Here is a 115343-nt window from a genome sequence, read left to right on the forward strand (position 1 = left end):
GTTGCGTTTCGGCGGGTGTGCGCCTTCGGCTGCAGCGTGGTGGTGTCGGCCGCGGGATGCGGGTTCCAGGGCGTGAATTCGTTGCCGTTGCCCGGTGCGGTCGGACGGGGGCCCGGCGCCAACATCTTTCACGTCGAGTTGCCGAATGTCGGGACGATGGAATCGAATTCGCCGGTGATGATCGACGACGTCGTCGTCGGCAGTGTCGGTGAGATGCGGGTGCAGGGCTGGCATGCCGACGTCGAGATCTCGGTCAAGCCCGATGTCGTGGTTCCGGCCAACGTGCTGACCACCGTCGGTCAGACCAGCCTGCTGGGCTCGATGCATGTGGAGCTCAATACCCCGCTGGGCCAGCAGGGCAGCGGTCACCTTCAGCCCGGCGCCACCATCCCGCTGAGCCGCACGACGGCCTACCCCTCGACCGAGCAGACGCTGTCGTCGCTGGGCGCGGTCGTAAACGGCGGTGGGCTGGGGCAGATCGGGGAGGTCATTCACAACTTCTCGACCGCGCTGTCGGGGCACGCGGGTGCCGCGCGTGATCTGCTCAACCGCCTGGACACGTTCGTGCGGACGCTAAATGACCAGCGGGACAACATCGTTGAGTCCATTCAGGCGCTCAACCGGCTTGTCGGCACGTTCGCGGTCCAGCGTGACGTGTTGACCGAGGCTTTACGCAAGATTCCGCCTGCGCTCGATGTGTTGATCAAGGAACGCCTGCGATTGACCGAGGCCCTGGATCACCTGCGGACGTTCAGCGATGCCGCCAATCGGTTGGTCAACGACGCGCAGGACGACCTGGTCAAGAACCTCAGGAACTTGGAGCCGACCCTCAAAGCGCTCGCTGATGTCGGACCCGAGCTCGGGATGGCGGTGGCGGCGCTGTTTTTGTTCCCCTTCAACCAGAACTTCGTCGACCGCGCCGTGCGTGGCGACTACTTCAACATCACCGCCGATCTGGACCTGACGATTCCACGGCTCAAACGCGGACTGATGTTGGCTCAAACGCGGACTGATGTTGGGGACCCATTGGGGACAGCCGGACATGCCCGTACCGCCGGCGCCCGGGACCCCGTTCCGCATGAACTACACCCTCGATCCGCTGCATGACCCCGTGCGGCCACCGTGGGTGGATCCCAATACGCCGCCGCTGCCCGCACCGCCGCCGGGATTCGGCCCGCTGCCCGGACCGCCGCCGGTCACGGCGCCGGATGCGGGTCTTGGTGAAGCGCCGGCGACGGCACCGACGGGAGGTGGCGGATAGATGCGACGCGTTTTGTTCGGCTCCAGTTGTGGATCTTCACGATCGTCGGAACCCTCGGCGTGATCGCGATGGTCCTCTTCTACATCCAGGCGCCGACCCTGCTGGGCATCGGCCGGATGACGGTGACGCTGGAGCTGCCGGCTACCGGTGGCCTGTATCAGTTTTCGAACGTGACCTATCGGGGAGTTCAGCTCGGCAAGGTCACCTCGGTGGGATTGACCCCAACAGGTGCGAAAGCCATCTTGTCCCTTAACACTTCGCCGAAAGTCCCTGCTGACCTGACCGCGGCGGTGCTCGGTGTCTCCGCGGTCGGTGAACAGTATGTGGACTTACGGCCCAAGACCGACTCGCCGCCGTACCTGCACGACGGCTCGGTCATCTCCGCGCGCGACACGACGATTCCGCAGGCTGTCGGGCCGACGCTGGAGCAGCTCAACGCCTTGGTCGGCAGCATCCCAAAGACCAAACTCGGCCAATTGCTGGACGAGACCTTCCAGGGCTTCAACGGCTCCGGTTACGACCTGGGCTCATTGATCGATTCCTCGGAGACCCTGTCCCGCGACGCCAGCGGCGTTGTCGATCGCACCAAGGCTCTCACCGAAGACACTGGGCCACTTCTGGATACGCAAGCAAGCACCACCGATTCGATTCGGACGTGGGCACGTAGCTTCGCCGGGGTCTGGGATGTGTTGGTGAACGACGATTCCCACTTCCGCACGATCTTGCGGGACGGTCCCGGCGCCGTGAACGAAGCATCGCAGCTGCTCGAACAGATCAAACCCACGCTGCCGGTGCTGCTTGCCAACCTGACCACCATCGGACAGATCGGCGTGACCTATCACCCCTCGATCGAGCAGTTGCTGGTATTGCTGCCGTCGGCAGTCGCCATCGAGCAGGCTGCGCAGGGCGAGAACCATCCCGACGGTAAGGCCATGGGCGACTTCGCACTCACGATCGATGACCCGCCCATTTGCACGGTGGGCTTCCTGCCGCCCAACGCGTGGCGTTCCCCGGACGACCTGTCCGAGATCGACACACCGGACGGGCTGTATTGCAAACTTCCGCAGGATTCACCGTTGGCGGTTCGCGGTGCCCGCAACTATCCCTGCATGGGTCACCCGGGTAAGCGCGCGCCAACAGTCGAAATCTGCAACAGCGACAAGCCTTTCATGCCGCTGGCAATGCGCCAACACACCCTGGGCCCCTACCCGTTGGATCCGAATCTGATTGCCCAGGGTGTCCCGCCGGACGACCGGATTACGTCCGACCAGAGAATCTGCGCCGCGGTCGAGGGAACGCCGTTGCCGCCGGGCGCAGTGCCGCGCGGCACACCCGCGGGGCCGCGGGGAGACAATCCACCCCCGGGTACGGTCGGAGCCGCGGTACCCCCGGTGCCGTCGTCGGGACCGAGGCTGGCGCCCATTTCGCCCATGTCGGCCGACATCCCGACGTTTGCGCCACTCGACGTCCCCGCACCGGAAGAGCTTCCCGCACCACCGCCGGCACCACCGGCCCCCGCGCCGCCGGATCAAACCGACGGTGGACAACCCCAGGCTGCGCCAAGTGCCTTCGGGGCCAACGGATCTAAGCACGCGCCGTCGGTCGTGGTGGCAAAGTACGACCCGCACACCGGTCGTTATGTCGGTCCGGACGGGAAGTTGTACGAGCAGTCGGACCTAACGCCCTCGAAAGCTCCCAAGACGTGGCAGGACATGCTTCCTACCTGAGGCATGTCCTGAAAATGCTGCTAGGCCGCGAAACTACGGACCGGCGGAGCTAGGACAGCCTCCTCAGGACACCTGGTCGAGGCGCAACGGCATCGCGATATCAAGCCATTGGTTTTGCCCGCACGCACCGCTTGGGCCCACCGTCTTGTCCTTGCCAGACAAGGTCCGCGACCCGATTTGAAATCCACCATTCTCGTTCACCGGATAGAAGAAAAAGGTCTGCTGTCCGGGGAATGCGGTACCGTCTTCGCACCGTTCCCAATTCGGCACTTCGCGTCTCACCTTCCACATCTCCCCATCATTCATATAGAGAGGGGCGGTCCATCCTTGGTCGCTCTTGACCGTGCCGTGGCATTCCTGAAATGTCTCGCACGTCGAGCTGATGGTCCATGTTTGATAGACCGTCGGCTCGGCGAAGTATTGATCGTTCCGCTGCGCCCAGTCGCCGATGGACGTGACGTGGTACGTCCCGTTGATGGCCACTTCTTCCTTGGTCGTTGCCTGGGCTGTCGAGGCGGTGGCCAAGCCACCGAATATCGTGCCGGCCACCAGCGTTGCGGTGGTAAGTGTGTTGACTGACCGCATCAGCTGCTCCTCGAAGCGCATATTCCGACAGTGCCTGCGGCACCTTTCCGCCGTCGGTTGCGGCGTTCTCGAGCGTTGACGTTACACCGTTTTGGCCGATCGGGTAACGGTTAGATCGCACTCATCCGACCGGTTCGAATTTAGCGATCCGCCACGAATTATCGACCTTTGTCAACGTCACGACGACGGCGCTTTCGTTCTTCGCGGGGTCTTTCTTTTCCATGCTCGCCGTGGTCTGGTCGACGAAAATCAGGACGACGGCCGAATCGGGATGCAACTCCGAAACTGCGCCCCGAATCACCTTGGCGGTGGTCGTCAGGTGTCCCTGCTTCGCGGTCGGCCCGACGATATCGTTGGTGAATTTGCTGTAGTAGGCCAAGAAATCACCGGTGAGATGCGATTTCGCCGCGGAGAAATCGCGATCCAAGTGGTCATAGGAATACGACAACACCGCGACGGCGCCATCCGAAGCCGCCTGGATCGCCCGATGGGCCGCCGCCTCGTCCACCCGCTGATCCGGGCGATACACCTTGACGTACACACCGGCACCGACCTCTACGGCGGCCACGACCAACGTGGTCACGACGATTGAACGCCAGCTTGCCAAACAGCGGCGCAGCCAGCGGCGGGTCGCTGCCAACCGGCGCGAGCGTGCCGAGCCCTCGGCGGCGGGCGGATTCTCCGCGCTGTCCGTCACCGTTTCGCTGCTACCCCGAGACGAATCACGCTCGAAAGTCATGACAGGTAATCAATTTTCGACATCTTGAGCTGGCCGCCGTCGCGGTTCAAAGTGACGCTCAGCCGAAACAAGGCCGGTGGTGGTTTCTCGTTATCCGGCCCAGTGGCATCGGTTTTCGCCGCGACCAGCACCACTCCCGAATTGTCGCTCAACGACTCGACGGCGACGGTGACGACGGTGACCTTGTTGCCGATCTTCGAGTCCTGGGCCTTCTTGACCATGAGGACCGACATCGCCGACAGTTGGGCGTTGAGGTCGCCGGTCGAGACGTCGATCATGTGCTGGACGTTCTCCTTGGCATGTTCGGGGTCGATCGACATCAGCGTCGTGATCCCTTGCCTGGCGGCCGCCGCGAACTCCACGGCGAGCCAGCGATCATGCGCCACGGTGCGGTGGTGCCACATCATGTAACCGCTCGCGGCGAGCGAAGCGCAGGCAACCACGATGCCGACGCCGGCGGCTATTGCTTTGCGCCCTGGGCGTCGAAGCCACCGCGGACGCCCGGGGCGACGCGGCGACCGTTTTTGCGGTCCGCTTTGCGGAGCGCTGCTTGACATTTGGCGACGCGACGGCGTCTTCTGCCTCCCCCGATGCCGCGCGACGCAGCCGTTCGACGCGCGCCCTGGCCGCCTCGGCCCGCGCTTCGGCTGCGGCAACTTCGTCTTCGATGTCCGTGTCGGAAGGGGGCGCCGGGACCCGGGAGCACGACTGTGGTTCGGCGGAATCGGTCACATCCGTCGGGTCACCACGATCGTCGGCGTCAGGTCCCTCCGGATCATGCACGGAGAAGCAGCTTATCACTTCGGCCTGGGTCCACCGCCGTCCGCGGGCCCCCTCCTCGATGGCTGCTACATGCGGAAATGCGTGTCGGCCAAGGAACGCGACACGGTAGCGTGCGGGGGCGCCGGCACGGACGGACGTTCTCGCGCAGGCGATCTTCTCCAACCAGGAAAATTTTCTTTTCAGGTGTGGCAAAGTAATTGGGTGCGATTTATCGTGGCCGTATTCGCCGCGTTGCTCGGCGTCGGTGTGCTGGCGGCGCCGCCGTCGGTCGCCGGGCCGACCGTGTGCGACTATCCCGACTGCACCCCGGGCATCATGCCGCATCAGGTGCTCGGGGCGCCGTGTGAAAACACCACCTACTACGCATTCGGCGTAACCGACGGTTACGTCTCCTTCGCCTCGCAGCCCGGACGCCTGATGTTCTGCGGCTCGCCGCGCAGGTACCAGCCTCGGTGGTTCCGGTCACCCCCGATGGCGGGAGTCAAGAACGAAGGCGACAGCTGCGAGTATTACCAGAACTACGTCGCGCAGGCGCCCGACGGCCTGTTCCTGATCTGTTTTGCCCACGACGGCGTCATGACCTGGGTTCGCGCCGACACTTAGCCCTACCCAGAGCCCTACTCGGCAGGCTCTCGATGCAAACCGAGCAGGCGCCGGATCATGTCCGTAAGCCGCTCGAGCAGTGTGTCGTCGTCGATGTCGGCCAACAGCGGGTGCATGACCGCGGTGCTGATCGCGCCCGAGAACATGGCCGCCTCGATCCTGCCGTCCAGGCCGGCATCGCTCAGCAGTCCGTAATACAACCGGTCCATAAAGCGTTGGAACGGTTTGTGTTCGGCCAGCAGCCGAACCACGACGGGGTCGAACTGTAGCGTACGCACCAGCCGCCGGTCGCGGACCGCCATTTCAACGACGCTCTCTAGCAGCGCATCCCGGGCTTGCGGCCCGTTGCCGTGCGCCTCGGCCGCCTCCAACGCCGGGAGCAACCGCCCGAGCTCGCGCTCGGTAACCGCGATCACGATCTGATCCTTGGTCCGGAACTGGTGGTACACAGCCGCTTTCGTGATCCCGACGGTATCGGCGATCATCTGCAGCGACGTACCGCTGACGCCGTGCTGCGCGAACAGGTCCAGCGCGGCGTCGAGTACCCGGGCCCGGGCAGGGCTGTAGTGAACAACCCCCAGGTCTGCATCGCTGACCGGCCGCCCTGCTGTTCCCACGGAACGAGCCTAGACGACCGGCTATTGACCCGAAGCTAGCCGGACGGCTAGCTTCGGGGACGAGCCGAATGTGGCACGGCGATTTCGCGCCGAAAGGAGTACCGATGACGGACATCGGCGATGCGGATGCGGTTGCGCGGCGAGCGGCGCGGCGGCCTACCGACGGCGAGGTCATTCTGCTGTGGACATTGCCCGTCACGGTGATCCTCTGGATCGCCGGCTTCGTGCTGTTTCCGGGGTTCAATCCGTCGATGTCGCCGTCGATGTCGGCCGAACGAGTTGCCGCGTTCTACCGGGATCCGGCCCACATCCCGCAGATCAGGTACAGCATGATCGTGTTCAACTGGTTCGGCGTGTGCCTGGTTCCGATCCTGGCGTTGATCGTGCTGCAGGTCCGCAGGATGGCGCACCGGACCCCGATTTTCGCCTACACGATGCTGGGTTGCGTGGCCGGTGGTCCGACGTTGTTTCTCGTCGCCAATGTCTGCTGGCTGCTGGCGGCTTTTCGGTCCGAGCGCAGTCCGGAGCTGGCGCAGCTGCTCAACGATTTCGGCTGGATGACGTTCACCATCCTGGTCCCGTTCCTGATCGGGCAGAGCGTGATCCTTGCCGTGGCAATCTATTTCGACGATCAGCCGCGGCCTGTATTCCCGTCCTGGGTCGCACACTTCAACCTTCTCGTGGCCGTCGCACTGGTGCTCGCGGCCTTTGTCGGGGTGTCGTTGACCGGACCGCTGGCGTGGGACGGCTTCTTGTCGTTCTGGGTGAAAAACGTTGCCATCGCGGTCTGGATCGTCGTGATGGGCGTTGTGCTAGGACAGGTCATCTATCGCGAGCGCGTCGAAAACAGCGGACGCCCAGGCGAACTGGTGAACACATGAGTGCGGTGATCACACCGTCGACCTCGCCGGCCACGCCTCCTACCGGCCCGTTGCATCGCCGGATCGTCTGGCACCTGCGGCGCAACCCCAAGCGCGAACTCTGGTTCGCGTGGTGGGTGCTCGTCGTGTTTTACAACCTGTTCTTCCCGGTGTTCTTCATCATCGCGCAGGTTCAGCCCCCACCGGAGCCCACCTGGGACCTCGCGACGCAAGTCCATTGGTTCTCCGAACGCCACCTCGGCATCCCGGTCGGCTTCGGCATCATCTTCGCGATCAGCGGCGCGATCGCGACAAACAATGCCCCGATCGTATATTCGATACGGCGGATGTCGGTCAGCCGCGCGTTCGGCTACTCGTATCTGATCATCTACTCGCTCAGCGCGGTTCCCGGCATGATCCTGCACAACATCGCGCTACTCGTCGGGACTCTGCGACCAGAGCGCGACCCGGAGGTGATCGGCTGGCTCTACGACTTCGCCTTCCTGTCGTTCGACGGGACCATGGGAGTCTTCCTGATCGGCTCGCTGATCTGGATGGTCGCGATCCTGCTGGACAAGAATCGGGTGTTCCCCAAGTGGTTCGGCTATCTCAACCTCTGCAACGCGCTGACCGAGGTCGTCGTCGCGCCCTGTTGGATCTTCCGGCGCGGTGTGTTGGCCTGGGACGGCGAGATCGCCTGGTGGCTGGACATGGTCGTGTTCGGCATCTACCAAGTCACCTTCGTTGTCATGCTGTACCGGATGATCCGACGCGAAGACTTCGGCACCGGGCAGCTGCCGGGCTTCCCGCCGAAAAAGGTTGTTGCGCAATGACCGATCTACAGACTGACCTGACCGAGAAGGACCGACGTGCCAAATTCGTGCCGGGCCAGCCCGACATGTGGGCCTTCGTGCTGTTCGAGACCCTGGTCTTCACAGGGTATTTCGGCTTCTACCTGTTCTCTCGCGCCCGCAACGCCGAGCTGTTCATACATGCACAGGCGCACCTGGACCTGCGCGTCGGAGTGTGCAACACACTCGTCCTGCTGCTGAGCTCGTGGTCGGTGGCCCGGTGTGTTCAGTCGTCGCGCGCCGGCGAATACTCCGCAGCGCTGCGCGACGTGTCCATCACGGCCGCACTCGCCGCAGTGTTCCTCTTCGTCAAGGTGTTCGAGTGGGCCCGGCTGGTCAACAGTGGAAATGGGTTGGACAGCAACGCTTTCTTCACCTACTACTTCTTTCTCACCGGGATCCATTTCGTCCACCTGTTGATCGGCTTCGTCGCTCTCGGCGTGATCGTGTACCAACTCCGAAGCACGGCGACACGACCGCGGGAATCCCAGGAGATCGTCGAAACGTGCGCGACCTACTGGCACACCGTCGACTTCCTGTGGGTGCTCATCTTCGCGCTGCTCTACGTGGTGAGGTGAGGCGTGAAATTCAACAAGCGGCTACTGGTTGTGTGGGTGGTCCTGGCGCTGCTCACGCTGGGCTACCTGGGGATCGACCACTCGGTCGACGGATTGCTGAAGTCCAGCGCGGTGGTGACCTCGAGCGTCATCGTGATCGCACTTGTCAAGGTGCGCATCATCTTTCGCGAATTCATGGAAGTGCGAAACGCACCCGTCCTGCTCTGCCGGCTGACCGACGCCTGGGTGATCGTGATGGGCGTCGCGATGCTCAGTTGCTACTTCGTCGGACTGCGGCTCGGGTAGTACGGTTTTAGGCCACCGGCGCGACCGCGTCCGCGGTCGTGAACGACAGGTGCAGTTCGCTCAAGCCCCGCAAGATGTAGGTCGGCTCGTAGGTGTAACGACGCTCGGCGGCCGGGCCGTGGTGGGCTTCGTCGATCTCGATGTGCGGCATCCGGTCCAGGATGCGCTCGATCGAGACCCGGCCCTCGATCGAGACCCGGCCCTCCACCCGCGCGAGCGGCCCGCCCGGGCACGAGTGCACGCCGCGGGCGAACGCCATGTGCTCGCGAACGTTCTTGCGGCGCAAGTCGAACTCGTGCGGGTTCTCGAACCGCAGCGGATCGCGGTTGACCGCCCCCGGCAGGATCATCACCACGGTCCCGGCGGGAATGTCGACGCCCCCCAAGGTGGTCGCTTTGCGGGTCAGCCGCGAGTCGCTCTTGACCGGGCTCTCCATGCGCAGCGATTCCTCGATGAACCCGTGAATCAGGCTGCGGTCCTCGCGCAGCTCCTGCTGGATGTCGGGCCGCTCGCCCAGGAACTGCAACGCGGCGCTGAGCAACTTGGCCGTCGTCTCATGGCCGGCGGCGACCAGGAAGATGGCCGAGCGCACTACCTCGATCACCGGCGGCGTCGACCCGTCCGGGTACAGCGCGGTCGCCAACGAGGTCAGCACGTCGCCGCGGGGTTCGCGGCGCCGGTCCTCGATGTAGGCACAGAACTTCTCGTCGAGCCACTCCAGCGGGTTGATGCCGACCGAGTTGTGGTCTAACGCACCAACTTTCGCGTCCGGGCGGTCGGCGCCGAGCACCGCGCGGAACTCCTTGTGGTCGTCCTCCGGGACGCCGAGCAGGTCGGCGATCACCAAAGTGGCGAACGGCTTGGAGTATTCGGAGATGAACTCGCACCGGCCGCTGTCGAGCAATTCCTCGAGCTGACGGTCGGCCAGGCGCCACATGAATTCTTCGTTGTGCTTCAACCGGCTGGGGGTCAGCAGCTTGCTCAGCACGGAGCGGGCCTTGGTGTGGTCCGGCGGGTCCATGGTGATCATGTGCTCGTTCATCGGGAAGTGCTGCGGTGCTCGTCGATCAGCCGGTTGATGTCGTCGCCGTCGGGCGTGAACGGCAGCGGTGGGAACGGGCCGCCCAGGCAGTTGATGTTCGAGAAGGTGTCTGGGTCCTTGTATACCTCGGTGGCTTCCGCATAGCCGGTGATGGCGACGACTCCGTAATGCGGCAGGCGGAGCACTCGGTTCTGGCTGCGCAGGTAGTCGAAGTACGGGTGCGGATCCGGGACCAGAGACGGATCGGTGAAGAAGTCGATCGAGTCGTCGCTCATCGGGTTGTTTCCCCCTGGGCTGGAGTGACCGGTGCGGATCGGCGACAGCCGGTAGCGCCGCCAGAGATTCGAGTTCTGCTGAGCACCTGCTTAGCACGGCAGTAATGTCATGGTCAAGGTCACAAGGGCGCGCCGCGCTACGATTTCCCGTGGTCGACGCGCGAGCGAGGACAGGACGGAGTAGCGGTATGACATCGTCCCGCAGGATCGGGGCGCCGGACGCTAAGAACCGGGGTCTGCTGCTCGACACGGCCGAACAGGTGATGCTCGAAGAGGGCTATGCCGCGGTGACGTCACGCCGGCTGGCGAACAAGGCCGGACTGAAGCCTCAGCTGGTGCACTACTACTTCCGCACCATGGAAGAGTTGTTCCTTGAGGTTTTCCGGCGCCGCGGTGAGGAAGCGCTCGAGGTGCACGCGCAGCTGATGAAGTCGCCGCAGCCGCTGTGGGCGCTGTGGCGGTTCGGCACCGATCCCGCGTTCACCCGCATTTCCATGGAATTCATGGCGCTGGCAAATCACCGCAAGGAGATGCGAGCCCAAATCGCGTATTACGCCGAGCGCCTCCGCGAGGACCAGCGCCAGGCGGTGACGGCCGCGTTGGAGCGGCATGGGCAAGTCAGAGAAGACGTTCCGCCCGTGGTGTGGACGGTCCTGATGAGCAGCCTGTCGTGGTTCCTGGTGCTCGAACAGGCGGTCGGTATTTACGGCGGTCACGCCGAAACCGTGGAATTAGTCGAAAGCTACCTGCGTCGCATCGAGGGCGAGCCGCAGCCAATCCCGGAAGTGCCGCAGCCGTGGGTGGTTCACCAGTTGCGCAGCGAGCAGAGCACGCCTTTGAGGCCGTCCTTGGATACGACGACGACACCGTCCACCGCCAGCACACAGTGAAGCCCCGGCGTTCCGGGCTCGGTGCCCGTGCTCGCCACGACCATCGCGTAGTGGTCGGGGTCAGTCATGTCCAGGTCGTAGGTCCACGGCTGACCCGGGACGAGATCGACGTTGACGTGCGGGGTGAACGAGTACAAGTTGTGGCTGTAATCGGAGAATCTGACCGGCTGGTGATCCAGGTAATAGATGTCGACGTAGATCGGATTCTCCGCGGTGACGGCGTATTTGACGTAATGCATGACCGGGTCGGCATGGGCCACTGCCGTGCTCACGGCCAAACTGGCGCTTATCAACGACCCCACCAGTGTGATCGCCGACGTGATGCTTAACAGTCCTTTCATGCTGATCCTCATGACGCTCCTCCGGCCGCCTGCGGCTTGGCGTTTCGGTTCATTACCCGCTCTGCGGCCTGCCAGTGCGCGTCGGCAACCCACAGTCGTGCAAAGGATGCTATCGCCTCATCAGGCGAAACGCCGCTGATTACCCGTTTTATCTCGGCGGCCGGCTGGTGGGCAAGGGAGGCGGCAAGCGAGCGCCAGCCCTCTTCGAACGAGGCGCGCGGTAACACCATGTCCACCAACCCGATTCGCTCGGCCTCGGCGGCGTCCAGGGGTTTTCCGCTGCCCGCCAACAGAAGTGCCCTGCTCTTTCCGACCAGCGCGGCCAGTCGCTCCGCGCCGCCCCAGGCGGGCATGATTTCCAGCGTTGCCTGATTGAACGCAATCTTGATGTCGCTCGCGGCGACTCGGATATCGGCGGCGACCGCTACTTCGGCGCCACCACCGAAGGCGTGGCCATTGAGCGCGGCGATCACCGGAGCCGGGAAGTTCGTCAGCTGGTCGCAGATGGACCGCATGCGCGTTGCCATCGCGGTGGCTTCCTCGATGGTCCGCAGCGTGCTGAGCTCCTTGAGGTCACCGCCGGACACGAAAGCCTTATCGCCGGCGCCCCTGATCACCAGGGCCTGGGCGCCGGCGGCGGCATCGAGTGCCCTCTCCAGCTGGTCCATGGTGTCGAGCGCGATCGCGTTGCGTGCGTGAGGGCGGTCGATGGTGAGCACCGCAAGCCCGTTGTCGAGCTCCAAGTCCAGCATGCGTTGGTTGCTCCTCGGAAGAGGCGTCGATATTGGTTCTCGTCCGGCGAGAATAACATCATCGCTGCAGGCCGAAGGGGTTTGTACACCGAGAATAGAGGTGGCCCAGTGCAGGACCGAATGGTCGCGGCAGTTGCTGCGGTGTTCGCTGTCGCCGGCCTCGGGGCGTGCACGTCTCGCCCGTCGACCCAGGTCGCCAGCACGGCATCGGTGACCGTCAACGGAAGCGACGCGAGTTTCCACGTCGTGAAATGCGGCCAATTTTAATGGACCCGGACAATCGATATCGACGGCAGCTTTGCCGGAGCCAAGATCGTCATCGACGAAGGGGCGCAGCCGGCGTCGGCGCAGTCCGTGCGCATTCAGAACCTGGGCGGGTTCACCGGCATGTACTCCCGGGGAGGCGAAGGCGACGCCGAGATGAGCATGAGCGGTGACAAATTCACGATCAGCGGCACCGCAAACGGATTCAAGACCGACAAGCCCAATGAAGCGGCTTCGGCGACGTTCAAGATCGTCGTGACCTGCTGATCGTCGCGCCGCCGCGGCTCGCCGCCCGCCGCGACCGCGAGTGGGGATCACCTTAAGGAGCACGTTTGCGGTGCGGCCTGGTAGAGAATAGTATTCTCACAAATCGCGAAGGAGGATCTCATGGGCCAGTTGTCACATCGGGAAGACGTCCCGTTTCCAATCTTTGACGCTGATAATCACCTCTACGAGCCGCCGGAGGCGCTGACCAAGTACCTGCCCAAGGCGTACAAGGATTACGTCCAGTACGTCCAGATCAACGGGCGGACGAAGATCGCGATCCGCGGCCAGATCAGCAACTACATCCCCAACCCGACCTTCGAGGTCGTCGCGCGGCCGGGTGCCTGGGAGCAGTACTTCAAGTACGGCAACCCGGACGGCAAGAGCAAGCGCGAACTCTTCGGTGAGCCGATGCGCGCGATCCCGGCGTTCTTCGAGCCCGGCCCGCGCCTGGAGAAGATGAACGAGCTGGGCCTGGACCGCACCCTGATGTTCCCGACCCTGGCCAGCCTGCTCGAGGAACGGCTGCGCGACGACCCGGTCGCCGTCCACGTCCTGATCCACGCGCTGAACGAGTGGCTCCATGAGGTCTGGGGCTTCAACTACGAGAACCGCATCTTCACCACCCCGGTCATCACCCTGCCGATCGTCGAGAAGGCGATCGAGGAACTGGAGTGGGCCGTCAATCGCGGTGCGCGTGCCATCCTGATTCGGCCGGCGCCCGTCCCCGGCTTCCGCGGGCCGCGGTCGTTCGCGGTGCCCGAGTTCGACCCGTTCTGGGAGCGTGTCGTCGAGCACGACCTGTTGGTCGGCATGCACTCCAGCGACAGCGGCTACTCCCGCTACACCTCCGAGTGGGACGGTGCCGAGCAGGAGATGCTGCTGTTCCAGACCAATGCGATGGGCATCCTCAACGAGTGGCGACCGATCCAGGACGCGGTGGGCTCGTGGGTGATCCACGGCGCGCTCTACCGCCACCCGAAGCTGAAGGTCGCGATTGTCGAGGCCGGTTCGAAGTGGATGACCCCGCTGCTGGACGGGCTGGCCGAGGTCTTCCGGAAGGCCCCGGAAGTTTTCCCGAGCGACCCGGTCGAGATGGTCAAGAACCGCATTCACGTGAGCCCGTTCTGCGAGGACGGCATCGACGACCTGGTCAACCTCGTCGGTGTGGACCAGGTGTTGTACGGCTCGGACTGGCCGCACCCGGAGGGTCTGGCGGAGCCGACGTTCTACGTCAACGCGCTGTCACACCTGTCGGTTGACGACCAGGCAAAGATCATGGGCGGGAACCTGTCCCGACTCGTCACCGTGTGACAAACACCCCTCCGTGGGAGACCATCCCCGAGATGGTCTTGAGCGCGGCGGACCGATTCGGCGATGCCGAAGCAGTCGTAGACGGTCCGCTGCGCCTCACCTTCGCCGAAGTCGTCCAGCGAATCCGTTGTGCTGCAGGCGCTTTCGCTGATCTCGGTGTCGACAAGGGCGAGCGGGTCGCCATTTGGGCGCCCAACTCGGCGGAGTGGATCATCGCCGCGTTCGGGCTGCTCACCGCGGGCGGTGTGCTGGTGCCGGTCAACACGCGGTTCAAGACCGAAGAAGCGGGCGACATCATCGCCCGCAGCGGAGTGAAGGCCGTCCTGGTGCAGAAGGGCTTTCTGGGTCAGGATTTCACCGCGCCCGTGGGCACACCCGTCATCGACCTCAAGTCCGACTTCCTTTCCAGCGGTTCACCCTTCGAGCGGGCGGTGAGCGGCGACGACATCGCGGACATCATCTTCACGTCGGGCACCACCGGCCGACCCAAGGGCGCGATGATGAATCATCGCCAAACGCTGCGCATGTACGAGGAGTGGGCCACGCTCGCGGATCTGCGTGCGGGCGATCGCTACCTGCAGATCAATCCGTACTTCCACACGTTTGGCCTGAAGGTGGGACTCGTCACGTCCTTTTTGCGCGGCGCCTCGATGCTGCCGGTCGCGGTGTTCGATGTCGACACGGTGGTGGAACTCATTGCGCGCGAAGCCATCACGATGCTGCCCGGGCCCCCGACCTTGTATCACTCGCTACTGACGGTGGGAGACAAGTCCAAGCTGTCCACATTGCGCGCCGGCGTGACCGGCGCCGCCGACATCCCCGTCGAGCTGGTCCGTCGTATCCACGACGAACTGCCGTTTCAGACGCTGATGACCGGCTACGGGCTCACCGAGGCCGGCAACGTCACCTTTTCGCTGCCCGGCGATTCGTTCGAGGACGTCGCCACCACCGCGGGCGTCCCTGCCAGGGGGTTGAGGTGCGCATCGCCGGCGACGGCGAGGTGTTGGTGCGCGGCTACCGCGTCATGCAGGGCTACCTCGACGATCCCGCGGCCACCGCGCAGGCGATCGACGGCGACGGCTGGTTACACACCGGAGATTTGGGCAGCTTCACCGAGACGGGTCGGTTGCGTATTGTCGGGCGCAAGAAGGACATGTTCATCGTCGGCGGCTTCAACGCCTATCCGGCCGAGATCGAGGGCTTTTTGCTCAGCCACCCGGCCGTCGCGCAGGCGGCGGTGATCGGCGTTCCCGACGAGCGACTCGGGCAGGTCGGCAAGGTGTTCGTGGTCCTCGACGGTGCGGTCAGCGCCGACGAGCTGATCAGCTGGTGTCGTGACGGATGGCGGGGTTCAAAGTGCCCCGCGCGGTACAGTTCCTTGATTCCCTCCCGCTCAACGCCACGGGGAAGGTGATGAAGGACCAACTCCGATGAACAACGGCGAGATTCATTCGATGGTGATCGCGTCGGACTACCGGTTGCCCGACCCACCCGGGTGAAACCGTTCCTGGAGCGCAACAAGAAGGCTCTCTCCGACATTGGAGCACACCACGTTCTGGTCTACACCTCGACGCATGACTACGGCCGCGTGCTGGTGATGATCGGGGTGCACAGTCGCCAGCCGATCGTGGAGTTGCTGTGATCGCGGGTGTTCTTCGATTGGTTCGACGAGGCGGGCGTCGAGGACATCCCCGCGGTATTCGCCGGAGAGATCATCGACCGGTTCATCCCGGCACCCCCGTTGACTCCGTCGGTGCCCGGGGTGGTGGTGGCCGCCATCGCATCGGTCGACGATGTGCCGACGCTGATCGCGGGCGTCGGCTCGGCGATGGACAGATTCACCGCGGCGGGCATCCGAAAGACTTGGGTATTCCGGGCTTTCGACGACGATCACGAAGTATTGATCCTGCAGGAATTTCCCGACGAAGACAGCGCGCGGGAGTGGATCGAGCACCCCGATGCCGCCGCCCAGTGGATGTCGGGGGCGGGCGTCGGTCCGTACCCGCCGCTGTTCGTCGGCCAGTTCTCGGACATCATGCGCATCGAGAGCCAGTGAGCCTTCGGCTCGATGTTCGTCTGTCTGTGTAACGGAGTCACCGGCCAGACGGTGTCCGAGGTCGTCGACGTGGGAGCAGCGACCACCAAGGACGTCGCCCATGCCTGCGGAGCGGGGGCCGACTGCGGCCGTTGTCGGCGAACGGTTCAGGCCATACTCACATCGTCCAAGCCGCACGGTACGGCCTAGGTCAGTTCACCGCCGCCGGCTGCCATCCGGCGACATCGGCTGCACGAGGTCGACCAGCAGCGGCGGAATCTCCATGCGGGGCAGCACCACCTCGACGAGCACCATGCGGTCCTGGTGCTGCGCGGCCGCGGTCAGCGCGTCGTCGAGTTCGCCGTAGTTTTGCGCGCGGAACGCGAGGTGATCGACCACGCCCAGCGTTCGGGGAACGTCGGTCCAACTCCAGCGGGCGATGTCGTTGTAGGGCGCAGTCTCGCCGTGGATGGCCCGCTCCACCGTGTAGCCGTCGTTGTTGACCACCACGATGACCGGCGACAGTCCCTCGCGAAAGAAGGTGCCCAGCTCCTGCACGGTCAGCTGCGCGGCGCCGTCACCGATCAGCAGCACCGACCGTCGGTCCGGGTGCGCGACCGCCGCGCCGAGCGCCGCGGGCAACGTGTAACCGATTGAGCCCCAAAGGGGTTGGCCGATGAACGTCACCCCCTTGGGCAGCCGGTGGTCGGCCATCCCGTAGAACGAGGTGCCCTGATCGGCGAGCACCACGTTCCCGGGTGTCAGCGCGTCGCACAGCCGGTTCCACACCATCTCCTGGGTCAGGGCCTGATCGCGGGCGGGCGTCGGGGCGGCGGCCGGGCGTTGTTGGTCCGTTGCGGTTGCCACCGGTGGTGATTTGATGCCGCGCTCGGCCAGGATCTCGGCCAGCGCCCCCAGCGCGGCGCCCATTTCCAGCGGCGCGAACACCTGGCCGGCCACGCTGCTCTGGTATTGCCCGACGTCGATGGTGCGGGATGCGTCGATGTGCTGGCTGAAGAAGCCGCTCACCATGTCGGTGAACACCACCCCGGCGGTGACCAACACCGGCGCGTCTTCGATCGCGGCGCGTACCTGCGGCGCGCTGGCTGCGCCCGCGTAGATCCCCAAAAAGTTGGGCGCGCTCTCGTCGAGCAGGCTCTTCCCCCACATCAGCGTGGCGTACGGCACTACGTCGGCGGTCAGCAGCGCCTCGAGCTCTTTGACCGCCTGCAGGCGGTGCACCAACAGGTCGGCCAGCACGGTCAACCGGTTGTCGCCGATGAGCTCGCGGGCCGCGTCGACGAACATCGACAGCGCACGCGGGCTGGTACCGCCGGTGTAGCGTGGCAGCGGAGTTCCGGGCGGTTCGGTGGGGAAGCGCGCGACATCCGTCGACAGCAGTATGTAGCCCGGGCGCTTCTGCTCGCGCACCTCCGAGAGCACCCGGTCGATCTCCCGGCATGCCGTTGCCGGCATGAGATTGGCTTGAGCACAGGTGATTTCGCGGCTGATGCGCAAGAAGTGCTCGAAGTCGCCGTCCCCCAGCGAATGGTGCAACGCCCGCCTGGTCCCCTGGGCGTCTTTCGAGGGGCCGCCGACGATATGCACGACGGGCACATGCTCGGCGTAGCTGCCGGCGATCGCGTTGGTCGCCGAGAGCTCACCCACTCCGAATGTCGTTACCACAGCCGCCAATCCGCGCAGCCGTCCATAACCGTCGGCCGCGTAGCCGGCGTTCAGCTCGTTGGCGTTGCCCACCCACCGAATTCTCGGATGCGCGGCGATGTGGTCGAGGAATTCCAGGTTGTAGTCGCCGGGGACGCCGAAGATCTCGGAGACGCCGAGCTCGGCAAGCCGGTCCAACAAATAATCACCGATGGTGTAGCCGGAATCCGCGGGGGCCGACCCCGCGCCAGGCGTGGTAGCAGTCACGAAGTCGACGGTACGCTCGGTCGAAAGCGCTCCCGGCCGGACGTCGTTTCGCTATCGTGCGGGCCATGGCGATCAACGAGACCCGCGAAGTTGTCATCGAAGCCAGCCCCGAAGAGATCCTCGATGTCATCGCCGATCTCGACTCGGTGACCGAATGGTCGCCGCCGCATCAGAGCGTCGAAGTCCTCGAGCGGGACGCCACCGGTCGGCCCACCAAGGTCAAGATGAAAGTCAAAGCCGCGGGCATCACCGACGAGCAGGTGGTCGCGTACACGTGGGGCGACGACGAGGTGAGCTGGACGCTGGTCAGCTCCGGCCCGCAGCGGTCGCAGGACGCGTCCTACAAGCTGACGCCCGCCGGTGACGCCACCAAGGTCACGTTCCAGCTCAGCGTCGATCCGGTGGTCCCGCTGCCGGGCTTCGTCTTGAAACGCGCCATCAAGGGCACCGTCGACACCGGGACGGAGGGATTACGCAAGCGGGTGCTGCAGGTGAAGAAGGGTAAGTAGGCGCGATGACCGGCGAGGGGCCAATGACCGGGATCAAAGTCCTCGAACTCGGTGGCGTCGGACCGGGCCCGCACGGGGGAATGATGCTCGCCGACCTGGGCGCCGACGTGGTGCGGGTGCGCCGCCCCAGCGGCGGGCTGACGATGCCGACCGAGGACCGCGACCTGTTGCACCGCGGCAAGCGGATCGTCGACCTGGACGTCAAGACGGACCCGGGTGCGCTGCTGGCGCTCGCCGCCAAGGCCGACGTGCTGCTGGACTGCTTCCGGCCGGGCACCTGCGAGCGACTCGGCATCGGACCCGACGATTGCGCGGCGGTCAACCCGCGGCTGATCTACGCCCGGATCACCGGCTGGGGCAGGACGGGCCGTTGGCGCAGACCGCCGGGCACGACATCAACTACCTGTCGCGAACCGGCGCGTTGTCGGCGCTGGGCTACGCCGACCGGCCGCCGATGCCGCCGCTGAACCTGGTCGCCGATTTCGGCGGCGGTTCGATGCTGGTGCTCATCGGCATCGCCGTCGTGCTGTACGAACGGCAACGGTCCGGTCAGGGTCAGGTGGTCGACGTCGCGATGGTCGACGGGGTCAGCGTGCTCGCCCAAATGATGTGGACCATGAAGGGAATTGGCAGCCTGCGCGACAAGCGTGAATCGTTTCTGCTCGACGGCGGCGCCCCGTTCTATCGCTGCTATGAGACCTCCGACGGCAAGTACATGGCCGTCGGCGCCATCGAGCCGCAGTTCTTCGCCGCGCTGCTCGACGGGCTGGGTCTGTCGCCCGACGACGTGCCCAGCCAGCTCGAAATCGTTTCGTATCAGCAGATGTACGACGTCTTCGCGCAGCGATTCGCCAGCCGCACGCGCGACGAGTGGACGCGGATTTTTGCCGGCACCGACGCCTGCGTCACGCCGGTGCTGACCTGGAGTGAGGCCGCCGCCGACGATCATCTGACCGCGCGGTCGACGGTGATCACCGCCCACGGTGTCACCCAGGCCGCGCCCGCTCCGCGTTTCTCGCGAACACCGGCCGCGCCCGTCGGGCCGCCGCCGGCAGCTACCACGTCGATCGACGAAATCAACTGGTAGCAAATTAATTACCTTGAACACGTTCCGCGCCTGGGGCGGGATTGCTAGGTTGGCCTCAGTGGCTGTAAAGGCATCACGTGAATTCCTAGTTGATGCGCCGCTCGACGTGGTCATGGGGGCGCTCGAGGATGTCAACGTGCTGGAATCATGGTCGCCACTGCATAAACGGATAGAGGTGATCGACCGTTATCCCGACGGTAGGGCGCACCATGTCAAAACCACCATTCGGATTTTCGGCCTCGTCGACAAAGAGGTTCTGGAATATCACTGGGGTCCGGATTGGGTGGTGTATGACGTCAGGGGAACCTCCCAGCAGCACGGCCAGCACGTCGAATACAACCTCAAACCCGAGGGCGTCGACAAGACGCGGGTGCGTTTCGATATCACCGTCGAACCCGTGGGCTTCATTCCCGGATTCGTCGTGCGGCGTGTGATGCAAAACGTCCTCGACGCGTCGGTGGAGGGGCTGCGCGACCTGGTGACGCGTGGCGGTTCGGACAAGGAACCGTAAGCCCTACGCAGTCTTGAGCGCGGAAAGCCTTCTGATCGCCTCGTCAAGGGTGTCGTCGCGTTTGCAGAAAGTGAAGCGCACCAAGTGATTCCACAGGTCGGCATGCGGCGCCGTCGGGTCGCAGAACGCCGATATCGGAATGGCCGCCACGCCAACCTTTTCCGGTAACGCCGTGCAGAATGTCGTGCTGTCGTCGTACCCGAGTGGACGTGGATCGGCGCAGAGGAAGTAGCTGCCGTGGCTGTCGTGCACCGTAAACCCGATGTCGGCAAGCCCCGCGGCCAGCCGGTCACGCCGGGCCTGCAGCGTGCGCCGCAGTTCGTCCACTCAGGCGTCCTCGGTGTCCAGCGCCAGGGCCACCGCGGGCTGGAACGGCGCACCGCCGACGTAGCTCAGGTACTGCTTGGCGGCACGCATCCCGGCGATGAGTTCTGCTGGGCCGCAAGCCCATCCGATCTTCCAGCCGGTGCAGTTGAACATTTTGGCCGCGCTGGAGATGGTGATGGTGCGCTGCGACATGCCGTCGAAACCGGCCAGCGGCAGGTGGCGGTGGCCTTCGGGGGAGGAGTACACCAGGTGCTCGTACACCTCGTCGGTGACCACCAAAAGGTCTGCCGCGACCGCAATCTCGGCGATGGTCCGCAGTTCGGTCGCGCTGAGCACGGCGCCGGTGGGGTTGTGTGGTGAGTTGACGATCAGCGCCCGGGTCTTTGGTGTCACCGCGCGCCGCAGCGCGTCGGCGTCCAGCGCGAAGCCGCGGCCATCGGCGACCAGCGGCACGGCGGCACGGTGCGCGCCCGCCATCGCGACCACCGGCGAGTAGGAGTCGTAGAAGGGCTCGATCAGCAGCACCTCCGAGCCGGGCTCGACCAGGCCGATGACCACCGACGCGATGGCTTCGGTGGCCCCGACGGTCACCAGCACCTCGGTGTCGGGGTCGTAGTCGATGCCGAAATGCCGCTTGCGGTGCGCCGCGACGGCCTGGCGCAGCGGCGCGATGCCGAGCCCGGGCGGGTATTGGTTCGCGCCGTCGGCGATCGCGTCTTGGGCCGCCTTCAGCAGCGCCGGCGGTCCGTCTTCGTCGGGAAAGCCCTGACCCAGGTTCACCGCGCCGATGCGCGGCCAGTGCCGACATCTCGGCGAACACCGTGGTCGCGTAGGGCCGCAGTCGCGACACCGTCATGGTCGTCGAGCTTAGGCGGGGCCGTCGACCGAGCGCCCGGCCAGCCGGGCTGTCGACGCCGCGCGCTCGTCCAGCCGCGCGGCCGCCGCGTCCAGCGGCGGGGTGATCAGCGCAGACCTGCCCAACCAACAGGTTGGCCGGGAACCCCTGTTAGGGTGCACGTAGACGGACCCGAAACCCCATTTGCGAACAGGAAGTCGACATGTCCGAAGAAGCCTTCATCTACGACGCCATCCGCACACCCCGCGGCAAGCAACGCAACGGATCGCTCAACGAGGTCAAGCCACTGAACCTGGTCGTCGGCCTAATCGAGGAGCTGCGCCGGCGTTTTCCCGATCTCGACGAAAACCTGATCAGCGACGTTGTCCTCGGCTGCGTCTCGCCCGTGGGCGACCAGGGTGCCGATATCGCCCGGACCGCGGTGCTGGCCGCCGGCCTGCCCGACACCGTCGGCGGTGTGCAGCTCAACCGGTTCTGCGCTTCGGGCCTCGAAGCCGTCAACACCGCCGCCCAGAAGGTGCGCTCCGGCTGGGACGACCTGGTGCTGGCCGGTGGCGTCGAGTCGATGAGCCGGGTGCCGATGGGCTCCGACGGTGGCGCGATGTTCACCGACGTGCCATTCACCTACGACAACTACATCGCCCCGCAGGGCATCGGCGCTGATCTGATCGCCACCATCGAGGGCTTCAGCCGCGACGACGTGGACGCCTACGCGTTGCGCAGCCAGGCGCGCGCGGCCGCGGCCTGGTCGGGCGGCTACTTCGCCAAGTCGGTGGTACCGGTGCGGGACCAGAACGGCCTGGTGATCCTTGACCACGACGAGCACATGCGGCCTGAGACCACGATGGAGGGTCTGGCCAAGCTGAAGACCGCGTTCGACGGCATCGGCGAGATGGGTGGCTTTGACGACGTGGCGCTGCAGAAGTACCACTGGGTCGAGAAGATCAACCACGTGCACACCGGCGGCAACAGCTCCGGCATCGTCGACGGCGCGGCCCTGGTGCTCATCGGTTCCGAGGCCGCCGGCAAGTCGCAGGGCCTGACCCCGCGGGCCCGCATCGTGGCCACCGCCACCAGCGGCGCCGACGCGACGATCATGCTGACCGGCCCCACCCCCGCCACCCGGAAGGTGCTCGACCGCGCCGGCCTGACGGTCGACGACATCGACCTGTTCGAGCTCAACGAGGCATTCGCGTCGGTGGTGCTGAAGTTCCAGAAGGAGCTCAACATTCCCGACGAGATCCTCAACGTCAACGGCGGCGCCATCGCCATGGGCCACCCACTGGGCGCCACCGGCGCCATGATCCTGGGCACCATGGTCGACGAACTGGAGCGCCGTAACGCGCGCCGCGCGCTCGTCACGCTGTGCATCGGCGGCGGCATGGGCGTCGCCACCATCATCGAGAGGGTTTAAGACCATGGCAGAGAACACCATTCAGTGGGAGCAGGACGCCGACGGCATCGTCACCCTGACCATGGACGACCCCACCGGGTCGGCCAATGTGATGAACGAGCACTACGCGGAGTCGATGCACAAGGCCGTCGAACGCCTTGTGGCCGAGAAAGATTCAATTACCGGTGTGGTGATCACCAGCGCGAAGAAGATCTTCTTCGCCGGTGGGGACCTGAAGAGTATGATCAACCTCGGGCCCGAGGACGCCGGTGAAGCGTTCGACACCGTCGAAGCGGTCAAGCGCGACCTGCGGGCCCTCGAGACGCTCGGCAAGCCGGTGGTGGCCGCCATCAACGGCGCCGCTCTCGGCGGCGGTCTGGAGATCGCGCTGGCCTGTCACCACCGAATCGCGGCCGACGTCAAGGGAAGCCAGCTCGGACTGCCCGAGGTGACGCTGGGCCTGCTGCCCGGTGGTGGTGGGGTGGCCCGCACCGTGCGGATGTTCGGCATCCAGAACGCCTTCATGAACATCCTGTCGCAGGGCACCCGGTTCAAGCCGGACAAGGCCAAGGAGATCGGGCTCGTCGACGAACTCGTCGGCTCGGTCGAGGAGTTGGTGCCGGCGGCCAAGGCATGGATCAAGGCCAACTCCGATTCGCACACCCAGCCGTGGGATGCCAAGGGCTACAAGATGCCCGGCGGCACCCCGTCGTCCCCGGCACTGGCCGCCATCCTGCCGTCGTTCCCGGCGTTGCTGCGCAAGCAGCTCAAGGGCGCGCCGATGCCGGCGCCGCGCGCCATCCTGGCAGCGGCGGTCGAGGGCGCTCAGGTCGACTTCGACACGGCCAGCCGCATCGAGAGTCGGTACTTCGCTTCGCTGGTCACCGGTCAGGTCGCCAAGAACATGATCCAGGCGTTCTTCTTCGACCTGCAGCACATCAACGGCGGCGGCTCTCGCCCGGACGGCATCGAGCCGGTCAAGATCAACAAGATCGGGGTGCTGGGCGCCGGCATGATGGGCGCGGGCATCGCCTACGTCTCGGCCAAGGCCGGCTTCGACGTGGTGCTCAAGGACGTCAGCCTCGAGGCTGCGCAGAAGGGCAAGGGCTACTCGGAAAAGCTTGAGGCCAAAGCACTCGAGCGTGGCAAGACCACCGAAGAGAAGAGCAAGGCGCTGCTGGATCGCATCACGCCGTCCGCCGATGCCGCCGACTTCAAGGGCGTCGACTTCGTGATCGAGGCCGTGTTCGAGAACCAAGACCTCAAGCACAAGGTGTTCCAGGAGATCGAGGACATCGTCGAACCCAACGCGCTGCTCGGGTCGAACACCTCGACGCTGCCGATCACCGGTCTGGCGACCGGCGTCAAGCGGCAAGAAGACTTCATCGGAATCCACTTCTTCTCGCCGGTCGACAAGATGCCACTGGTCGAAATCATCAAGGGCGAGAAGACATCTGACGAAGTGCTGGCCCGGGTGTTCGACTACACGCTGGCCATCGGCAAGACCCCGATCGTCGTCAACGACAGCCGCGGCTTCTTCACCAGCCGGGTGATCGGCACGTTCGTGAACGAGGCGCTGGCGATGCTGGGCGAGGGCGTCGAGCCGGCCAGCATCGAGCACGCCGGTTCGCAGGCCGGCTACCCGGCGCCGCCGCTGCAGCTGTCCGACGAGCTCAACCTGGAGCTGATGCACAAGATCGCGCTGGCCACCCGCAAGGGCGTCGAGGACGCCGGCGGCACGTATGAGCGGCACCCGGCGGAGGCGGTCGTCGAGAAGATGATCGAGCTCGGCCGGCCGTCACGGTTGAAGGGCGCGGGTTTCTACGAGTACGTCGACGGCAAGCGCACCCGCCTGTGGCCGGGCCTGCGCGAGACGTTCAAATCGGGTTCCTCACAGCCGCCGTTGCAGGACATGATCGATCGCATGCTGTTCGCCGAGGCGCTCGAAACGCAGAAATGCCTGGACGAGGGCGTGCTGACGTCGACGGCCGACGCCAACATCGGCTCGATCATGGGAATCGGGTTCCCGCCGTACACCGGAGGTAGCGCGCAGTTCATCGTCGGCTACTCCGGCCCGGGCGGGACGGGCAAGGAAGCCTTCGTGGCCCGGGCTCGCGAGCTGGCGGCTAAGTACGGCGACCGCTACCTGCCGCCGGATTCTTTGACCTAGCCCAGGTTTGCTGCTTTAACGCGGGATCTCAGCTACTCTCCGGTCGGGGGTTTGGCACCACCTGACCGGAGAGTACGCAAATGCCCGACGTCGCCGCTCGCGCTGGCTCGAATATTCTGGGTCAGCTATCCCAATCTGGTCACGGGTAATGCGTTGCGGGACAAGGCGGTCATCGGGGCCGCGGGCCTGCCCGAAGCACGCTGGGGTAAGGAGACAATGGTGGGCAGGCTTGTGTCGGTGAACGTGGGCATGCCCACGAATGTCCAGTGGCGGGACAAGACCGTCTATACCGGGATCTGGAAGACGCCGGTCGAGGGGCCGGTCATGGTGCGACGCCTCAACATCGACGGCGACGGCCAAGGCGATCTCGGCGGACATGGCGGCGAGCAACGCGCCGTCATGGTGTACCAGACCGAGTCGTACGAGTTCTGGAAGCGCTACCTGAATCGCAACGATTTGAAGCCGGGTCACTTCGGTGAAAACTTCACCATCACCGGGCTGTCCGATTACGACGTGTGTATCGGCGACCGCTACCGAATCGGGAACGCCGAGTTCGAAGTCACCCAGCCTCGGGTCACCTGCTTCCGGGTCGGGCTGCGGCTCGGCGAACCGGAGAAGCCCAATCTCCTTGTCGCCCAGCATCGTCCGGGCTTCTACTTCCGCGTCATCACCGAGGGATGCATCCAGGCCGGTGACCGCATCGTGCGGACCCGGCGCGGGCGCCACCAGCTCAGCGTCGCCGACGTCGACGCGCTGCTGTATCTGCCGCACAAAGACACCGCAACGCTTCGCAAGATCGTCGATGTCCCGGCGCTGAGCCCGGGATGGCAGCAATCGTTCAACGACATGCTCGCGTCGGGACCGGACTCGGCGCCTGCCGCCGCAATAGAACCGGGGTGGAGCGGATTTCGGCCGCTGCGGGTGATCGCCATACATGCCGAGAGTTCGTCGGTGCTGTCGATCCGCTTCGAGGCCGACGACAATGCCGCGCTGCCGCCGCCCTTGCCGGGACAGTACCTGACAGTGCGAATTCCCGGAGCCGGCGATCCGGTGCCGCTGCGCAGCTACTCGCTCTCCGGAGATCCCGCGGCCGGCGACTACCGGATCAGCGTCAAGCGCGAAGAGTGCGGCTTGGTCAGTCGGTGGCTGCACGCGCACATTGATCCCGGCTCCGTCATCGCAGCTGCGGCCCCGCGCGGCGATTTCTACCTCACCGGCCGACGGCCGGCCGGTGGTCTTGATGTCCGCCGGCATCGGCATCACTCCGGTCTTGGCAATGCTGCATGCGCTCGCGGCCGCCCGCAGTACCCGTGAAGTCTGGTGGGTGCACACCTGTCGCAATCGCAAAACTCAGGCTTTCGCAGACGAAGTCGTGGAACTGATCGAGTCGTTGCCGCACGCGCGGCAGCAGGTGTTCTACACCGAGACGCAGGGGCGTCTGGACCAGTCGGCCATTGCCGCGCTGAGTTTACCGGCCGACGCCGCGGCATATCTTTGCGGCCCAACCCAATTCATGACCGATATGCGCGAGGCTTTGACGGTTGCGGGGCTCGACACCGCGCGTATCCACACCGAGCTGTTCGGTGCGCTACCCGCCATCAATCCCGGCGTCGTGGACGGGGCTGCGCGCCTACCGCCACACGTGCCGGCCGGGCCGCCGGGCACCGGGCCCTCAATCACCTTCGCGCGCAGCGGACTTACCGCGAACTGGTCCCCGGACTACGGCAACATCTTGGAGTTCGCCGAAGCGTGCGATGTGCCGACCCGGTTCTCCTGCCGAAGCGGTGTCTGCCATGTGTGCGAGACCGGCGTCGTCGCCGGGCCTACCCGGTATGTCCAGGAGCCGCTGGAGCCGCCCGCGCGCGGGACGGTGCTCGTCTGCTCGGCAACGCCGGACGGCGACCTGGTGCTGGACCTCTGACCGCGCGAAAGCCGTTGCGTCAGACGGTGGCCGACCGTTGACCGCCGGTTGCGTTCAATACCGCACCATTGACGTAGCTGGCATCGGCGGAGGCGAGGAAGACCGCCGCACCGGCGATCTCACTGGGCTCGGCCGGCCGGTTGAGCGCGGTGGCGGCGCCAACCGCTTCGAGCATGCCCGGGTAGACGGCGACACCAGGGGTGTCGGTCGGTCCGACGGCGATCGCGTTGACCCGGACTCCCGAGGAGCCGAACTCGTCTGCCCATACCCGCGTCAACAGTTCCAACCCGGCTTTGGTGGCTCCGTATATCCCCGCACCGCTGGCCGGAATTGATGCGGCGACAGTGCTCACATTCACCACCGTGCCGTGGCCGCGTTCGACCATCCCCGGTACCAACTTTTGGACCAAAATGTAGGGAGCGCGCAAATTCACATTCACGTGTTCGTCGAACGTCGAGTCATCGGTGTCGACGGTGGCGTTGAATTTGTAGATCCCGGCGTTGTTGGCCAAGATGTCGACCGGTCCGGCCTCGGCCGCCAGCCGTCGCACGTCGTCGGCGTTGTTCAGATCGGCGGAGACGAAACGTGCTTTGCCGCCGGCGTTTTCGATATCCTGGACGACCTTGGCGCCGCGTTCTGCACTACGGCCGTGCACCACAACTTCGGCGCCTCGCTCAGAAAGTTCCCGTGCGATCTCGCGGCCGATTCCGGACGTCGCGCCGGTGACCAATGCGGTCGACCCGGCCAATGTTGCTGCCATCGAACCCTGCCTTTGAAAGAGAAGTTCATTAACTCCGCTCTCAGCAGCGGTCCAGCGGCTTTTATTCCTAGGCGCCCAGGGCGACCGACGCCTCGGCGGTGTAGCACAGGAACGTCAGCGTCTCCTGCAGATACAGCTGCACGGTGTCGGCGTCGTGGTTGGTGTAGCCGATGGAGACGTCGGTGCCCAGTTGCAAATCGAAGTCACCGCCGCGAGTGGTCAGCACGAAGGCGCCGTCGATGGCGGGCGCCCAGATGATGTCGCCGTTCACCAGGCGTTTGATGTGCTCGAGGATCGGATAGCCGTGCTCGGTGGTTTCGCTGACCTTGGTGTAGACATCGCCGGACAGCAGCACCGAATAGGGGCCGTCGACACCGGCCAGCCGCAGCTCGGAAAGCGCCTGCGTGATGACGTCGGGAATCGCGCGAGGGTCGTCGGGCGACATCAGCGCCGGGTTCGAGCTGCAGTTGCGGATCCCTCGATGGACGCGGCGGGGTAACCCTCGAAGATGGCGCGGTCCTCGACGAACGCCAGTTTCTTGGCGGCGGCTTTGACCGGGTCCCAGTCGGAGCCCTGCGAGCCGCGCTCGACGTCGTCGATCTCGTCACGCGACAACGTGAATGGAACTCGCAGGCGGACAAGAGGTTTGCTGGCCCGCAGGTGCGCGATCACGCCGTCGGTGGGCGCCGCCACGTCCTGCAGGCGACCGGTGCTGACCGCGGCGGTGACCGGACCGCCGGGCTCGCTCACGTCGACGACCCGACGCCCCGCGATGTGCCGTTTGAACGTCCGCGTCGCCTCCAATTCGATTTCGGCCCATGCGGCGTCGGTGATCGGCGCTAGTTCGCGGTAAAGGTTGTTCTTCATCGAGGGGTTCCTTTCAGGTTGCCGATCGACAGTGCACCGTCGTTCGCGTCGGGTGGTTCGGGTCGCTCGGTCTCGAGCGGCGCGGGAAGGGGTGGTGGATCGTCGAGGAAATCGACGGTGGGGGAGAAGAACAGCCCGCCGGTGACGGCGGTGGAAAAGTCCAGGATGCGATCGGTGTTGCCGGGTGGATCGCCGATGAACATGTTGCGCAGCATCCGTTCGGTGACTTGCGGTGTGCGCGAATAGCCGATGTAGTACGTGCCGAACTCGCCGGCGCCGAGTTCGCCGAACGGCATGTTGTGCCGGACGATCTTCAGCTCGGTGCCGTCGTCGTCCTCGATGACGTTGAGCGCGACATGCGAATTGGCCGGCTTCACGTCGTCGTCGAGTTCGATGTCTTCCAGCTTGGTCCGGCCGATGACCAGTTCCTGCTCGGTCACTGACAGCGATTCCCAGGACGACATGTCGTGCAGGTATTTCTGCACGTGCACGTAGCACGAGCCGGCGAAGTCGGGGTCTTCGTCGCCGATTGTGGTGGCGCTCACCGCGATTGGTCCGTCCGGGTTTTCGGTGCCGTCGACAAAACCGAGCAGGTCGCGGTTGTCGAAGAACCGGAACCCGTGTACCTCGTCGACGACGGTGACCGCGCCGGCCATCGACTTGAGGATGCGGGCGGCCAGTTCGAAGCACACGTCCATCGTCTCGGCCCGAATGTGGAACAACAGGTCACCGGGAGTGGCCGGCGCGGTGTGGCGCGCTCCACTCAATTCGACGAATGGATGCAGTTCGGCGGGCTTCTTACTCGAGGGAGGCCCGCCGAACAACCGATCCCAGGCATCCGAGCCGATCGAGGTGATCACCGACAGGCGCTTGGTCGGGTCGCGAAAGCCGATGGCGCGCACCAGTCCCGAGATGTCGGGCAGCGCGCCGTGCACGGTCGCCTCGCCGCCGTCGTCGATGGTGACCACCAAAAAGATCGCGGCAGGCGTCAGCGGCGCGAGGATGGGTTGGGGCTGAACCGGAGGCACCCTGGTGACATTAGCGTGGCGACGGCGAGCGCAGGAAGTGCGCCAGCGCGAAGGCGCGCGGCCGGGCCCGGCGCGGACTGCCATGATGTTGGACATGTCGGCCAGCGCCGCAGGTCTCTGCGAATTCATCGACGCCTCACCGTCTCCGTTCCACGTCTGCGCCACGGTGGCCCGTCGCCTGCTCGCCGCCGGCTATACCGAGCTCCGTGAAACCGACCCCTGGCCCGGGGGACCGGGACGTTTTTTCACCGTGCGCGCGGGCTCGCTGGTGGCCTGGAACACCACCGGCCCCGACGGTGCCTTCCGGATCGTCGGGGCGCACACCGACAGCCCCAACCTGCGGGTCAAGCAGCATCCGGACCGGGCGGTTGCCGGTTGGCGGGTGGTGGCGCTGCAGCCCTACGGCGGAGCGTGGCTCAACTCGTGGCTGGACCGCGACCTGGGCATCAGCGGCCGGTTGTCGCTGCGGGACGGCTCCGGACTGGACCACCGGCTGATCCGGATCGACGATCCGGTCCTGCGGGTGCCGCAGCTCGCCATCCACCTCGCCGAGGACCGCAAATCGGTGAGCCTGGACCCGCAACGTCACCTCAACGCCGTCTGGGCCGTCGGCGACACACCGCGCGCCTTCGTCGATTACGTGGCCGAGCGCGCCGGGGTTGCGCCGGCCGACGTGTTGGCCGCGGACCTGATGACCCACGATCTGACCCCCGCGACGGTGCTCGGCGCCGACGACAGCCTGCTCAGCGCCCCCCGGCTGGACAACCAGGCCAGTTGCTACGCCGGGCTGGAGGCGTTGCTGAACGCCGAGCCGAGCGGCCACGTGGCGGTGCTGGTGCTGTTCGACCACGAGGAGGTCGGGTCGTCGTCGGATCACGGCGCGCAGTCCAACCTGCTGAGCACCGTGCTGGAACGCATCGTGCTCGCGGCCGGCGGCAGCCGGGAGGACTTCCTGCGGCGGCTGCCGGCCTCGGTATTGGCCTCGGCCGATATGGCGCACGCCACCCATCCGAACTATCCGGAGCGCCACGAGCCTTCCCACCTGATCGCGGTCAACGGCGGACCGGTGCTCAAGGTGCACCCCAATCTGCGCTACGCCACCGACGGGCGGACGGCGGCGGTGTTCGCGCTGGCCTGTGAGCAGGCCGGGGTGGCGATGCAGCGCTACGAGCATCGCGCCGACCTGCCGTGCGGTTCCACCATCGGGCCGCTGGCCTCGGCGCGCACCGGCATCCCCACCGTCGATGTCGGCACTCCTCAGCTCGCCATGCACTCCGCGCGCGAACTGATGGGCACCGACGACGTGGCGGCCTATTCCGCTGCGCTGCAAGCGTTTTTCTCGCCGCAATAGTTCCGCGGCTCCACCGGGCCTAGAGTCGATCGGTATGACGCTCAAAGTGGAGATGGTCACCTTCGACTGCGGCGATGCCGCGAAGCTAGCCAGTTGGTGGGCCGACCAGTTCGGCGGCACCACACAGGAATTGATTCCCGGTGAATTCGTCGCGGTGATGTGTCCGGACGGACCCCGGTTGGGATTTCGGAATGTGCCCGATCGCACGCCCGGAAAGAATCGGTTGCACCTCGATTTCGCCGCCGACGATGTCGACGGTGAGGTGTCGCGGCTGACCGCGGCGGGAGCCACCGAGCTGGGCCGGCACCAGTTCAGCGAGAACTTTCGCTGGGTGGTGCTGGCCGACCCGGAAGGCAACGCGTTCTGCGTGGCGGGTCAGTGATTCGATACGCCGTCAAACAGCGCGTCGAGGAGCCCGTCGAATCCGCCGCCCGCCGCCGTTTGCGTGAGCGCGTGGAAGAGCAGGGTGCCGACGACTGCTTGTGCGACGGCGTCGATGTCCGCGCCGGCACGGAGTTCGCCAGCGTCGACGGCTAGGCGCAGCCGCGTCGTCAATCCCGCGAGCTGCGGGGCGCTCAAATGCCGATAGAGGTCCTCGCCGTCGCCCGGGCGCGCGGCGGCCGCGGCAATGAGCGCGCGCACCAAGGCGGCGTTCGAGGGTTCGGCCAAGAACTCGGCATGCTCGGTCAGCCAGGTCCGCAGGTCGGCGCGGACGTCTCCGGTCTCGGCGACCGGGAACGAGCCCGATCCGCCGTAGGCCACCAGCACCGCTTCGGCGACCATCGGCGCCTTCGACGGCCATCGCCGGTAGAGAGTCTTTTTCCCGACGCCCGCGCGTGCCGCGACGCTTTCCATCGACAGTTCGGCGTAACTGCCCGCGGTGAGCAGTTCGCGGGTGGCATCCAGGATCACGTGATGCAGCCGGTTGTCGCGGGGCCGGCCGCCGCGCTCGGCGGGCAGTGGCGGCACCGGGTCGGGTTGGGCTACCTTCATCCTGCACAGTGTAGGAAACGACACGTGTCGTTTCTATGAAAGGACTCGTCAGGTGAGTGTGTCGGTGCCGAAGAACTGGGACGAGATCACGCTTCGAATGGATGTCGGCGGCACTGGCCGCGGACTTTCCCGGCGCCGAGGTGGACACGGTCTCCGTCGAGCTTCGTGACGACGGCACCAATCGCCGTGCCCGGTTAGGCCTCACCTATAGGGCCGGGGCGGGGCCGGCGACGGTCTTCGTCAAGGCCGCCGATCCCGCGCATAAGGCGCTGATCCGATTGACCAGTGGGATGTTCCACGAGCCGAGGCTGTTCACCTGCGGGGTGGATTTGCCGCTCGAGCATCCCGCCGTCTACACCGCGCTGATCGACGAGGCCGACTACGACTTCGTGCTGGTGATGGAAGATCTGCGCGCCCGAGGCGCCGATCCCCGCGACGGCAGCCGTCCGATGACCGTCGAGCAGGTTGCCACCGGTGTGCGCGGCCTGGCCCGCATGCACGGCAAATACTGGGGCGAACGGGTGCGCCGCGAGCCCGCGCTGGACTGGCTCGAGCCCTTCCTGACGTGGGAGGGCATGCAGGCGGCGCCGCTACCCGTCGCACTGGAAAGCCTCGGCGCCGACGCGCCCGCGTCCGTCATGTCGCTGACCATCGACGAGCTGATCGAGTCGAGCTGGAAGCCATACATCAGAACGCTGACCACCTCGCCGCAGACCCTGTTGCATGGCGACCCCTACATCGGTAACACCTACCTGCTGCCCAGCGGGGAGGTCGGGTTCCTGGACTGGCAGGTGGCCCGCCGGGGCAATTGGTCGCTGGACCTGGGCTACTTCCTGCAGGGCGCCCTGACCGTCGAGGATCGGCGCAACAGCGAGCGCGACCTGCTGGCCGAATATCGCGACTCGCTGGGCTTGCCCGCCGACGAGCTGCCCAGCGCCGAGGAGATCTGGCTGCGCTACCGGGCGTCCGTTGCGCACGGACTGACCCTGTGGCTGGTGACCGCCAGCGCCGGCGAGTGGCAACGCACCGACGTCTCGGTCCCACTGGCGCAGCGGTATTCGTTCGCCTACGCCGACCTCGATACCCCCTCGGCGCTGGCCGAGATCGGGGGCTGAGTTCAGCGCCGCGGTAGAAGCGGTGGGTCGTACCGGATCACGTTCTCCACCACCAGGCCGTCGCGAGTGCGCACCCGGTCGATCCCGCGGATCTGCAGCGGGCCGTCCGGCCCGGTGGCCCGGCCGATGTAGTGCAAGAACACCAGCTCCTCGCCCTCGGCGGAACCGGCTACCGTCGCGCTGTCGACGACCTCGAGCTGCAAATCCGGTGCGGCGTCGAGGATTTCGGCGATCTTCGCGGTGTATGCCTCGACCCCGCGGACCGGCTCCGGGTCGCCCGGCCAGTAACCGACGATGTCGTCGGCCAGAATGTCCAACCCGCGCGACAGGTCGGGTGCGGCCCAAAATGCCGCGAACAGTTCGGCGCTGAACTTGCGCGAAGCGGAAGCGATGTCGGTCATGATTCCCTCCTGGGGCAGACGCTCCGATTGAGCGCGTTCGCAGCAAGAGTGGCGCGGCGTGGCGCAGCAGCACAATTACCTCCGAGGTCATCGCCGCGGGTACCGATCGTGGCTACCGTGCGTGCGTGAGCCACCCGCCGGTCGGTGTTCTGTTGCGTGAATGGCGCACGCGTCGACGCGTCAGCCAGCTCGACCTGTCGCTGAGCGTGGGCGTCTCGGCGCGACATCTGAGCTTCATCCAGACCGGGCGCTCCCGCCCGAGTCCGGAGATGGTGCTCACGCTGGCCGAGGGCCTCGACATCCCGCTGCGGGAGCGCAACACGCTGCTGCTGGCGGCCGGGTTTGCCCCGCGCTACCAGTCGCGCCCGCTCGAGGACGCCGCCCTGTCCCCGGCCCGGGACGCCGTGCAACGCCTCCTCGATGCGCACCACCCATACCCGGGCGTGGTCATCGATCGGTGCTGGAACATCGTGGGCGCCAACGCCGCCGCGACTGCGCTCACGGCCGGCCTACCCGGGGAATTGCTCGGCCCGCCGGCCAACGTCTACCGGCTGTGCCTGCATCCCGACGGCCTGGCCGGGCGGCCCCTGAATTTCGGCGAATGGGCGGGCTACCTGCTGCACCAGTTGCAGCGCACGATCGCGCTGACCGGCGACCCTGCGGTGCAGGCCCTCGGCGACGAGGTACGCGAATACCCCGGCGTTGCCACGGCCGCCAAACCGTGGGGCACGCCGTCGGACGGCGCGTCGCTGCTCGTTCCGGTGGTGCTCGATGCCGGCGGCGGTCAGCGGCTGTCGATGTTCACCACGCTGACGACCTTCGGGACTCCGCTGGATGTCACGCTCGCCGAATTGGCCGTCGAGTTGTTCTATCCGGCCGACGCCGAAAGTGCCCGCCTGCTGCGCGGCGAGTAGCTCCTCGGATGCGGATCTGAGGTTCGTTGCCATCCGCGATTCGGCGAACCGGAGCCGAACGGCCCGGGACCCTAGACTGTGTGCGTGACTGTCTCAGGAGCGGGCGCCCGCACTCACGTGGCCGACACCGTCGAACATGCGGCCGCCACCCCCGACCAGCCGCAGCCCTTCGCTGAATTGGGTCTCAAAGACGACGAGTACCAGCGGATTCGCGAGATCCTGGGGCGCCGGCCCACCGACACCGAGCTGGCCATGTACTCGGTGATGTGGAGCGAGCACTGCTCGTACAAGTCGTCGAAGGTGCACCTGCGCTACTTCGGCGAGACCACCACCGACGAGATGCGCGCGGGCATGCTGGCCGGCATCGGCGAGAACGCGGGCGTCGTCGACATCGGCGACGGCTGGGCCGTCACGTTCAAGGTCGAGTCACACAACCACCCGTCCTATGTCGAGCCCTACCAGGGTGCGGCCACCGGCGTGGGCGGCATCGTGCGCGACATCATGGCCATGGGTGCCCGGCCGGTCGCCGTGATGGATCAACTGCGGTTCGGTCCCGCCGAGGCGCCCGACACCCGCCGCGTGCTCGACGGCGTGGTCCGCGGTATCGGCGGTTACGGTAACTCGCTGGGCCTGCCCAACATCGGCGGGGAGACGGTCTTCGACGCGTCGTATGCGGGCAATCCGTTGGTCAACGCGCTGTGCGTGGGGGTGCTGCGCAAGGAGGACCTGCACCTGGCATTCGCCTCGGGAACCGGCAACAAGATCATCCTGTTCGGTGCGCGCACCGGCCTGGACGGGATCGGCGGGGTGTCCGTGCTGGCGTCGGAGACCTTCGGCGGCGACGAGGGCGACGGCCCCGGCCGCAAGAAGCTGCCCTCGGTACAGGTCGGCGACCCGTTCACCGAGAAGGTGCTCATCGAGTGCTGCCTGGAGCTGTACGCGGCCGGCTTGGTGATCGGCATCCAGGATCTCGGTGGTGCCGGATTATCCTGTGCCACTTCAGAACTCGCATCGGCCGGTGACGGCGGCATGCAAGTCGAACTGGACAGCGTCCCGTTGCGGGCGGCCAATATGACCCCCGCCGAGATCCTGTCCAGCGAGTCCCAGGAGCGGATGTGTGCGGTGGTCGCTCCGGAGAATGTCGACGCCTTCCTGGCGGTGTGCCGCAAGTGGGAGGTGCTGGCGACCGTCATCGGCGAGGTCACCGACGGTGATCGGCTGCGCATCACCTGGCACGGCCAGACCGTGGTCGACGTGCCGCCGCGCACCGTTGCCCATCAGGGGCCGGTCTACGAGCGTCCGGTGGCGCGCCCGGAGTCGCAGGACGCGTTGAATGCCGACAGCTCGGCCAAGCTGCCCCGGCCGACCACCGGTGCCGAACTGCGCGCGACTTTGCTTGCGCTGCTGGGCAGCCCGCACCTGTGCAGCCGGGCATTCATCACCGAGCAATACGACCGGTACGTGCGCGGCAACACCGTGCTGGCCGAGCACGCCGACGGCGGAGTGCTGCGCATCGACGAGGTCACCGGCCGTGGTATCGCGCTGTCGACCGACGCTTCGGGGCGCTACACCAAGCTGGACCCCTACACCGGAGCCCAGCTGGCGCTGGCCGAGGCCTACCGCAACGTCGCGGCCACCGGGGCCGTGCCGGTCGCGGTGACCAACTGCCTCAACTTCGGTTCGCCCGAAGATCCCGGGGTGATGTGGCAGTTCTCGCAAGCGGTTCGGGGGCTCGCCGATGGCTGTGTGGCCCTGGGGATTCCAGTGACAGGCGGAAACGTCAGCTTCTACAACCAGACCGGAACGGTCGCCATCTTGCCGACACCGGTGGTCGGCGTGCTGGGCGTGATCGACGACGTCGACCGGCGCATCCCGACCGCCCTGGGCACCGACCCGGGGGAGTCCCTGTTGCTTCTCGGCGACACCCGCGACGAGCTCGACGGGTCCATCTGGGCCCAGGTAACCGGCGATCACCTCGGTGGGTTGCCGCTGGCGGTCGACCTGCAGCGGGAGAAGCTGCTGGCCGAGGTGCTCAGCGCGGCATCGCGCGACGGGCTGGTGACCGCGGCCCATGACCTGTCCGAGGGGGGGCTGGCCCAGGCCATCGTGGAATCGGCGCTGGCAGGTGAAACCGGTTGCCGCATAGTGCTTCCCGAGGGCAGTGACCCGTTCGTGACGCTGTTCTCCGAGTCGGCGGGCCGCATGCTCGTGGCGGTGCCGCGCACCGAGGAAAGCCGGTTTCGGTCCATGTGCGAGGCGCGCGGGCTTCCTGCCGTCCGCATCGGCGTCGTCGACCAGGACTCGGACGCGGTCGAGTTTCAAGACCTGTTCACGGTATCACTGGCCGAACTGCGCGCGACATCCGAAGCGGTGCTGCCGCGATTCTTCGGCTGAGCCACGTTATCCCGCGTGTACCCGATCCGGTTGGTCGGGGACGACGCTGCCGTCGGGTCGTAGCAGCGGTGCCCGGCCGCCGTCGGGAGTGTCGAAACCCTGTGTCGCACAAGGGTAGGGCGGACGCGCACCCAATGGGTTGGTGAACATCGGGTTGACCAGCCATTGCCCGTCGGAATTGGCGTAGGCCCGGCACATCAACTCGATCTGGTTGCGATTGATCACCAGGCGCAGCGCGGTCGCGTCCGCGGTGAAGGTGACGTCTCCGTCGGAGTCGCCGGCCCCGAACACCTGGCGCCGCGGCTCGGCCGACTGGTCGAACGCCGACGGCCCCTGGATGCCGAACACCTGCTCGTTGATCCGGCAGCGCTTGCCCTCGTTGAAGGGAATCGACGGCTCGCCACCGCAGGACGCCAATCGGGAGGTCAGAACGTCGCCGTCGTGCTCGGTGCGGGTGCCCATCACGTGGTCGGCGGCGATGCCGAGATCGGCGGCCCAGACTCGTACCACCGGCTCGGGCGAAGCGGAGGCGATACGCACGTCAAATCCGTTGGCCTGCAGGGTAGCAACCAGATCCCGCATCTGGTTGTAATAGCGCACCCACCCGACTTGGCGGGTGCTGCCCACCTGCTGTTCGGCGCCCTCGGGTGCCTCGAGGTTTTCTCGCCGGGCCGCTGCGGCGAATCCGGTGATGTCGGCCTCGGTCCAGCCGGCCAGCAGTTGCGACCCCCAGGCGGCGGAGGGATTGATGCGTCGGTGGTTGTAGCCGGCGAATGCCGCTGCGCCGGTGCGGATCTGACGATCGCTGGCTATCGAGACCAGCTCGTCGGCGCATCCGGTGTTGGTTCCCGTCGGCAGCGGCTCACCCGGAGGGTCAGCGTGCCGCACGCGGATGCCAGTTCCGCGGCGGCCGGCGCGGTGAGGTATTGGCTTGTCTCGCTCCAATTTCCACCGGGCGGTTGACGCACCTTGGAGTTGCGCACCATCCAGAAGAAGGTGGCCTCGCCGCCGTCGTTTTTCACCATCGTGTTGTCCCAATCGAACACCGCCAGTGGCGGGTCGTCCGCCTCGGGTTCCAGCTTGCCGCAGCTGCCGAGGTGACCGATCATCGCGTTGAGCCGGTCACGGTTGTCGCCATACCAACCCGGATCGGCGGCCAGCGTGCGACAGCCGTTGTCGCTGGCGTCGCCTTCGCGATGGTCGCCGGAGTCGCCACACCCCGAAACCGACAGCGCCAGCGCGGCGATCGCGAATGCCGTGAGTCGACGAGCGACGGCCGCCGCCCGGTGGGCAGCCAAGCGTGCGATGGTCATTTGTGTCTTTCAGCTCGCTCTTCAGGGGTTGCCCGTGTTGTCGCCCAGTTGGCGGCCCCACACATACTCCACGGCAACCGGTGAACCGACCTCAAAGTGGTTGTAGGGGGCCACGCTCGCGCCGGTGTCCATGACGAGCATCGGAGCGGGCCACAGTTCGCGGGTGATCGATTGTCAGCAGCCCGGGCGTCCGCCGGGGCCGCCCCTGGCGTTGGTCCGAGGCAGGTTTTCGGGGTAGGTGTACGGGTTGGGCGCGCCCCCGATCGAGCCCGACGAGTGGGCTCCCAGCGCGTATCCGTTGTCACCGAGTGCGACGTGAAGCTTGGGTGCGACTTGGTTGAAATTGCGGATGGTGCAAAAGATTTCGGGGCTGTACTCGTCCAGCAGCTGGGCGGTGGGAACGAGATCGCCAGCGCTACGCGCCAGGTAGGGGCCGGCTCGGCCGAACAGGTCGGCGCCGCTGCTGCCCAAGCCCGCGGTCGCCAGCAATGCCGCATCCAGATCTCCTTGCTGCCGGTTGAGCGTCCGCGCGGTGGTCACCGCCTGGTCGAGCGCGTCCCACAGGTCCGGCGCGGCGTCGGCGTAAGTGTCGCCCAGCGCTGCCAGCCGCGCCAAGTCGAGGTGAATCATCGGCAGCTGCGGGTTGACGTCGTCGAGGATCGCGTTGCCGTTAAGCAGCGAGGCGCCGAATTTCTCGCCCAGCCCGGCCAGCGCCTGTGCCGCGGCGGACAGCGTCAGGTTCACCTTGACCGGATCGATCTTCTCGGTGATCGAGGTCAGCGTTTCGAACAAGGTGTTGAACTCGGTCGTCACCGTCGTCGCGTCGATCACCATCGAGGGTGTAATCGATTGTGGTACAGGTGTTTTCGGCGACGACAAGGCAACGTACTTGTTGCCGAACACGGTGTTGGCCTTCACCTCGGCCGCCACGTTGGCCGGAATCATGCTGACGTACTTCGGCGTCACGTCCAGCACCACTTTGGTGGCCGGCTTGCGGTCCCGGGTGATCTCGGAAATACCGTCCACCCGGCCGATCTCGACGCCGTTGTAGGTGACCTTGGTGCCGGGGTCCATCACCAGGCCCGCGCGCGGGGCCACCAGGGTCAACTTCGTCCTCGGTGTGAAGTCCCCGCGAAATTGCGTGTACAAGACCAACCCGAGGAGCCCCATGACCACGATCGTCACGAGGCCCACGGTCTTATACGGGGGCCCGCTTCGCGGATCCATGATTCTGAGACCCTAGGGTATGGCCGCCCGTGATAGTGCTGATCCGGCCAAGACACGTAAGGTCCTTACTACCGTGGCGGACTGGTTGCGCGACGAAACCCGTCCGGCACCCGACCGCGCCACGCTGGCGACCGCGGTGCGCCTCACCGCGCGCACCCTGGCCGCGCTGGCGCCCGGTGCCAGCGTCGAGGTGCGGATCCCACCGTTCGCCGCGGTGCAATGCGTGGCCGGGCCCAAACACACCCGCGGTACCCCACCCAACGTCGTGGAGACCGATCCGCGGACCTGGCTGCTGCTGGCCACCGGACGGGTGGCGCTCGCCGACGCGAAAGCCGCCGGATCACTGACGTTGTCGGGCGCCGGCGCGGGTGAAATTGACCACTGGCTGCCCCTGTTCGACGTGGGCTGAAGATAACCCTGAACTGCAGGTTTAGGGTGGCACGCCGATAATTTCCGGGTTCAACACGCCCGACGGGTTCGTCCGCGGGGCTTACGTGCCCGTAAACTTCGAGGCGTCACTACTCCTCGCTAGGGAGCCGCCCGTGACCACCGTAGGACCAGCAGGATCAGACGCATCCGAGCAGGACCTGAACGCGCCCCGCGAAGAGTGCGGTGTATTCGGGGTCTGGGCCCCGGGTGAGGAAGTCGCCAAACTCACCTACTACGGCCTCTACGCGCTGCAGCATCGCGGCCAGGAAGCCGCCGGTATCGCTGTCGCCGACGGATCCCAGGTGCTGGTGTTCAAGGACCTCGGCCTGGTCAGCCAGGTGTTCGATGAGCAGACGCTGGCCGCCATGCAGGGCCACGTCGCGATCGGGCACTGCCGGTACTCCACCACCGGCGACACCACCTGGGAAAACGCCCAGCCGGTGTTCCGCAACACCGCCGCCGGCACCGGGGTTGCCTTGGGACACAACGGGAACCTGGTCAACACCGCCGAACTCGCCGCACGCGCGCGGGACGCGGGGCTGATCGCCAAGCGCGCCCCGGCCCCGGCAACGACGGACTCCGACATCCTGGGCGCGCTGCTCGCCCACGGCGCGGCCGACTCCACCCTGGAGCAGGCGGCGCTGGAACTGCTGCCGACCGTGCGCGGGGCCTTCTGCCTGACGTTCATGGACGAGAACACGCTGTACGCCTGCCGCGATCCCTACGGGGTGCGGCCGCTTTCGCTCGGACGCCTGGACCGCGGCTGGGTGGTGGCCTCCGAGACGGCCGCGCTCGACATCGTCGGCGCCTCGTTCGTCCGCGACATCGAGCCGGGTGAATTGCTGGCCATCGACGCCGACGGCGTGCGCTCCACCCGCTTCGCCAACCCCACCCCGAAGGGCTGCGTCTTCGAATACGTGTACTTGGCCCGGCCGGACAGCACGATCGGCGGACGGTCGGTGCACGGCGCCCGGGTGGAGATCGGTCGCCGGCTGGCTCGCGAATGCCCGGTGGACACCGACCTGGTGATCGGCGTGCCGGAATCGGGCACCCCGGCCGCGGTCGGATACGCGCAAGAGTCCGGTATCCCGTACGGGCAGGGCCTGATGAAGAACGCCTACGTCGGGCGGACATTCATTCAGCCGTCCCAGACGATCCGGCAGCTGGGTATCCGGCTCAAGCTCAACCCGCTCAAAGAGGTGATCCGCGGCAAGCGGCTCATCGTCGTGGACGACTCGATCGTGCGGGGCAACACGCAGCGCGCGTTGTTGCGCATGCTGCGCGAGGCCGGCGCCGTCGAGGTGCATGTGCGGATCGCCTCGCCGCCGGTGAAGTGGCCGTGTTTCTACGGCATCGACTTCCCGTCGCCGGCCGAATTGATCGCCAACGCCGTCGAGGACGAGGCGGAAATGCTCGAGGCGGTGCGACACGCCATCGGCGCCGACACGCTGGGTTACCTCTCGCTGCGCGGCATGATCGCCGCGACCGAGCAGCCGGCCTCCCGGCTATGCGCCGCCTGCTTCGACGGCAAGTATCCGATCGAGCTGCCGAGCGAATCCGCACTGGGCAAGAACGTTATTGAGCACATGCTCGCCAACGCGGCGCGCGGTGCAGAGCTCGGCGATGTTGCCGCCGACGAGGTTCCGGTCAACCACTGATCGGGTCCTTCAAAGACGTTTGATGCCGGCGGGAAGCGCCTACCGGTAGCCTTTATCGCGATGACGGATCCCGCAAAAAGCCCAGGAGCAGAACCGGGCAGCCAGGGCATTACTTACGCGTCGGCCGGGGTGGATATTGATGCCGGTGACCGCGCGGTCGATCTGTTCAAGCCGCTGGTGGCCAAGGCCACCAGACCCGAGGTGCGCGGCGGGCTTGGGGGATTCGCCGGATTGTTCGCGCTGCGGGGCGACTACCGCGAACCGGTGCTCGCGGCCTCCAGCGACGGCGTCGGCACCAAACTGGCGGTCGCGCAGGCGATGGACAAGCACGACACCGTCGGCCTGGACCTGGTGGCCATGGTGGTCGACGACCTCGTGGTCTGCGGCGCCGAGCCGCTGTTCGTGCAGGACTACATCGCCGTCGGCCGCACGGTGCCCGAACGGGTGGCCGCGATCGTCGGCGGCATCGCCGAGGGATGCATGCGGGCCGGTTGTGCGCTGCTGGGCGGCGAGACCGCCGAACACCCCGGTTTGATGGAACCGGACCACTACGACATCGCCGCGACGGGTGTCGGCGTGGTCGAGGCCGACGACATCCTGGGGCCCGAACGGGTCAAACCCGGCGACGTCATCATCGCGATGGGATCCTCGGGCCTGCATTCCAACGGATATTCGCTGGCGCGCAGCGTCCTGCTGGAGATCGACCGGATGAACCTGGCCGGCTACGTGGAGGAATTCGGTCGCACGCTGGGCGAAGAGTTGCTCGAGCCCACCCGGATCTACGCCAAGGACTGCCTGGCGCTGGCCGCCGAAACCCATGTCCGCACGTTCTGCCACGTCACTGGCGGCGGACTGGCGGGCAACCTGCAGCGCGTGATCCCGCACGGGTTGACGGCCGAGGTGGACCGCGGCACCTGGACGCCGGCGCCAGTGTTTGCGATGATCGCCCAGCGCGGGCGTATCTCCCGCGAGGAGATGGAAAAGACCTTCAACATGGGCGTGGGCATGATCGCCGTCGTCGCCCCCGAAGACACCGACCGTGCGTTGGCGATATTGACTGCGCGGCACCTGGACTGCTGGGTGTTGGGCACGATCTGCAAAGGCGGAAAAGACGGCCCGCGCGCGAAACTGGTTGGGCAGCACCCGAGGTTTTAAGGGCCCGCGCCTAGCTTCTAGCGGCGCCAGTCGTCTTCGCGATCCCAAGATTCGTCGGCGCCATCCAGCTCGCCGGATTGGTCCGCACCGGTCCCCGCCAACTCGCGCTGAAGCCGATCGAAGTCGGTCTGCGGGGAGCTGTATTTAAGTTCTCGAGCAACCTTGGTCTGCTTTGCCTTAGCCCGGCCGCGGCCCATGGGGGAACCCCCTCGCGCAATAACGGAGCGGCCTAACAAGTAGGCGGCTCCGATCTCTTGGTGTCGTTATTGTCCTGCCAACAGCTTACCGTGCCTCGCGGACGAGCGTCGGTGCCCCCTGCCCGCCGTGTTGGACTTCGACAGACATTATCGCGTCCCGCCCCGCAACCGCTCGACGGCGAGGCGCCCGGCGCCGATCTGGTCACTCGGCGGCAGTGAATCGGCGTCGATGACCGCCGCTACCGACCCCTGGGCGCCCGTCGTCAGTTGGGTGTCGGCGGGTATGCCGCGCTTGAGCAACGCCAGCGCGATCGGCCCCAGATCCACGTGGTCGACGACGGTGCCCAGCCGTCCCACCGCGCGCCTGGCCGCGAGCACCGCGTCACCGGTCAGCGGCCGGTCCACCGAGCCGTCGAGGTGCAGCAGCACCAGCATTCGGGGTGGTTTGCCCAGGTTGTGGACCCGGGCGACGGTTTCTTGCCCGCGGTAGCAGCCTTTGTCCAGGTGGACGGCCCCGACGCCGGGGCCTCCGATCCAGCGCACCTCGTGCGGAATCGTGCGTTCGTCGGTGTCGACGCCCAGGCGCGGGCGCAGGGCCGCAACCCGGTTGGCTTCGTAGGCCCACACCCCGGCCGGCCGCACGCCGGCGGTGGCGAAGCGGGCCTGCCAGTCGGCCGCATCGGTGCGCGGCACCAGCAGCTCGAGTTCCACCCGAGCCGCGGCCGACGCCGGCATCCGCCGCACAAAACCACCGTTGGCCAGCGCGGTTGCGGCCATTTCGGCGGGCAGGGCGTCCAGGCCGAGCACGTCGAGCACCGCCCGGTCGGCCAGGTGCGGGCCGATCAGCGACAGCACCGCCAGGCCGGCGGCCGCGGGCGCGACGTCCGACCAGAACACCATCTTGGTCAGGTAGCTCAGCAATGGCTCACCGCGCCACGGCTCGGTGTCGAGGTAGGTGATGCCGCCGAGCTCGGTCTGCATCCAGTGGTCCTCGACCCGGCCCTGCCCGTCCAGGCTCAGATTCTGCGTGCTGGCCCCGTCGGGAAGTTTGCTGACGTGTTGGGTCGAGATGTTGTGCAGCCAGCTTTGTCGGTCCGCGCCGGTCAACGTGAGGACCGCGCGGTGCGAACGGTCCACCAGTACCGCCTCGGTTTCGGCCGCGCGCTGCTCGCCGAGCGGATCGCCGTAGTGCCAGACCGCGCCGGCGTCGGGCCCGGAATCGGGTGCGGGTACTGCGGTCATGTGCGCCCCTCCTCCTCATCGTTGGCGGCTTGGGTCACACGTCAACTCTACGGACCGGCGTCCGCGCGGCTGCGCTGGTCGCCGCGACGGCTAGGCTCTGTCGGCATGGCAGCCCAGACGGGTGTGATCGTCACCCTCGACGGCGAAATACATCCGCCCGGCACCCCGCTGTTGCCCGCCGACGACCTCGCGGCCGTCCGCGGTGACGGGGCCTTCGAGACCCTGCTGGTCCGCGACGGCGGCGCCTGCCTCGTCGGGCCGCATCTGCAGCGATTGACTCAGTCCGCCAAATTCATGGATCTGCCCGAGCCGGACCTGCCCAAGTGGCGGCGCGCGATCGAGATCGCCACCCAGGAGTGGGTGGCTGGCTCGGCCGCCGAAGGCGCGCTGCGGTTGATCTACAGCCGGGGCCGCGAGAGCGGTTCGCAGCCCACCGCGTACGTGATGGTCAGCCCGGTCCCGGAAAGGGTTGCCGTGGTTCGCCACAACGGGCTCGCGGCGATCACGCTGGACCGCGGACTACCCGCCGTCGGCGCCGGCGAGATGCCGTGGTTGCTGGCCGGCGCGAAAACCCTGTCGTACGCGGTGAATATGGCCGCCTTGCGGTACGCCGCCCAACGAGGCGCCGGCGACGTGATTTTCGTCAGCTCGGACGGCTACATCCTGGAAGGACCGCGCTCGACGGTGGTGATCGTCACCGAATCTTATGCGGGCCCGGACAGCAATCTGTGCCTGCTGACGCCGCCGCCCTGGTACCCGATTCTGCGTGGCACCACGCAGCAGGCGCTGTTCGAGGTGGCCCGAAGCAAGGGCTACGACTGCGACTATCGCGCCCTGCGGGTCGCGGATTTGCATGCTGCCCAAGGGATTTGGCTGATATCAAGCATGACGCTGGCGGCCCGCGTGCATACGCTCGACGGTCGTCCGATGGGCCGGTCCCCGATGGCCGGGGAATTCGCCCAACTGGTGGACGCGGCGATCGTCAGCGATCGCTAAGCGCTGAATTGTGTTGTCGCGCGCGGCAGCGGGAGGTAGGGTCGGCCGTACACAAGGAGGAGGTGGTCCGCGAAATTGAGTGCTTGTCGGAGCACCCGCCCTCACAGCGCATTCGCGCAGGTAAACGCTAAATAGTCGGCTTCTCAGACCTTCTCACCCTGGCCTCACCCCGGTGTGTGGCGGGTGCGTGTCGGGGCAGCAAACAAAAGTCGTTATCGCTGAGGTAATCGAGGTCATGTCGCTGCCACTTCCGCTACAACCCCCGCGCGCTCCGCAAGACCGTGCGCGACGTGCTCGACTCGACCGGCGAAGGCCAGACCCGCAACGCGTACCACCGGGCACTGTTCATCGCCGCGCGCAAGGCGAGGGCGGGCTGCTACCCGTGGAGCGTCGCGCTGCGTTCGGCTAGGCAGCGACGGCTGCGGTCTCGATGGCAGCCCGGCGTCGCCGGCTATGACGGCATCGACGCCACGCCTGCACAAATTGCTGAATGGCCCGAGAATGTTGTCCGCCGCGTCGCTTTTAGTCACGAGCACGGGCAGATGCTTGTCCCCGCCGGATACTTCGCCGTGTTCGCGACAGGCGGGCCGGATTCCGAACAGAACGTGATTGCGCGAAGGATGCATCCCAGCCCCGCTTGGCAGCGGGCTCCGGTTGATCGAAGGCAATTGGGCCAAATACCCCTTGGTGGAATCGTTCTTTCAGCGCGGGCTCGGCACCGGGGTCCGCCATCGTGGCGCTGCGGCGGTCGTGCAAATTAAGGCCAGCGGCACGTACGACTTGCCCGAAGTCAACCTGTAAGGCGGCGACATGGCACAGCACAGCCCGTTTTGGTCAGACGGCATCTACGACAAAGGTGAACCGAGCGAGTACAGCTGGGGCAGCGGCCTTACCCCACGCCACGCTCGCCACGCCGCACCTGACGACGGCGGCGCGTACAGCGGCCTGTCACCCGGTATCGCACCGGACCGCCAAGGCCAGCGCCACGGTGTGCCGGGGCGGCGGCCGCGGGCATAAGCCAGGGTGGCGGCGGTTACCGCCTCGAGCGGCCAAGCCAGCCGCCGTCACCCGTTCAACCGCGTAAGCGGGCTAGGGTGTCTGTGGCGCAGACCTAGCCCGCCAACAGCGTTACGGCAGTTGGGCGGTGGCTATGCAGTCTCTTCCGTGGAGGACTTCGGGCCGCTGAAGCGGTCAAACTTCGTTAGTGCCGCGACCGCGTGGTAGTCAGTGAAGATGTCGTCCATGCGTTGCCGAGCGATCTCTTGGCCCTGTGCCAGTTCGGTATTTCTGTCCATCTTCGATACGAGGTAGTCCAGAGCCTGTGCGGTGATACCTACGGCGTTGACGGCGTTTTCGCATCGAAACGCGACAAAGTGCCAATCGACACTGGCGCGAAGGTCAGCCCGCGCGATGGGTTCACGAAACTCTGCGGCCATGTGGACTGCCCAGTCGCGAAACCGAAACATCTGTGTCACAGCAGACTTCAGCTGCTTCGCAGCATCGCGACTGCTGATCTTTAGGTGGTATCGGAGCGTTTCGGTGATGCGCTTATGTCGAGCCGTACGGTTCCGCGTCCATGTTCCGTCAACGTCATGTGGGTGTGGTCCACAGCGGTCCTTGACCGTGGCATACAGCGCATCGAAAGCGATGCGCATGCGGTCATCGTTCGCATGCACGCACGCAACTCTCGGAACAGAATCGCTGTGAGTTCCTCGCGGATCGGGCGACGAACGTCCTCGTCTGACCCTGCGGCGTCGAGCCGCGCAATGAGTGGCCCAATTCGCTCGGCTGCGCGAATGGCGGCTTCCGCCGCGTCTACCGCATCGTGCAGCCAGAAGGGCCAGAGGTCGGTTCGGACCCGCACCGTTGGCGTGGACGCTGTGAAAGTCCCATCTTCGCCGATGGCAAAGCTGAGGTCACTGATTTGAAGATCACCACCGAAGCTCCAAACGCCTTGCCATGTCGGCTGGGGCAGTGGCTCTTCTGCAGTCATGTTCCCATCGTCCCAACGACCGCCGACAAAGTCCGCGCTTCAGCATCCGCCTGCGTGTCGTCGCCTGTGACTAGTGGTGCTGTTGGGGTGTATGGGGTTTGGCTACGCCGACACCGCCCCAATTCGCCACTGGGCAGTCAGTGGTAGACCTTCTGTAGGTCTTCACCGACTCGGCGCGCAGGCGCTCCGAGCGCGAGCAGATACCCTGCCACGAACTTGTAGCTGTATCCGGCACCGAGCAGTATCGCAATCGGTTCTTCACGGTTCGCCTTGAAGAACGGACCCCGCTGGTGGTAGCCGTTGTACCCCGCGTGGTGGAGGTCTTCGAGTGCTTCGCGAATATCGTCCGGCACGCCGGGATGGCGCTCGCCGGTCAGCACATTCAGCGCGTTCGTCGCCGCGACCCAACCCGATATTTCTTCGTCGTTGTGTGCCGCAACGGCGAGCAGCTGGCCGTCTGCGGCCTGTATCGCGTAGCCGAGTAGCTGAAGGTCTGGCGCGTAAGCGAACACCGGTCCTCCGCGTGTGACACTCGGGCTGCGGTTCGTGCCGATGTTGCCGTTGCCGCCGTATACCTTCACCGCATCGTCCCGCGCATCGAAGTGATTCTTGTTGGGGATGAACAGCACGCGACGCGTGTACTCAGCGTCAGTGACGCGTGTACTCAGCGTCAGTTGTGTTCTTGCCGATCCAGCGCACGATTTCGGCGGCGTCGCCGCCCGCAGGCAGCCAGACGTTCTCGGCAAGGTTTGGTTCAAGTGTCATGTACAGCATTCTCCCAGTCACCTCTGACATCCGCCCGCAGCTGGTGTTCAGCTATCAGCAAACACGCTCACCCCGGCGTCACCCCGGTGACCGGGGGCAATTCGGGACTGTCTTCCGCTATCCGCCAATGGACCGCGAGTGACCGGAAATAAACCGGTAGCTGCGACTTCCGGCCACTGGTACGATCGGCCGTACACAAGGAAGGAGGTGGTCCGCGAAAGTGATAGCTTCATGGACATGTGAGGTGGCTACGCGCTAGCTGCATTGGCTACCGAAGAGCTGGCGGATGCGCTGGCGAATTCCCCGTAGCCACCCGGCCCCCGAGCTTCCCGGTCTGTCCAACCAGGAACACGGCTCGGGGGCCGTCCCATGTCTTGGGCTGCTATTGGTTGGATTTCGCGGCGATCTGCTCGGCGATCTTGCCCGCCTGACCGGGTGCGGCATTCGGGCCGCAGACCGTCACGTCGATGACCCTGGCGCCGTCGGCGTGCAGTACGTGGTGGCAGATTTTGACGTTGTCTCCCCGGGTGCGCTGCTGGCGATCTTGGGCACGGTGCCCGTCACGTCCGCGAATGCCCAGTCAAAGCTGTTGCCGTTGAGCGTCTCGGTCACCGTCTTACCGGCGCACGATCTCCACTTGTCGGCGGACTGCTGAACGAAGGCGCTGGCCTGGTCGGGTGACGAGAATTCCGCGACGGTCTCGATGATCCGGTTCGGCGGGTCCTGCTCGGGCGTGTGCAGGATCAGGCCGCGCACCGCGCTCAAGCCGCCGGCGCCCTGGTATGCCGCGGCGACGGCGGGTTCGTAGGTGCCCGCGCATGTCGGGTCGGTCAGGGTCCACTTGGGGTTTCGCAGCTGGCTGATCTTTTCGCCGGCCACCACGCTCGGATCACCCACGATGGCACCGACCTCTGGTGCGCCGACCAAATAGGATTCCAGCTTGGCCGCGTTCCCGGCCGGACCCGAATTCGCCGCCGCCGGAGCCGAATTCGAGTTCGACGCCCGCGGAGCCGGCTTGGTCTTGCCGCTTTGCGTGGTCATCACCACCACGATCGCGATCGCGGCGATGACCGCCACCGCGGCACCGCCGATGATGAGCAGCCGCTTGTTCGATCCGCCGGTTGCCGTATCGCCGCCTGTCGCGACCGGGGCGGTGGCCGCGGTCAGCGCCGCTCGCTGCGGGGGCCGACGCGGCGGCGGCGCCGTCGGGCGCAGCGTCCTTGGCCTCGATTTCGGCCAGCACGTTGTCGATTTCGCTTCGGGTGCGGTACGTGACGTCGTGGCGCAGGCGCAGCATGCGCAGCAGCTGCGCGATCGCTGCGGGCGCTGGGGTCGTCGCCGTCCTCGTCGAGCCCGGACCGCAGCTCGACCAACAGCTGCAGCTGCTGCTGCGGGCTGAGCTCCTTTTCGGCCATCTGGTTGCCCAGCCGGGTGATGTATTTGAACGGCACTGGAGGCTCTTCGGGCAGCGGGTCGGGCAACGGCACGGGCTTGCTGCGCAGCGCATGCACGGCGGTGACCAACTGGATATCGGCGTCGACCGTAGGCTCCCGGTAGTCAATGATCTGCAATGCGGCAAGGGGATTCACGCGCATGCTGTCAACTTCACCGATGCGCACGGGCAGGATCGGACGGCCCAGGGCCTGGGCGTAGCGCAGCTCGGCCTGACTCGGCTTGGATTGCAGCCAGTTGCTCGACAGCGCGACGATGAACACCTCGCAGTCGCGGATCTGCTCGAGGATTTTGGCCCACCACGAGTCGCCGCCGCCGAGCTCCTGGTCGAACCACACCTGGTGCTGACCGCGCCGCAGCGCGGTGGTCAGCGCGTCGACCGCCGACCGATCTTGGCTCGAGTAGCTGATGAACAACGCCATCGCAGTCTCCTAGGGTGAGCGAAGCGAACGAGCTAAGGCGAACGCCTGCCTGCGCGACCCGTACGCACATGCGCCGATACCGTATCAGTGTTGGGCCGCTTCAGGATGCGCAAGTTTTCGCCGTATTCCCGACCGGCTACCCGTCCCCACCGTCGCGGGCGTGCGCCTCTTCGGGTGGCCGGTATTCGACGTAGCGGCGCGCGAACTCCTCGCCGGGAACCGGCCACTGCTCACCGCTGGCTCCGCGGACCACCCAGTCGCCCTCGGCGGCGTTCGTCGGCCCCTCCAAGGTATTGATGGTCTCGCCCGGATAGGCCGGGCGAGCTTGTACCCGTCCCTTGCGCTGCCATAGGCCGTCGCCCGCGGGCTCGTAGGTGTCCCGGAAGATGTCGTCGCGCACCGACCAAACCTTTCCGTCCTCCGATATCGCCCAATCGCCGGCAGCGGCGCGCATCGTGTGTCCCGAATCCGACACCCACGTCCATGGCGCGCTGCGTTGTTCGGCGGCCACCGTCCCGACCCGGGTGAAGGACTGCCACAGCGGACGCGACCGGAAACCCAGCTGGCGCAGGCTCCACAGCGTGCCCGCCAGACTCCGCACCGCCGCGTTGAGCAGATCCGGGTCGCTTTCCACCACCGACCAGTCGACGAGCTTGTTGTGGATCTTGCGCGAGTCGTCGCGCGGCGAGCCATACTTCCAGCCGTTGCGCCGGTAGTAGCGGCACCAGTCTTCGTGCTCGGCCTGGGCCATCTGCAACGCTGAGTCGCGGTCGAAGCCCATCAGCGCAAGCTGTTCCAACGGCGCCAACTCTGCCTTCTCGCTGCCCGACAGCTGCTGTGGCGGGCTGCCACAGGTGTTCCAGGTGTGGCCGGCGATCTGCTCCACCATCCACAACGCGTTGCGGACCTGGCGGCGGTTGGAGCCCCGGTAGAACTCGTCGAGCTCGGCCCACGGCACCGATGCGGACCCCCGCGTCCAAGTCGGGTCGATCGTGGCGACGTAGCGCTCGTGGATCAGCCGCGCCGCGCGCTCCCACGCGTCCTGAACCTGACCCTCCTGGGTGTCGAGCACCAGCGAGTAGGACTGCAGTCGGCCGACGACCTGGATGGACTCGTCGGTGAGGCTGGTGTTGAGGTCCGAGGCGTAGATCGGCATTTCGGGGAAGCGGGCGGCCAGCCTGGCCGCCGTTGTTCCGGAATGGGCGTCGACGAAGATGACCGCACTGGTCGCGGGGTCCACGTCGCCGATCAGCTTCAGCATGGTCGGTATCGTCGGGGCCTCGGCGACCGCGTCGATCGACGGCCCCTCGGAGGCGAATCCGGCTTGCTGCCGGTGGAACTCGTGATCGCGCAGGTAGTCCTCGGCGTCTCGTTCGACGAGCGTCAGCGCAGGCAGCTCGACCGCGCCGGGGGGAGTGTAGAAGTCGCGTTCCAGCGCCCGTTGGGTCAAATCCGCGCACAGTGCCAGCGTCAATTGTGAAGTGCCACAGACGAACACATGCTTGGTCCGCCCGGTCGCCACGATGCTGTTGAGCAGTCGGCCCGCGGTCACCTCGTATTTGCCGACCACGTCGGCCGCCCATCGGGTGTCGGATCCGCCGAACTGCTGGGCCCGCCACGCCTGGGCCAGCCAGGGATCGTCCATCCGCACGATCAGCGGTAGCCGCCGTTTGTGTGCGATCTCGGCGAGCCGGCGACTGATCAGGTCCAGCCACATCAGGTTCAGTGCCGGGTCCGGTGCCATCAGGTAGAGCCGAGAAAGGCGGCGCCACAGCCGAAGTGACAGCCAGGTCGACGGGGTGTTGAAGTCCACCAGCACTACGCGGGCGCCCAGGCGGCGGGCCCGCTGCACGCGATCGTCGCTGGCGCCGGTGAGGACGACCAGGGTGCTGCGCCGGTCCAAGGTGCGCGCCACGGCGCTGAGCATCGACTGGGTGTCACTGTCGATACCGACGACGGCCGTGACGGATTCGGCCCAGTTGGCCCGTATCCGGTCCACTTGGGACCGGAAAACCCGACCACCGCACCGCCCAACCCGGTGAAGATCGCCGACAGCGCGGCAATCCGGGCCAGTTCCAGGCCCACCGGTGTCGGGTTCGGACAGGTCTTCCCGCCGACGCAGAAGTCGCCGGTGTCGCCTTTGACCAGACTGGCCGTCGCCATCAGGGGAGTGAAGAACGCCGGATGGTTGGCGTCGTGACATCCCCAGTAGGGGGTCAGCCCGAGAATCGCCGTCATCGGGACCAGGGCTGCGGTCAGGCTGAACGAAATACCCACCACCCGGTGGCTGCCCGAGCGAAAGTTCAGCACGGACGCCCAGATGAGCACGCAGACAACGACCAACAGCGTCGGCATCGATCCGGGCCGGCCGAACCACGCCAGCCAGGCCGGAAAGGAGTCGTCGAGGTGGGGCGCGTGTCCAGCACGGCCAGGTAGGCGATCAGCAGCAGGCCGACCGCGGTTACGGCCCAACGCAATATGGGCGAGGGTGCCCTCGTGGGACGCATCCGCCGATCTCCCTTCGCCCGGCTGCTCGGACGTCGAACAGTACACGCAAAAGATCCGGCGAAAGCAATGGTTTGGGGTGAGCGCCGAATTGGCTACTCGGGCAACGGCAGCGGGCCGCTAGCCGACGAATCGCGACAGCCGCGCCGACAGGTGCGGGACCAGTCCGCCGTCGGCGTCGACTCGCTCCTCGACGTAGGCGAGGTCGCCCCCTTCGACGATGCCGTAGAGGCGCTTGGCGCCGCCCACGAGAACACCGCATCGGCTGCGGGCCAACGCGTCGGTCACCAGCTCCCAGGACGACTGGTTGCGCGGGCGCCCGTAGAAGAGTTCGACGTAGCCCGCCGAGTGCGCCAGCAACAGCTCGATGGCCTGGGATTCGATGGGGTCGTCGGGATCCTGGACAAAGAGCCAGAATCCGGTCTCACGCAGGCCGGGCTCCTGATAGTTGCCGTCGGCGTCGAGCCGCCACGACCGGGCTTCCCAATTCAGGTAATCACCGCCATCGTGGGAGACCACGATCTGCTGGCCGAATCGGTAGTCGCCGCCGTCGGGGCCGCGGCCCTCGCCCTCACCGCGCCACACGCCGACCAGGGGCAGCAGGGCCAGCAGCGCGTCGTGGAGGTTGGCGCCTTCGCGCAGGTTCGCCGTGTCGGCCGGCACCGGCAGATCGTCGAAGCCGGGGATGTTGCGGGCCGCGGTCACCTGGGCGCGTTCGGCGGCGGCGGCCACTGCGCGGTCGCCGGAGCCTGCAGAACCGGTCGGTCCCTGCGGGTCCTCGGACGTCACGACTCGTCGGTGATGAGCCGGTAGAGGGTGTACAACGCAAACCAGGAGATGACCACGACTGCCGCGACCAGCATGATCTCGAAGAAGAGCACCACGCCAGCGAGTCTATTCGCCTCGCGCCGTCAACCGCGCTTCCGGGGGATCGGAGGTCGTTCCCGCGGCGGTCAGGCGATCTTGACGTCCACCTCGTGGATGCCGGCGCCCGACGGCGTGATGACGGCATCGCCGTTGCCCGCCTTGGACAGGGCACGCAGTGTCCACGCTCCCGGCGCAGCGAAGAACCGGAAGTCACCGGTGGCCGACGCGACGACCTCCGCGGTGAACTCGTCGGACGAGTCCAGCAGGCGGACGAACGCGCCACCGACGGCTTGGCCGTCGCGGTCGACGACGCGGCCGGTGATCACCGTTTCCTTCTCCAGGTCGACGCTGGCAGGCAACGTCTGTCCTTGCCTAGGTGCAGAGCACATATCAGCTTCCCAACTCGATCGGGGCACCCACCAGGGAGCCGTATTCCGTCCAACTGCCGTCGTAGTTCTTGACGTTCTTATGCCCGAGCAATTCCTGCAGAACGAACCAGGTGTGCGACGAACGTTCCCCGATTCGGCAGTACGCAATCGTTTCCTTCGTGCCGTCCAGGCCGGCGTCGGCGTACAGCTTAGCCAATTCCTCGTCCGACTTAAAGGTGCCGTCCTCGTTCGCGGTCCGGCTCCACGGCACGTTGATCGCTCCCGGAATGTGACCGGGTCGCTGGCTTTGCTCCTGCGGCAGGTGCGCGGGCGCCAGGATCTTGCCGGAGAACTCGTCGGGGGAGCGCACGTCGACGAGGTTCTTGACGTTGATGGCCGCGATGACCTCGTCGCGGAACGCACGGATGGTGTTGTCCGGCGGTGCCGCGGTGTAGGAGGTGGCCGGCCGGCTGACAACGTCGGTGGTCAGCGGGCGCCCGTCGAGCTCCCACTTCTTGCGGCCACCGTCGAGCAGTTTGACGTTCTCGTGGCCGTAGAGCTTGAAGTACCAGTAGGCGTAGGCGGCGAACCAGTTGTTGTTGCCGCCGTAGAGGACCACGGTGTCGTCGTTGGCGATGCCGCGGTCGGACAGCAGCTTGGAGAACTGCTGGGCGTCGACGAAGTCGCGCTTGACCTGGTCCTGCAGGTCGGTGCGCCAGTCCAGCCTGATCGCACCGGCGATGTGGACTCCGTCGTACGCACTGGTGTCCTCGTCGACCTCGACGAACACGACGTTCGCCGTGTCGAGATTTTTCTCAGCCCAATCAGCGGAGACCAGGACGTCGGAGCGTGCCATGGTGTGGATCCTTTCGATTACTTCTATGAACTTGGGTTACGCCGGACCGGCGGTTGGTCGTAAGCGAACCACGAGCGGGTACAGCTGGCAGCCCAGGCAGATGCCGAAGGCCGCATTCAGGAACGCCGCCACCAGAGCGAAAGCCGTCGCGATGACGCCGGTCAGCGGCGCACCGACGGCGAATCCGGCGGCACCGGCGACCGCGAAGATCAGGCCGACCAATTGGGCGAACTTCAGCGGGGCCACCGGTTCGCGCTCTTTCACCGGGCCCAACCGCGGGGCCACCAGGGTGGCGAACAGCCGGCCGTAGGGGTGCCGGCGCGGGCCGCCGAGAGCACCGATGGCGAAGACGACGGCCTGGACTCCCAGAATGATCGCGGCCGCCAGCGGGCTGCGCGCCGAGACGAGCAGCGTCGCGACCAGCACCACCGTCGTAACCCAGGCGGCGAATCTGGGCCCGCGAACGTCGACGCGGTCCGACCGGGCGCTGGGATCACTGCTTGACACGAAAGACTCCTATTTGCCTGTTGCACGGAAGAAGTGGAGACATGCCACGGTGGGATCCGGGCTGGCTCCGAGCGCTGCGCGGGCGGGCGCGGCTACTCAGCAGCTACAGCAACAGCGACAACAACAACGCGCGATGCGGCACAGATCGACTGCGCGACGCTTGGTGAGCATGGGCTCCATGCGGGATGACACGTCGGTCAGCTTACCCAATGACATCGCGATCAAGCCAACAGTGGTTCGAGCGCGGAGCGGAGGTCGGCGGCCTTCGGGACACCTGATGCCCGGTAACGCTGACGTCCGTCGACGTCGAAAATCAACGTGGTGGGCAACGACAGCACCGAAAACCGCCGTGCCGCTGCCGGGTTGGCGTCGATGTCGACCTCCACGTGCGCCACGTCGCCCATGTTGTCGCATACCTGGTCGACCACCCGGCGGACGCGATCGCAGGGTCCGCACCACGGTGCGCTGAAATGCACGACCGTCGGTCCGGTGCCGGACAATCCCAGGTCCACGGTGTCCGCGCCGGCCTCTGGGCCCGGGCCCGAATCGACCGCGGTGAGGCTGCCGGAGCGCCGGGTCACCAGCCAGCCGACTATTGCCGCCAGGGCGAGAGCCGCGACGATGGCGACGACGACGGTACTCATGACGGGTTGAACCCTTCGAGGGTCACGGTTACTCCCGTGGTGATGCCCTCGATGATGACGTCCGAGCCGCGTGCCCCGACGGTGCGCGGCGCCACGCCGAACGGAAGCCGCTGATCGGGCAGTCGGGCGGTGAAGGCGCGCAACACGGCGTCGCGCTTGTCGTCCGGCACGGCTTGGTTGGCGGTATCCGGGCCGGTGAGGATGCCGGTCGGGGTGAACACGAGCGTCGCCGGATCGTCGGGCGCAATCGACAGGTCCACCGAGGTGCTCACCCGGTGATTGAAGTCCGCGGATTTCGGGGTGCCGCTGAATACCAGCCCGTGGCTTCCCGAGATGCCCGATTCGGTGGTGCCGCCGGTGGCGTCGTTGGTCTCGGCGGGCGGTGCCTCCACCATCAGGTCGTCGATGCCGAGGTATCGGCCCAGGTGCGAGGAGTCCAGGATGATGCGGCTCTCCAGCTTGCCCACCGGCAGCTTCGCATCGGGTCTGATCAGCCACGACGCGTAGGTCAGGTCGATCGAGTGCATGGTGGCTTCCAGGGTGGCCTTGCCCGTCGGCGCGTGATCAATGGCGTTTGCCTTGATCTCCAGCTCTCGGTAGTGGCGGTGCACCGCCTCCGGAATGAACGGGAAGGCCAGGATGGCGACAAAGGGGTCGGAACCCAGATTCGCCGCCTTGCGGACGGTACGCGACAGGTGGTATTCGGCGTAGATGCTGGCGCCGTAGTCCGTCCCGACGGTGCCAACAACGATCACCGCCACGGCCGAAACCGTGGCGATCACACTGATCAGCACCCTGCGCATCCGCATATTGTGGCGCAGTTCGCGGTGGCGCGCGGCACGGGATTGCGGTCTGGATGAGCTCGTGGTGGGGCTCACAGTCGCGAGCAAGGAGGCGCACAAAGGCCAGGTGGCACGTTATCGTTAGATGGCCTGGCCACTAACGCCACGTGGCTTTATGAATCTGGGAGATGCCTTTCCCACGAGCTGGAGGGGCTTGTTGGAGCTACTACTACTCACCTCTGAGCTGCACCCGGACCCAGTCCTGCCGTCGTTGTCGTTGCTTCCCCACACCGTGCGGACGGCGCCGCCCGAGCCTTCCTCGCTGCTGGAAGCGGGCACCGCGGACGCGGTGCTCGTCGATGCGCGCACCGATCTGTCGGCCGCGCGCGGGTTGTGCCGCTTGTTGAGCACGGCCGGCCGGTCGGTGCCGGTCGTGGCGGTGGTGGCGGAGGGTGGCCTGGTGGCGGTCAGCGCCGACTGGGGCCTGGACGAAATCCTGTTGCCCGGCACCGGACCCGCCGAGGTCGATGCCCGCATCCGGCTGGTGGTGGGCCGCCGCGGCGGCCTGGCCGACCAGGAAAGCGCCGGGAAGGTCAGCCTCGGCGAGCTGGTGATCGACGAAGGTACCTACACCGCGCGGCTGCGGGGCCGCCCGCTTGACCTCACCTACAAGGAGTTCGAGCTGCTGAAGTACCTGGCCCAGCACGCGGGCCGGGTGTTCACCCGTGCTCAGCTGCTGCACGAGGTGTGGGGATACGACTTTTTCGGCGGCACCCGCACGGTCGATGTGCACGTACGCCGGCTGCGGGCCAAGCTCGGGCCCGAGTACGAGGCGTTGATCGGCACGGTCCGCAATGTGGGCTACAAGGCCGTTCGCCCGGCGCGCGGTCGAGCGCCGATCCCTCCGCCCGACGACGACGCTGACGAGACCGACGAGACCGATTCCGAGAATCTGCAGGACCCGCTGGCCGACCCGCTGCGTAGTCAGTGATCGCGCCCGACTGGCGCTCCGCACTGACCGCCGAGGAGCAGCAGGGGGTGCGTGAACTGGTCGCGGCGGCAACCGAATTCGACGGCGTAGCACCCGTCGGCGAACAGGTTCTCCGAGAACTCGGGCAGGACCGCACCGATCACCTGGTGGTCGCCGGCGCCGGTGCCGACACGATCGAGGGCTATCTCAATCTGAGTGCGCCGCGCGACGGTGGCGATCCGATGGCCGAACTCGTGGTGCATCCGCGGGCCCGCCGGCGTGGGATCGGCTCGACCATGGTGCGGGCGGCGATCGGCAAAACCGGTGGGACTAACCGCTTTTGGGCGCACGGCACGCTGCAGCCCGCCGCCGCGACCGCGTCCGCGCTGGGTCTGGTCGCGGTGCGCGAACTCGTCCAGATGAGGCTCACGCTGCACGACGTGCCCGACCCCGCTGTCCCGCCGCCGGGCGTGCTGGTGCGCCCCTACGCGGGCGCCGACGACGATGCCGAGCTGCTGCGGGTCAACAACGCCGCGTTCGTCGACCATCCCGAACAGGGCGGCTGGACCGAGGCCGACCTGGCCGAGCGGCGAGCCGAGCCGTGGTTCGACCCGGCGGGTTTGTTCCTGGCGGTCAACCAGAGCGACGACAAGCTGCTGGGCTTTCACTGGACCAAAGTGCACCTCGATCAGCCGCGCCTGGGCGAGGTGTACGTCCTGGGCGTCGACCCGTCCGCGCAGGGCCGCGGGCTCGGGCAGATGCTGACCGCCGTCGGCATCGAGTCGCTGGCCCGACGCCTGTCCGGGCCAGCGGACCCGGGCAGTTCCGGTGCAGCAGTCACCGTGCTGCTCTACGTCGAGTCGGACAATGTCGCCGCGGTCCGGACCTATCAGCGGCAGGGATTCACCACCTACAGCGTCGACACCGCGTATGCGCCGGGGCCGGCCGCGGACTGAGGCGAAAGCGCAGGCAGAAGTGGCGTGCCAGCAAATTATTCACCGCACGTTCACCGCTTAGGCACTCATGCGAAAGGGGCTTCAGCGCATAGTTTCGATCGGCGGCCGCATGCGTCGAAACTGCGTCAGAAAGCGAGATCGGTGAGTCTGGGCAAGGTGGGCAAGACGCTGGCTGCCGCGGCGTTGACGATCACGATCACGAGCCTGACGGCCTGCGGCAGCGACGACAATCACCACGACCCGGCCTCGGCGGCGTTTACGGGTCCCGCCGGCACACCGGCCTGCGGCGGCAAAGGCGAACTGACGGCCGAGGGGTCGACCGCGCAGCAAAACGCGATGGCGATGTTCGGCCATGTCTGGGGTCAGTACTGCCCGCGCAAGTCCGTGTCGTACAACCCGACGGGGTCGGGAGCGGGCCGCGAGCAATTCATCGCCGGCCATGTCGACTTCGCCGGATCGGACTCTCCGCTGAACACCGACCAGATCGGGCCCGCCACCAAACGGTGCAACGGGAACCCCGCCTGGGACTTGCCGCTGGTGTTCGGGCCGGTGGCCCTGGTCTACAACCTGCCCGAGGTCAAGACGTTGACCGTCAACAGTGATGCGCTGGCGCGGATCTTGACCGGCCAAATCGCGGTCTGGAATGACCCCGTGCTGGCGGCGCTGAATCCCGGTATCGCGATGCCCGACATCAGGATTGCGCCCATTTACCGAATGGACTCCTCGGGGACCACCGACAATGTGCAGAAGTTTTTGACGGCCGCCGCACCGGAGAGCTGGTCTCGGGGCGTCGGCACCGAATTCCACGGCGGCGTCGGCGAAGGTGCGACGAAATCGTCCGGCGTCATCCAGGCGGTGCGGGCCACCCACGGCGCCATCGGTTATGTGGAGAAGGGCTTCGCCGACCAGGCGAGTCTTCCCTACGCGCAACTCGTCACCGCCGGCGGCGTGATCCCGCTGACCACCGAGACGGCCAGCACCGCGATTGACACGGCCACCTTCGTGTCCGGGGGCAACGACCTGGTGCTGAACCTCAATTCGATGTACGCCACCCACAAGCAGGGCGCCTACCCGTTGGTGCTGGCCACCTACGAGATCGTCTGCTCGAAGGGGTACGACGCGCAGACCGCGAAGGCGATCAAGTCCTTCCTGACCGTGGCCGCGGACTCCGGCCAGTCCACCCTTGCCGCGGCCGGCTATATCCCGTTGACCGATAGGGTCAAGAAGCGACTGGTCGCCGCGATCGATGCGATGCAGTAGCCCTCGGGTCCAAGGAGTGACACCCAAGCAGCAGTGACGGATTCACAGTGATTACGCCAGATCCAGCCCACGCGGGTTCGGGTGCGGTCGTTGCCGCCTCCTTTCCGGAGACACCGGTGCTGCCCATCCGGCAATGGAAGGGTGTGCAATCTCGTTTCGGCGATCGGATATTCCGCAAGTTCGCCGAGGCGTCGGCGGTCCTGATCGCGATCGTGGTCGTCGCGATCGGCGGCTTCTTGCTGGTGCGCGCGACCCCGGCGTTGAAGCGCAATCAAGAGGACTTCTTCACCTACCGCGGCAACTGGGTCACCACCAACACCTCGGCGATGCACTTCGGCATCCTCGATCTGCTGCAGGTGACGCTGTTCATCTCGATGTTCGCGTTGATCCTGGCGATGCCGGTGGCTTTGGGTGTCGCCATCTTCCTCACCCAGTACGCGCCGCGGCGGCTCGCGGGGCCGCTGGCCTACACCGTCGACCTGCTGGCCGCGGTTCCCTCGATCATCTACGGCGTGTGGGGCCTGTATGTACTTGCCCCGCAACTGCGCCCGGTCGCGACCTGGCTGAACCATTCGCTGGGCTGGCTGTTCCTGTTCGCCGACGGCACGGCGTCGGCGGCCGGCGGCACCATCTTCACCGGCGGGATCGTGTTGGCGGTGATGATCCTGCCGCTCATCACCGCGGTCACCCGCGAAGTCTTCGTGCAGACGCCAACCGATCAGATCGAGGCCGCGCTGGCGCTGGGCGCGACCCGCTGGGAGGTCGTCACTACCACGGTGTGGCCGTTCGGGAGGTTCGGGTACGTCAGCGGCGCGATGCTGGGGCTGGGCCGCGCGTTGGGTGAGACGGTCGCGCTGCTGATCATCTTGCGCGGCACGCAAAAGGCGTTCGGCTGGTCGCTGTTCGACGGTGGCTCGACCTTTGCGACCAAGATCGCGGCCACCGCATGGGAATTCAACGACAAGTACAAGGCCGGCGCCTACATCGCCGCGGGACTGGTGCTTTTCGTGCTGACCTTCGTCGTCGACGCGTTGGCGCGCGGCGCCCTCGCCGGGACCCGGAGGGGCGCGCGATGACCTCGATCTACGACCGCCCCCTCAAGGCGCGCCGGCTGTCCAGGCTTGGTCGCCGCCGCCGGGCCTCGAACATCGTTGCCACGGTGCTTGTTTCGCTGTCGATGCTGATTGCGCTGGCGCCACTGCTGTGGGTGCTGGGCGCGGTTATCCTCAAGGGTTTCAAGGCGATTGCGTCCTTGGCGTGGTGGACGCATTCGCAGGCGGGCACGACGCCGTTCCTGGCCGGGGGCGGCGCCTATCACGCGATCGTCGGCACCGTGCTGCAGGGACTGGTGTCCGCCGCGATCTCCATCCCGATCGGTGTGATGCTCGCGATCTACTTGGTGGAGTACGGCAGCGGGACCAGACTCGGCAAGGTGGCCACCTTCATGGTGGACATCTTGTCCGGCGTGCCATCAATAATTGCCGCACTGTTCATCTACGCGTCGTATGTGGCCACGCTGGGCCTTGGCCGCTCCGGGTTCGCGGTGTCGTTGTCGTTGGTGCTGTTGATGCTGCCGGTAATCGAGCGGTCGACGGAGGAGATGCTTCGGATCGTTCCGATGGATCTGCGCGAGGCCAGCTACGCGTTGGGGGTTCCCAAGTGGAAAACCATTGTCAGGGTGGTAATTCCGACCGGGTTGTCGGGCATCATCACCGGAATCATGCTGGCGCTTGCCAGGGTGATGGGTGAGACGGCTCCGGTGCTGATCCTGGTCGGCTATTCGCAGGCGATGAACTTCGACATCTTCAAGGGGTTCATGGGGACATTACCTGGCATGATGTTCAACGAGACAGCGGCGGGCGCAGGCGTCAACCCGGTACCCACGGATCGACTGTGGGGTGCGGGGCTGACGCTGATCATGATGATCGCCGTTATCAATGTCGGAGCCAGGGTGGTCTCGATGATGTTTGCTCCCAAGAAGTCCTAGGGAGGAGTGCTGGGTGGCAAAGCGTTTGGACTTGAAAGACGTCAACATCTACTACGGATCGTTTCAGGCGGTCGCCGACGTGACGCTGTCGATTCTCCCGCGCAGCGTGACGGCGTTCATCGGCGCGTCGGGCTGCGGTAAGACGACCGTATTGCGGACGTTGAACCGGATGCATGAGGTCATCCCCGGTGCGCGGGTGGAGGGCACCGTGTTGCTCGACGACGAGAACATCTACGCTCCGGGTATCGACCCGGTGGGTGTGCGCCGGGCCATCGGCATGGTGTTCCAGCGACCAAACCCGTTTCCCGCCATGTCGATTCGCGACAACGTGGTGGCGGGCCTGAAGCTGCAGGGGGTGCGCAACCGCAGGCTGCTCGACGACGTCGCCGAACACTCGCTGCGCGGCGCCAACCTGTGGGACGAGGTCAAGAACCGGCTGAACCGGCCCGGTGGCGGGCTGTCCGGTGGGCAGCAGCAGCGGTTGTGCATCGCGCGCGCGATCGCGGTGCAACCCGACGTGCTGCTGATGGACGAGCCGTGCTCGGCGCTGGACCCGATCTCGACGATGGCGATCGAGGAACTGATCAGCGAATTGAAGCAGGACTACACGATCGTCATCGTCACCCACAACATGCAGCAGGCCGCCCGCGTCAGCGATCACACGGCGTTCTTCAACCTCGAAGCAGCGGGAAAGCCGGGTCGGCTCATCGAGATCGACGACACCGAGAAGATCTTTTCCAATCCCTCGCAAAAGGCCACCGAGGACTACATCTCCGGGCGCTTCGGCTGACGGGTTAGGGCGTCGTGGGCGCGGTTTCGTCGTCGGGCAACTTGCCCGTCGCCTGGAAGATGACGCGCCTGGCCACCTCGACCGCGTGATCGGCGAAGCGCTCGTAGAAACGGCCGAGCAGTGTCACGTCGACGGCGGCGGCCACGCCGTGCTTCCACTCACGGTCCATCAGCACCGAGAACAAATGCCGGTGCAGATCGTCCATCGCGTCGTCTTCCTCGCGTATCCGGGCGGCCTTCTCCGGGTCGCGGGATAACACCACCTCTTGTGCGCTGTTACCCAATTCGACTGCGACTCTACCCATTTCGGCGAAATAGCCGTTGACCTCTTCGGGCAGGGCGTGCTGAGGGTGGCGTCGGCGGGCGATCTTGGCGACGTGCAGCGCCAGTGCGCCCATCCGGTCGATGTCGGCCACCATCTGGATGGCGCTCACGATGGACCGGAGGTCCCCGGCCACCGGTGCCTGCAGCGCCAGCAGCACGAAGGCACTCTCCTCAGCGCGGGCGCTCAACGCCGCTATGTCTTCGTGGTTGGAGATCACCTGTTCGGCGAGGACAAGGTCGGCCTGCAGGAGTGCCTGGGTTGCCTGTTCCATGGCCACACCCGCCAGCCCGCACATCTCGCCAAGGCGCTCGGATAGATCCGAGAGTTGCTCATGGTAGGCGGTCCGCATGAGGCCAAGCCTACTGACTCTGCGACCGAATCGGCGATCTACTGAAGCGAAATGCGGTTATTCGCAGGTGGTATCGGCGGCGTTGGTCACCGACAGGTCGTCCGGCAGCTTGGTGGGCGTGCTGCCCGGGCTGCGATCGATCTGGACGGACAGCGACGAACCACTGGGCGCGGGAGTGGTCACCGACTTGAAGTCGGGGCCGAGCACCACCTGGACGACCTGCCCGTAGCCGGAAACCCGGGCAACCTTCGCGTTGCCGAACGCCGATGCCATCGTCGCGGCCGCCTGCTCGTTGCCGGGGGAGAAGAACACCGTCGTGGTGTTCACCGAACTCGGGTAGTCGTCGGGGGACATGACGTTGAACCCGTTGCGCTTGAGCTGGCTGGTGGCGGTGACGGCAAGCCCGCTCTGTGCCGTCGCGTTGGAGACCCGCACGGTGACCTCGTCCGGCGAGGTCGTCAACACCTGCTCGCGTCGTGCCTCGGGCGCGGCGCAGGGCGGCGCCGACTTCTTGGTCGTCGGTGCGGCCGACGCTCCCGTGGCCGGCGTCGTTGACAGGTTCTGCGCGTTCTGGTCGTTTTCTTCGGGCAGTGGATCGTCGTTGATGATCGCGTTGAAGAGAGCCTTCATGTCGGCCGTCCGCGGCGGTTCGTCGCCGTTCTGGTCGGTCACACCGGTGGGGACCGTGACGAACGTGAAGTGCCCGGCCGCCATCTTCTGCAGCGACTGACCCAGCTGAACCAGGTCTTTGGTCTGGACGTTGTCCACCTGGCTGTTGCTGATGAACATGTTGACGACGTTGTTGAGTTTGTTGAGGTCGGTCAGGGTGTCTTCGGAGATCAGGGCGCGCAGCAAGGACGACAGGAACAGCTGCTGGCGCTTGATGCGGCCGTAGTCACCGTTGAACTACGTGGTGACACGGGCCCGCACATAGTTCAGGGCCGTCGGGCCGTCGATGAGTTGGCGTCCGGAATGCTCGAGGACGGTACCGAGTTCATAGTCGTGCAGCGGGGTTTTGCTGCACACCTTGACACCGCCGAGCGCCTCGACCATCTTGGCGAACCCGGCGAAGTCGACGGCGATGAACCGGTTGATGCTCAACCCGGACAGCTTCTGGATTTCCTTCACCAGACACTTCGGGCCGCCAAAGGCGAACGCCGAGTTCAGCTTGGTCTCGGTGTAGACCATCTTGGGACCCCAGGTCTTCGTTTTCTCGTCGTAGAGGGGTCCGTACTTACCGGTCTCGGGATTCCACGCTTCGCACTGTATCGGAGTGATCGCCAGGTCGCGGGGGAACGAAACCGCTACCACGCGTTTGCGATTCGCCGGGATGTTGACCAGCATCACGGTGTCCGACCGGGCGCCGCCGGCGTCCTCGGTGTCGCCCGCGCCCATGTCGGCGTTCGCGCCGGAGCGCGAGTCCATCCCGACGATCAGGAAGTCTTCGTCGCCGTACTGCCCGCCCGGGTCGACGATGTCACCGGAGTCCGGGTCGAGTGCGTTGATGACGTTGAGTCGGTGGTTCTTCGACGCGCTCCACTGGTAGGCACCGCCGGTCACCGCCAGCGCCACCCCGGCACACAGGGCGGCCATCGAGCGGGCGGCAACCAGGATCGGCTTGCGGCGGGACTTGAGCGTCGGCGAGGCGTTCGCCGGAGATTTCGGGCGGCGGGTCCGCTTCGGCTTGAAGGGGCGCGATTCGGCCGACTCCTCGACCGGGAGGGCGAACTCGGGCTCGTGGGCGGGTGGATAGCTCGCGGGCTCGAGGTCGGGAACCTCCGAAACGACGTCGAGCGAGTAGGCAGGGATATCGATGACCTGGGTGTCCTGCAGGTCGGGCTGCGGCTCCGGATCGGGTTGGGCCGGTTCGTCGTCGAGGGCCGCGCGGCGGTGCCGGGTGCCGGTGCTGCTGGCGCCGACCCTGGCGATCAGGTCGGCGACGCTCAGCGCACCCGAGGCATGGCTTCCGCTTCGCTGCGCGTCGCGGGCCGACGGCTCGACGCGCTCGGCCGGGTCGTCTCCGGGTGTCTCGGCGGGCGGGTTGATCTGCCACCGGTGGACGCTGTCATCGACCAGTGGTTCGTAGAATCGCTCCCAGGGTGCGGCGCTCAAAGCCACGGGCGCGGCCGGGGTTGCCGGTGGACGATCGCGGGGGCCACGGCGATGGCCAAGAGTGGCGTCTACCTCGCCGTCACTCATGTTCTATCCGCCTCCGAAGCTCTGATGCCGCCGTCAGTGATGTCCGTGCGCCAATTCACCGCCGCGCCGCGCCAACAGCGCTGCAACTTCGCTACCGTCAGGTCGCGCCGTAATCCGTCGCCCGGAGCAGCGGGTTAAACCGCCCGCCACCCGAGCGCAATACGGCAAGGTCCACATCGTACTGACTTATCGCCGGAGACGCGATTTTGAGCGTGGTTCGGCTCAGCCGCCGGAGTGCATGACGTCGGCCCCGGCCGGAACCGTGCAGTCGTCGGGATCGTTCAGCCAGCCGTCGGGCAGGCTGACGCGCGCCGGTGAACCCTGCCGGCCCCGCGGCCCGGTCGCCGTCTCGGGGAACTCGACGGTGCCGTCCAGCCGGTCCAGCAGCGCGTCGAGCTCGTCGAGCGTCTTGACCAGGGCCAACGCGCGCCGCAGCTCGGATCCGGCGGGGAAGCCGTGCAGATACCAGGCGACGTGTTTGCGGATGTCGCGCATGCCCTTGTCCTCACCGAAATGCGCGGTGAGCAGCTCGCCGTGGCGGCGCACGATGTCCGCGACCTCGGCCAGCGTCGGCGGGGCGGGCGACGCAGCGCCGGTGAACGCGGCCGACAGTTCGGCGAACAGCCACGGCCGGCCCAGGCAGCCGCGGCCGATCACCACGCCGTCGCATCCGGTGCTGGCCATCATGGTCAGCGCGTCGCTGGCGTCGTAGATGTCGCCGTTGCCGAGCACCGGAATCGTCTTGACCTGCTGCTTGAGCAGGGCGATCTGCTCCCAGTCGGCGGAGCCGGAGTAGCGCTGCGCCGCGGTGCGGGCGTGCAGTGCGACGGCCGCCGCGCCCTCGGCTTCGGCGATGCGGCCGGCGTCGAGGTGGGTGTGGTGTTCGTCGTCGATGCCGATGCGGAACTTCACCGTCACCGGGATCCGGGTGCCTTCGGTGCCGCGCACCGCGGCGACCACGATCTGGCCGAGCAGCCGCCGCTTGAACGGCAGCGCCGCGCCGCCGCCGCGCTTGGTGACCTTGGGCACCGGGCAGCCGAAGTTCATGTCGATGTGGTCGGCCAGGCCCTCGTCGGCGATCATCTTGGCCGCCGCATAGGTGGTGGCGGGATCGACGGTGTAGAGCTGCAGCGAGCGCGGCGATTCGTCCGGGGCGAACGTCGTCATGTGCATTGTGGCCGGATGCCGGTCGACGAGGGCACGCGCGGTGACCATTTCGCACACGTACAGGCCGCTGACCGTGCCGACCTTCGACCGCTCGAGTTCACGGCACAGCGTCCGGAAAGCAACGTTGGTCACGCCTGCCATCGGGGCCAGCACCACCGGGCTGGCGAGCTCGATGGAACCGATGCGCACCGCTTGGCTACCGCCTGCTCATTGCCAGCTTGCCGGCGGTCTGGTGCAGCTCGAACGCGGTGACCTTCTTGCCGGTGCGAGCTTCCCTTTCGAGTTGGCGCTGCTTGGACACCTCGAACTTGTCGCAGGCCTCCTCGAGTTCCTTGATCAGCAGGGCAAGGTCGTCGCGCAACGCGGCGGCCTCGCCGGTGATGTCCTCGCGCTCGAACATGCGCCATTTCTTCAGCACCGGCATGACCACCTCGTCGAGGTGGATCCGCGGGTCGTAGACGCCGCCGACGGCGATGACCACGGCCTTGCGCCGGAACTCGGGCACCTGGTAGCCGGGCATCTGGAAGTTGCGCAGCACCTTGTGCAGCGACCTCGTCGCCTGGTTGGGGTCGATCTCGAAGCCGGCCTCGCTGACGTCGCGGTAGAAGATCATGTGCAGGTTCTCGTCGGCCGAGATCTTGCCCAGCAACTGGTCGGCGATCGTGTCATTGCAGGCCTTGCCCGTATTGCGGTGCGAAATCCGGGTCGCCAGCTCCTGGAAGGTCACGTAGATGACCGAGTCGAACAGGCTCTCGGCAAACAGGTCGGCTCGAACCTGGTGGTTTTGGCCCGGGCTGAAGCCCCGGTTGACCACCTCGATGCGCAGCTTCTCCAACTCGACTGGGTCGACCGCGCGGGTCACCACCAGGTAGTCGCGCAGCGCGATGCCGTGCCGGTTCTCCTCGGCGGTCCACCGGTTGACCCAGGTGCCCCAGGCGCCGTCCAAACCGAAGTTCATCGCGATCTCGCGGTGGTAGGAGGGCAGGTTGTCCTCGGTCATCAGGTTCTGCACCATCGCCACCTGCGCGACGTCGGACAGTTGCGATTGCCCAGGCTCCCAGTCCTGGCCGCCGAGGGCGTAGAAGTTCTTCCCGTCCGACCACGGGATGTAGTCGTGCGGGTTCCACGGCTTGTGCATGCTCAGGTGCCGGTTCAGGTACTTCTCGACGACCGGCTCAAGCTCATGCAGAAGCTGCAGATCGGTCAGGTCGGCTGACGCTGGCATGTCACTCCCAGTTATCTGTGTCTAATGGTTGCAGTCAATATATCTGTGTCGATCAGTAGCATCAAGTTCCGCCCGGGCGCGGCGGGTCACAACTTGACGTACTTATCCAGGTGCTTACGGGACGAACGGTGTTACTCGGATACCCCGTCCAGCGGCGGTACATACGGGGCCGCCGTGTTGAAAAGCATGTTGACGCAGTAATCGATGAATTGCTTGCGGGTGGCGCCGAGCTGTCGGTTCAGGTAGGCGGTGAACAGGCTGGTCAGGCCGCCGACCAGGCTGGTGGCGATCATTTTCTGCAGCACCGGGTCGCCGATGTTGGACAGCTTCTTCTGCAGCAGGTCGATGAAGCTGGGCATCCACTCGGCGCCCGACTGGGTCAGGATCGGCTCGACGGCCGGCACCAACAACAGCACACGCCCGCACCGGGTCGTCCACCATCAGCTCGACGAACTGCTCGACCGCTTCCCGGGGGGTGTTCGCCGAGGTGAGCGTCGTCATGGCGCGCGCGCAGACGTCGTCGTAGACGGCGCGCACGAACTCGTCGCGGTCGGAAAAGCTCTCGTAGAAGTACCGCTCGGTCAGGGCGGCCTTGCGGCAGACGGCCCGGACGGTCAGCACGGGCCCGCGCTCGCTGCCCAGCAGTTGCACGCCGGCGGCGATCAGGTTGTCGCGTCGGAGCGCGTGACGACTTTCCAGGGGGACGCCTGACCAACGGCCCCGTCGTTGACCGGACTGCACATCGCTCCTAAGCTTTGAATTGACAACGCACGTAGTCAGAATTTCGGCTAGCTACAGGAAACCCAACAGTGACCCAACATACGTCCGCGGCCTGCCCACTGACCAGCGCCGAAGCTGGTAGCGGCGCGACCAGTTTCCACACGGCGTCAATGCCTGTCGAGCGGGCCGACGCCGTCGCCGGCGGGTGCCCGGTGTCGCCGTCGGGATATCAGGCGCCGCCGGCGCCGCTCGGCCCGGATTCGTTGACGTGGCGCTACTTCGGAGATTGGCGCGGCATGCTGCAGGGGCCCTGGGCCGGCTCGATGCAGAACATGCATCCGCAACTGGGTGCCGCGGTCCTCGATCACTCCACATTTTTCCGGGAGCGCTGGCCCCGCCTGCTGCGGTCGCTGTACCCGATCGCCGGCGTCGTCTTCGATCAAGACCGCGCCCCGATCACCGGCGCCGAAGTGCGCGACTACCACGTCCAGATCAAGGGCGTCGACCACCAGGGCCGCCGCTACCACGCGCTGAACCCCGACGTGTTCTATTGGGCGCACGCCACCTTCTTCGTCGGGACTATCCATGTGGCAGAACGGTTTTGCGGCGGGCTGACCGAGGAGCAGAAGCGTCAGCTGTTCGACGAGCACGTCGACTGGTATCGCATATACGGCATGAGCATGCGTCCGGTGCCGGCGTCCTGGGAGGAATTCCAAGTCTACTGGGATCATATGTGCAGCAACGTGTTAGAGAACAACGAGGCGGCGCGAGCCGTGCTGGATCTGACCGACTTGCCCAAACCGCCGTTCGCCCGCAAGATGCCGGACTGGCTGTGGGCGGCCCAGCGCAAACTGTTGGCGCCGTTCTTCGTCTGGTTCACCGTCGGTCTCTACGATCCGCCGGTGCGCCGGCTGATGGGCTACCAGTGGTCGCGCCGTGACGACTGGCTGCACCGGCGCCTCGGCGATCTCGTTCGCCTCGTGTTCGCTTGTGTGCCAGCACGATTCCACAAGCACCCGCGGGCCAGAGCCGGTCTGGATCGTGCGTCCGGGCGGATCCCGGCGGACGCGCCGCTGGTGCACACGCCGGCACGCAACCTGCCGCCGCTCGACGAGCGCGGAAACCCAATGCACTACTGCCCCAACGCTTCCTAGCTCGACGTCTCGGGGATGACCGTCGACTTGCGCTGGCAGCCGTTGCGTTCGTTCCACATCCGATAGACCGCGACCGCGGCGTCGTGCGGCTGGTATCGCATCGGCAAGTGCCGCTGGTCCCAGCTCTTCGAGAACTCGTAATAAAACGTTGAGACTTCGAAGTATTTGCGGTCGTCGAGGTAGTACTGCTCATAGGACTCGCGGGTGATCAAGAAGATCACTTCCTTCGGTGAGCAGTAGTACAGCGAGCCCAGGCACATCGGGCACGGGTGGGCCAGCACATAGATGGTGGCGTCGACCAGATGCTCGGTGCCCAGCTTCATACACGCGTCGCGGATCGCGAGGATCTCGGCGTGAGCGGTCGGATCGTTGGTCTGTGCGACCTTGTTGGCGCTCTCGGCGAGGACTTCGCCGTCTTGGACTATCACCGTGGCGACCGGGCGGCCGCCCTCGGCGACGTTCTGGCGGGCCAGGTCGATGGTGCGTTGGGCGAAATCGGTCACGGGTCCTCCGGCGCACGGGCATCAGATAGTTGGGAGGGTAGTCCCGGCAGGTTCGTCCACCGGCGCTGTGGTAATAACTAGCCTATCTATGTTTATTGCGAATTCGGGTTAGGGGAGCAGCATGGCGCGCGCCGAAAGTGATCGCTGGGACCTCGCGACGAGCGTCGGGGCCACGGCAACCATCGTCGCCGCCCAGCGCGCGCTGTCCAACGACGAGAAGTTGATCGACGACCCGTACGCCGCGTCGTTGGTGCGGGCGGTCGGAATAGATGTGTACGTCCGATTGGTCAACGGGGAGATCCCCGTCGGCGGAAACGCCGACTTCGACCCGCGGCGGATGGCCGAGGCCATGGCCTGTCGCACCAGGTTCTACGACGAGTTCTTCCTTGCGGCCGCGCGCGGCGGCGTCGCTTAGGCGGTGATCCTCGCCTCGGGTCTGGATGCGCGTGCCTACCGCTTGCCGTGGCCGGCGGGCACCGTGGTCTACGAGGTCGACGTGCCCGCCGTGATCGAGTTCAAGACAGCGACCCTGGGCGAGCTCGGCGCCGCGCCGACCGCGGAGCGGCGCACGGTCGCGATCGATCTGCGCGACGACTGGGCCACCGCGCTGCAAGCCGCCGGATTCGACCCGAAGGTTCCGTCGGCCTGGAGCGCCGAGGGCTTGCTGGTGTATCTGCCGGACGAGGCGCAGGACGCGTTGTTCGACAACATCACCGAGCTCAGCGCCCAGGGCAGCCGGCTGGCCTTCGAATTCGTGCCCGACACAGCCATTTTCGCGGACCCGCGCTGGCGCGCTCACCACGACCGGATGGGTGAACTCGGCTTCGAGGTCGACTTCAACGATCTCGTCTACCACGGCCACCGCAGCCACCTCGTCGACCACGTCAAACAGCGGGGATGGGACGTGACCACCCGAACGGTCAAGGAGCTGCACGCGGCCAATGGCTTTCACTATCCCGACGACGAGGTCGCGCAGGCTTTCGCCGATGTGACCTATGCCAGCGCGGTGCTCACCCGGTAGGCCTCAGCCGACCAGGTCATCCTTGAGGCGGCTGGTGAGCATTTCCTGAAACATCGCGCGGGCCGGCTCGTAGAGATTGTGAAAAGTCGCCCGAACCGCGTCCCGGTTGTACTCGGGGATCGTGGTGGCCGGCGTCCAAAAGCTGTCGATGTCCAACTGGAAAAAGGGTCCGGGTTGCGCCGGCAAGGTCCTGCGCAGGTAGTAGTTCGGCTCGAGGGCCTGGCCCAGGCCGGGTCCGTAGCGCACGATCATCGATTTGCCGGGGTGCTGCTCGCGGTAGACGGCGGCGCCCAGCCATTCGGTCAGGGTCAGCCCACTCGGAGCGATGCGCTGCGGCCCCAGCAGGGGCTCGGCGATCCACTCGGCCCAGTCGATGCGACCGTCGGTGCCCAGCGGGACCCGGATCTCCAGGAGATACCGCAGCCCGATCCGTTCCACCCCGACGATCGAGGACACCTGCGCACGGGCGTCGATGACGCGCATCGCGACGTCCGACAACGCGTCGAAGGTGGAGTAGGCGGTGGTCTCGATGACGATCGCCTGGCGCTTGATCGAGGCGGCCAGCGTGCCGTCGCGGTTGACGTAGCGGGCGAACTGCTCGGCCGCCGGCGCCGGGTTACCCCCCGGGCCCATCGCCCAGGCCACGTCCTGAGCCTGGCGCTCGATGGGCAGGTCGTCGGTGAGCAGGCTTTTGAGTTCGCGGCTCGACGATTCGGTGAGGGGATCCGTTGCGGGGTGACGGATTTCCATCGTTACCAGGGCTGCGGGCGCGTTTTGCCAGGCCGGATCGACACTCACGTCGCGAAGCATAACCAAGCCACGTAGCGGTCAAACGAAGCCCGTTCCCCGCGTGGACGGCTGGGCTGTCATCTGCCCCACAAAGCGGTGGTGGGCCATATCCTTAACGCGCCAACGGTGCCGGAAGGGGTGTCGGATGCTCGGGAATCGGTTAGCCGCCTTGGTCGCGGCCTTCGCGCTAGTCCTGCCCGCCGCGCCGGCGGTGCCGGATCCTCAACCGCACATCGAGGAGAACGATCGGGAGCGCCGCACCGACGTCGTCGACCCGCCTCCGCCGCCCAATCCCGACGTCCCGCCCGACCTGGCGCCGCCGCCGCAGTAGCCGGCCGGGCGTAAGAACCACGCTTTGGTGCCCCCACTAGGACTCGAACCTAGGACCTGCGGATTAAAAGTCCGTAGCTCTACCAACTGAGCTATAGGGGCGGCGAATGTTCAGGATACTTGGGCTTCAAACGCGGCTCGAACGGCGCTCGTTTGAGGATTAGGCCTGCGGTGACCTATGCTGGCGTGGCTCCCAACGGTAGTTGGACTTTGGCCCCCATCGTCTAGTGGCCTAGGACGCCGCCCTTTCACGGCGGTAGCACGGGTTCGAATCCCGTTGGGGGTACTCGCGACGGCGGTAACGTCGAAGCGAGCAGTACAAGTAGGAAAGCAAGGCCCTGTGGCGCAGTTGGTTAGCGCGCCGCCCTGTCACGGCGGAGGTCGCGGGTTCGAGCCCCGTCAGGGTCGCCCATAAAGGCGAGGCACGTCATCGGTGCCTTCCGGGCCAGGTAGCTCAGTTGGTATGAGCGTCCGCCTGAAAAGCGGAAGGTCGCCGGTTCGATCCCGGCCCTGGCCACCATCGATTGGTTCGCGGCGCGTTTTTCCCGCACCCGGCGAGCTCCGTTCGACGCAATTAGGTTATGAGGCGTCGTTGGCAAACTTCGCGCTGTGACCTAGGAGAGCCCGTGGATCCACGGATCAGCAGGCGTTCGATGCTCGGCTTGTCGGTCGCGGGCGCCGTGGCCTTGGCGTTGCCCTCTTGCGGCAACCGGGAGCAACCCGAGGATCAAGGCCAAAATCAGAGCGAAGAGCCGGCCGACCTCGCCTCCTATGGCTACGACCCCGACGCCGCGGAACCCGGTGAGACGGAAAAGCCCAGGCGCCGTGGCGAAGTGCCGCCGGCCGCATCCGTCCCACAGGAATGGTTGCCCCCGGTCGGCCGGCAGACGATGCCGAACTGCTTCGTGTGGGCCTCGGTGTACGGCCTCGCGACGTTCTACGCGGCCCGCAAGAGCCGCACCGCGCCAACCAATCCGGAACGGCAGGCCGGACCCGACTACGCCTACATCCGTTACGAAATCGCGAACAAAACCGCCGAGAACACCTGTCACGGCGGTCAAATCACCAAATGTCTGGATTGGCTTCGAGCCAACGGCGGCACTCCGTCGTTGGCCGCGGCCCCCAACCGCAGGACGGGAGCCAAAGCAACGTGTCAAGTGGAGTGGTCGGAGTACGGCGCGCAGACAATTCCGCCGGATCCCAGCTTCCGCATCCCGGAGTACAAGTTGACGCGCATCACCGGCGCCGACGGTTTGAACAATGTTCGTACCGTCATCGCCTCCGGGGTGCCGATCGCCTTCGGCATGTCGCTTTACACCGACTTTCCGCACTACCGCGGCGAACCCTCGCCCTATGTCGGGAATGGAAAGTTGAGTCGCGACCGCAACGGCAAAAAAGCCGGCCATGTGATGCTGATCGTGGGCTACGACGACGCATACACGAACTCGACCGGGGCGGTGCGGATTCAGAACAGCTGGGGAAGACGTTGGGGCGAAAAGGGATTCGTGTGGATGGCGTACGACACGCTGGAAAAGCTGGCCCAGGGGCAGGGCGTCTACGTCCCCGATTCGGTCTAGGGATGCTACTTCGGCGGGAAGCCACCGGTGGCCACCGGTCCCCAGCGCCGCGGCGTGATGCGAATCAGACACTTGCCCTGATCCACCATGGCGCGACGGTAGTCCGCCCAGTCCGGGTGCTCTCCGGAGATCACCCGGAAATAGTCGACGAGCAGCTCCACCGCCTCGGGCAGGTCGATCACCTCCGCGTCGCCGTCGACCTGCACGTAGGGTCCGTTGAAATCATCGGAGAGAACGACCACGCTCGCCGACGGGGTGCGGCGGATGTTCACACTCTTGGCGCGCTGCGGGTAGCTCGCGATCACGATGCGGCCCTGTTCGTCGACGCCGCCGGTGACCGGTGAACTGTGCAACGACCCGTCCGACCGGAAGGTGGTCAGCAGCATCTTGTGTCTGGGCCGGATGAATTCGAGAAGTTCGGGAAGACCGACCACGTCCGCGGTCGCCGCTTTCGGAGCCATGAAACCCATCGTAGCGGCCGTCGACGTGGTCGCTCAGATACGTTGTAGCGCAACGTATCCGCGGCTAAATGGGTGTGACGATTTCCGAGGTGTAGAAGTCGATCGGTGTCTGCGAGTGCGGCGACGGGCGGTCAACGAAAACCCAGACGCCGGTGGAGTTCGCAGAAATCGGGCCTTCCAGCGTTGCCGTGCCCGCGCCGCTACCGTCGGTGTCGATTCCGCCGGCGGTGACCCCGACATCCGCGGCGCCGCATCCGGCAGACGTCCGGGGCGACTGGATCAGCCTGACGTTGTAGTGCGCTCCGGGCTCGGCGGCGATCAGTTGCACCTGTGCGACGACCCTGTTAGATCCGGTCCGGCCGATGACGGCCTGGCCGCTGCCCTTGCCCATCGTCGGCACGTTGACCGCCCAGGTGAAGTCGCACGCCCGAAACTTCGGTGTCAGCGGCACCAGGGACCCACCGGAATTGGCATCGGCGGCGGCCACACCCGTTGCGACGCAGAACAACGTGGTCCCAAGCATATCGGCGGCGACCAACGACATTGCGGGGATTCTTCGCATGGTTTCCTGACCGCCATTCCTGCCACATAGTGCGCTGCGAACCTATCAAAGCTAGTGAACGAACCCGGCTATAAATGGGCGGACCGTTAGGCAAATCACATGCCGCCCAATGTGAAATCCAGCTCACACATCATTGAGCGGCGCAGTCACCGCGAATCCGGGGTCGTCGCATTTAGTCATCGGCGACAACGCCTTTCATTTGCCGGTAGTAAATGACGTTCCCACCCGCCGCCCCAATTGTCTTCGGGTATTTCGTGAATCAGCGTCCAGACGTGAAAGGCTCGAGGGCCCTGCGTTTGATACCCAGCGCGCCATTGCTCCTTCGGGCCGGCGGCCGCGGGCTATCCGATCGGCTACCCCGGGACGATAAGTGATCCAACCGTTGTCGTCGCCGAGGGTGCATGCTCTAATCACTGGCCGGTCACGCAAAGGAACAGCCATGTCGACACGCCCTTCGACCACTTCAGCGGCGGCGCTCGCCGACGAGCTCCGTCGGCGCCTCCCCGGCGGGCGGGTGCTGACCGGCACGGCCTATGGCCAGAGCCGCCGAATCTGGAACGGCGCCATCGATCACGCGCCGGCGGTGATCGTGCGTTCGCAGACGCGGGCCGAGGTACAGACCGCCGTCCGCGCGGCGCGGCAGCACGGCGTGCCGTTGTCGGTGCGTGGCGGCGGCCACGACTGGGCGGGTCGGGCGCTGCGGGAGGGCGGTCTGGTGATCAATCTGACCGCGATGGCGCACGTCATCGTCGACCCGGACAGCCGCGTCGCGACCGTGCAGGGCGGTGTTACCGCGGGCGGCGTGAGCGGCGCGGCGTGAGCGGTGCGGCGCACCCACACGGACTGACCGCCGTGACCGGAACCGTTGGCGCAGTGGGCATGACGGGGTTGACGCTGGGTGGCGGTTATCGGCCGTTGCTGGGCCGCTACGGCCTGGCGCTGGACAATCTGCTCGGCGCCGAGGTGGTGCTTGCCGACGGCCGCGCGGTCACCGCCACGCAGCAGGAGGAACCCGAGCTGTATTGGGCGTTGCGCGGCGGCGGCAATTTCGGGGTGGTCACATCGCTGAGTCTGCGACTGCACCCGGTCCCGGAGGTAGTTGCGGGGCTCATCGTATACCCGTGGTCGGACGCCGTCCGGGTGTGGACACAGCTGGACGGCATCCTCGCCGCCGCACCGGACGAGCTCACCGTGCAAACCGGAATCCTGCCCGGGCCCGACGGAAATCCCACCGTGTTTGTGTCGCCGGTCTGGTGTGGTGATTCGTCGGACGGCGAGCGTGTCATCGAGCCGCTGCAGTCCCTGAGCACCCCGCTGACGGTGGGCGTGGCGCCGACCAGTTACGTGGACCTGCTACGCCAGTTCGACTCGTATGTCGTCGAGGGACGCCACTACGCGGCGCGGACTCGCAACGTCGGGCACTTCACACCGGAAGTCATCGCCGTGCTGTTCGGGGCGGGCTGGCGTCAAACATCAAGGTATTCAAGCATTATCGTGCACCACTTCCACGGCGCCGCGACGCGGGTTCCGCTCTCGAGTACCGCGTTCGGCCTGCGCTCGCCGCACCGCATGATCGAGATCGTGGCGACCTGGGAACCCGACGACGACCCGGCCGCACACGTCGATTGGGCGGACCGCGTCGATACCGAATTGGCTCCGCACGCCCTGCCCGGTGGCTACCCCAACATGCTCGGCCCGGACGCGCCCGAGCAGATCGCGCATGCATATGGCAGCAACGCGGCGCGCCTGGCTGCGGCAAAGCAGCAGTTCGACCCCGACGGCGTGTTTTCGGCCATTGCCTTACCGGCCTGATCGACCACCAGCGGCAACAATGGCTGGATGCGTGGTGCGCGCCCGGTTCGCTTGCTGGCGGTCGCCGTCGCGCTGGTCGCGGTATCCCAAGCCGCCACCGCGCGGGCGGGCCGCGACGTGCCGCCCGTCAGCGACGCGGCCCGCGCGGCCGGTTTCGTCGACGTGCGCACCGTCGTCCCCGACGCGATCGTCGACCTGCACTATGCGACCACGAACAACTTCACCCACACCCAGCTGTATCCGGCCGACGCCCGCTGCCTGGTGCACCAGTCGATGTCTCAAGGGCTCGCGACTGCCGCGTCGGCGCTTCGCCCGCAGGGGCATCTGCTGGTGTTCTGGGATTGCTACCGCCCGCACGACGTTCAGGTCCAGATGTTCAAGGTGGTCCCCAACCCGGCCTGGGTGGCGCGACCGGGCCCGTATGCGACCAGCCACGAATCGGGGTGTTCGGTGGACGTGACATTCACCAGTGTGGAGCCGCAGTGCCCGCCGCAACGTCGCGCCGGCGGGCTGTGCCTGGCCGACATGGGCACCGACTTCGACGATTTCACCCCGCGCGCAACGGCATTCGCGACGCAGGGGGTCAGTGCCGAGGCTCAGGCGAATCGGGCGCGGCTGCGCTACGCGATGAAATACGGCGGGCTGTCCCCCTGCTCCGGTGAGTGGTGGCATTTCGACGGGCCCGGCGCCGGCGTGCACCTCCCGACTCCCAACGTCCCGGTCGACTAGCTATCTCATATAGTGAGACAGCAGTTTCATAATATGATAACGTGTCGGTAGGATTATGGGCCATGAACGACGACCGCCGGGCCAGCTACATGCACGGCCATCACGAGTCGGTGCTGCGCAGTCACCAGCGGCGCACCGCGCAGGACTCCGCGGGCTACCTGTTGCCTTACCTGAAGCCGGGGCTGTCGCTTCTCGACGTGGGCTGCGGTCCCGGGACGATCACCGCGGACCTCGCGGACATCGTGGCACCCGGGCCCGTCACGGCCATCGATCAATCCGCCGACGTCCTCGACGTGGCCCGCGGCGAGGCCGAGCAGCGCAACCTGTCCAATGTCTCGTTCGCCACCGCGGATGTGGCGCGGCTCGACATGGCAGACGACACATTCGATGTCGTGCACGCACACCAGGTGCTGCAGCACGTCGGCGATCCGGTACGCGCGCTGGCCGAGATGCGCAGGGTGTGTGTGCCCGGCGGCATCGTGGCGGCGCGCGATGCCGACTACGCGGGGTTCGTGTGGTTCCCACGCCTTGCGGCACTGGACTTTTGGCGCGATATCTACCAGCAGGCGGCCCGCGCCAACGGCGGTGAGCCCGACGCCGGCCGGCGGTTGCTGTCGTGGGCGCTGGAAGCGGGCTTCGACGACGTCACTCCCACCGGAAGCCTGTGGTGCTATGCCACTGCCGAGACCCGCGAATGGTGGGGCGGAATGTGGGCCGACCGGATCCTGCACTCCGCCATCGCTCGCGACATTCTGCGATATGGCCTCGCCACCACCGCGCAGCTCGAGGAGATCTCGCAGGCGTGGCGGGAGTGGGCCGCGGCGAAAGACGGCTGGCTTGCCATACCGCACGGCGAAATTATTTGCCGTGCTTAGACATTCAGTCCAGAAATAGATCTGGAATCGGACTGTCCCCGCCGCCGTACCGGGACAGGTCCGTCACCCCGGCCGATCGCAGCACCTCGGAATCGATGTAGCAATTGCCGGTGGCTTCCCGAGCCGGGCGGGAGACGATTTCGACGGCCGCGTCGGCCATGATCTCGGGGCTGCGCGACGATTCGGCCAGCTTCTCACCGTCGGCCATGTTCGCCACCGCGGCGGTGGCGATATAAGTCTGCGGCCCAAGGCAATTCACGCCGATCCCATCGCCGGTGAATTCTGCCGACCAGCCCAGCGACAGCAGCGTCATCCCGTATTTGGACAGCGTGTAAGCCGGATGGGCGCCCAGCCAACGCAGGTTCATGTTCACCGGCGGTGAGATGGTCAGCACGTGCGGGTTGGCCGATTTTTGCAGATGCGGCACGCACGCCTTCGTCAGCAGGAACGTGCCCCGGCAGTTGATCTCCTGCATCAGGTCGTACTTCTTGGCCGACAGCCTCGCGGTCGGTTCCACCGCGATGGCGCTGGCGTTGTTCACGCAGACGTCGATGCCGCCGAACCGCTGCACCGCGGCGTCGACGGCGCGCTGCACGTCCTCTTCGCGGCGCACGTCGCCGACGACCGCCAGCGCCTTGCCGCCGGCGGCCTCGACATCGGCGGCCGCGGTGTGCACCGTTCCGGGCAGGCGGGGATGCGGGATGTCGGTCTTGGCCAGCAGCACCACGGCTCCGGCTGCCGCCGGAGATCACGACGGTGCGGTCGGCGAGCTTCCGGTCAGCCACTGGCATCTCCTTTGCCCTGGTCAGCGTGTGGTATTGGCATTCTCTTTTTTGCAAGTACGTTATTTATCGATGGATACTACGGCCCACACTCCCTCCGGCATCCCGCTGCGGCCCGTCTACGGGCCGGCGGACAGAAGTGCGGAACCTCCGGCGCCCGGAGAGTTCCCCTTCACCCGGGGCAGCTTCGCGTCCGGCTATCGCGGCAAGTTGTGGACTTTCCGCCAGTACTCCGGCTTCGGTACCGCCGAGGAATCCAACCGCCGCTACCGCTACCTGCTCGAGTAGGGCGGCACTGGGCTGTCGGTGGCCCTCGACCTGCCCACGCAGTGTGGGTACGACTCCGACGACCCCGAGTTCGGCGAGGAGGTCGGCCGGGTCGGTGCCGCCGACAATCGACCTGGCCGACTTCGAGATCCTGTTCGACGGCATCCCGCTGGACCAGCTCAGCACGAGCATGACGATCAACGGAACGGCGGCGATCCTGCTGGCGTCCTACGTCGCAGCCGCCGAGAAAAAGGGGATTCCGCGGGCGAAGCTCACCAAGACCATCCAGAACGACATCCTCAAGGAGTACGCCTCACGCGGAACCTGGATCTGGCCACCGGAACCGTCGCTGCGGTTGATCGCCGACACCATCGAGTTCTGCGCGGCCGAGGTCCCGAGGTTCAACGCGATTTCGGTGGCCGGCGCGCACTTCCGCGATGCCGGGGCCAACGCGGTGCAGGAGATGGCGTTCACCCTGGCCGACGGCGTCACCTATTGCGACCCCGTGGTCGAGCGGGGCCGCATGACCATCGACCAATTCGCACCGCAGATCTCTTTCTTCTTCTATACCCACGGCGACTTCTTCGAGGAGATCGCCAAATACCGTGCGGGACGGCGCCGTTGGGCCACGATCGTGCGGGAGCGCTACGGCGCCAAAACGGACAAGGCGGCGATGTTCCGGTTTGGCTGCGTCTGCGGTGGCACGTCGCTGTACGCGCCGCAAGCCCACAACAACATCGTGCGGGTCGCCTACGAGGCGATGGCCGCGGTGCTGGGCGGTGTCCAGTCGATGTTCACCGCGGCCTGGGACGAGCCGTTCGCGCTGCCCACCGAGGAAACCACGACACTGGCACTGCGCACCCAGCAGATCCTGGCGCACGAAACCGGCGTCGCCAGCGTCGCCGACCCATTGGACGGCTCGTATTTCGTCGAGGCGCTCACCGATGCCACCGAGGAGCGCATCATCGAGATCATGTCCGACCTCGAGCGGCACGGCGGAATGGTGCAGGCCATCGAGGACGGATACCTGCAGGGCCTGATCGCCGACGAAGCCTTCAACCTGCATCACGACATCGAGGCCGGTACCCGCCCCGTCGTCGGGGTCAACCGGTTCGTGACCGAGGAGCCCGAACACGATGTCGTCACCTACGAGCTCGACGCCGAAGGACGTGATCTGCAGCTCAAGCGGCTGTCGAAGGTCAAGGCAGAAAGAGATTCGGCCGCAGTGCAATCCAGCCTGGCCGCCTTGTCGCGTGCCGCCGAGGGGGACGACAACCTGATGCACAAGTTGATCGACTGCGCCAACGCCTACTGCACGGTCGGGGAGATGGTCTCCGCGCTCAAGGCGGTGTGGGGCGAATTTCAGCAACCGGTGGTGTTCTAGATGGCGGTGCGGATTCTGGTCGCCAAGCCCGGTCTGGACGGACATGACCGGGGCGCCAAGATCGCCGCCCGCACGTTGCGTGATGCCGGATTCGAGGTCATCTACACCGGCATCAGGCAACGCATCGAAGACATCGCGTCGATCGCGGTGCAGGAAGACGTCGCCATCGTCGGCCTGAGCATCCTGTCCGGTGCGCATCTGGCGCTGACCGCACGCACCGTCGAAGCGTTGCGCGCCGCTGACGCCGCCGACATCGCCGTCGTCGTCGGGGGAACCATCCCGTACGCCGACGTCCCCAAGCTGCTCTCCGTCGGCGCTGCCGCGGTATTCCCCACCGGGACACCGCTGGAGCACCTGGTGCGCGAAATCCGCGCCCTCACCGGCACGGCGGAATCGGAACCGAAGGAACCCGCGATGGAGGAACCGTGCGCGTCGGAGTGATGATCGGCGCCGAGCGTGGCGACATGGCCCGCAAGGTGGACAGGCTGGCCTCCGATATCGAGTGGGCCGAATCCGCGGGTCTGAACACCGCATGGATGCCTCAGGTACCCAACGACTTCGACTGCCTGACCATGGTGTCGCTGATGGCCGCGCACAGCTCGCGCAGCGAGCTGGGTACCGCGGTGGTGCCGCTGCAGGCGCAGCACCCGATTGCCCTTGCCCGTCAGGCGCTCTCGACGCACGCGGTGTCGGGTGGACGACTGGCGCTCGGTGTCGGACCGTCGCACCACTGGATCATCCGGGACATGCTGGGCTTGCCGTACGAGAAGCCGGCCGCCTACACCCGCGACTACCTGCAGGTGCTCAATGCCGCGGTCGCCGATCCGGGATCGGTTGACGTCGAGAATGACTCGTTCACGGTGCACAACCCGATGGCGATCGGGGCCGATACCCCGATGCCGGTGCTGGTCGCCGCGCTGGGGCCGGTGATGCTGCAGATCGCCGGCGAGCTCGCCGACGGCACCGTGTTGTGGATGGCCGACGAGCGGGCGATCGGTGACCACATCGCACCGAAGATCACCAAGGCCGCCGCCGACGCCGGTCGCCCGGCGCCGCGCATCATCGCGGGCATTCCGGTGTGCCTGCGTGCGCCTTCACAAGTCGAGGTGGCCAAGGAGCGGGCCAATCGCATCCTGGGCGAAGCCGAGGTGTCGCCCAACTACCAGCGACTGCTCGACCGCGGCGATGCGCGCGATGTCGGCGATCTGTGCGCGGCCGGCGACGAGGAAGCCATCCTGGCCCGGATGCGCCGGTTCGCCGACGCCGGTGTGACCGATCTGTCGGTGCGGCTGCTGCCGATCGGCGACAACCGGGACGAGTTGGTCGCTTCCAAGCGCCGCACCCGTGAAGTGATCGCATCCCTCGCAGCGGAATTGCGGTGACTGGCAACAACACCGGACCGCTGGCAGGGATACGCATCCTGGAAGTCGGCACCATGCTGGCGGGCCCGTACGCCACCATGCTGCTCGCCGATCTCGGTGCCGAGGTCATCAAGATCGAGCCCGTCGGCGGCGAGATCTCCCGCAGTGTCGGTGCCACCTACTTTGCCAGCCTCAATCGCAACAAGTCCAGCATCGTCCTCGACCTGAATTCCGAAGCAGGACAACAGCGTTTGGGCGAATTGGTCGGCCAGGCGCATGCGCTGCTGGTGAACCTGAAGCCGTCGGCGATCCGCCGGCTGGGTCTGACCTACGACGAGTTGCGGCGGCACAACGAGAAGATCGTCTGCGTGGCGATCACCGGCTTCGGGTTGTACGGCGGCGACGACCCGGCCTTCGATTACGTGGTGCAGGCCGGCGTCGGCACCGCGGCGCTGACCGGCGACCCGGACGGCCCGCCGACGCTGCCCGGTTACTCCTCGGCCGATAATTCCACCGGAATGACTGCGGCGCTGGGACTTTTGGCCAAGATCATCTCCGGAACCGGCGGGCAAGTGGATGTGTCGCTGCGCGACGTGATGCTCTCACAGCTTAACTACCACGCGTCGGCCTACCTCAACAGCGGCGTCGAGCCGCAGCGCCGGCCGTACGGGGCTCACTCGTATTACGTTCCGGCTCAGCTCTTTCCGACTGCCGAGGGTTATCTGGCGCTGTTCATCACCCACGACGGCTTCTGGAAGTCGTTTGCCGCCGAGGCGGGCATCGGGGGCTTCGCAACGAGGGCCGAGCGAGTCGCCCGCCGCGACGAAGTGCTGGCGGTGGTCACGGCGATGCTGGCGACCGACTCCGCGAGCGGCTGGGAACGACGGCTGCGGCTGCTGGGCGTTCCGGCGGCGGCGGTGCGCACCCTGCCCGAGGCGCTCGAGGCGACGCCGGAAGTGGTTGCTACCGCCGGGGAATTCCGCCTCGTCGGCAGCCCGATTCACGTATCCGGCTATCAGCCCGAGTATCGGCCGCCGCCGGAATTGAGTTAGCCGCCCGGCGTCGAGTTGTTGGGAGTAAATTCGGGCAATTTCGCGCGCAACAAGTCGACGTTCGCCGTCACGTCGACGGCGCGGTGAGGTAGGCTTCGGCCAGCTTGCGGAACGCCCCGACCAGTCGGCCGCGGTCCCCGGCGCGGGTCGCCAACACGACATGGCTGGGCTCCACGTTTTCCAGGGGGACAGTCGTGATGTCGGGTCGCAGTCTGCTGCCGTGAAAGCCGGCCATGACGGCGACCGCCTGCCCGGAGGCGATGAGCTCGAATTTGTCCTCGAGCGCATCGATGAACGGACCGTCGGGTGCCCGGCGTCCATTCGGCCGAGGATCGATGCGCCAGAAGGCACTCCACGCCGGATCGGAGTGCCGTAGCCGCGGCATGGGCTCGTCGGCGATGTCGTCGAGGGTAACCGACTTGCGGCCCGCCAGGCGGTGATCGACGGGCACCGCCAGGACCCGCGGCTCGTCGTAGAGGATCGTCACGTGCAACCCGTCGGTCGGAAACAGCAGCCGGGTGACCACCGCATCCACGTGATGGCCGAGCAGTGCCTGGCGCGCGCGGTTCCAATCCAGGTGCGTCACTTGCACATCGGCGTCGGGATGTTCACGACGCAGCTCGCGCACCGCCGGGGTGACGATCATCCCCGTCGTGTACCCGACGATGATGCGGTGCGGTTGCGCGGCCGCCCGCGCCTGCGCCGTCGCCTGGGCGGCCGAGCGCAGCAGAGACTTGGCCCGGGGCAGGAACACGTCGCCGGCTTCGTCAGTCGGGTGCCCTGGGGCGTGCGGTCCAACAGGCGGACACCGAGCTGCTGTTCGAGGCGGCGGATCTGGCGGCTCAACGACGGCTGCGCGATGCGCAGCGCGGCGGCGGCACGACCGAAATGCCGGTGCTCGGCCACCACCACGAAGTATCCGACCAGCCGCAGATCGAGATCCACCTCCGGCAATGCCCTATCCGTCATGGCGTCATCCTATCCCGACGTCGCGAAAGGGTTATCTAACTGCGGTGATACCTAAATTGCATCGCGTCATCTGGGAGAGGTCTTGGACAGGTTCCGGGAGCTGGCCGTCTACTGGGTGTGACGAACGAGAGGCAATCGAAGGGAAACATCCATGCGTGTCTTTGTGACCGGCGCGTCCGGACACATCGGGTCGGCCGTCGTCGAAGAACTCCTGGAAGCCGGCCACCACGTCACCGGCCTGGCCCGCTCCGACTCATCCGACGCGGCACTGAGGGCCAAGGGTGCCGCGGTGCACCGGGGCGACCTCGACGATCTCGACGGCTTGCGCGAGGCGGCCGCGGCGGCCGACGGGGTTATTCACCTCGCCTTCAAACACGACTTCGACGACTTCGTCGGCGCTGCGACGACGGACCTGCGCGCCGTCCAAGCCATCGGGGAGGCGCTGGCCGGTTCCGACCGGCCGTTTGTCAGCACGTCGGGCACGCTGCTGCTCGCGCTAGTGGGCCAGAGCGTCGCTACCGAGCAGGACACGCTGCCCAGCGAACCGCGAGTCGACTCGGAGAACGCCGTCATCGCACTGGCCGAGCGCGGGGTGCGATCGTCGGTGATCCGGCTGTCACCGCTGGTGCACAGCGACCTCGATCACCACGGGTTCGCTCACCACTTGATCAACACCGCCCGGGCCAACGGGAAGTCCGCTTACCTCGCCGACGGCGCCAACCGCTGGCCCGGCGTCCACACCCTCGACGCCGCGCACCTGTACCGGTTGGCGCTCGAAAATGCGCCCGCGGGAACGCGTTTGCACGGCGTCGCCGACGAGGGAGTGCCGTTCCGTGACATCGCCGCTGTCATCGGGCGCCACCTGAACGTCCCGACGGTCAGCATTCCTACGGAAGAAGCCGGTCATTTCGGCTTCCTCGCGCTCTTTGCGGCACTGGACAACCCGACGTCCAGCGCCTTGACGCAGAAGGTGCTGGATTGGCATCCGGAGCGCGCCGGCCTGCTCGAGGATCTCGACGCCGGCCATTACTTCGGCCAGTGAGCGAACCATGGCATAAGCGAGCTCGAGCGGTTGGCGCCGACGCTGGTTAGGGTGCACGCCTGACCAGTCGACGCTCTACGTCAAGATCTGGCCAGCTGCTTCTCCTCGTAGAGCCGCGCCCACTCGGCGCGCGGCCGGATCGACACGTCTACGTCAGTCGCCTTGGCGCGCAGGGCCTTAACGGTCGCCTGAGCGCGGGGCGTGTGGGCGAACGGGTCCCAGCTGAAGAACCGGCAGGCGTTGGCCCAGGTGATCTTGTTGATGTCGGAGTCGTCGGCGCCGGCGGCGTTCAGCTCGGCCAGCACGTGCTCGGGCGCGTCGGGCCAGAAGCAGTCCGAATGCGGGTAGTCGCACTCCCAGGCGATGATGTCGATGCCGATCTCGTGACGCAACCGCAACGACGTCTTGTCGGTGACGTAGCAGGCCAGCGCGTGCTCGCGGAAGACCTCGCTGGGCAGTTGAGAGCCGAAGTCGCGGCGCAGCCACTTCTGGTTGGTGTAATGGCGGTCGCTGCGGTCCAAATAGAAAGGAATCCAACCGATCCCACCTTCGGAGAAGGCGAATTTCAGGTCGGGATAGTTGCGCATCGCCGGACCCCACACCAGATCCTGTGCGCACATCGCCGAAACCTGAGTGGCCAGAATGATCATGTTGTCGATCGGCGCGTTCGGAGCCATGCTGATCGCCCCGAACCCGGTGCCGATGTGCAGACACATCACCACGTTGCATTCGGACAGCGTGCGGAACACCGGACCCCAGTAGTCCTCGTCGTGGTAGCTCGGAAGGCCTTCCAGATGCGGCAATTCCGGCATCGTCACCGCCCGGCAGCCCTTGGCCGCGACCCGGCGGATCTCGGCGCTCATCGCCTCCGGATTCCATGTCGGCAGGATGGCGATGGGGATGAAACGGCCCGGGTAGGAGCCGGCCCACTCGTCGATGTGCCAGTCGTTGTAGGCCGACACCATCACCAGCGTCGCTTCCTCACGGTGCATGTTGAGGTGGCGCGCGGAGAAGCCGGTGAACGTCGGGAAGCACATCGACGCGAGGATGCCGTTGCGGTTCATGTCCCGAACGCGCTCGTGGACGTCGTAGACGCCGGGGCGCATCTCGGCGAAACCGGCGGGGTCGCGGCCCCATTCCTGGGCCGGCCACGACACCACGGCGTTCAGCCCGCTCACACCCTGCGGCCGGCCCTGGTACATCCACTGGTCGACGCCCTTGTCGTCGACCACCACGCTCGGGGCCTCGGCCTTGTACTTGGCGGGTACATGGCGCAGGAACATGTCCGGTGGCTCGACGACGTGGTCGTCGATGCTCACCAGGATCAGGTCGTCGACATCCATTCAGGGATTCCTCTCCCAGACGGCGGCCGGCTAGCCGCCGCACTCGATCGTCGTTGCCAGCAGCCGGGGGACCGGCGCGGGATCCAACAGCAATGCATCCGACATCGTCAGATTGCCGGCATTGGCGATCATGTTGTCCAGGACGGCTTGCAGATCGTCGCCCTCGATCTCGTAGATGGCGACGTAGGGACCCTCACCGTTGACCGGACGCAGCCGTCGCGCCGAGACGATTCCGTCCAGAGCCAGCAGCTCGGGCAAATGAACTTCGTCGTACCAGGTGTTGTATTCCTGTTCGCGTTCGGGCGAACTGGGCCGGCTCTCCACGAGCATGATGCCCTTGGCCATTGACGCCACCTCTTTCGTGACTATTCGTAGCGCACCGTGATCGAATCCGAATCGAGCACGCCCTGGCAGGTCAAAATGTAGCCCTCGTCGACCTCGTCGTCGTCTCAAAATGTAGCCCTCGTCGACCTCGTCGTCGTCGAGAGCGTCGTTGATCCGCATCGTCGCGTGCCCGCTCTCGAGGCGGGCCATGCACGTGCCGCAGTTGCCGGCCTCGCAGTTGAACGGGGGATCCAGGCCCGCCCGGCGGGCGCTTTCCAGGAGCGTCTCGCCGGGAACCAGCGACACCGTCGCCTTCTTGCGCTCCAGGTAGATCGTCACCGTGCCGGGCTCGGCACCGTGTGATGTGGGATCTGCCACCCTTGGAGTCTCCTCGATCGTCGCGGTGAGCGCCGCGCGCTGGAACGCGTCGGGTTCGCCGTTGGCCCCCCGGCCCATACTTGCGTTCTTCAGTATAGAGAATGCTATTCTCACTAGACGATAGCATCTTCTCTACTGCGCCGACGGGTCAGCCTGGCCTGCGGGGAAGGACGGGACGTGACCGAGCCGGCCGCGCTCGTGTTTGAGGAACAGCAGTTCAGCCTGCCTCAGCTCGACACGATGGCCAACAGTCTGGCCGCGGCCCTGGGCAAGAGTGGTGTGACCGCGGGCCAGCGGGTTGCCGTCATGTCCTCGAATCGGCCGGAGTTCGTCGCCGCCCTGCTGGGGATCTGGCGGCTGGGCGCCACGGCGGCGTTGTTGACCCCGCCTGGAAGCACGACGAGGTCGACCACGCGCTGGCGTTGACCGACCCCACCCACGCGGTGGGGGATCACCCGGTGCTGGCCGGGATGATGCCCATGCTGCACCTGGACGAACCGGTTGCCGCCGGGGACCCGATGTCGCTGTCGTGGCCGCCGCACGTCGACGCGGTGCTGGTGTTCAGTTCGGGTACCACCGGCTTACCCAAGGCGGTCCGGCACACCCACCAAGGCTTGCTCGACGCCGTGCGGCACTGGCGCGACGCGCTGCAACTGACTCGCCGGGACCGGATTCAGGTCGCCACGCCCCCGTCGCACATCCTGGGTCTGCTCAACATCGTCACCGCGCTGCGTAGCGGCGCCCGGGTGCGACTGCACCGCCGCTTCGACATCGACACGATGCTGCACCACATCGAATCCGACCGCATCACAATTGAAATGGCGGTCGCACCGATCGCCTTGGCCATCGCTTCGCACCCGGCGCTCGAGTCGTACGATCTGTCGTCCCTGCGCTTCATCATGTGGGGCGCCACGCCGGCCAGCACCATCGTGGCCGAGACCGTGACACGGCGCACCGGCATCGGATGGGTTCCGGCCTACGGCACCACGGAACTGCCCGTCATCGCCTGCAATCCGCTCGAGGGTGCCCGGCTCGACACGGTCGGCCAACCGGTGCCGGGAGTGCAGCTGCGGGTGGTCTCGCTGGAAACCGGCCAGCCGGTCGGCGCCGGCGAAATCGGTGAGATTCAGGCGAGGTCGACCTCGCTGATGGCCGGTTACCTGCCTGCCGCGGCGACCGGCGAGGCGGTGTGCGACGGCTGGTATCGCACCGGGGACGTCGGCTGGGTCGACGCCGACCGGTGGCTGCAAATCACCGATCGGCTCAAAGAAATGATCAAGGTACGCGGATTTCAGGTCGCACCGGCCGAAATCGAGACGGTGTTGCATGGTCACCCCGCAGTCAAAGACTGTGCGGTGTTTGGCATTCCGGACGGAGTCAACGGCGAGGCCGTCGTCGCCGCGGTCGCCACGCGTGCACCCGTCGACGCCGCCAACCTCACCGCCCGGGTGGATGAGAAGCTGGCGTCCTACAAACATCTGAGCCGGGTCGTGGTCGTGCCCGATATTCCTCGCCTGCCGTCGGGCAAGGTGCTGCGCCGAGTGCTGAAGGAGCGCTATGGATGTACGTCTGACAGCTGAACAGCAACAGTTGCGTGATGCCGCCGCCAAGCTGGCCGATGACCTCGGGCCGGCCGTGGTTGCCGACCTCGCCGACGACAGCCGAATCGCCAGGCTGGACAAGCAGATTGCGGCGACGGGATGGCGATCACTGCGCTCCGACGGTGCTTCCGGCGTCGAAGTAGCGATTGTCGCCGAGGAATTCGGTCGGCGGCTGGTGGACACCCCGTTCCTCGGCCCGGTGCTGGCCGACGACCTGGCGCGCCGCGCCGGGGGCGACGCCGCCGAGGCGACGGTGGCCGTCGACGATCGCGCGATCGACGCGCGGGGTGCCCGAAAAGCGTTATCACTGACCGGCAATACCGTCCAGGCCAAGAACCTCGGCGATGTGTGTGCGGGTGCCGACTTGACCAGAGCCGACGCCGAATTGGCGGGCTCGACCGAGACTCTCGGCGAGCTGGACGGCGACGCGGTGGTACGCGCTCGCGCTGGTCGCCACGTCGGCGGACCTGGTCGGAATCGCCCGCGGCGCACAGGCCGTCGCCTGCGACTACGCGAAGATGCGCGAGCAGTACGGCAAACAGATCGGCGCGTATCAGGCCATCGCTCATCTGCTCACCGAAAGCCTTGCCCTGATTGAGGGTTCGGTCAGCGTGCTGCGAAACGCCGCGTGGGGAGTCGACGAACTCGAGCCGGCACAAGCCATCCAGGCGGCCCAGATCGCGAAGGTCTACTGCGCGCGTGCCACCAGAACCGTGTGCGAGACCAGGTCCACGGCGGCATCGGCAACACCTGGGAGTGCATCGCGCATGTCTACCTGCGTCGCGCCCTGACATCGACAGAGCTGTGGCCTGTCACGTTGAAGGAGATCGATCTTGGACTTTCGTGACTCACCCGAAGAGGCGGCCTTCCGTCAGCGGCTACGCACCTGGCTTTCGGAGCACGCCAAGGAGTTCTCCGGCTCGGGCGACGAGTACTGGGCGCGGATGGCCGACTGGCATCGCGCCCTGTACGAGAACGGCTTTTTCGGCCTGTCCTGGCCGCGCGATTGAGGCGGGCAGGATTTGGCGCCGGTGTACGACGTCATCGTCGACGAGGAGCTGGTTCGCGCCGGCGCCCCGCCGCGACCCAGCGTCGGGTACCTGGTGTACGGCATCGGTGAATACGCCAGCGACGAGGTGCGAAAGCGCTTCCTGCCCGGCATCATCGACGGCACCGAGCGCTGGTGCCAGGGCTTCAGCGAGCCGGGCGCGGGTTCGGATCTGGCGTCGCTGACCACCACCGCAACCCGCGACGGCGACAACTACGTCATCCACGGTCACAAGATCTGGACCAGCTACTCCGACGTGGCCGACTGGTGCCTGCTGCTGGCCCGCACCGATCCCGACGCGAAGCGGCACCGCGGCCTGTCGGCTTTCGTGATCGCAATGAAACAGCCTGGCGTGCAACAACGTCCGTTGCGAATGATGAACGGCGTCACCAACGAGTTTGGTCAGGTGTTCTTCGACGGTGCCATGGTGCCGGCGGACCGGATGGTCGGTGCGCCCGGTGACGGCTGGGCAGTGGCGATGACCGTCGTCGGACACGAACGCAAGCCCTCCACCCTGGGCTACGCCGCGCGATACGGCAAGCTTGTCCGACAACTGTTGGCGCACTGGGATGATCGCCAAGGCCCGGTTCCTGAGGAGCTGGCTTGGGCCGCGGTTCAGTCGGACATGCTGACGCATCACGTGCGCCGACGGTTGTCCGAACAGTTGGACGGGGTGTCGCACGGGTCGGAAGGTTCGTTGGACAAGTTGTTGATGACCTGGGTCGAACAATCCGTGGGACATGCCGCGCTGGCGGTCGCCGGGACCCGCGATCCGGAGCTGCTCAGTGCCTACCTGTACAGCCGCGCGCAAAGCGTCATGGGCGGGACATCACAGATACAGAAAAACATCATCGACAGATACAGAAAAACATCATCGCTTCGCGCATCTTGGGATTGGGAGTCTGACGTGTACGACATGCCTGCTGAAATCGACGTCCCCGCCGACGGTCCACTGCGGATCATCACGCTGAACCGGCCCGAGTCGCTGAACTCGGTCAACGACGACCTGCACTCCGGGTTGGCCCGGATATGGCAGCGGTTGACCGACGGCCCGGACGCCCGGGCCGCGATGATCACCGGCGCCGGCCGGGCCTTCTCCGCCGGCGGTGATTTCAAGTACCTCGAAGAACTCTCCAACGACGCCCAGCTGCGGGCCAAGACCATCCGCGACGGGCGCGAAATCGCCCTGGGTATGGCGCGGTGCCGAATTCCCGTGATAGCGGCGGTAAATGGGCCCGCCGTCGGCCTGGGCTGCAGCCTGGTCGCGCTGAGTGACCTGGTCTACATCGCCGAGGACGCCTACCTTGCCGACCCGCACGTGCAGGTGGGTCTGGTCGCCGCCGACGGCGGGCCGCTGACCTGGCCGCTGCACATCAGCCTGCTGCTGGCCAAGGAGTATGCGCTGACCGGCACGCGCATCAAGGCACAGCGCGCCGTCGAACTCGGGTTGGCCAATCACGTGGCCGCCGACCCGGTTGCGGAGGCAATCGCTTGTGCCAAAAAGATCTTGGAGCTTCCGCAGCAGGCGGTCGAGAGCACCAAGCGGGTGCTCAAAATCCATCTGGAGCGCGCGGTGCTGGCCAGCCTGGACTACGCCCTCTCGGCCGAGAGCCAGTCGTTCATGACCAAGGACTTCCGGGCCAACGTCGCGAAGTTCAACGCCGCGGAGAACTGAGCCGCAGGCGGCGGCTCAGTTCTCCGGCGGGCGCAATTAATTCTTGGCCGCGGCCTTTTCGCGGGCTTCGGCCGTCTTCTCCGCCCCGCGGGCGGCCTCGGCCTGGGCCTCTTTCTTGGCCACGTCGCGCTGCGCCTTGGCCTTGTCCTGCTGGGCGCGGCCTTCCTTGCGCAGGCCTTCGTGGCTGATCAGGATGCCCACGATCTCCTTGGTCTTTCCGATGGTTTCCTCGATGACGCCCCGGATGCCTTCCACGAGTCCATTGTTGCGGTCACTCATAATGGGAGCCCCCTTCGTGCGAAGTTGAATGGTGTAGTGATCCGTACCCGAAGAGGCCCACGCGGCAACGCCGTCCCGCGTGTCGCGGGTATGGTGTCGGTCACGTTCGGCGTCTATCAGCGGCAACGGATTTCGAACCGTGTCAAAGGTCGTGTCGCCGCAAAAAGTCCCGCATCACCCGATCGAACCGGTCTGGTTCTTCGATGAACGGCATGTGTGAACTCGACTCGAACAACTCGAAGCGGGAGTCCTTGATGCGCTGGTGCATGGCCCACATGTGCTCGTGGTCGCATTCGTCGTACCTTCCCGCGACCACGAGGGTCGGCAGGTCGAGCTCGGTCAGCCGGTCGAAGACATCCCAGTTGCTGACGTTGCCGACGATGCGAAAGTCGCCGGGCCCGAACACGGTTTCGTAGACCTCGGCCCCCATGCGGATGAACGCTTCGGAAAGTTCCGGTGGCCACGGTCGTAGCCGGCACAGATAAGTCTGGTTCCAGGTGCGGATCGCATCCTGATATTCGGGCGAGTGCGTCGTGCCGGCTGCTTCGTGGCGGTCGATGGCGGATTGCGTAGCCGGGTCCAGGTCGCGCTTGCGCCGGGCTACCATCTCCGAAAACGCGGGAATGGACGCGATGCTGTTCGAGATCGTCAGGCTGGCCGCCGGCGACGCGACGTTGAGCAGGTACTGCTGCGCCAGCATGCCGCCCCATGAATTGCCGAAGACGTGGAAGCGGTTTAGGCCGAGCGCGCCGATGACAGCATCCATTTCGGCGACCGAGCGTTCCATCGTCCACAGGGTGGGGTCCGACGGGCATGCGGAATTGCCGCAGCCAAGCTGATCCCAGAAGATGACCTCGCGTTCATCGGCCAGGCGTTGCAGCGAAAGCAGATAGTTGTGCGGTACGCCGGGCCCGCCGTGAACGGCCAGCAGCGGAAGACCCCGCCCTCCGCCGACCCGCTTGAACCACACATTTCCGCCCGGAACCGCGATGGTCCCCTCCGCCTGAGTCATCGCTGCCCATCTTTCGTTGTTGCCGCGAAAGTGCAAGCGACACGTCGTTGGTGCAACTTGGACTCTCCAAATGAGAGAATAGTGTTCTCATTACCGAAACGGAGAAACCGTGCCTGAAGCTGTCATCGTGTCCGCCCTGCGCACCCCCATCGGCACCGCCCGCAAGGGGACGCTGCGCGCCACCACCGCGTTCGAGCTCGCACACCACGTCGTCGCGGAGGCGGCGACGGATCTGGATCCGGCGCAGGTCGACGATGTGATCCTGGGCGAGGGCCTGTACGGCGGGGGCGTGGTCGCCCGCCACGCGGCCATCACCGCCGGGCTGTCGCAGGTGCCCGGGCTGGCCAACAACCGGCATTGCGCGGTCGGGCAGGCGGCGGTGCAGAGCGCGGCGGCGAGCGTGCGCGCCGGGATGGACGAGCTGATCATCGCCGGCGGTGTGAACGCGGCGTCGACCTCGCCGCGCTCCAGGATCCAGGTGGACGGCGAATGGGTGGACTGGTTCCCGCCGACGCACCCGGACCGGCCCGACGCGCCGAACATGGACATGTCGATCACCGTGGGCTGGAACGCCGCGGTCAAGGCGGGCGTTAGCCGCGAGGAGATGGATGCCTGGGCGTTGCGGTCGCACCGCAACGCGATCGCCTCGGTCGACGAAGGCCGCTTCAAGGAGGAGATCGTCCCGATCGAGACGCCGCCCGGGCTGTTCTCGGTCGACGAGCACCCGCGTCGCGACACCACGATGGAAAAGCTGACCGGGCTCAAGCCGCTGCATCCCGAGATCGAGGGTTTTTCGATCACGGCCGGCAACGCATGCGGCGCCAACGACGGAGCCGCGGCGTTGGTCGTCGCCAGCGACCGGCTGGGGTTACCCGCGCTGGCCACCGTGCGGTCCTGGGCATCGGTCGGGGTCGACCCGGCGCTCACGGGGCTGGCACCCGTCGAGGCCATCCCGAAAGCCCTTGCCCGCGGTGGCCTTTCGATCTCTGATGTGGACCTGTTCGAAATCAACGAGGTGTTCGCGGCGATGTGCGTGGCGACGATCAAGATGCTCGAGCTCGACCCGGACAAGGTGAACGTCAGCGGCAGCGGCTGCGGGCTGGGGCATCCGGTGGCGGCAACCGGAGCCCGGATGCTCGTCACGCTGGTGCACGAACTGCGCCGGCGCGGTGGCGGAATCGGTGTGGCCGCCATGTGCGCGGGCGGCGGCATGGGTTCGGCGACGGTCATCGAGGTACCGGCTCCATAATGTGTCCATGACCATCGCCGAGCTAATCACCGGAGCGCGCAACGGATCTCAGCGCGCGACCGGTCGGCTGCTTAGCTTGGTCGAGGGCGAACAGCGGGACGAGGTGCTGGCCGCCGTCGGCCCGGCGAGCGCCCTGGCGGTGCGCGTCGTCGGCATCACCGGTCCGCCCGGGGCCGGTAAGTCGACGACGGTCGCGGCCCTCGTCGGCGCCTACCGCGAGCGCGGCTGCCGGGTGGCCGTGCTGGCCGTGGACCCGTCGTCGCCGTTCAGCGGCGGCGCCCTACTGGGCGATCGCATTCGAATGGCCGCGCATATCAACGACTCTGACGTGCTGATCCGCTCGGTGGCAAGTCGTGGACATCTCGGCGGCCTGGCGGCCGCGGTTCCGGCGGCCATCCGCCTGCTGGGCGCGATCGGCTACGACGTGGTGCTGCTGGAAACCGTCGGGGTGGGGCAGTCGGAGATCGAGATCGCCGCCGTCGCCGACCCCACCATTGTCATCCTCAACCCCGGGGCCGGCGACGCCGTCCAGGCCGCCAAGGCCGGTGTGCTCGAAGTCGCCGACATCGTCGCGGTCAACAAGGCCGACCGCGAGGGCGCCGAACAGACCGTGCGAGATCTGCGCGCCGAGACCAAGGCCCCGATCGTCAGCCTCATCGCCGCCCGGGGCGAGGGCGTTGCCGACCTCGTCACCGCCATCGACGACCATCACCGCGCGGACAGCCGCGAGCGTCGGGTGGCGCGCGCCCGCGCCCAGATCCTTTCCCTGGCGCAAAGCCAGCTGCGGGCACAGACGGATCTCGACGGGCTCGCCCAAGCGGTGGTCGACGGACACGACGATCCCTATTCGGCCGCCGCGCAACTGCTGCGACGCGCAGGTCAGGACCGGGACTGAGCCTGGCCTGTCCTCCGATCGGGGGACAGGGCGTTCCTCTGTTTTCGGGCCCGATCGGCGGAGTTTCGACCCGCTAAACCGGCCTAACTTAACTGGTGTATCCACGACGAGTTAGGAGACCCCCGGACATGACTCGCACACCCGAACTCTCCGCGGCACAGTTGCGTGAACAGCTGGAGCTGTACCGCCAAATGTGGGTCTTGCGCCTGCTCGACATGGCGGTGGAGGAGTTGCGCATCGACGGTCGTCTCAACCAGGCCGTCCAGGCCGCGTTCGGCCAAGAGGCGGTGGCCACCGGCACCGCGGCGGCCCTTCGCCCGGGTGACGTCATGACCACCGCCATCATCCATCTGCAGCACGCTCAGCAGACCGCTTGCGCGCTGCCGCTGGGTCCGGCCCTTGCTGCATTGATCGAGCCCGAGTTCGACCCGGACGGCGGGGCCGAAGCCTCATTCGTGGCGTCGGTTCGTGGAATGTCCCCCTTCTCAAGCGCTTTGCGGCAATCACCGCTGCTGGCCGTGGGACACGCCTACGGCAAGCAACTGGCCGACGACGGCGGGTTACGTTGTGCGCCATGGAAACTCGCGACGTGAAGTCCGCGGACTTTGCCGAGGCCGCCCACATCGCGGTGTCCTGGCAGCTTCCGGTGGTGTTCGTCATCGAGAACGCGAGTCAGGACGCCTACGCGGCCAAATGCCACGGGATCCCGGTGCACTCGGTCGACGGCAACGACGTTGAGGCGGTTCGCGACTCGGTCGCCGAGGCGGTGCGACGCGCGGGCGCGGGCGAAGGCCCCGTTCTCGTCCAGGCGCGGACCCAGCGCAGCAACGGGGTGGCCTCGACGGACCCGCTGGTTTTCGAACGGCAGCGCCTGATCGGCGCGGGCATCAACGCCGGACACCTCTACGAGCTGGAGCGGCGGGCCCGCCACCTGGTCGCCGAGGCCGAAGCTCAGGCGAAGGCGATGCTGGCCGAAGAGCAGCCGCAGCCGATTCGGGAGCCGGAAGTTTGGCCGGCCGCTAGTTGAGCAGACCTTGGCGCATAGCTTCGGCGACCGCGGCCGCGCGATCGCTGACCCCAAGCTTCTCGTATAGCCGCTGCACATGCGTCTTGACCGTGGACGGCGCTACGAACAACTCGCCGGCGATTGCGGGGATACTTTGACCGCGGGCAATACGATTGAGTACCTCGCGTTCCCGGGCGGACAGGACCGGGGCCGACGGTTCGGCTCGTTGGCGAATCTGGGCGGCCAGGCCGCCGGCCAGCGACGGCGCCACCACGTCGTTTCCGTTCGCGCAATCGAGCACGGCTTTGAGGATCTCGGTCCGCGTCGAGTCCTTGAGCAAAAAGCCGGCCGCGCCCTGCTGCAGCGCTTGATACACGATGGCCGCCTCGTCGTGGGCCGACAGCAGCAGCAGCACGCGGGTGGGCAATTCGTTGTTTCGCACCGCCGCGGCCACCTGGGCGCCGTCCATGCCGGGCATCCGGAAGTCGAGCAACGCGACGTCCGGACGGTGCTGCTTGATCAGTTCCAATGCCTGCGTGCCGTCGTCGGCCTCGCCGACGACGTTCACCTCGCCGCTGAGCGCGAGTGCCGGACAACCCCTTCGCGGAACAGCGGGTGATCGTCGCCGACGACAACGCGTACCTTCTCGGGCATTGCTGCGCCGGCCATGGCGGTCAGTGTAGCTGTTTGTCGCACCAGCGCGGATTGTCGCCACGGAGAATCTGATGCGGGTTTTGCCACTTAGCCTCGGAGGGGCAAGCACAGATGAGTACTGTGTTCGGGTGGCGGATACCAGCGACGCGGAGTTGCGTCGGGTACGCAGGATCCACCGGCTGCGCTCGTATCGAATCGCGTCGGTAATACGGATCGGCGTGGTGGGTCTGATGGTCGCTGCCATGATCATCGGCACGGCCCGGTTCGAGTGGCCGCAGCAGGGCATATTGATCGTCGCCTACTCGTTCGTCGCACTGTGCGCCGTGGCGCTGGCGTTCTCTCCGTTGCACCAATGGGTTGGGCCGGGCCGGCTGGAACCGGTTGCGTTCACGGTCATCGACGTCGTCGCGCTGACGGTCTTCCAGCTGCTGTCCACCGACGGCGTCTATCCGCTGCTGATCATGACGATGCTGCCCATCCTGCTGGGCCTCGACGTCTCGTCGCGGCGCGCCGCGGTGGTGCTGATCTTCTCCATGGCGGGGTTCGCGATCGCGGTGCTGCAGGACCCGCAGATGCTGCGCTCGATCGGGATCTTCGAGGCCACTTTCCGCTTCGCGCTGTACGGGTTCCTCTGTGCCACAGCGTATACGGCCGTGCGTATCGCGGAGCGGCACACTCGTTCGGTGGCCGAACTGAGCGTGCTGCGCGAAGAGTTGCTCGCCCAGACGATGACCGCCCAGGACGTGTTGCAGCGCCGCATCTCGGAAGCCATTCACGACGGGCCGCTGCAGGACATCCTCGCGGTCCGTCAGGAACTCGTCGAGTTGGAAACCGTGCTGCCGAACGACGAGCGTGTCGAGCGCGCGCTGGCCGGTCTACAAGCCGCGTCACAAAGCCTGCGGCAGGCGACTTTCGAGCTGCATCCGGCCGTGCTCGAGCAGGTCGGTCTGGGTGCCGCGGTGCATCAGTTGGCCTCCGATGCCGCGGAGCGTTCGGGCATCGAGATCTCCACCGAAATCGACTACCCCGACCGCAACGAGATCGACCCGATCGTCTTCGGCGTGGTGCGCGAACTGATCTCGAATGTGGTCCAGCACTCGCACGCCAAGCACGCCTCGATCACGCTGGGGTCACCGACAACCGATGTGTCCTGCATGTCGTCGACGACGGCGTGGGCTTCAACACCGAGACGATGGCACGCCGACTGGGGGAGGGCCACATCGGATTGGCGTCGCACCGGGCCCGGATCGACGCGGCCCGTGGCGTGTTCGTCTTCCTCGACACCCCGGTAGGCACCCACATCTGCGTGCAAGTGCCGCTCAAGTAGTGACCCGACGCGAAACTTAAACCGCGGCGGTGTTCTTCGGCGTGTCGTCGCCAAGGCTTAAGTGTCGCGGCGAAATCCGGCCTACTGCAGGTCGACGGACTTCCCGGTGGCCGCGGCGTAGCCCGCGCGGTAGCCGAAAACCATTGCCGGGCCGATGGTTCCGCCGGCACCGCCGTAGGCCCGTCCGGTCGCCCCGGCCATCGCGTTGCCGGCGGCAAATAGCCCCGGGATCGGCTCCCCGCTCACGTGCAGCACCCGGCCGTCATGATCGGTGCGCGGCCCGCCCTTGGTGCCCATCGCGCCGATGGACACCGGCACCGCGTAGTAGGGCGCGGTGTCGATCGGGCCGAGCGTCTTCCCGGCGGCGGTGGTGGCACTGTCGTCGCCCCAATAGCCGTCGTAGGCACTGGAACCGCGGCCGAAGTCGGGATCGGCGTCCTCGGCGACGTGGCGGTGCCACTCGTCGATCGTGCGGATCAGACCCGCGGCGTCGATACCGGTCTTGGCGCCCAGCTCGTTCAGATCCGCGGACTCGCAGAACCAGTCCGGCACCGGCTCGCCCGGTGCGACACCGAGAAATCCGTAGCGCTGCAGGTGAACCGAATACCAGACCTCCAGGCGCCCGGTCTCACCCCGCCAGCGCGGGGCGGCCGCCGATCGCGTGTCTTCGTCCACGGCGACCCTAAGGGCTACTCCGCGATCCGAGTCGCCGGGTGCACCGCGATGAGCCCTAATTGGCTGCGGCGCTTGCACATTGCCGCCAGCTCGGCATAAGCCTTGGCGCCGAGTAGTTCGGTGAGCTCGTCGGCCAGGCTCTCCCACACCTGCTTGGCGCCGACGTGTGCCGCCGGGTCGCCGGTGCAGTACCAGTGCAAGTCGGCACCGCCGGAGCCCCAGCCGCGGCGATCGTATTCGGTGATCCAGGTCTTCAGGATTTCGGTGCCGTCGGGCCGCGTCACCCATTCCTGGCTGCGCCGGATCGGCAACTGCCAGCACACCTCGGGCTTCATTGTCAGCGGCGGCACGCCCAGCTTCAAAGCCTTGCTGTGCAGGGCGCAGCCGATGCCGCCGGCAAAGCCGGGCCGGTTCAAGAAAATGCACGCGCCCTTGTATTTGCGGGTGCGGTGCTGGGGCTCGCCGTCGTGCTCGTCGAGTTTTAGATAACCCTTACGGCCCAAACCCTTTTCGCGGAATTGCCAGTCGGCGTCGGTGAGCTGCTTGACCGCGTCGTCCAGGCTGGCGCGGTCGTCGTCGTCGGACAGGAACGCGCCGTGCGAGCAACACCCGTCGTCCGGGCGGCCCTCGACCGTGCCGCGGCAGGCGGGTGTGCCGAACACGCACGTCCAGCGTGACAGCAACCACGTCAGGTCGGCCGCGATCAGATGCTCCGGATTGTCCGGATCGAAGAACTCCACCCATTCACGGGCAAAATCCAATTCAACTTCTTGCCCAGGCTCGGGGTGCGAATTCGCCACGGATGCAACGTTAGACCAAAATTCACGTCCATCGAGCCGCTCACACTCGCGCCCGCCGCAGCGGGGACCCGCTGATCTTGAATTCCGCCGGGATCGCGTCGACCGATATCGGATTGTGGTGTTTCACAGCGGGGCGCAACCCAAACCGCTTCGCCCTCCCGCTAGTTTGTGTTCGTGCGATTAGGCGTGCTCGACGTGGGTAGCAATACGGTCCATCTGTTGGTGGTTGATGCCCATCGCGGCGGGCATCCCACCCCGATGAGTTCGACGAAGGCCACCCTGCGGTTGGCCGAGGCCACCGACAGCTCGGGCAAGATCACCAAGCGCGGCGCCGAAAAACTCATCTCCACGATCGACGAGTTCGCCAAGATCGCCATCAGCTCCGGCTGCGCGGAGCTGATGGCCTTCGCCACCTCCGCGGTCCGCGACGCCGAGAACTCCGACGACGTGCTGACCCGGGTCCGCAAGGAAACCGGTGTCGAGTTGCAGGTGCTGACCGGGGTCGACGAGTCGCGGCTGACCTTCCTGGCAGTGCGCCGCTGGTACGGGTGGAGCGCCGGGCGCATCATCAACCTCGACATCGGCGGCGGCTCGCTGGAGCTGTCCAGCGGCGTCGACGAGGAACCCGAGGTCGCCTTGTCGATGCCGCTGGGTGCCGGCCGGTTGACCCGCGAGTGGCTGCCCGACGATCCACCCGGGCGGCGCCGGGTGGCGATGCTGCGCGATTGGCTGGACGCCGAGCTGGCCGACGCCAGTGTGGCCGTGCTCGAGGCCGGCGCTCCCGACCTGGCCGTGGCGACGTCGAAGACGTTCCGGTCGCTGGCCCGGCTCACCGGCGCCGCGCCGTCGGCCGCCGGACCACGGGTGAAACGGACGCTGACAGCCAACGGCCTCAGGCAACTCATATCTTTCATCTCTAGGATGACCACCGCTGACAGGGCGGAATTGGAAGGAGTCAGCGCCGAACGGGCGCCACAGATCGTGGCGGGCGCCCTGGTGGCGGAGGCGAGCATGCGAGCGCTGTCGATAGAAACGGTGGATATCTGCCCGTGGGCGTTACGGGAAGGTCTCATCTTGCGCAAGCTCGACAGCGAAGCCGACGGAACCGCCCTCGTAGAGACCTCGGTGCGCAATGCTGGAGGTCAGGCAGGAGATCGGAACGCCAACCGATCGAGAGGCGACAAACCATGACCGGACCACACTCCGAGACCGAGAGCCCCGGCACTCGGCCCATCTCGGTGGCCGAGCTGCTGGCCAGGAACGGGACCATCGGCGCCCCGGTGGGCACCCGGCGGCGTCGGCGCCGCCGCGGCGACAGCGATACGGTCACCGTCGCCGAGCTGACCGGTGAGATTCCCGTCGTCCGCGACGAGGAGCACGACAAGACAACACCCGAGGCCAACGGCACCGTCGAGGTCGCCGAACCCGAGGCGGAGGCGGCACCCGAACCCGTCTCGGAGCAGGTCGGGACCGCCCCCGAGGCCCAGCCCAACCCGGCGACCCGGCCCGAGCCTCGTTGGCCCAAGTCGGCGCCGCAGCCGCCCCGGACGGGACCGGAGCGCAGCGCCTACCCGCGGCCCGCTCGGCGCCCCGACGCGCCAGAGGCCGACCGGCCGGCGGAGCCCGTCGGCAAGCTCGCGGCGTCCTCGGGCGCCGAGGACATGAGCCCGGATCCGCTCGAGCAGTACGCCGACATCCCGGTCGACGTCATGGACTCCGACGTGCGCGAGGCCGAACCCGCGACCGAGGATTCCGCCTATGTCCGCTCCTACCTGCAGGACTCGACCCTGTTCGGCGGCCAAACCCTCGCCGACGAGGTGGCGCGACGGCGCAGCGACGAGCGCGACGGCGCCGACGCGGACGCGCTGACCGACGCGGCCGAGGATCACGTCGGCGTCGAGGCGCCCCGCACGGACGGGTTCGGGGACGTCCGCGCGGCGCCCGGCAAGCTCGCGGCGCTCTGGCGCGGCACCCTGATCGTGTTTCAGTCGATGCTAGCCGTCGCCTTCGGAGCCGGGTTGTTCATCGCGTTCGACCAACTGTGGCGATGGAACAGCCTGGTGGCGCTGGTGCTGTCGGTGCTGGTCATCCTCGGGCTGGTGGCCGGGGTGCGGGCGGTGCGCAAGACCGAGGACATCGCGAGCACGCTGATCGCGGTGGCCGTCGGGGCGTTGATCACTCTGGGGCCGCTGGCGCTAACCATGCAGTCCGGCTAGGCGTCACCCGCAACAGTGCGCCCGGCAATCAAGGTCGGCCTGTCCACGGCCTCGGTCTACCCGTTGAGGGCCGAGGCCGCGTTCGAGTATGCGGCCCGGCTCGGCTACGACGGCGTCGAGCTGATGGTGTGGAGCGAGTCGGTCAGCCAGGACATCGCCGCCGTCAAGAAGCTGTCGCAGCGCTACCAGGTGCCGGTGCTGTCGGTCCACGCTCCTTGCCTGCTGATCTCGCAGCGGGTATGGGGTTCCAACCCGATTCCCAAGCTGGAACGCAGCGTGCGGGCCGCCGAGGAGCTCGGCGCGCAGACCGTCGTCGTGCATCCGCCGTTCCGCTGGCAGCGGCGCTACGCCGAGGGATTCAGCGAGCAGGTGACGAACCTGGAAGCGTCCAGCGACGTGATGGTCGCGGTGGAGAACATGTTCCCCTTCCGGGCGGACCGCTTCTTCGGGACCGACCAGTCGCGGGAACGGATGCGCAGGCGCGGCGGCGGCCCGGGACCGGCGATTTCGGCGTTCGCGCCGTCGTATGACCCGCTGGACGGCAACCACGCGCACTACACGCTCGACCTGTCGCACACCTCCACGGCGGGCACCGACGCGCTGGAGATGACCGCACGGATGGGCGCCGGGCTGGTGCACCTGCACCTGTGCGACGGCAGCGGCCTGCCCGCCGACGAGCACCTGGTGCCCGGGCGGGGCACGCAACCCACCGCCGAGGTGTGCCAGTTGCTGGCCGCCGGGCACTTCACCGGCCACGCCATCCTCGAGGTATCCACCTCGAGCGCCCGCTCGGCCAGCGAGCGCGAAGCCATGCTGGCCGAATCGCTGCAGTTCGCCCGCACACATTTGATGCGATGACCGCCGACCGTCAGGAGACCATGACCGCGCTATTCACCACCGCCATGACGCTGCGGGAGGTCGATCCGGGCGTATACGAGGGGGAGCTCAACAAGCACTGGACCATCGGGCCCAAGGTGCACGGCGGCGCGATGCTGGCGCTGTGCGCCAACGCCGCCCGGCACGCCTGCGCCGAGTCCGGACACGAGCCGGTGGCGGTGTCGGCCAGCTACCTGTGGGCGCCCGACCCGGGGCCGATGCGGCTGGTGACCTCGATCCGCAAGCGCGGCCGGCGGATCAGCGTCGTCGACGTCGAACTCGTCCAGGGCGACCGCACCGCCGTTCACGCCGTGGTCAACCTGGGCGAGCCGGAGCACGTTGCGCCCGGCGGCGACACGGCGCCGCTGCTGACGGCGAACCCGGTGCTGGACCTGATGGCGCCCGAACCGCCCGACGACATCGAACCGATCGGGCCCGGCCACCCGCTGGCCGGCCTGGTGCACCTGGGCGAGGGCTGCGACGTCCGGCCGCTGCTGTCGACGCTGGCACCCAGCACCGACGGGCGACCCCCGATCCTGCAGATGTGGGCGCGGCCGCGCGACGTCGCCCCCGACGGGCTCTTCGCGCTGATGTGCGGGGATCTGTCGGCGCCGGTGACGTTCGCCGTGGAGCGCACCGGCTGGGCGCCGACGGTTCAACTGACGGCCTTTCTGCGGGCCCTGCCCGCCGACGGGTGGTTGCGGGTGGTCTGCACCTGCCTGGAAATCGGGCACGACTGGTTCGACGAGGATCACATCGTCGTCGACAGCCTGGGCCGGCTCGTCGTGCAGTCGCGCCAGCTGGCCCTGGTGCCTGGGAAGCGGTGAAGCCCCGGTAGCCAGCAGAAGCTTGGGCGTCTGCGATGCTTTCGCCATGGCGAGAATCGCGATCATCGGCGGTGGCAGCATGGGCGAGGCCCTGCTGTCGGGTCTGCTTCGGTCGGGGCGACAGGTCAAGGACCTGGTCGTGGCCGAACGCGTCCCGGAACGGGCGAAGTACCTGGCGGACACGTACTCGGTGCGGGTTACCTCCACGCTGGCGGACGCCGTCGACAACGCGACATTCATCGTCGTCGCGGTCAAGCCCGCCGACGTCGAACCGGTGATGACCGAGGCGACCAAGGCGGTCTCCGCGGCCGAAGGGGACAGCGCCGAGCAGGTTTTCGTCACCGTCGCGGCGGGGATCACGATCGGCTTCTTCGAATCCAAACTGCCGGCCGGGACGCCGGTGGTCCGGGCGATGCCCAACGCCCCGGCGGTGGTTGGAGCCGGGGTAACGGCCCTGGCCAAGGGCCGCTTCGTCAGCGCCCCGCAGCTGGAAGAGGTGACGGCGCTGTTCGACGCCGTCGGTGGCGTGCTGACCGTGCCCGAGTGGCAGATGGACGCGGTGACCGCGCTGGCGGGCTCCGGGCCCGCCTATTTCTTCCTGATGGTCGAGGCCCTGGTCGACGCCGGCGTCGCGGCCGGTCTGAGCCGCGGGATGGCGACGGACCTGGCCGCGCAGACGATGGCCGGGTCGGCGGCGCTGCTGCTGGAACGGCTGGATCGCGAGCCGGGACCGGCCGACAGTGAGGCGATGGGCAAGCAGGCGGACGCCACCGCGGCGCAGCTGCGTGCCATGGTGACCTCGCCGGGCGGTACCACCGCCGCTGCGCTGCGCGAACTTGAACGAGGGGGCCTGCGCGCCGCCGTCGATGCCGCCGTTCAGGCCGCGAAAACGCGCTCTGAGCAGCTAAGAATTACATCGGAATAATTTAAAGATTTCGAAATGATTGTCCCCCACCAGTACCAGTAATCCCACTAGTCCCGCTATTCTCCTACGTGTATGCCCGTGTGGGTGCCAGCGGAGGGGAAGCCGGTGGCGTTGCGCGGGCCTGACACGATTGGGTTGCGATGACGTCTACGAACGGGCCATCGGCGCGAGATTCCGCAGGTAAGGCGCGGGACACAGCTTCGGCCGATAGCCAGGCAAGGACACAATTTCTAACCGTCGCCGAAGTGGCGGCCCTGATGCGGGTCTCCAAGATGACGGTTTACCGGTTGGTGCACAACGGTGAGCTGCCGGCGGTGCGGGTTGGGCGGTCCTTCCGGGTGCACGCCAAGGCCGTGCACGACATGCTGGAGACGTCTTACTTCGACGCCGGCTGAGCCGCCGCCCGAGCACGGCGGCACGGGTCGGGACCGACGCTTGGAGCGCGGCCATTGGAGTGGTCGCGCGACTGGCGGTTTGGTGTTCGGTGCGGCCCGCCGGGTAAAGTGACCGCGAGGTTTTCCAGATTTTTAGCAGTCCTTAAGCGGTCACCGGTCAGATAGCGGAGTTCATGGGTTCAGTAATCAAGAAGCGGCGCAAGCGTATGTCGAAGAAGAAGCACCGCAAGCTGCTGCGCCGCACGCGGGTGCAGCGTAGAAAACTCGGCAAGTAAGCCCGCGTCGCGCACCCGAAGAACTCACCGACCGTCGTTCGGCCATGGCGCCGCGACCCATCCCGGCAGCTAGGCTGTTTGGGTGGATTCGTCGAGCGGGGGCGGCGCCGGAACCGGCGACAACGCGGATAACACGATGCACTACCCCAAAGTGGTGCTCGTTACCGGCGCGTGCCGGTTTCTCGGCGGCTACCTGATCGCCCGGCTGGCGCAGAACCCGCTGATTCAGAACGTCATCGCGGTGGACGCGATCGCCCCCAGCAAGGACATGCTGCGCCGGATGGGGCGGGCCGAGTTCGTTCGCGCCGACATTCGTAATCCCTTCATAGCCAAGGTGATTCGCAACGGCGATGTCGACACGGTGGTGCATGCCGCCGCGGCGTCGTACGCGCCGCGCTCCGGCGGCACGGCGGCGCTGAAGGAATTGAACGTGATGGGCGCCATGCAGCTCTTCGCGGCCTGCCAGAAAGCGCCGTCGGTGCGACGCGTCGTGCTGAAGTCGACGTCGGAGGTGTACGGGTCGAGCCCGCACGACCCGGTGATGTTCACCGAGGACAGCAGCAGCCGTCGTCCGCTGCGCGGTGGTTTCGCCAAGGACAGCCTCGATATCGAGGGATACGTCCGCGGATTGGGCCGGCGCCGGCCCGATATCGCGGTGACGATTCTGCGGCTGGCCAACATGATTGGCCCGGCGATGGACACCACACTGTCGAGGTATCTGGCCGGTCCGGTGGTCCCGACGATGTTAGGTCGTGACGCGCGACTGCAGTTGCTGCACGAGCAGGATGCGTTGGCCGCGCTGGATCGCGCGGCGATGGCCGGCAAGGCCGGCACCTTCAACATCGGCGCCGACGGGATCATCATGCTGTCCCAAGCGATCCGGCGCGCCGGCCGGATTCCGTTGCCGGTGCCCGGATTCGGAGTGTGGGCACTCGATTCGCTGAGACGGGCTAACCGTTATACCGAGATCAATCGCGAGCAATTCAACTACCTGAGTTATGGCCGGGTCATGGACACCACCCGGATGCGCACCGAGCTCGGCTACCAGCCGAAGTGGTCGACCGCGGAGGCCTTCGATGACTACGTTCGTGGCCGCGGCCTGACTCCCATAATCGACCCAGATCGGGTACACTCCTTGGAAGGTCGCGCCATAGCCTTAGCGCAGCGCTGGGGTAGCCGAAATCCAATTCCATGGACTGGAGTCAGGTAGACATCGTGGCGGGTGAAACCAGAGCGAATGTTATTCCCCTGCATAGCAATCGGGGTCGGGTAGCAGCTCGCCGGAGAGCCGAAGCGTCGCGTCAGCATCCTTCCTTGCTCTCCGATCCGCACGGACAGGCGTCGGCCGAACAGGTCGCCGCGGTGGTTTGCGAAATCGACGAGCACCGCCGCGTCGGTGGTGGGGCGACGGCGACGGAGGCTCCGCTCAACGAGTTCGCTCAACACGTCGCCGCGGTCGCCGGATTTTTCCGGCAGCGGATGACCGGTGACTACACCGTCGACGAGTTCGGGTTCGATCCGCACTTCAACAACGCGATCGTCCGGCCGTTGCTGAGATTCTTCTTCAAGTCCTGGTTCCGCTGCGAGGTCAGCGGAATCGAGAACCTGCCGAGCGAGGGCCCCGCGCTGTTGGTGGCCAATCACGCCGGGGTGTTGCCGTTCGACGGACTGATGCTTTCGGTCGCGGTGCACGACGAGCATCCGGCGCAACGGGACATGCGACTGCTGGCCGCCGACATGGTGTTCGACCTGCCGCTGGTCGGTGAGGCCGCCCGCAAGGCGGGTCACACCATGGCCTGCACGACCGACGCGCATCGATTGTTGGCCGCCGGCGAGCTCACCGCGGTGTTCCCGGAGGGCTACAAGGGTCTGGGCAAGCGCTTCGAGGACCGCTATCGGCTGCAGCGGTTCGGCCGCGGTGGCTTCGTGACGGCCGCGCTGCGCACCAAGGCGCCGATCATCCCGTGCTCGATCATCGGGTCCGAGGAGATCTACCCGATGCTCACCGACGTGAAGCTGCTGGCGCGGCTGTTCGGCCTGCCCTACTTCCCGGTCACCCCGCTGTTCCCATTGGCCGGGCCGGCGGGCCTGCTGCCGCTGCCGTCGAAGTGGCGCATCGCGTTCGGCGAGCCGATCTACACCAACGACTACGCCGCGTCCGACGCCGAGGATCCAATGGTCACCTTCGAGTTGACCGATCAGGTCCGCGAGACGATCCAGCAGACGCTGTACCGGCTATTGGCCGGGCGCCGCAACGTGTTTCTCGGCTAGCCTTCTGCCCCCGCGAACGAAAACGGACTGCGAACTCCGGGGCCGAATTTCGCGGTGGCTTTACGCTCGCGGGAAGACTTACTTGACCATCGTGAACTGGCACACGTTGGTGTAGCCGTCGCGGAACAGGTCCGAGCAGCCCCGCAGGTACTTCAGGTAGATGTCGTAGGTGTCCTGCCCCTTCAGGGCGATCGCCTCTTCCTTGTGGGCTTCGAGGGCGTCTGCCCAGGCGGTCAGCGTCGGGACGTAGTTCTTGCCGATGAAGTGGTGTCGCTCGATCTTGAAGCCCGCATCCGTGGCGTACCTGTCGACCAGATCGACCTGGGGCAGCTTTCCGCCCGGGTAGATCTCCTTCAAGATGAAGCTGATGAACCGCAGCAGGGTCATGTTCACCTTCAACCCCATCGCGTTGCCCTCTTCGCGGCTGGGCACCACGATCGAGTGCAGCAGCATGCGGCCGTCGTCGGGCAGCAGGTCGTAGTACTTCTTGAAGAAGGTGGCGTAGCGCTGGTACCCGGCGTCACCGGCGCCGTCGGCGAAGTGCTCAAACGCGCCCAGGGACACGATGCGGTCGATGGGTTCGTCGGGGAATTCCTCCCAGCCCTGAATCCGCACCTCCTTGCGGCGGGGGCTGTCCATCTTGTCGAACTCCGCCACGCAGTGCGCGTACTGGTTTTCGCTGAGCGTCAGGCCGATGACGTTGACGTCGTAATCGGCGACCGCGTGCCGCATCGTCGAGCCCCAGCCGCTGCCGATGTCGAGCAGCGTCATGCCGGGCTCGAGGTTCAGTTTGTCCAGGGCGAGCTTGCGCTTGGCGTATTGCGCCTCTTCGAGCGTCTTGGTCAGGTTCTGTGGGTCCGGGTTCTCGTCGAAGTAGCCGCAGCTGTAGGTCATCGACGGGTCAAGCCAGAGCTTGAAGAACTCGTTCGACTTGTCGTAATGCGACCGGACCGCTTCGACCGGTGGTTTTAGCTGTTGGGTGCTACCCGTTTCCCCCTGGGGCGTCATCGAATCGACCCTACTTTTGTGCGGAAATTGATGCAATTGCGGCCACGGTTTCTTCGGGGCGCGCGTCTGAATGCGAGGCCTCACCGAGCATCGTGACGATGCTGGTGACGACCGGCTTCCCGTCGGCGTCTGTTACTTCGCTGCGAATCTCGGCGATGACGGTGCCGTGCGACTCGATGACCGAGTCCAGATACGTGTCGAAGTGCAGTTTGTCGTCGGCCAGGATCGGGCGGTGAAAGGTGAACTTCTGGTCGCGATGCAGCACTCGCGCGATGTTGATCGGGATGCTGAACTTGGTGAAGATGTCCAGCTGCACGCGCCGGCCCGCAATCGCCAGGAAGGTCAGCGGTGCCACCACCGCCGGATACCCGGCTTCGGCGGCGGCAACCTCGCTGAAGTGCGTCGGGTGGTCGTCTTGCACCGCGAGCGCGAACTCGCGGATCTTTTCTCGTCCGACCTCGAAGTGATCCGGCGCCCGGTAATGGCTGCCGATCAGGCCCTGAGTGCCCTCTGGAAGGTGCGTAGCCCCCTCGGAAGTGTTCATGGCTGTAGCACACGCTCCCCACTTAATCGTTGCTCAGCGGCGCAGCCTATCAGCGTGATTGACGCCGGGACGCCAACGCCGCCAGCGCACCGCCCGCCGCGCCGAGTGCCAGCGCCGACGGCACCCCAATCCGCGCCGCCTTGCGAGCGGTCCGGAAGTCGCGGATTTCCCATCCCCGTTCGCGGGCCAGGCTGCGCAGACGCGCGTCGGGGTTGATGGCGACCGCCGTGCCCACCAGCGACAACATCGGTACGTCGTTGTAGCTGTCCGAATAGGCCGTGCACCGTTTGAGGTTGAGGCCCTCGCGGATCGCCAGGGACCGCACGGCGTGTGCCTTGCCGGGCCCGTGCAAAATGTCGCCGACCAGCCGGCCGGTGAAGACGCCGTCGACCGACTCCGCGACGGTGCCGAGCGCGCCGGTCAGGCCGAGCCGACGCGCGATAGTCGCGGCGAGCTCGTAGGGCGTTGCCGTGATCAGCCAGACCTGCTGGCCGGCGTCCAGATGCATCTGGGTCAGCTCGCGGGTGCCCGCCCAGATCTTGTCGGCGATGATCTCGTCGTAGACGTCCTCGCCGAGCGCGACGAGTTCGTCGACCGAGCGGCCCTCGATGAAGGTGAGTGCTTTGCGCCGGCCGGCGGCGACGTCGTTGCTGTTCTCCTTGCCGAGCAACTGAAACTTGGCCTGCGCGTAGATGAATCCGACGACGTCGCGATAGGTGAAGTAGTTGCGCGCGGCCAGTCCGCGTCCGAAATGCACCGCGGAGGACCCTTGCACCAACGTGTTGTCCACATCGAAGAATGCGGCGGCGGTCAGGTCGATCGGCGGTTGCGGGCCACCCTGGGCGGCGGTGGACTCCTGCAACCCCTCGAGCGCGCGGGCGGCGCTGGCGTTGGCGGCGACGGATTCCAAGTCGACGCGCACGGCGGGGTCGGTGCTGTCCGACTCACCCGACTCAGCGGAAGTCGACTCACCCGACTCAGCGGAAGTCATCGTCACACCTCCTAGATCGCCGGGCCGTCCGATGGCCGTGCTGCGGCCGCTATCAACCCTATCCGGCAGATGTCAGGGGCGGGTTTACGGCTCGGGGATCGGTTGTGGGCACGACGGCCGGCGACCTACGACGAAGATGAAGTAGCGATCTCAGCGTTATCTCCGATGTTGGACGCCAGACCGCCTTCTAGCCTAATTGCGCTGGGCCCCAATGCTGTTCACGCCGACGGCGCCCATTGTCAACGTCGACGCAGCCGGCACCGGTGCCCCGATCACCGCATTGCCGCGTACTGCCGCAGGGAAAGAGACCGACCGTGAACACTAAAGCTCTGCTGATTGCTGCCACGGGAGCGTTCGTGCTGCTCGTGGGAACTTTGGGCCTGATGTCGTCCCGAGATGAGACATCAGCCGGCCAGGGCGATCTTCGGTACCTCGAGGCCTCCGAGCACGCCCAGCCCGTCGAACACTCGGCTGCCCCCCGGAAAGCGCGAGCCGCAACGCCCGGGCAGGAGGAATACCAAGTCCAAGGCCCCGACCATTCGGTGACTGTCGGGCAGCTCGACCCGGCCGTGGACATCGCGTGGGGTCTCCAGGCGAGAGAGGCGGAGCGAGAGGCCGCCAGGCCGGCGCTGGGTGCCGTCCGCAGGAAGTGACGTAATCGGTTGCGGCCCATTCGCTGTTAGATGCGCGCCCGCGTGTGCCATTGGAACATGTCGATGCGTAGACATTTCGGACCATCCGCCAAACGGCGGGCAACATGGTTGTTTGTTGCGCTCTCTGCCTTTTCGATGCTCCATATGTTTATGATTACGACAGTCAACGCTCCCGCGGGTCCCTTTCATCGCGCATTACAGTCGGTGTATCGAGGATATATCGACCCGATCTTCTATCAAGATTGGCGGCTCTTCGCTCCTAACCCCGTCGTTTCCGACCGCGGATTTCTGATCAGAGTCAGGTATGACCACACCGTTTCGCCGTGGGCAGACATCACATCGGCGGCAATAAACAAGAAGCTGGCCAGTCCGCTATTGCCGCGGAAAGAATACGACATGTCCAATCGGCGCATCTAGCCATCCGAAACTGGGAAGCGCCAGAGCTGCAACTACTTCGCGACAAGCGCCTGTCGCAACTTTCAGTAAAAGAATCACTAGAGCACGCCGAAGACAAAGACTACCGGTACACACTCGTGCCTATCGCACCGAAAGAACAGCAGGCAAGGAAAACCGGCGAATGCTTCGCTTTCAATGTCCTCGACGTCTACGCGAAGAAAATATTCCCCCCGGGTTTCACGGCGCTGCAGCTCAGAACGGTGGAGATTCCAGCTCGCCCACCGAAATTCGACGATGAACTCGAGTTCGATGACTACCAGGACCCGCCACCCGGTCAGACAGTCAATGGTTAACCGGCGTTCCCACATAAAACGCGCAAACTAGTATGAGGCCGGCCCAACCGAGTACGTCGATACCACCGGCCGACGCCCGGCAGAACCGGACCACGTCGCTGATAAACGCGGTCAACCGCTGGTATTTCGTCTGCTACGCGCGACGGTACTCGCTGATCGGATCCGCGCTCTCCCGGATTGCGATCGCTCTGGTCTCGCTGCTACTCATCGGCACAAACTACTCCGCCAGAGACTACTATTGGGGGCCGTTTGGGGGATATCCACTTTCTTCGTATTTCACGGAGATCAAATACGCGTACTCGTACGCGTACGGGTTTCACGGCGGCGGCACCTACTTTCAGCTGGTTTTCCATCTGCAAATCATCGTCACCATTGTCTACTTGATCGGGTATCGGACCAGAATCACCGCGCTGATATTCTACTTCATGCTGTTTTCCCTGTGCGAACGAAATGATCATCTGCTCAACGGGGGAACAAACTTGATCATGACCATGAGCCCTTTCCTCGCGGTTATTGATTCGTCGAGGTATCTGTCGGTGGATGCGATCCTGGGGAAACGCCGACCCCGCTGCTCCCCGACGGGCAGGTACCTCAGAGGTGCTGTCTACGGGACTCTCCTGCACAATTTCGCAATACTCCTCATCTTCTTCCAGATCAGCCTGCTGTACTTCACCGCGGGAGTGAACAAACTCCAGGGCCCGCTGTGGATGAGAGGCGAAGCGATCTACTACATCCTGGCGTCTCCCGTCTTCGGGATTCGTGCCCTGGATGAGTTTCTTTCTCAGCACTTGGTTGTGACCGCTTTCCTCACATACTCCACCGTGCTGTTCCAGTGGCATTTCCAATACTCATATGCTGGAAATGCACACGCACCCCAGTCCTGGCCGTCGCCGTGCTATTTCACCTGTCTATCGCGGTGGTCATGGGCCGGCCGGATTTCTCTTTCATCATGATATCGATCGAATCGGTCATCATCGATGACGATCACTATCGCGGCCTGGTGCGCGTTCTGAACCGAAGTGCGTCCATGATCCGGGCGACCTTCGTTCGGCGGTAGTCCACCGCGGCGCCGGCCGGCGCTGCGACGCCGCGCCGGCGTCAACATCAGAACATTGACCGATGCTGGCGGCCGGTGCCCCCGCATACATTGCCTGAGCATCACGCGGAAATCAGTGCGAATCGACCTTGGGGTGACATGCCAGCCGAGCTAACCGACCTGCAGCTTTTGCGCGAGCTGGAGCCGGTCGTGGAAAAGTACCTCAACCGCCACCTGAGCATGCATAAACCCTGGCACCCGCACGACTACATTCCCTGGTCGGACGGAAAGAACTACTACGCGCTCGGCGGGCAACACTGGCACCCGAAGCAGTCCCAGCTCAGCGATGTCGCTCAAGTGGCGATGGTGCAAAACCTCGTCACCGAAGACAACCTGCCCTCATACCACCGCGAAATCGCGATGCACATGGGCATCGACGGTGCCTGGGGCCAGTGGGTCAACCGCTGGACCGCCGAGGAAAACCGGCACGGGATCGCGCCGCGCGACTACCTGGTGTTCACCCGGGCGGTCGACCCCGTCGAGCTCGAGATGCTTCGCATGGAGGTGGTCAACCGGGGCTTCAGTCCCGGGCAAAACCGTTAAGACGGATACTTCGCCGATCGACTCACCGACTCGGTCATCTATGTCAGTCTTCAGGAACTGGCCACCCGCATCTCACACCGCAACACCGGTAAGGCCTGGAACGATCCGGTCGCCGACCAGTTCATGGCCAAGATCTCCGCGGACGAAAACCTGCACATGATCTTCTACCGCGACGTCACCGAAGCCGCCTTCGAAATCGCCCCCAACCAGACGATGGCGTCGCTGCACCTGATTCTGCGTAATTTCAAAATGCCGGGTTTCGCGGTACCCGGCTTTCGCCGCAAAGCCGTGATTATCGCCGTCGGCGGTATCTACGACGTTCGCATCCATCTCGACGAGGTCGTGCTGCCCGTATTGAAGAAATGGCGCATTTTCGAACGCGAAAACCTGACCGGCGAGGGGGCCAGGCTGCGCGATGATCTCGGCAAATTGATCGGTGAACTCCAAACCGAATGCGACAAATTCGACGAATCCAAGAACCGCTACCTCGAACGGCAAGCTCGCCGGGACGACCAAAGCACCGCCCGCAAAGTGCTCAGCACCGAAGGCACGCTGCGGATGAGTCGGCGCTGACGCAACGACCGGGCTCGGCGTGATGCCCCGCCACACCACATAGCGAAATCGTCCCACTGCCATACTTGTTGCGGGCGTGGGTCTCTCGTCTTTAGTCATCGGCGCGTGTGCGCCTGCCTGACGTTCGTGTGCGCCGTCCACCCGCCGGCAGTCGACGCACCCGGCAATACATCGGTCAAAGCACTGAGAAAAAGGCGGACACCGCACGTAGTTGTCGAAAAATCAATTCACAGATATTCACGCCTTCGATTAATGGCAGCTTTGTCGTTACGTAAACAATGAGAATTGCAATACGCCGGTGTCACGGAACGAAATAAAGATGATAACTGATATTGGCGTTTACCCAGCCGAAGAAGATGATCAGGTTCAAGCGATCGGCTTATCTCCGATTTATTCGGCACCACATTGATTGGAATTCTGGTGGTCCCACACAGAACGGTCTTGACGGTCCTGGCCAGCGTCGTCACGCTCGAGGCGGCGGTGATCGTGTCCCCCTTCTCCGTCGCCGCTCCGCGGGCCGACGTGAAGTCACCGGCCGTCATCTCTCTGGGAGACAGCTACATTTCCGGCGAGGGCGGGCGGTGGCAAGGCAACGGAGAACCGTCCATGCCCGGCAGCCGGCACGGCACCGACCTCGCGGCCTTCCTCTGCGGACCCTGGGAAACGGTGTGCGCGCACGACCCCAAACGGGTCTATGGATCTTCGTATAAGAACGGCTGCGATCGCTCTGCCGGCGCAGAGATCACCTACGTCTCCCAAGTCCAGGTCGGCGGCCGAACCTACAACATTTCCCAGCCGGATCGCATCAACGTCGCATGCTCGGGCGCCACCACCGCCGACATCGACCAAACGTCATTCAAAGGTGAACCACGACAGGTCGATCAACTGATGCAGTACGCCCTGGCCAAGGACATCAAGCTGATCGCCGTCTCGATCGGCGGCAATGACATCCAGTTTCGAGACATGGTCGGAGAATGCGTCAAAGACTTCATCACCCATGGCCCACACTGCAACACGACGCTGGCGGCCGAACTCGACCGGCGCCTGGCGATGATGAAAGACGCGGTCACTCGATCATTGCATTCCATCCGCGCGACCATGTCCCAGGCCGGATACCGCGACGGGGACTACCGACTGGTGCTGCAGTCCTATCCTTCAACCGTTCCGCCGGCAGCGAACAACCGCTATCCCGAAACAGATTGGGCCCGTTTACATTCAGGCGGTTGTTGCCCCATCTACAACGACGACTCTGACTGGGCATACGGCTCGGCCGTCCCCGAGGTCGCCAAGGCACTGCGCGACGTGGCCGCCGCGGTGGGAGGCGTGGACTTCCTTGACATCAGCCGCGCATTGGACGGCCACGAAGTATGCGCCAAAGGCATCGGCCAATCGGGCAACGGCGACAGCCTGCGGTCCCCGCGCCCCAAATCCGACAGTGAATGGGTGCGCTGGATTCGCGGATTCCAAGGCGAAACTCTAGAGAGCGCACACCCAAATGCGTTCGGTCAACAGCAACTCGGTCACTGCCTTGCCGCCGCCGCCATTAGCACCGACCATGGCGGCACCTGCAGCAATCAAGGATGACCATGGGACTGCCCTGCCGCCCGATGAGACCCGGCCGAACCAGCTACGACGTCGAGAGGTCACGAAGTTCGGCAGTATCAACGATGATTCGCGCCGCCCACCGATGCAGGGTTGGACTGTCGAGCACAGCAAGGCATGCCTATCCGTCGCGGCGACACCCGGCCGGGTGGGGTGGGCCAGCCGAGGCCTCGCGTCAGTGAGGGAATCCTGCGGGGTGGGTTTCGGATCCCCTTGATACCCCGGGTACTCGGGTGGTGCCCCGCTGTCCAACAATGCCGCACCCTGATCGGTTCACCGTGTATGCACATGCGGATCCAGAATCCGCTGGAGCCGACGAATTCAACTGAAGGAGAACACAAATCATGACTGTCAACTCCCCGGTAGGGGAAACCGCCGCAACCGGCGCTCACCCCGATGCCACCCAGGTGGCTGGCCCGCCGCTGCCCGCCTGCAGCCGCACCTCTGGAAATCCACGCTGATCTTCGGCCTCGCATCAGTGGCTCTGGGCGTTTTGGTGCTGGCATGGCCGGGAATCTCGGTTCTCGTGGCGGCGATTGCGTTCGGCGTCTATCTGATCGGCTCCGGCATCGCGCAGGTATTCTTCGCGCTCGGCATGCACGTTTCAGTAGCGAGCCGCGTTCTGCTCTTTGTCAGCGGCGCAGCGTCATTGGTCCTCGCGTTGCTGGCCTTCCGTTACATCGGCACCGCGGTCTTGCTGCTGGCCGTCTGGATCGGCATCGGCTTGATCTTCCGCGGCGCTGCCACCGCCGTCTCGGGACTCAGCGGTCCGCTGTCGCCCGGCCGGGGATGGAACATCGTGCTGGGGCTCATCATTCTGGTGGGCGGCGTCGTCATCATGGTCCGGCCCTTCAAGTCCATCCTGGCCGTCGTCTTCGTCGTCGGTATCTGGCTCTTGGTGATCGGAGTATTCGAGGTCATCTCGTCATTTGCCATCCGCAAG

98 protein-coding genes, 4 tRNA genes and 27 pseudogenes (1 of these 129 running past the window's edge) are annotated in these 115343 nt (G+C 66.1%); 73 read left to right on the forward strand and 56 right to left on the reverse strand.

The features are described 5' to 3' along the window. Both T428_RS29870 and T428_RS0120605 read left to right on the forward strand, forming a co-directional pair. A pseudogene (locus tag T428_RS29870) lies at positions 1-1261 on the forward strand (MCE family protein); the annotation flags it as partial. Further along, positions 1258-2988 carry an MCE family protein gene (locus T428_RS0120605; protein ID WP_036468588.1) on the forward strand — a complete coding sequence of 577 codons (1731 nt, stop codon included), beginning with the start codon at positions 1258-1260 and terminating at the stop codon, positions 2986-2988. The pseudogene T428_RS29870 and the gene T428_RS0120605, both read left to right, overlap by 4 nt. 63 nt (positions 2989-3051) lie before the next feature. Here the strand turns inward: T428_RS0120605 and T428_RS0120610 are convergent, their stop codons facing one another. The 3 genes from T428_RS0120610 to T428_RS34970 all read right to left on the reverse strand — a co-directional run bounded on the left by T428_RS0120610 (position 3052) and on the right by T428_RS34970 (position 4674). Continuing rightward, positions 3052-3573 carry an Rv2253/PknI dimerization domain-containing protein gene (locus T428_RS0120610; protein ID WP_025737972.1) on the reverse strand — a complete coding sequence of 174 codons (522 nt, stop codon included), beginning with the start codon at positions 3571-3573 and terminating at the stop codon, positions 3052-3054. Between the two features lie 121 nt (positions 3574-3694). Beyond that, the gene (locus tag T428_RS0120615; protein ID WP_025737973.1) at positions 3695-4312 is read right to left on the reverse strand and encodes a hypothetical protein; all 618 of its coding nucleotides are present in this window, start codon (positions 4310-4312) and stop codon (positions 3695-3697) included. Then, positions 4309-4674, reverse strand: a complete 366-nt coding sequence (locus tag T428_RS34970; RefSeq protein ID WP_245605010.1) for a hypothetical protein — start codon at positions 4672-4674, stop codon at positions 4309-4311. The genes T428_RS0120615 and T428_RS34970 overlap by 4 nt, the downstream gene beginning before the upstream one ends. A 622-nt stretch (positions 4675-5296) precedes the next feature. Here T428_RS34970 and T428_RS0120625 point away from each other — a divergent pair. Beyond that, positions 5297-5698 carry a hypothetical protein gene (locus T428_RS0120625; RefSeq protein WP_025737974.1) on the forward strand — a complete coding sequence of 134 codons (402 nt, stop codon included), beginning with the start codon at positions 5297-5299 and terminating at the stop codon, positions 5696-5698. Positions 5699-5712: 14 nt separating this feature from the next. On the opposite strand, the gene T428_RS0120630 is transcribed toward T428_RS0120625, so the two are convergent. After that, positions 5713-6315 carry a TetR/AcrR family transcriptional regulator gene (locus T428_RS0120630; RefSeq protein WP_025737975.1) on the reverse strand — a complete coding sequence of 201 codons (603 nt, stop codon included), beginning with the start codon at positions 6313-6315 and terminating at the stop codon, positions 5713-5715. Positions 6316-6419: 104 nt separating this feature from the next. Here T428_RS0120630 and T428_RS0120635 point away from each other — a divergent pair, with 104 nt between their 5' ends. Genes T428_RS0120635 through T428_RS0120650 form a run of 4 tightly spaced genes read left to right on the forward strand, consistent with a single transcriptional unit; the run spans position 6420 to position 8889 of the window. Further along, positions 6420-7196, forward strand: coding sequence for a hypothetical protein (locus tag T428_RS0120635; RefSeq protein ID WP_025737976.1), 777 nt, complete (start codon positions 6420-6422; stop codon positions 7194-7196). After that, the gene (locus tag T428_RS0120640; RefSeq protein ID WP_025737977.1) at positions 7193-8008 is read left to right on the forward strand and encodes a hypothetical protein; all 816 of its coding nucleotides are present in this window, start codon (positions 7193-7195) and stop codon (positions 8006-8008) included. Before T428_RS0120635 ends, T428_RS0120640 begins: the two co-directional genes overlap by 4 nt. Further along, positions 8005-8604, forward strand: a complete 600-nt coding sequence (locus T428_RS0120645) for a cytochrome c oxidase subunit 3 family protein (RefSeq protein WP_025737978.1) — start codon at positions 8005-8007, stop codon at positions 8602-8604. Before T428_RS0120640 ends, T428_RS0120645 begins: the two co-directional genes overlap by 4 nt. Before the next feature lie 3 nt (positions 8605-8607). Further along, positions 8608-8889: a cytochrome C oxidase subunit IV family protein gene (locus tag T428_RS0120650; RefSeq protein WP_025737979.1), complete on the forward strand. Its 282-nt coding sequence runs from the start codon at positions 8608-8610 to the stop codon at positions 8887-8889. A 7-nt stretch (positions 8890-8896) separates the two neighbouring features. Here the strand turns inward: T428_RS0120650 and T428_RS29880 are convergent. Then, positions 8897-10206 (reverse strand): annotated as a pseudogene (locus T428_RS29880) (cytochrome P450). 188 nt (positions 10207-10394) lie between these two features. On the opposite strand from T428_RS29880, the gene T428_RS0120660 reads away from it, so the two are divergent. Continuing rightward, on the forward strand, positions 10395-11096 hold the full coding sequence (locus T428_RS0120660; RefSeq protein WP_025737980.1) for a TetR/AcrR family transcriptional regulator: 702 nt from the start codon (positions 10395-10397) through the stop codon (positions 11094-11096). Here T428_RS0120660 and T428_RS0120665 read toward each other — a convergent pair. Together T428_RS0120665 and T428_RS0120670 are read right to left on the reverse strand one after the other, a co-directional pair. Further along, complete coding sequence (locus T428_RS0120665; protein ID WP_051465311.1) at positions 11012-11335, reverse strand: hypothetical protein; 324 nt, start codon at positions 11333-11335, stop codon at positions 11012-11014. The two genes, T428_RS0120660 and T428_RS0120665, sit on opposite strands and share 85 nt — an antisense overlap. A 110-nt stretch (positions 11336-11445) precedes the next feature. Then, positions 11446-12189, reverse strand: a complete 744-nt coding sequence (locus T428_RS0120670) for an enoyl-CoA hydratase/isomerase family protein (RefSeq protein WP_025737982.1) — start codon at positions 12187-12189, stop codon at positions 11446-11448. A gap of 108 nt (positions 12190-12297) precedes the next feature. Here T428_RS0120670 and T428_RS36205 point away from each other — a divergent pair. The 5 genes and pseudogenes from T428_RS36205 to T428_RS32335 all read left to right on the forward strand — a co-directional run bounded on the left by T428_RS36205 (position 12298) and on the right by T428_RS32335 (position 16276). After that, positions 12298-12720, forward strand: a pseudogene (locus tag T428_RS36205) (lipoprotein LpqH). A 120-nt stretch (positions 12721-12840) separates the two neighbouring features. Next, on the forward strand, positions 12841-14031 hold the full coding sequence (locus T428_RS0120680; RefSeq protein WP_025737983.1) for an amidohydrolase family protein: 1191 nt from the start codon (positions 12841-12843) through the stop codon (positions 14029-14031). A gap of 32 nt (positions 14032-14063) precedes the next feature. Next, a pseudogene (locus T428_RS29890) lies at positions 14064-15465 on the forward strand (FadD3 family acyl-CoA ligase). Beyond that, positions 15462-16087 (forward strand): annotated as a pseudogene (locus T428_RS29895) (fatty-acid--CoA ligase). Before T428_RS29890 ends, T428_RS29895 begins: the two co-directional pseudogenes overlap by 4 nt. Positions 16088-16099: 12 nt before the next feature. Then, positions 16100-16276: a (2Fe-2S)-binding protein gene (locus T428_RS32335; protein WP_084298821.1), complete on the forward strand. Its 177-nt coding sequence runs from the start codon at positions 16100-16102 to the stop codon at positions 16274-16276. Positions 16277-16282: 6 nt separating this feature from the next. Here T428_RS32335 and T428_RS0120695 read toward each other — a convergent pair whose 3' ends face one another. After that, the gene (locus tag T428_RS0120695) at positions 16283-17998 is read right to left on the reverse strand and encodes an alpha-keto acid decarboxylase family protein (RefSeq protein WP_025737984.1); all 1716 of its coding nucleotides are present in this window, start codon (positions 17996-17998) and stop codon (positions 16283-16285) included. Positions 17999-18063: 65 nt separating this feature from the next. Between T428_RS0120695 and T428_RS0120700 the strand changes: the two genes are divergently transcribed. The 3 genes and pseudogenes from T428_RS0120700 (at position 18064) to T428_RS0120710 (ending at position 20105) form a co-directional block, all read left to right on the forward strand. Further along, on the forward strand, positions 18064-18507 hold the full coding sequence (locus T428_RS0120700; protein ID WP_025737985.1) for an SRPBCC family protein: 444 nt from the start codon (positions 18064-18066) through the stop codon (positions 18505-18507). A gap of 5 nt (positions 18508-18512) precedes the next feature. Then, positions 18513-19594 (forward strand): annotated as a pseudogene (locus T428_RS29900) (CaiB/BaiF CoA transferase family protein). Positions 19595-19652: 58 nt separating this feature from the next. Continuing rightward, positions 19653-20105 (forward strand): SRPBCC family protein, encoded by a 453-nt coding sequence (locus tag T428_RS0120710; protein WP_025737986.1) that lies wholly within the window; start codon positions 19653-19655, stop codon positions 20103-20105. 3 nt (positions 20106-20108) lie between these two features. Here T428_RS0120710 and T428_RS29905 read toward each other — a convergent pair. Further along, positions 20109-21288, reverse strand: a pseudogene (locus tag T428_RS29905) (pyridoxal phosphate-dependent aminotransferase). 202 nt (positions 21289-21490) lie between these two features. Between T428_RS29905 and T428_RS0120725 the strand changes: the two are divergent. The 3 genes and pseudogenes from T428_RS0120725 (at position 21491) to T428_RS29910 (ending at position 26772) form a co-directional block, all read left to right on the forward strand. Next, complete coding sequence (locus tag T428_RS0120725) at positions 21491-22702, forward strand: acetyl-CoA C-acetyltransferase (protein ID WP_025737987.1); 1212 nt, start codon at positions 21491-21493, stop codon at positions 22700-22702. A gap of 4 nt (positions 22703-22706) precedes the next feature. Next, positions 22707-24851, forward strand: coding sequence for a 3-hydroxyacyl-CoA dehydrogenase NAD-binding domain-containing protein (locus T428_RS0120730; RefSeq protein ID WP_025737988.1), 2145 nt, complete (start codon positions 22707-22709; stop codon positions 24849-24851). Between the two features lie 219 nt (positions 24852-25070). Further along, positions 25071-26772, forward strand: a pseudogene (locus T428_RS29910) (MOSC domain-containing protein). Positions 26773-26791: 19 nt separating this feature from the next. Here the strand turns inward: T428_RS29910 and T428_RS0120740 are convergent. The 3 genes and pseudogenes from T428_RS0120740 to T428_RS0120750 form a co-directional block, all read right to left on the reverse strand. Further along, positions 26792-27532, reverse strand: a complete 741-nt coding sequence (locus tag T428_RS0120740) for an SDR family NAD(P)-dependent oxidoreductase (protein WP_025737989.1) — start codon at positions 27530-27532, stop codon at positions 26792-26794. A gap of 67 nt (positions 27533-27599) precedes the next feature. After that, a pseudogene (locus T428_RS29915) lies at positions 27600-28399 on the reverse strand (family 1 encapsulin nanocompartment shell protein). Beyond that, complete coding sequence (locus T428_RS0120750) at positions 28396-29427, reverse strand: Dyp-type peroxidase (protein ID WP_025737990.1); 1032 nt, start codon at positions 29425-29427, stop codon at positions 28396-28398. Before T428_RS0120750 ends, T428_RS29915 begins: the two are co-directional and overlap by 4 nt. A 94-nt stretch (positions 29428-29521) precedes the next feature. Between T428_RS0120750 and T428_RS0120755 the strand changes: the two genes are divergently transcribed. Together T428_RS0120755 and T428_RS0120760 are read left to right on the forward strand one after the other, a co-directional pair. Continuing rightward, complete coding sequence (locus tag T428_RS0120755) at positions 29522-30778, forward strand: M18 family aminopeptidase (RefSeq protein WP_084298826.1); 1257 nt, start codon at positions 29522-29524, stop codon at positions 30776-30778. 34 nt (positions 30779-30812) lie between these two features. Beyond that, positions 30813-31160, forward strand: a complete 348-nt coding sequence (locus T428_RS0120760; RefSeq protein WP_025737992.1) for a VOC family protein — start codon at positions 30813-30815, stop codon at positions 31158-31160. Here T428_RS0120760 and T428_RS0120765 read toward each other — a convergent pair. After that, a complete protein-coding gene (locus tag T428_RS0120765; RefSeq protein WP_025737993.1) occupies positions 31154-31738 on the reverse strand; it encodes a TetR/AcrR family transcriptional regulator C-terminal ligand-binding domain-containing protein in 585 nt (194 codons plus the stop codon). The genes T428_RS0120760 and T428_RS0120765 overlap by 7 nt on opposite strands. A gap of 85 nt (positions 31739-31823) precedes the next feature. Here T428_RS0120765 and T428_RS29920 point away from each other — a divergent pair. Continuing rightward, a pseudogene (locus T428_RS29920) lies at positions 31824-32886 on the forward strand (phosphotransferase). Between the two features lie 2 nt (positions 32887-32888). On the opposite strand, the gene T428_RS0120775 reads toward T428_RS29920, so the two are convergent. Next, on the reverse strand, positions 32889-33287 hold the full coding sequence (locus tag T428_RS0120775) for a nuclear transport factor 2 family protein (RefSeq protein WP_025737994.1): 399 nt from the start codon (positions 33285-33287) through the stop codon (positions 32889-32891). A gap of 125 nt (positions 33288-33412) precedes the next feature. Between T428_RS0120775 and T428_RS0120780 the strand changes: the two genes are divergently transcribed. Together T428_RS0120780 and purL are read left to right on the forward strand one after the other, a co-directional pair. Next, the gene (locus T428_RS0120780; RefSeq protein WP_025737995.1) at positions 33413-34201 is read left to right on the forward strand and encodes a helix-turn-helix domain-containing protein; all 789 of its coding nucleotides are present in this window, start codon (positions 33413-33415) and stop codon (positions 34199-34201) included. Positions 34202-34318: 117 nt separating this feature from the next. Then, a complete protein-coding gene (gene purL, locus T428_RS0120785; protein ID WP_169733687.1) occupies positions 34319-36595 on the forward strand; it encodes a phosphoribosylformylglycinamidine synthase subunit PurL in 2277 nt (758 codons plus the stop codon). A gap of 6 nt (positions 36596-36601) precedes the next feature. Here the strand turns inward: purL and T428_RS29925 are convergent, their stop codons facing one another. The 3 genes and pseudogenes from T428_RS29925 to T428_RS29930 all read right to left on the reverse strand — a co-directional run bounded on the left by T428_RS29925 (position 36602) and on the right by T428_RS29930 (position 39135). Further along, positions 36602-37483, reverse strand: coding sequence for an HAD family hydrolase (locus tag T428_RS29925; RefSeq protein WP_342666357.1), 882 nt, complete (start codon positions 37481-37483; stop codon positions 36602-36604). Continuing rightward, the gene (locus tag T428_RS35860; protein WP_342666358.1) at positions 37405-37908 is read right to left on the reverse strand and encodes a hypothetical protein; all 504 of its coding nucleotides are present in this window, start codon (positions 37906-37908) and stop codon (positions 37405-37407) included. The genes T428_RS29925 and T428_RS35860 overlap by 79 nt, the downstream gene beginning before the upstream one ends. A gap of 21 nt (positions 37909-37929) precedes the next feature. Further along, positions 37930-39135 (reverse strand): annotated as a pseudogene (locus T428_RS29930) (MCE family protein). Positions 39136-39154: 19 nt separating this feature from the next. Here T428_RS29930 and T428_RS0120800 point away from each other — a divergent pair. The 3 genes from T428_RS0120800 to purM all read left to right on the forward strand — a co-directional run bounded on the left by T428_RS0120800 (position 39155) and on the right by purM (position 42377). Further along, positions 39155-39544 carry a sterol carrier family protein gene (locus T428_RS0120800; protein ID WP_025737997.1) on the forward strand — a complete coding sequence of 130 codons (390 nt, stop codon included), beginning with the start codon at positions 39155-39157 and terminating at the stop codon, positions 39542-39544. Positions 39545-39677: 133 nt separating this feature from the next. Next, positions 39678-41222, forward strand: coding sequence for an amidophosphoribosyltransferase (gene purF, locus T428_RS29935; protein ID WP_051465305.1), 1545 nt, complete (start codon positions 39678-39680; stop codon positions 41220-41222). 60 nt (positions 41223-41282) lie between these two features. Next, complete coding sequence (purM, locus tag T428_RS0120810) at positions 41283-42377, forward strand: phosphoribosylformylglycinamidine cyclo-ligase (protein ID WP_025737998.1); 1095 nt, start codon at positions 41283-41285, stop codon at positions 42375-42377. 17 nt (positions 42378-42394) lie between these two features. On the opposite strand, the gene T428_RS0120815 is transcribed toward purM, so the two are convergent. Both T428_RS0120815 and ygfZ read right to left on the reverse strand, forming a co-directional pair. Further along, positions 42395-42574 (reverse strand): DUF3073 domain-containing protein, encoded by a 180-nt coding sequence (locus tag T428_RS0120815; RefSeq protein WP_025737999.1) that lies wholly within the window; start codon positions 42572-42574, stop codon positions 42395-42397. Positions 42575-42721: 147 nt separating this feature from the next. Then, entirely contained in the window at positions 42722-43816 is a 1095-nt protein-coding gene (ygfZ, locus tag T428_RS0120820; protein ID WP_025738000.1) for a CAF17-like 4Fe-4S cluster assembly/insertion protein YgfZ, read from the reverse strand. A gap of 123 nt (positions 43817-43939) precedes the next feature. Between ygfZ and T428_RS0120825 the strand changes: the two genes are divergently transcribed. After that, a complete protein-coding gene (locus tag T428_RS0120825) occupies positions 43940-44812 on the forward strand; it encodes an aminodeoxychorismate lyase (protein WP_025738001.1) in 873 nt (290 codons plus the stop codon). A 1148-nt stretch (positions 44813-45960) separates the two neighbouring features. On the opposite strand, the gene T428_RS32930 is transcribed toward T428_RS0120825, so the two are convergent. The 14 genes and pseudogenes from T428_RS32930 to lmeA all read right to left on the reverse strand — a co-directional run bounded on the left by T428_RS32930 (position 45961) and on the right by lmeA (position 56000). Further along, positions 45961-46467, reverse strand: a complete 507-nt coding sequence (locus T428_RS32930; RefSeq protein WP_156943014.1) for a hypothetical protein — start codon at positions 46465-46467, stop codon at positions 45961-45963. Positions 46468-46942: 475 nt separating this feature from the next. Then, the gene (locus T428_RS0120840) at positions 46943-47434 is read right to left on the reverse strand and encodes a hypothetical protein (RefSeq protein WP_025738002.1); all 492 of its coding nucleotides are present in this window, start codon (positions 47432-47434) and stop codon (positions 46943-46945) included. A gap of 19 nt (positions 47435-47453) precedes the next feature. Then, complete coding sequence (locus tag T428_RS35560) at positions 47454-47579, reverse strand: hypothetical protein (RefSeq protein WP_281173970.1); 126 nt, start codon at positions 47577-47579, stop codon at positions 47454-47456. A gap of 373 nt (positions 47580-47952) precedes the next feature. After that, a pseudogene (locus tag T428_RS0120855) lies at positions 47953-48611 on the reverse strand (sensor domain-containing protein). Between the two features lie 122 nt (positions 48612-48733). Continuing rightward, entirely contained in the window at positions 48734-49444 is a 711-nt protein-coding gene (locus T428_RS0120860) for a toll/interleukin-1 receptor domain-containing protein (protein WP_025738004.1), read from the reverse strand. Positions 49445-49580: 136 nt separating this feature from the next. Further along, positions 49581-51359: a RyR domain-containing protein gene (locus tag T428_RS29945; protein WP_245605012.1), complete on the reverse strand. Its 1779-nt coding sequence runs from the start codon at positions 51357-51359 to the stop codon at positions 49581-49583. Next, positions 51263-51997: a hypothetical protein gene (locus T428_RS34980; RefSeq protein WP_245605013.1), complete on the reverse strand. Its 735-nt coding sequence runs from the start codon at positions 51995-51997 to the stop codon at positions 51263-51265. Before T428_RS34980 ends, T428_RS29945 begins: the two co-directional genes overlap by 97 nt. Before the next feature lie 72 nt (positions 51998-52069). Next, positions 52070-52738, reverse strand: coding sequence for a heme-binding beta-barrel domain-containing protein (locus T428_RS0120870; RefSeq protein ID WP_025738005.1), 669 nt, complete (start codon positions 52736-52738; stop codon positions 52070-52072). Positions 52739-52902: 164 nt separating this feature from the next. Continuing rightward, positions 52903-53205, reverse strand: a complete 303-nt coding sequence (locus T428_RS0120880) for a DUF1416 domain-containing protein (RefSeq protein WP_025738007.1) — start codon at positions 53203-53205, stop codon at positions 52903-52905. Between the two features lies 1 nt (position 53206). Beyond that, positions 53207-54040: a sulfurtransferase gene (locus T428_RS0120885; protein ID WP_025738008.1), complete on the reverse strand. Its 834-nt coding sequence runs from the start codon at positions 54038-54040 to the stop codon at positions 53207-53209. 36 nt (positions 54041-54076) lie between these two features. Beyond that, positions 54077-54547, reverse strand: coding sequence for a DUF4395 domain-containing protein (locus tag T428_RS0120890; RefSeq protein WP_025738009.1), 471 nt, complete (start codon positions 54545-54547; stop codon positions 54077-54079). A gap of 96 nt (positions 54548-54643) precedes the next feature. Then, entirely contained in the window at positions 54644-54763 is a 120-nt protein-coding gene (locus T428_RS36210; RefSeq protein WP_425412063.1) for an Ms5788A family Cys-rich leader peptide, read from the reverse strand. Between the two features lie 5 nt (positions 54764-54768). Further along, positions 54769-55191, reverse strand: coding sequence for a thioredoxin family protein (locus T428_RS0120895; protein ID WP_025738010.1), 423 nt, complete (start codon positions 55189-55191; stop codon positions 54769-54771). Beyond that, positions 55188-56000, reverse strand: a complete 813-nt coding sequence (gene lmeA / locus T428_RS0120900) for a mannan chain length control protein LmeA (RefSeq protein WP_025738011.1) — start codon at positions 55998-56000, stop codon at positions 55188-55190. The genes T428_RS0120895 and lmeA overlap by 4 nt, the downstream gene beginning before the upstream one ends. A gap of 187 nt (positions 56001-56187) precedes the next feature. Here lmeA and T428_RS0120905 point away from each other — a divergent pair, with 187 nt between their 5' ends. From T428_RS0120905 to pstB, 6 genes are all read left to right on the forward strand, one after another. Continuing rightward, positions 56188-56964, forward strand: a complete 777-nt coding sequence (locus tag T428_RS0120905; RefSeq protein ID WP_156943015.1) for a winged helix-turn-helix transcriptional regulator — start codon at positions 56188-56190, stop codon at positions 56962-56964. Continuing rightward, positions 56961-57899, forward strand: a complete 939-nt coding sequence (gene mshD / locus T428_RS0120910; protein WP_025738013.1) for a mycothiol synthase — start codon at positions 56961-56963, stop codon at positions 57897-57899. Before T428_RS0120905 ends, mshD begins: the two co-directional genes overlap by 4 nt. Before the next feature lie 141 nt (positions 57900-58040). Further along, the gene (gene pstS / locus T428_RS0120915; protein WP_025738014.1) at positions 58041-59159 is read left to right on the forward strand and encodes a phosphate ABC transporter substrate-binding protein PstS; all 1119 of its coding nucleotides are present in this window, start codon (positions 58041-58043) and stop codon (positions 59157-59159) included. 47 nt (positions 59160-59206) lie between these two features. After that, positions 59207-60235: a phosphate ABC transporter permease subunit PstC gene (gene pstC / locus T428_RS0120920; RefSeq protein WP_025738015.1), complete on the forward strand. Its 1029-nt coding sequence runs from the start codon at positions 59207-59209 to the stop codon at positions 60233-60235. Continuing rightward, entirely contained in the window at positions 60232-61146 is a 915-nt protein-coding gene (pstA, locus tag T428_RS0120925) for a phosphate ABC transporter permease PstA (RefSeq protein ID WP_025738016.1), read from the forward strand. Before pstC ends, pstA begins: the two co-directional genes overlap by 4 nt. Positions 61147-61159: 13 nt before the next feature. Beyond that, positions 61160-61936: a phosphate ABC transporter ATP-binding protein PstB gene (gene pstB, locus T428_RS0120930; RefSeq protein WP_025738017.1), complete on the forward strand. Its 777-nt coding sequence runs from the start codon at positions 61160-61162 to the stop codon at positions 61934-61936. Positions 61937-61940: 4 nt separating this feature from the next. On the opposite strand, the gene phoU is transcribed toward pstB, so the two are convergent. From phoU to T428_RS29955, 5 genes and pseudogenes are all read right to left on the reverse strand, one after another. Further along, positions 61941-62609, reverse strand: a complete 669-nt coding sequence (gene phoU, locus T428_RS0120935; RefSeq protein ID WP_025738018.1) for a phosphate signaling complex protein PhoU — start codon at positions 62607-62609, stop codon at positions 61941-61943. Between the two features lie 57 nt (positions 62610-62666). Beyond that, positions 62667-64808: pseudogene (locus T428_RS29950) on the reverse strand (LCP family protein). A 222-nt stretch (positions 64809-65030) separates the two neighbouring features. Further along, positions 65031-66164: a tRNA dihydrouridine synthase DusB gene (dusB, locus tag T428_RS0120945; RefSeq protein ID WP_025738019.1), complete on the reverse strand. Its 1134-nt coding sequence runs from the start codon at positions 66162-66164 to the stop codon at positions 65031-65033. A gap of 7 nt (positions 66165-66171) precedes the next feature. Further along, complete coding sequence (locus T428_RS0120950; protein ID WP_025738020.1) at positions 66172-67200, reverse strand: acyl-ACP desaturase; 1029 nt, start codon at positions 67198-67200, stop codon at positions 66172-66174. Between the two features lie 131 nt (positions 67201-67331). Next, a pseudogene (locus tag T428_RS29955) lies at positions 67332-67941 on the reverse strand (TetR/AcrR family transcriptional regulator). 68 nt (positions 67942-68009) lie between these two features. Between T428_RS29955 and T428_RS0120960 the strand changes: the two are divergent. Continuing rightward, entirely contained in the window at positions 68010-69074 is a 1065-nt protein-coding gene (locus T428_RS0120960; protein ID WP_025738021.1) for an oxygenase MpaB family protein, read from the forward strand. Here the strand turns inward: T428_RS0120960 and T428_RS0120965 are convergent. After that, positions 69071-69577 carry a nucleoside deaminase gene (locus T428_RS0120965; protein WP_025738022.1) on the reverse strand — a complete coding sequence of 169 codons (507 nt, stop codon included), beginning with the start codon at positions 69575-69577 and terminating at the stop codon, positions 69071-69073. The genes T428_RS0120960 and T428_RS0120965 overlap by 4 nt on opposite strands. Before the next feature lie 121 nt (positions 69578-69698). Between T428_RS0120965 and T428_RS29960 the strand changes: the two are divergent. Further along, positions 69699-70598 (forward strand): annotated as a pseudogene (locus T428_RS29960) (SAM-dependent methyltransferase). A 3-nt stretch (positions 70599-70601) separates the two neighbouring features. Here T428_RS29960 and T428_RS0120975 read toward each other — a convergent pair. Continuing rightward, positions 70602-71396: a TIGR04255 family protein gene (locus T428_RS0120975; RefSeq protein ID WP_425412064.1), complete on the reverse strand. Its 795-nt coding sequence runs from the start codon at positions 71394-71396 to the stop codon at positions 70602-70604. Between the two features lie 136 nt (positions 71397-71532). Between T428_RS0120975 and T428_RS32945 the strand changes: the two genes are divergently transcribed. Beyond that, positions 71533-71718, forward strand: a complete 186-nt coding sequence (locus tag T428_RS32945) for a hypothetical protein (RefSeq protein WP_139830142.1) — start codon at positions 71533-71535, stop codon at positions 71716-71718. A gap of 25 nt (positions 71719-71743) precedes the next feature. Here T428_RS32945 and T428_RS0120985 read toward each other — a convergent pair. After that, a tRNA-Lys gene (locus T428_RS0120985) sits at positions 71744-71819 on the reverse strand. Positions 71820-71930: 111 nt separating this feature from the next. Between T428_RS0120985 and T428_RS0120990 the strand changes: the two genes are divergently transcribed. The 4 genes from T428_RS0120990 (at position 71931) to T428_RS0121005 (ending at position 73294) form a co-directional block, all read left to right on the forward strand. Continuing rightward, positions 71931-72003, forward strand: a tRNA-Glu gene (locus T428_RS0120990). 48 nt (positions 72004-72051) lie between these two features. After that, positions 72052-72125 (forward strand) — tRNA-Asp (locus T428_RS0120995). A 35-nt stretch (positions 72126-72160) separates the two neighbouring features. Beyond that, positions 72161-72237: transfer RNA gene (locus tag T428_RS0121000), tRNA-Phe, on the forward strand. Positions 72238-72343: 106 nt separating this feature from the next. Beyond that, positions 72344-73294: a C1 family peptidase gene (locus T428_RS0121005; RefSeq protein WP_025738024.1), complete on the forward strand. Its 951-nt coding sequence runs from the start codon at positions 72344-72346 to the stop codon at positions 73292-73294. A 5-nt stretch (positions 73295-73299) separates the two neighbouring features. Here the strand turns inward: T428_RS0121005 and T428_RS0121010 are convergent, their stop codons facing one another. Together T428_RS0121010 and T428_RS0121015 are read right to left on the reverse strand one after the other, a co-directional pair. Beyond that, positions 73300-73755, reverse strand: coding sequence for a PPOX class F420-dependent oxidoreductase (locus T428_RS0121010; protein ID WP_025738025.1), 456 nt, complete (start codon positions 73753-73755; stop codon positions 73300-73302). A gap of 64 nt (positions 73756-73819) precedes the next feature. Beyond that, the gene (locus T428_RS0121015) at positions 73820-74299 is read right to left on the reverse strand and encodes a hypothetical protein (protein WP_051465307.1); all 480 of its coding nucleotides are present in this window, start codon (positions 74297-74299) and stop codon (positions 73820-73822) included. A 457-nt stretch (positions 74300-74756) separates the two neighbouring features. On the opposite strand from T428_RS0121015, the gene T428_RS33745 reads away from it, so the two are divergent. The 4 genes from T428_RS33745 to T428_RS0121030 all read left to right on the forward strand — a co-directional run bounded on the left by T428_RS33745 (position 74757) and on the right by T428_RS0121030 (position 77733). Further along, on the forward strand, positions 74757-75137 hold the full coding sequence (locus T428_RS33745; protein WP_211243988.1) for an FAD-binding oxidoreductase: 381 nt from the start codon (positions 74757-74759) through the stop codon (positions 75135-75137). A 32-nt stretch (positions 75138-75169) separates the two neighbouring features. Continuing rightward, positions 75170-76129, forward strand: a complete 960-nt coding sequence (locus tag T428_RS29965) for an FAD-binding oxidoreductase (RefSeq protein WP_211243989.1) — start codon at positions 75170-75172, stop codon at positions 76127-76129. A gap of 27 nt (positions 76130-76156) precedes the next feature. Further along, positions 76157-76858, forward strand: a complete 702-nt coding sequence (locus tag T428_RS0121025) for a M15 family metallopeptidase (RefSeq protein ID WP_025738027.1) — start codon at positions 76157-76159, stop codon at positions 76856-76858. 62 nt (positions 76859-76920) lie between these two features. Further along, positions 76921-77733, forward strand: coding sequence for a methyltransferase domain-containing protein (locus tag T428_RS0121030; protein ID WP_025738028.1), 813 nt, complete (start codon positions 76921-76923; stop codon positions 77731-77733). A 4-nt stretch (positions 77734-77737) separates the two neighbouring features. On the opposite strand, the pseudogene T428_RS29970 reads toward T428_RS0121030, so the two are convergent. After that, positions 77738-78518: pseudogene (locus T428_RS29970) on the reverse strand (SDR family oxidoreductase). A gap of 69 nt (positions 78519-78587) precedes the next feature. Here T428_RS29970 and T428_RS29975 point away from each other — a divergent pair. The 4 genes and pseudogenes from T428_RS29975 to T428_RS0121055 all read left to right on the forward strand — a co-directional run bounded on the left by T428_RS29975 (position 78588) and on the right by T428_RS0121055 (position 82579). Then, a pseudogene (locus T428_RS29975) lies at positions 78588-80166 on the forward strand (methylmalonyl-CoA mutase family protein). Then, positions 80167-80607: a cobalamin-dependent protein gene (locus T428_RS0121045; RefSeq protein WP_025738029.1), complete on the forward strand. Its 441-nt coding sequence runs from the start codon at positions 80167-80169 to the stop codon at positions 80605-80607. Then, positions 80592-81548, forward strand: coding sequence for an LLM class F420-dependent oxidoreductase (locus T428_RS0121050; RefSeq protein ID WP_025738030.1), 957 nt, complete (start codon positions 80592-80594; stop codon positions 81546-81548). Before T428_RS0121045 ends, T428_RS0121050 begins: the two co-directional genes overlap by 16 nt. Further along, positions 81545-82579, forward strand: coding sequence for a CaiB/BaiF CoA transferase family protein (locus T428_RS0121055; protein WP_025738031.1), 1035 nt, complete (start codon positions 81545-81547; stop codon positions 82577-82579). Before T428_RS0121050 ends, T428_RS0121055 begins: the two co-directional genes overlap by 4 nt. Positions 82580-82646: 67 nt before the next feature. Here the strand turns inward: T428_RS0121055 and T428_RS29980 are convergent. Next, positions 82647-83548: pseudogene (locus T428_RS29980) on the reverse strand (LysR family transcriptional regulator). A 151-nt stretch (positions 83549-83699) separates the two neighbouring features. Here T428_RS29980 and T428_RS0121065 point away from each other — a divergent pair. Then, the gene (locus T428_RS0121065) at positions 83700-84590 is read left to right on the forward strand and encodes an SDR family oxidoreductase (RefSeq protein WP_025738032.1); all 891 of its coding nucleotides are present in this window, start codon (positions 83700-83702) and stop codon (positions 84588-84590) included. Between the two features lie 80 nt (positions 84591-84670). Here T428_RS0121065 and T428_RS0121070 read toward each other — a convergent pair whose 3' ends face one another. The 3 genes and pseudogenes from T428_RS0121070 to T428_RS29985 form a co-directional block, all read right to left on the reverse strand. Continuing rightward, a complete protein-coding gene (locus T428_RS0121070) occupies positions 84671-85933 on the reverse strand; it encodes an amidohydrolase family protein (RefSeq protein ID WP_025738033.1) in 1263 nt (420 codons plus the stop codon). Positions 85934-85963: 30 nt separating this feature from the next. Next, a complete protein-coding gene (locus T428_RS0121075; RefSeq protein ID WP_025738034.1) occupies positions 85964-86278 on the reverse strand; it encodes a DUF4286 family protein in 315 nt (104 codons plus the stop codon). Positions 86279-86298: 20 nt separating this feature from the next. Next, positions 86299-86713, reverse strand: a pseudogene (locus T428_RS29985) (2Fe-2S iron-sulfur cluster-binding protein). A gap of 99 nt (positions 86714-86812) precedes the next feature. Between T428_RS29985 and T428_RS29990 the strand changes: the two are divergent. From T428_RS29990 to T428_RS32340, 4 genes and pseudogenes are all read left to right on the forward strand, one after another. Beyond that, a pseudogene (locus tag T428_RS29990) lies at positions 86813-88215 on the forward strand (class I adenylate-forming enzyme family protein). Further along, positions 88193-89083, forward strand: a pseudogene (locus tag T428_RS29995) (acyl-CoA dehydrogenase family protein). Before T428_RS29990 ends, T428_RS29995 begins: the two co-directional pseudogenes overlap by 23 nt. Continuing rightward, a pseudogene (locus T428_RS30000) lies at positions 89070-90190 on the forward strand (acyl-CoA dehydrogenase family protein). The pseudogenes T428_RS29995 and T428_RS30000 overlap by 14 nt, the downstream one beginning before the upstream one ends. A gap of 1 nt (position 90191) precedes the next feature. Then, entirely contained in the window at positions 90192-90959 is a 768-nt protein-coding gene (locus T428_RS32340) for an enoyl-CoA hydratase/isomerase family protein (RefSeq protein ID WP_084298823.1), read from the forward strand. Between the two features lie 36 nt (positions 90960-90995). Here T428_RS32340 and mbp1 read toward each other — a convergent pair whose 3' ends face one another. Continuing rightward, positions 90996-91238 carry a microaggregate-binding protein 1 gene (gene mbp1 / locus T428_RS0121100; protein WP_025738035.1) on the reverse strand — a complete coding sequence of 81 codons (243 nt, stop codon included), beginning with the start codon at positions 91236-91238 and terminating at the stop codon, positions 90996-90998. 142 nt (positions 91239-91380) lie between these two features. Continuing rightward, on the reverse strand, positions 91381-92250 hold the full coding sequence (locus T428_RS0121105; RefSeq protein WP_036468600.1) for a proline iminopeptidase-family hydrolase: 870 nt from the start codon (positions 92248-92250) through the stop codon (positions 91381-91383). 109 nt (positions 92251-92359) lie between these two features. Between T428_RS0121105 and T428_RS0121110 the strand changes: the two genes are divergently transcribed. From T428_RS0121110 to T428_RS36215, 3 genes and pseudogenes are all read left to right on the forward strand, one after another. Further along, positions 92360-93499 carry a thiolase family protein gene (locus T428_RS0121110; RefSeq protein ID WP_025738037.1) on the forward strand — a complete coding sequence of 380 codons (1140 nt, stop codon included), beginning with the start codon at positions 92360-92362 and terminating at the stop codon, positions 93497-93499. Between the two features lie 7 nt (positions 93500-93506). Beyond that, positions 93507-94394, forward strand: a complete 888-nt coding sequence (meaB, locus tag T428_RS0121115; protein WP_025738038.1) for a methylmalonyl Co-A mutase-associated GTPase MeaB — start codon at positions 93507-93509, stop codon at positions 94392-94394. Positions 94395-94522: 128 nt separating this feature from the next. Then, positions 94523-95421, forward strand: a pseudogene (locus tag T428_RS36215) (thiamine pyrophosphate-dependent enzyme). Here T428_RS36215 and T428_RS30010 read toward each other — a convergent pair. After that, positions 95414-96054 (reverse strand): annotated as a pseudogene (locus T428_RS30010) (response regulator). The pseudogenes T428_RS36215 and T428_RS30010 sit on opposite strands and share 8 nt — an antisense overlap. A 128-nt stretch (positions 96055-96182) precedes the next feature. Between T428_RS30010 and T428_RS30015 the strand changes: the two are divergent. Continuing rightward, positions 96183-97381 (forward strand): annotated as a pseudogene (locus T428_RS30015) (sensor histidine kinase). 81 nt (positions 97382-97462) lie between these two features. Here the strand turns inward: T428_RS30015 and T428_RS0121135 are convergent. Further along, a pseudogene (locus tag T428_RS0121135) lies at positions 97463-97993 on the reverse strand (FAD-binding protein); the annotation flags it as partial. A gap of 77 nt (positions 97994-98070) precedes the next feature. Then, positions 98071-98856, reverse strand: a complete 786-nt coding sequence (locus T428_RS0121140) for a DUF3109 family protein (protein WP_025738040.1) — start codon at positions 98854-98856, stop codon at positions 98071-98073. Positions 98857-99030: 174 nt separating this feature from the next. Here T428_RS0121140 and T428_RS0121150 point away from each other — a divergent pair, with 174 nt between their 5' ends. The 9 genes from T428_RS0121150 to T428_RS0121185 all read left to right on the forward strand — a co-directional run bounded on the left by T428_RS0121150 (position 99031) and on the right by T428_RS0121185 (position 106641). Then, positions 99031-100047 (forward strand): Ppx/GppA family phosphatase, encoded by a 1017-nt coding sequence (locus T428_RS0121150; protein WP_025738041.1) that lies wholly within the window; start codon positions 99031-99033, stop codon positions 100045-100047. After that, positions 100044-101072: a hypothetical protein gene (locus T428_RS0121155; protein WP_025738042.1), complete on the forward strand. Its 1029-nt coding sequence runs from the start codon at positions 100044-100046 to the stop codon at positions 101070-101072. Before T428_RS0121150 ends, T428_RS0121155 begins: the two co-directional genes overlap by 4 nt. 15 nt (positions 101073-101087) lie before the next feature. Continuing rightward, a complete protein-coding gene (locus tag T428_RS0121160) occupies positions 101088-101930 on the forward strand; it encodes a sugar phosphate isomerase/epimerase family protein (RefSeq protein WP_025738043.1) in 843 nt (280 codons plus the stop codon). A gap of 20 nt (positions 101931-101950) precedes the next feature. Then, positions 101951-102775 carry a thioesterase family protein gene (locus T428_RS0121165; RefSeq protein WP_025738044.1) on the forward strand — a complete coding sequence of 275 codons (825 nt, stop codon included), beginning with the start codon at positions 101951-101953 and terminating at the stop codon, positions 102773-102775. A gap of 46 nt (positions 102776-102821) precedes the next feature. Beyond that, positions 102822-103700, forward strand: a complete 879-nt coding sequence (gene proC, locus T428_RS0121170) for a pyrroline-5-carboxylate reductase (RefSeq protein WP_025738045.1) — start codon at positions 102822-102824, stop codon at positions 103698-103700. A gap of 140 nt (positions 103701-103840) precedes the next feature. Next, positions 103841-104095 (forward strand): cell division/environmental response transcriptional regulator, encoded by a 255-nt coding sequence (locus T428_RS0121175; protein WP_025738046.1) that lies wholly within the window; start codon positions 103841-103843, stop codon positions 104093-104095. A gap of 173 nt (positions 104096-104268) precedes the next feature. Beyond that, positions 104269-104370 carry a 30S ribosomal protein bS22 gene (locus T428_RS32345; protein WP_003402602.1) on the forward strand — a complete coding sequence of 34 codons (102 nt, stop codon included), beginning with the start codon at positions 104269-104271 and terminating at the stop codon, positions 104368-104370. A gap of 82 nt (positions 104371-104452) precedes the next feature. Then, entirely contained in the window at positions 104453-105580 is a 1128-nt protein-coding gene (locus tag T428_RS0121180; RefSeq protein WP_025738047.1) for an SDR family oxidoreductase, read from the forward strand. Continuing rightward, entirely contained in the window at positions 105562-106641 is a 1080-nt protein-coding gene (locus T428_RS0121185; RefSeq protein WP_036468603.1) for a lysophospholipid acyltransferase family protein, read from the forward strand. Before T428_RS0121180 ends, T428_RS0121185 begins: the two co-directional genes overlap by 19 nt. Before the next feature lie 78 nt (positions 106642-106719). On the opposite strand, the gene T428_RS0121190 is transcribed toward T428_RS0121185, so the two are convergent. From T428_RS0121190 to T428_RS0121200, 3 genes are read right to left on the reverse strand one after another with little or no spacing between them, the layout of a single operon-like run. Then, entirely contained in the window at positions 106720-107649 is a 930-nt protein-coding gene (locus tag T428_RS0121190; RefSeq protein WP_025738049.1) for a cyclopropane mycolic acid synthase family methyltransferase, read from the reverse strand. 10 nt (positions 107650-107659) lie between these two features. Continuing rightward, a complete protein-coding gene (locus T428_RS0121195) occupies positions 107660-108193 on the reverse strand; it encodes an FAS1-like dehydratase domain-containing protein (protein ID WP_025738050.1) in 534 nt (177 codons plus the stop codon). Positions 108194-108242: 49 nt separating this feature from the next. After that, the gene (locus T428_RS0121200; RefSeq protein WP_245605016.1) at positions 108243-109184 is read right to left on the reverse strand and encodes an HAD family hydrolase; all 942 of its coding nucleotides are present in this window, start codon (positions 109182-109184) and stop codon (positions 108243-108245) included. An 803-nt stretch (positions 109185-109987) separates the two neighbouring features. Here T428_RS0121200 and T428_RS36220 point away from each other — a divergent pair. The 6 genes and pseudogenes from T428_RS36220 to T428_RS0121240 form a co-directional block, all read left to right on the forward strand. Further along, positions 109988-110254: a DUF5819 family protein gene (locus T428_RS36220; protein WP_425412066.1), complete on the forward strand. Its 267-nt coding sequence runs from the start codon at positions 109988-109990 to the stop codon at positions 110252-110254. Further along, on the forward strand, positions 110161-110586 hold the full coding sequence (locus T428_RS32950) for a hypothetical protein (protein ID WP_156943017.1): 426 nt from the start codon (positions 110161-110163) through the stop codon (positions 110584-110586). Before T428_RS36220 ends, T428_RS32950 begins: the two co-directional genes overlap by 94 nt. Before the next feature lie 32 nt (positions 110587-110618). Then, entirely contained in the window at positions 110619-111539 is a 921-nt protein-coding gene (locus T428_RS0121220; RefSeq protein WP_025738054.1) for an HTTM domain-containing protein, read from the forward strand. A gap of 242 nt (positions 111540-111781) precedes the next feature. Then, positions 111782-112798 (forward strand): annotated as a pseudogene (locus T428_RS30020) (acyl-ACP desaturase). Positions 112799-113239: 441 nt separating this feature from the next. Beyond that, entirely contained in the window at positions 113240-114382 is a 1143-nt protein-coding gene (locus T428_RS0121235) for a GDSL-type esterase/lipase family protein (protein WP_025738055.1), read from the forward strand. A 448-nt stretch (positions 114383-114830) separates the two neighbouring features. Further along, positions 114831-115343, forward strand: partial view of an HdeD family acid-resistance protein gene (locus tag T428_RS0121240; protein WP_025738056.1) — the 5' portion only. The gene runs 24 nt beyond the window's last position; only the first 513 of its 537 coding nucleotides appear in the window; the start codon lies at positions 114831-114833; its stop codon lies beyond the right edge, outside the window.

This window comes from Mycobacterium genavense ATCC 51234 (assembly GCF_000526915.1).
In the GTDB taxonomy this organism is placed as follows: Bacteria; Actinomycetota; Actinomycetes; order Mycobacteriales; family Mycobacteriaceae; genus Mycobacterium; species Mycobacterium genavense.

Excerpts from the sequence above, each read along its gene's own strand:
- T428_RS0120610 (WP_025737972.1), bottom strand. The coding sequence starts at position 3,573 with ATGCGGTCAGTCAACACACTTACCACCGCAACGCTGGTGGCCGGCACG.
- T428_RS0120615 (WP_025737973.1), bottom strand. The coding sequence starts at position 4,312 with ATGACTTTCGAGCGTGATTCGTCTCGGGGTAGCAGCGAAACGGTGACG.
- T428_RS0120635 (WP_025737976.1), top strand. The coding sequence starts at position 6,420 with ATGACGGACATCGGCGATGCGGATGCGGTTGCGCGGCGAGCGGCGCGG.
- T428_RS0120640 (WP_025737977.1), top strand. The coding sequence starts at position 7,193 with ATGAGTGCGGTGATCACACCGTCGACCTCGCCGGCCACGCCTCCTACC.
- T428_RS0120645 (WP_025737978.1), top strand. The coding sequence starts at position 8,005 with ATGACCGATCTACAGACTGACCTGACCGAGAAGGACCGACGTGCCAAA.
- T428_RS0120660 (WP_025737980.1), top strand. The coding sequence starts at position 10,395 with ATGACATCGTCCCGCAGGATCGGGGCGCCGGACGCTAAGAACCGGGGT.
- T428_RS0120665 (WP_051465311.1), bottom strand. The coding sequence starts at position 11,335 with ATGCATTACGTCAAATACGCCGTCACCGCGGAGAATCCGATCTACGTC.
- T428_RS0120670 (WP_025737982.1), bottom strand. The coding sequence starts at position 12,189 with ATGCTGGACTTGGAGCTCGACAACGGGCTTGCGGTGCTCACCATCGAC.
- T428_RS0120680 (WP_025737983.1), top strand. The coding sequence starts at position 12,841 with ATGGGCCAGTTGTCACATCGGGAAGACGTCCCGTTTCCAATCTTTGAC.
- T428_RS32335 (WP_084298821.1), top strand. The coding sequence starts at position 16,100 with ATGTTCGTCTGTCTGTGTAACGGAGTCACCGGCCAGACGGTGTCCGAG.
- T428_RS0120700 (WP_025737985.1), top strand. The coding sequence starts at position 18,064 with ATGGCGATCAACGAGACCCGCGAAGTTGTCATCGAAGCCAGCCCCGAA.
- T428_RS0120725 (WP_025737987.1), top strand. The coding sequence starts at position 21,491 with ATGTCCGAAGAAGCCTTCATCTACGACGCCATCCGCACACCCCGCGGC.
- T428_RS0120730 (WP_025737988.1), top strand. The coding sequence starts at position 22,707 with ATGGCAGAGAACACCATTCAGTGGGAGCAGGACGCCGACGGCATCGTC.
- T428_RS0120740 (WP_025737989.1), bottom strand. The coding sequence starts at position 27,532 with ATGGCAGCAACATTGGCCGGGTCGACCGCATTGGTCACCGGCGCGACG.
- T428_RS0120755 (WP_084298826.1), top strand. The coding sequence starts at position 29,522 with ATGTCGGCCAGCGCCGCAGGTCTCTGCGAATTCATCGACGCCTCACCG.
- T428_RS0120760 (WP_025737992.1), top strand. The coding sequence starts at position 30,813 with ATGACGCTCAAAGTGGAGATGGTCACCTTCGACTGCGGCGATGCCGCG.
- T428_RS0120775 (WP_025737994.1), bottom strand. The coding sequence starts at position 33,287 with ATGACCGACATCGCTTCCGCTTCGCGCAAGTTCAGCGCCGAACTGTTC.
- T428_RS35860 (WP_342666358.1), bottom strand. The coding sequence starts at position 37,908 with ATGACCATCGCACGCTTGGCTGCCCACCGGGCGGCGGCCGTCGCTCGT.
- T428_RS0120800 (WP_025737997.1), top strand. The coding sequence starts at position 39,155 with ATGGCCGCCCGTGATAGTGCTGATCCGGCCAAGACACGTAAGGTCCTT.
- purM (WP_025737998.1), top strand. The coding sequence starts at position 41,283 with ATGACGGATCCCGCAAAAAGCCCAGGAGCAGAACCGGGCAGCCAGGGC.
- T428_RS0120815 (WP_025737999.1), bottom strand. The coding sequence starts at position 42,574 with ATGGGCCGCGGCCGGGCTAAGGCAAAGCAGACCAAGGTTGCTCGAGAA.
- ygfZ (WP_025738000.1), bottom strand. The coding sequence starts at position 43,816 with ATGACCGCAGTACCCGCACCCGATTCCGGGCCCGACGCCGGCGCGGTC.
- T428_RS32930 (WP_156943014.1), bottom strand. The coding sequence starts at position 46,467 with ATGCGCATCGCTTTCGATGCGCTGTATGCCACGGTCAAGGACCGCTGT.
- T428_RS35560 (WP_281173970.1), bottom strand. The coding sequence starts at position 47,579 with ATGCTGTACATGACACTTGAACCAAACCTTGCCGAGAACGTCTGGCTG.
- T428_RS0120860 (WP_025738004.1), bottom strand. The coding sequence starts at position 49,444 with ATGGCGTTGTTCATCAGCTACTCGAGCCAAGATCGGTCGGCGGTCGAC.
- T428_RS0120880 (WP_025738007.1), bottom strand. The coding sequence starts at position 53,205 with ATGTGCTCTGCACCTAGGCAAGGACAGACGTTGCCTGCCAGCGTCGAC.
- T428_RS0120885 (WP_025738008.1), bottom strand. The coding sequence starts at position 54,040 with ATGGCACGCTCCGACGTCCTGGTCTCCGCTGATTGGGCTGAGAAAAAT.
- T428_RS36210 (WP_425412063.1), bottom strand. The coding sequence starts at position 54,763 with ATGTCATTGGGTAAGCTGACCGACGTGTCATCCCGCATGGAGCCCATG.
- T428_RS0120895 (WP_025738010.1), bottom strand. The coding sequence starts at position 55,191 with ATGAGTACCGTCGTCGTCGCCATCGTCGCGGCTCTCGCCCTGGCGGCA.
- lmeA (WP_025738011.1), bottom strand. The coding sequence starts at position 56,000 with ATGCGGATGCGCAGGGTGCTGATCAGTGTGATCGCCACGGTTTCGGCC.
- pstA (WP_025738016.1), top strand. The coding sequence starts at position 60,232 with ATGACCTCGATCTACGACCGCCCCCTCAAGGCGCGCCGGCTGTCCAGG.
- phoU (WP_025738018.1), bottom strand. The coding sequence starts at position 62,609 with ATGCGGACCGCCTACCATGAGCAACTCTCGGATCTATCCGAGCGCCTT.
- T428_RS0120950 (WP_025738020.1), bottom strand. The coding sequence starts at position 67,200 with ATGCCAGCGTCAGCCGACCTGACCGATCTGCAGCTTCTGCATGAGCTT.
- T428_RS32945 (WP_139830142.1), top strand. The coding sequence starts at position 71,533 with ATGCTCGGGAATCGGTTAGCCGCCTTGGTCGCGGCCTTCGCGCTAGTC.
- T428_RS0121010 (WP_025738025.1), bottom strand. The coding sequence starts at position 73,755 with ATGGCTCCGAAAGCGGCGACCGCGGACGTGGTCGGTCTTCCCGAACTT.
- T428_RS0121015 (WP_051465307.1), bottom strand. The coding sequence starts at position 74,299 with ATGTCGTTGGTCGCCGCCGATATGCTTGGGACCACGTTGTTCTGCGTC.
- T428_RS33745 (WP_211243988.1), top strand. The coding sequence starts at position 74,757 with ATGTCGACACGCCCTTCGACCACTTCAGCGGCGGCGCTCGCCGACGAG.
- T428_RS0121025 (WP_025738027.1), top strand. The coding sequence starts at position 76,157 with ATGCGTGGTGCGCGCCCGGTTCGCTTGCTGGCGGTCGCCGTCGCGCTG.
- T428_RS0121030 (WP_025738028.1), top strand. The coding sequence starts at position 76,921 with ATGAACGACGACCGCCGGGCCAGCTACATGCACGGCCATCACGAGTCG.
- T428_RS0121045 (WP_025738029.1), top strand. The coding sequence starts at position 80,167 with ATGGCGGTGCGGATTCTGGTCGCCAAGCCCGGTCTGGACGGACATGAC.
- T428_RS0121065 (WP_025738032.1), top strand. The coding sequence starts at position 83,700 with ATGCGTGTCTTTGTGACCGGCGCGTCCGGACACATCGGGTCGGCCGTC.
- T428_RS0121070 (WP_025738033.1), bottom strand. The coding sequence starts at position 85,933 with ATGGATGTCGACGACCTGATCCTGGTGAGCATCGACGACCACGTCGTC.
- T428_RS0121075 (WP_025738034.1), bottom strand. The coding sequence starts at position 86,278 with ATGGCCAAGGGCATCATGCTCGTGGAGAGCCGGCCCAGTTCGCCCGAA.
- mbp1 (WP_025738035.1), bottom strand. The coding sequence starts at position 91,238 with ATGAGTGACCGCAACAATGGACTCGTGGAAGGCATCCGGGGCGTCATC.
- T428_RS0121105 (WP_036468600.1), bottom strand. The coding sequence starts at position 92,250 with ATGACTCAGGCGGAGGGGACCATCGCGGTTCCGGGCGGAAATGTGTGG.
- meaB (WP_025738038.1), top strand. The coding sequence starts at position 93,507 with ATGACCATCGCCGAGCTAATCACCGGAGCGCGCAACGGATCTCAGCGC.
- T428_RS0121155 (WP_025738042.1), top strand. The coding sequence starts at position 100,044 with ATGACCGGACCACACTCCGAGACCGAGAGCCCCGGCACTCGGCCCATC.
- T428_RS0121165 (WP_025738044.1), top strand. The coding sequence starts at position 101,951 with ATGACCGCGCTATTCACCACCGCCATGACGCTGCGGGAGGTCGATCCG.
- proC (WP_025738045.1), top strand. The coding sequence starts at position 102,822 with ATGGCGAGAATCGCGATCATCGGCGGTGGCAGCATGGGCGAGGCCCTG.
- T428_RS0121175 (WP_025738046.1), top strand. The coding sequence starts at position 103,841 with ATGACGTCTACGAACGGGCCATCGGCGCGAGATTCCGCAGGTAAGGCG.
- T428_RS32345 (WP_003402602.1), top strand. The coding sequence starts at position 104,269 with ATGGGTTCAGTAATCAAGAAGCGGCGCAAGCGTATGTCGAAGAAGAAG.
- T428_RS0121185 (WP_036468603.1), top strand. The coding sequence starts at position 105,562 with ATGGACTGGAGTCAGGTAGACATCGTGGCGGGTGAAACCAGAGCGAAT.
- T428_RS0121190 (WP_025738049.1), bottom strand. The coding sequence starts at position 107,649 with ATGACGCCCCAGGGGGAAACGGGTAGCACCCAACAGCTAAAACCACCG.
- T428_RS0121195 (WP_025738050.1), bottom strand. The coding sequence starts at position 108,193 with ATGAACACTTCCGAGGGGGCTACGCACCTTCCAGAGGGCACTCAGGGC.
- T428_RS0121200 (WP_245605016.1), bottom strand. The coding sequence starts at position 109,184 with ATGACTTCCGCTGAGTCGGGTGAGTCGACTTCCGCTGAGTCGGGTGAG.
- T428_RS36220 (WP_425412066.1), top strand. The coding sequence starts at position 109,988 with ATGATTACGACAGTCAACGCTCCCGCGGGTCCCTTTCATCGCGCATTA.
- T428_RS0121220 (WP_025738054.1), top strand. The coding sequence starts at position 110,619 with ATGAGGCCGGCCCAACCGAGTACGTCGATACCACCGGCCGACGCCCGG.